Consider the following 115343-nt stretch of genomic DNA (forward strand, 5'->3'; position numbering starts at 1 on the left):
TGCGAGACTCACCCTGTCGATCTGATGTTCTGCGATATTGATTTGCCAGACATTAACGGGGTGAACCTGTTGTCCAACCTAGCAGAAAGCGCTCGCCCTAAAGGTGTCGTGATTTTAAGTGCAATGAGCCAAGATGTGGTCGAAATCACTTACAACATGTGTTTGTCTGCGGGTTATGGCTTTGTTCGAGCGTTAACTAAGCCGATCTCTCATCAGCAGTTGAATCAGATCTTTAATGAGTTCAAACAATACACATTGGAAGAACAAGTGGTGTCCTTGCCCATTTTGATGGGTAGGGATGAAATTAGCACTGCTTTTGAGCAAGGTTGGTTTCTCAACTATTACCAACCTCAATACTCCGCGAAAGATAACCGCCTGATCGGCGTCGAAGCATTGGTGCGTTGTCGACATCCACAACACGGCATTATTGCACCCGCACAGTTTATTACTGAGATTCAGGCTCGTAACGAGTTAGATAAGCTGTTCTGGATTGTATTAGAGAACGCGCTGCAAGACATGTCTCAACTGAAGGTAAATATCAATTTATCGGTAAACATGAATCAAAAAACACTCAAGCAACCTATGAGTGCTCGCTTGTTTGCGTTGTGCGATCAATACCAAATCGCACCTGAACGCATCACGCTTGAACTCACCGAGGACGAAGTATACGACTGCAGCGTCACGTCCTTGGCGAATCTCGCTAACTTACGTTTAACAGGCGTTGGCTTAGCGATTGACGATTTTGGTACGGGTTACTCATCACTCAGTCAACTGGCGACACTGCCATACACCGAGTTGAAAATTGACCGCCAGTTCATCAAAGATGCGTTGACGAACTTCAAAAGCCAGCAGATCACCATATCGAGCCTACATCTAGCTAAGTCTTTGGGGCTTAAGTCAGTGGCAGAGGGTGTGGAAGACACTGAAACGTTAAGTTATTTGCGCGAACTTGGTGTGGAACTGTACCAAGGATTTGTTCGCTGTCGCCCTATTCCCTTTGAGCAGTTGGAAGCTTTGATCTAATTCTAGCCAGTGGCTGTTCATTCGCGGTCACATGGTTCATATGATGAGTCTCTTTGAAATGAATACCAAATCTTTCTCACAGTACAATGTGTTAATCGTCGACGATGCACCTATCGTGGTACTGACATTACGTAACATGCTGACCAAGCTTGGCTTTTCTGACAAACGCATCTTCACCGCTCGCTTAGCCAAGGGGGCGGTTTCCATTGCTCACCAAGAGCGTATCGATCTAATCATTTGTGACTATAACTTCGGTCGAGGTATGAATGGCAAGCAGCTGTTTGAAGAACTAAAACATCTCAAATTACTCAACCATGACACGGTGTTTATTCTAGTGACCGGTGAAAGCTCTGCGACCATCGTACGCGCTATTATCGAGCTAAAACCAGACGAGTACCTACTCAAGCCTTTTAATTCCATTACGTTGCGAGAACGCATCTCAGCAGCGGTGAAACGCAAGAACGTGTTGCAGGCTATCTATCAAGCAGAACTCAACAACGACTCTCACGCCGGTTTAGAAGCATGTGAAGAGCTGATGCCTTTTCATCCCGAGTATTTTTTCATCATTGAGAAGTTCCGCGCTGATTTCTTAACGCGCCTAAAGTTGCATCACGAAGCCAAAATCGTCTACGAACAAGTTATCGAGCGCAAAGGCGTTAACTGGGCAAAAATCGGCTTGGCGAACACATTGGTTTCTCTGGGGGAAAACGACGAAGCACAACGCCTAGTGCGTACTCTGCTAGAAGAGTCTCCGAACAACGTAGAAGTACGTGAATGTGCCGCGAACTTCAATATGCTGAACCGCGAAGTGCCGCTAGCTATCAAACACTTGGAGCTAGCAAACAGCTTGGTTGAAGGAAATTCAGAACGTGAACTGGTGATTGTAAACTTGTGCCTTGCAGAGCACGATTACCACTCAGCATTGCAGCACTATCACGCTTACATGGAGATCAACAAAGATACCTATCGCAACAACACCTTCTCTAAGCTAAATTTGATCCGCAATTTGCTTTACTGCGTGCGAAAATTAGAAGGTCGCGAGGATTTGCTAGCTCAGGCAAAAAACCTGTTTAAATCCATCACCAATGGACCAGAAAACAAGGCAATAAAAGATGAACTCGATTTGATTGCCGCGCATATCGCCATTGAAGAAAATCAGTACGTTGCCGCATTTAAAGTACTCAGCGATTTGTATCGCCGTAAACCTTTCGCTCACTTTTATGCACAATTTCACCTCGCTTGGTTATTGCATGAGATGAACTTCGAATCTGAGTTTTCTCAAGCCATCACTTGGTGTTTTGAAAACCTACAAACCGACTCAAGCGATACCATTCTATCGAGTAAAATTGCCCTCGGTCGCTCTTTAGAAACCGACAACGCGGAGCGCCAAGCTTAGATGCAAGAACAGTACAAGAAGATTCGTGCAGCTGAGCAAGATTACCAAGCTTTGATCGATGCCTTAATTGAGCTTCAAGCACGTTGCCCGTTGCTGAGAACGGTGTGTATTAACATCATCAAAGTGCTAACGCGTGCTTTCCCGAGCAACAAGTCGTCATTGGAAGTCGAACTGCTAATTAAGCGCTGCGATAACATTGTGAAGCAATTGGTTTCTAGTGAAGAGCTTGAGAAAAGCGGCTACGACAAGTTTCTTTTTCTGGCTCAAGATCGATGTCAACAGATGTCTGTGGTGAACACCCCACCTACGCAACCAGAACTGGCAAACTAGACAGTAAAAAGGGGCACGATGCCCCTTTCATTTCAGATTACAGATTGAAGAAACGATTAATCCAAGTCACCTCACCGAACGCAATCAAATCGTAGATAGTGAAGAACACTGCACAGATAACGGCAAGCTTCACCAATCGAATCGCAATTAACATCATAACTTCCCACTTACCTTCTTGTCTGAGTGTCGTTGATTCCTCGCAGTTTACTGGTTTTCTTACGATCCACAACGCATGAAAACCCAGATTACGTGAGAAAGTGTGTATCACAGCCTAAGCACCTCCCCCTTGTACATTTGCTTATACATATGGAGGCGACGGATAAATCCATTCTCCCGCCTACTCGTATCTATACCCAAGTAACCTCGAGATGCTAGGTTCAGCGAGACTGACTTGGTTTGTAGACGCGGCGGCGATTTAAAGGTTTAGTGGGTCTAAATCAAGAATCGACAACAAAGTATACAAGCCAAGGCCCTTACTATTTGCAAAGAGTGCCCTTTGGGAGCGTGTCATTGACCCGATTGCTGCGTCAAACAACTTGGAAAGAGCTAGCTATTACACCGCGTTGTTTTCCTTGCTCTCGAATCAATGACAACGCTCTGAATCCTGCATCTTGAAGTCACTTGGGTATATACTTTAAATAGCGTTTTCAATAAGTCCCAGTGGTAACACAAGGAGGGCTGTATGAAACAGATACGATTGTGGCTTCTTCCCCTACTCTTGTTTGCCAGCCAAGCGCTAGCGAGCACCGTTTGGGTATTGCCAGTCAAAGGCGCAATTGGTCCTGCTCTGAGCGATTATCTGTCGCGAGAGATTGAAGAGGCTCAGCAAAACGGCGTCGACCTCGTCATACTAAAAATGGATACCCCCGGCGGACTTGATAGCTCAATGAGGGACATCATTCACGCCATCACAACCTCTTCCGTACCCATTGCAACTTGGGTTGGTCCGTCAGGCTCTCGGGCAGCCAGCGCTGGCACCTACATTCTGCTGGCTAGTCATGTTGCCGCGATGGCAGAAGCCACTAATTTAGGCTCAGCTACGCCCGTTTCTCTAGGGGGTGCACCGCAACAGCCTTCTAGTGCCGACGACAAAGACAATGACGAATCGAATGATGAATCATCAGGCAAAAACTCCGACGAAGTACCTGCCAAAACCGCAATGGAAAAGAAAGTTATCAACGACGCCAGAGCATATATCAAAGGTTTGGCTCGCTTGCATGGCAGAAACGCAGACTGGGCAGAGAAAGCCGTCAGCGAAGCTGCAAACATAGACGCTTCAGAAGCGCTAGAGTTAAACGTTATTGATTACATTGCTAACTCGCCCGAAGACTTGGTCGCTGCCATCAATGGCACAGAGGTCAAAGTGAACGGCAAGCCGTATCAGCTGACGTTAGATAACCCAACGTGGGTGGAACGCGTCCCCGACTGGCGTGCAGAAATGTTGGCGGTGATCACCAATCCCAACGTGGCTTATATCCTGATGCTGATTGGTATTTACGGTCTGTTATTAGAGTTCTACAACCCTGGCATCGGCTTACCAGGTGTGCTCGGTGGGATATGCTTGTTACTCGCCATGTATGCCCTACAAATGATGCCAGTGAATTACGTTGGTTTAGGGTTACTGCTGCTCGGTATTGCTCTGATGATTGCTGAAGCCTTTAACCCGAGCTTTGGCATACTCGGCTTAGGTGGTGTCGTTGCGTTTGTTCTCGGCTCGATCTTCCTAATGGACAGCGACATCCCCGGCTTCCAAATCGCTCTGCCATTGATCATTGGTATCGCTATTTTCTCCGTTGGGTTAATCGTGATTACCGTTGGCTTGCTGCTTAAAATTCGCAGCAAAAAAGCCACTACTGGACTAGAAACCTACCCGGGCAAGCTCGCAGTTGTGAGCGATGATTTTGTTGATGGAACGGGGCTTGTCCAGCTGGATGGTGCTTTATGGCAAGCCAAGGCTGACGCCCAGCTCAAACAAGGAGACCACGTCACCGTGGTAACAATTAAAGGGTTGACCTTAACCGTGAAACCCAGTGACCGCCCTAAGGAATAGGAGGCGCTTATGATGCTCTACACTGTTGCCGTTATCATTGTTTTATTGGTTGCACTGGCAACGCAAATGTTCAAGGTGCTGCGTGAGTACGAGCGCGGCGTGGTGTTCTTCCTCGGTCGCTTCCAAGAAGTAAAAGGACCGGGCTTGATCATCTTGATCCCTTTCATTCAACAAATGGTTCGCGTTGACTTACGTACCATTGTGCTAGATGTCCCAACCCAAGATCTAATCACCCGTGACAACGTATCGGTCCGAGTCAACGCCGTGGTTTACTTCCGAGTGGTCGACCCACAAATGGCGATCAATAACATCGAAAGCTACAGCGATGCCACCAGCCAGTTAGCACAGACAACATTACGTTCTGTACTTGGTCAACATGAACTGGATGAATTGCTTTCTGAACGTGAACGCCTCAATAAAGATCTGCAATCCATTCTCGACCAGCAAACTGACGATTGGGGTATCAAGATCGCAACGGTTGAAGTGAAACATGTCGATCTTAACGACAGCATGGTGCGCGCCCTCGCCCGCCAAGCCGAAGCAGAACGTAACCGCCGTGCGAAGATCATCCACGCAACCGGTGAATTAGAAGCTTCCAACAAGCTAAAAGAAGCGGCAGAAATGCTTAACGAAGCACCCAATGCGTTGCAACTTCGATACATGCAGACGCTCACTGAAATCACCACAGACAAGACATCGACCATCATCTTCCCGATGCCGATTAATCTCGTCGAAGCGGTCTCTGATATCGCCAAAGCAGTGAAAAAGAATCAGGGAGAGTAGGAAGAAGGGAAAGAGTAAGCCTAGTAGCCGCTATAGAGGCAAGTAGAAAAAGGAAAAAGGGAGTAGCGGTGTTCTACTCCCTTTACGAATTCACCATTGGTTGAACTCAAGCATCGGTGCACTCTTTCTTCATAATTGCCAATCCAGTTTCAAAGCAGTGACGCCACGCGTACTCGACCCTTTCATCAAAGTCAGGATCACATTGGGCGACGGTTTCTAACAGGCTTTCAAACCAGACATCGATATCTTCAGGGGCGACGCCAATATTGTTGTGTCCGTGCTTATTACCATATTTCCTCATCATGTCACGAGCATCTACAGAGGTATCCGCCATCATCACAAACACGATAGACCCTTTAAGCATCCGGATTTGCTTCTTCATATCTACGCCATCGAACTTCTGTCTGAAGTTTTCACCTTTCGACCAAAAGTTCTCATAGAACAAATCAAAGAAGTCCTCATGGGTAACACAGCGTTCATAGCTGTCGTTAAAAACTTCGATTACGTTCATCCCCTAGCCTCCAACCAACTTATCTATTTTCATTATGAATGTAATTTGATAATCCTACCAAGCTCGTTGGGGCGGTTTTGTGGTTTCTGAACGTCGGCATACGAAGAATGCCAACCTGCCCTTCAGCCGTTCAAATTCGATTTTCAATAAAAAATAGAAAGTGATTTAAACGAAACACGTATTATCAATTCGATAAAAGTCGATATTATGGACTCACTTTCGAGGTACGCATGGTTGTCGATGCTAAGCGCATCCTCATTTGTCTAATAATATTAAGAGGATATAAACGTGTCTCATCAAATCATTACAGACCTAAACAACCGTTACACAGCTAAAAAATACGACGAAGAGAAACGCATCTCTCAAGAAGATATGGCAATCATCAAAGAAGCAATCCGCCTATCTGCGTCTTCTATCAACTCTCAGCCTTGGAAATTCATCGTCATTGAGAGCGACGAAGCGAAACAGCGTTTCCACGACACGTTTGCTAACATGCACCAGTTCAACCAACCGCACGCTAAAGCAGCATCTCACACTATTCTGCTAGCGTACGATCCAAAATTCACTAAAGAGAAATTCGCGAAGCGTGTTGATGCTGAAGTAACTTCTGGTCACCTACCAGCAGACATGTACGACATGTTCATGGGTGCTTACGCATTTGCTGAAGCAAACACAGATGAGAACGGCTACAACGGCGGCTGGACTAAAGCGCAAGTTTACATCGCACTTGGTAACCTACTGCACACACTAGCGCGTCTAGGTATCGACTCTACTCCAATGGAAGGTGTTGACCCAACACTGATCGGCGAAGAGTTCAAAGCAGAACTAGACGGTCACGTATGTGAAGTTGCACTAGCAATCGGCTACCACAAAGACGGCGAAGACTACAACCACGGTCTACCAAAAGCACGTCTAAACATGGATGACGTAATTACTACTCTTTAATGAGTATCGTCTCCTAGCTCCTTGGTTCCTAGCCTAGAGCTTAGCTATCTAAATCATTGTTCAAATTGAAAGAGCCGTACTTCTTAGTTTCTAAGTCTAAGAGTACGGCTCTTTTTTTGTTTTGCTGAGGGGAATCAACAAACGTTTTGATATAAGAGACAGCTATGCCACTTGCTTGGATTTAAAGTTACCAAGCAGCGCGTCATACAACTCGTTATCACTCAATACGCCCACTAGCTTGTTCTCTTCTACTAGCAATATCGGCTGGTTGCTGCGTTGCTTCAGTTCAATCGCCTCACGCATGCTGATATCTGGATTGGCTTGAACAACCGTGCTTTCGCCGATGTCATCGAGTGTGGTTGAATCGTTTTCCCAATTCACCAATGACTTATCGGAATCCACCAGCGTGACACCTTTCGGCTCTTGCTCGACCCAAATCTGCTTATCTGCACATACCAATACGCGGTCATTTTGCTGCTTAAGCTCGGTGCAGGCTTGCATCAGTGAACGACCTTTCAACACGTTAAGCGGATTAGTGTGGGCTACAAAATCTGCTACATATTCGTTTTCTGGCGCAAGGATGATTTGCTCAGGCTTGCCGTGTTGAATCAGTTTGCCCGATTCCATAATGGCAATGTTGTTACCGATTTTCAGCGCTTCATCTAAGTCATGGCTCACAAACAAAATCGTCTTGTTGAGCTTCTCTTGCAGTTGAATCAATTCATCTTGAAGCTGAGCACGAATCAGTGGATCGAGCGCAGAAAACGGCTCATCCATCAACAAGATATCGGTATCCATAGCAAAGGCGCGAGCCAAGCCAACACGCTGCTGCATACCGCCAGAAAGCTCATGTGGGAACTTACTCTCCCACTCGCTTAGCCCTACCATTTCTAGTTGCTCGCGTGCTTTTTTACGACGTTCCGCTTTGCCAATACCCTGCATCTCAAGACCAAATGCCACGTTATCCAATACGGTTAACCACGGCATAAGCGCAAACTTTTGGAACACCATCGACACGCGATGAGTACGTAGGTTGCGCAGAGTCTGTTCGTCGCAGTTGGCAAGCTCTACCATATCGTCGCCATCTTTGATTTTGAGTGAGCCACGAGAGATCTCATTCAAACCATTAACGGCACGAAGGAGGCTGGATTTACCCGAACCGGACAGCCCCATCAATACACAGATCTCACCTTGTTTGACGCTCATTGAGACCTTATCAACACCAACTACTTGTCCGGTTTCATCAATGATCTCTTGGCGAGACTTGCCTTGGTCTAAAAGTGCCAATGCTTGCTCTTGCTGCTGCCCAAACACAACGTCGAGGTTTTCAATCGTAATTGCATCCATGTTATGCCTCCTTTTGGTTTGGTGCTTTGCACAAGCGGTCGAGAATAATCGCGACCAAAACAATCGCTAAACCCGCTTCAAAGCCTTGAGAAATGTTCACGGTGTTCAATGCTCGTACGACTGGTTTACCCAGACCATCAGCACCGACTAGCGCCGCAATAACCACCATAGAAAGCGACAACATAATGCACTGGGTAACACCCGCCATAATGCTTGGCAATGCTGCTGGGAGTTCAACTTTGAATAACAATTTCATGCGGCTTGCACCAAAGGCTTTACCCGCTTCAATCAACTCCTCCGGCACTTTGGTGATGCCAAGGTAAGTCAGACGAATTGGCGCTGCAATGGCAAAGATAATCGTGGAAATCAGCCCCGGAACGATGCCCAAACCAAACAGTACCAATGTTGGGATCAGATACACAAACGTTGGTACTGTCTGCATTAAATCGAGTATCGGGCGCAATAAGGTATACAACCACGGGCGATGCGCCGCCATGATGCCAAGGGGCACGCCAATTAATACGGAAATCGTTGTCGCAGCGAAGACGAGAACAAAGGTTTCCAGCATTTCTTGCCAGTAGCCGAGGTTAAGGATAGTCAGTAACGCCAGCACAATAAACACGACTAGAGGAATGCTGCGGTGTAGGAACCACGCAATCGCTGCGGTCATGATGATTGGTGCTGCCGGTGGCATCCATTTGAAAATATCCACCACGAATAGAATGATGGTTTCGAGAAAAATAGAGATAGCATCAAAGAAACCCGACGCGTTCATGGTTAACCAATCCACGCCCGTTTCCATCCATTCGCCCAACGGAAGTTTGTTGTCCGTAATAAAATTCACAATAAAACCTTTGTGTTAATAGGCGGGCATCACTGCCCACCTTTTCCTAAAGAGAGGAATGATTAAGCGTTTGTTTTTAGGTAAGAAGTAATCGCTTGTTTTGCATCTTTGCCGTCTAGCGTCTTCACGCCTTCTAGCCATGCTTCAAATTGTTGTGGGTTGGCATTCAACCATTCTTGTGCTGCTTTCGCTGGCTTCTGCTTTTGGTTTAGAATCGCTTCCATCAACTGGTTTTCCATCTCTAGGCTGAACTCTAGATTCTTAAGCAGTTGACCCACGTTTTGACACTCAGATAGGTAGTCTTGGCGCACGTTGGTGTAAACATTTGCACCGCCGTAGTTAGGGCCAAAGAAGTCATCACCGCCAGATAGATATTCCATCTCTACATTGCTGTTCATTGGGTGTGGTGCCCAACCTAGGTAAACGATCCATTGGTTACGACGCACAGCACGAGACACTTGAGACACCATGCCCGCTTCGCTTGATTCCACTAGGCTGAAGTCTTTCAAGCCGAATGCATCGCTGTCGATCATATCTTGGATAAGGCGGTTGCCATCGTTACCCGGCTCAATGCCGTAGATGCGGTCTTTGAATTTGTCGGCATGTTTTGCCAAGTCAGCAAAGCTTTTCACACCCGCGTCGTACACGTACTTTGGCACTGCTAGTGTGTATTTTGCGCCTTCTAGGTTTGCACGAACGGTTTCCACTGTGCCAGCTTCACGGTATTTGGCGATATCGCCTTCCATGGTTGGCATCCAGTTACCTAGGAATACGTCAATGTCGCCGTTTGCCATTGAAGAGTACGTCACAGGTACAGACAGAAGATCGGTCTTGGTTTTGTAACCCAAGCCTTTGAGCAGTTCAGAGGTAACAGCTGTGGTTGCAGTAATGTCTGTCCAGCCTACATCGGCAAATCGAACGGTTTCACATTGGTTAGCATAAGCACCTGTCGCCACTGCACTCAGTGCGATAGATGAAAAGATTTTTGTCATCGTAGACATGTTTAAATTCCTTGTAATGATCAGGGTCTGTTGACCTTGCGCGGTTAATTTTTGTTCGAGATAAAATCGTTTTAGGCGAGGCAAGGAGTGTGTCGCCTAGTCACTCTAAGCAAATACGCCTTAACAAAGCATAAAACGATTTTAACCGAACCCTTTGGGCAGCGTTTGTTGGTCATTTCTACTGCGTTATCGACTTCTCATGTAGGCTAGCTACATAGCAAAGTCTCTGCCTTGTATAAATACCCAACAATTCGCTGCAAAAATCAGCTCGAAAGGTAAACAGACCCTACTGACTTTATGAGATTGAGCTTAAGTCTCTTTTCGGCGGACGCATTCTTTGCGTCTCTTGCCAGTTCGGAGCAATCCAAACTGGTGTGTTATTCGATTCTTCGAGTACGTTACCCAAGATCATGTCTGCGGCACGCTCTGCGACCATGATGGTTGGTGCGTTTAAGTTGCCATTCGGAATGGTTGGGAAGATGGATGAATCCACCACGCGCAAGCCTTCAATGCCACGCACTTGGCAGGCTTCATTCAGAACTGCCATTGGGTCATTGTCTGCGCCCATTTTGCAGCTACACGATGGGTGGTAAGCACTTTCCACGTTTTGCTTCACCCATTCATCAATCGCTTCATCGCTGGTGATGTTAAGACCAGGTTGAATTTCTTCACCGCGGAACGCATCCATTGCAGGTTGATTCAGGATTTCACGCGTTAGACGAATACAGTCCCGCCAATCCTGCTTATCTTGTTCCGTCGAGATGTAGTTGAACTCGATTTTGGGCTTGTCATTTGGGTTGGCAGAAACCACTTCAACACTACCGCGACTCTCTGGCTTGTTTGGACCAACATGCACTTGGAAGCCGTGACCATCAAATGCCGCGCGTCCGTCATAACGCATTGCTGCTGGTAGGAAGTGATATTGAATGTTTGGCGATTTCAAGCCTTCACGAGAACGGATGAACGCACACGATTCAAAGTGGTTAGTTGCTCCCAGACCTTTGCGCGTCAGAATCCACTCCGTACCAATCAAACCTTTGCTGATCAAACCTAACTTGCTGTTTAGCGTGATCGGCTGTTTGCAGTGATACTGGAAATACACTTCAAGGTGGTCTTGCAAGTTCTTACCCACTCCTTCGAGAGCGTGTTTCACTTCAACGCCCGCTTTTTCAAGTACAGTCTTAGGACCAATACCCGAAAGTTGCAGCAGTTGTACCGAGCCGATGGAACCCGCGCTCGACACCACTTCTTTGTTGGCGAAACAGTGTTTGATTTTGCCCGATTGCTCGAACTCAATGCCGACCGCTTTCTTGCCTTCAAGCAAAATGCGATGAGCGGTCACGCCTTTCATCAAGTTGAAATTACTGCGCTTTTTTGCACGGCTTAAGTAAGCGTTAGAGGTAGAAGCGCGCACGCCTTTGTCTACCGTCATGTGCATCGGACCGAATCCCTCTTGCTGATAACCGTTATAGTCTTGCGTTTCTGGGTAACCTGCATCTTTGCCCGCTTCAATAAACGCTTGGTAAAGTGGGTTCAACTTCATGTCGTTGCCGTTACACGTCCCAACAGGACCACTGTCGCCACGGTATTCGTCTGCGCCGCCTGTCCATGTTTCCGCTTTACGGAAGTAAGGTAGACAAGCTTGGTAGTTCCAGCCTTTCGCGCCTTCTGTTTCCCATTCGTCAAAATCACAAGCATGACCCCGAACATAAACCATGCCGTTGATCGAAGAGCTGCCGCCTAACACTTTGCCGCGTGGACAATGCAGTTGGCGTCCGTCTAACCCCTCTTCTGCAACAGTTTCGAACTGCCATGCGTACTTTTCGGTGTTCATTGGGTAAGACAGCGCTGTTGGCATTTGGATGAAGATGCTCTTGTCTGAGCCCCCCGCTTCCAGCAGCAAGACTTGGTGCTGACCGCTTTCACTCAGACGATCCGCCAAAACACAGCCTGCCGAGCCAGCCCCGACGATGATGTAATCGTAGCGTTGTTGCATTACAAATCCTCCAGACTGATTACGCGTAAGGGCTGTCGAAATCACCCAAATGCACTAACACGCTCTTGGTTTGGGTGTAATGCTTGAGGGTTTCCACGCCGTTTTCACGTCCAATGCCAGACAGTTTGTAACCGCCAACTGGCATTTCGGCTGGGGAATCGCCCCACGTATTAATCCAACAAATACCTGCTTGGATTTGATGAATAACACGGTGTGCACGAGAGAGGTTTTGCGTGAACACGCCAGCTGCAAGTCCGTAATCGGTGTTGTTAGCGCGTGCAATCACTTCGTCTTCATCACTGAACTTAAGCACTGACATTACGGGACCAAAGATCTCTTGCTGCACGTGTGGCATGTCGTCTTCGCAATCAATGAAAACCGTTGGCACAACAAAATTGCCGCTCGCCAAACCGTTTTCTGTGACTTTGTAGCCGCCGGTTAGTAGCGTTGCTTTGCTTGCTTTCGCTTGTTCAATTGCGGAAAGGACTTTTGATTCGTGCTCTTTGGAAATTAGCGCGCCAATTTGGGTTTGCTCATCAAGCGGATCGCCAACCACCAGCAGTTCAGTACGCTTCTTAAGTTGAGCGACGAAATCGTCATAAATACCTTCATGAACGAACACGCGAGTACCGTGTGTACAAACCTCACCTTGGGTGTAGAAGTTTGCAACCATTGCAGCAGAAACCGCGTCGTCTAGCTTGGCATCATCAAAAATGATCATTGGAGACTTACCGCCAAGCTCCATTGTGACTTGCTTCAGCGTCGCGGCGCTGTCACCCATCACGACTTTGCCCGTACCCGATTCCCCCGTGAAAGAGACTTTGGCGATGTCTGGATGTGCGGTGAGCATCTGCCCTACTCGGTAATCACCCTGAATGACGTTGAACACGCCATCTGGCAATCCCGCTTCGCTGTAGATTTCTGCTAGTTTGAGTGCGGTCAACGGAGTTTCTTCTGATGGTTTAAAGATCATCGCATTACCCGCAGCAAGTGCAGGAGCAGACTTCCACATCGCGATTTGAATTGGGTAGTTCCACGCACCAATGCCCGCACAAATACCCAGAGGTTCGCGGCGAGTGTAGAAAAACTGTGATTCATTCAGCGGTTGCTGTTCACCATGCATGCTAGGCGCAAGACCTGCGTAGTACTCGATCACATCCGCACCCGTTGCAATGTCTACGCAATTCGCTTCTTGGATTGGCTTGCCCGTATCCGCGACTTCTAATGCTGCCAGTTCGTCGTTTCTTTCACGAAGTAGCGCCACCGCTTTAAGCAGGATACGACTGCGCTCTGTCGCCGTCATGGCAGACCAAATCGCAAAACCGCGCTTGGCAGATTCTATTGCCGCTTGCATATCTTGCTGGTTAGCCTGCTTCACATTTGCAAGCGGTTCACCATTGGCTGGATTGTATGTGGTGAAGTGTTCTTCTGAGCATCCTAGGTGCATGGCACCATCGATGTAGTGTGCTTTCATATCCATTTGAAGGTTTGACTCTTTATTTTTGTTTTGAGTAGAACGTGAGCTGTTTATCGAGATAGTCGTTAATGATGACGCGAGCTTTCTCGGCATCGATGCCTTGCGGGTTGAGCGTTCCGCGCAGCCAGATGCCATCAATCAGTGACGCAATACCATGCGCTACTAGCTCTGCTTGCTCTTGATCCAGCAAAGCTTTTAATTCTTTTTTTAGGTGAGAAAGGAGACGTCGTTCATTCACTCGTTGCAGACGTTTGAGCTGTGCGTCATGCATTGAGTACGACCAGAATGCCAACCAAGTTTTTGCCACTTGGTTCTCGGCTTGGAAGCCCACAAAGTTGCCGTCGATGATGGCATTAATACGTTGATGATGCGCATCAGTCGGTAGTTGGCTTAGGTTCTCTTTGATGGTGGCAGAAAGCTGGCGCAGGATCTCACGCATGGTCTCTTCTAACAAGCCGTGCTTTCCACCGAAATAGTGATTAATGATCCCTGTTGATACCCCTGCTTCTTTGCTGATCAACGAGATACTCGCGGCGTGCAAACCTACTCTGTCGATGACCGACATCGTCGCTTTGACTAGCTGCGGTTTTCTGATTTCAGGCATCCCAACCTTGGGCATTTTGCATCCTTGTTATTTTTAATTGAACGGTTAGTTAAATATAAAATGCCTTAAATTTAGTTCGAACTCAAACTAATTATCTAGAAAAAATGACAGATACAGCCGAATCATTTCGACTACAATCATTACTAAAACTTGAGAAAAGATAGAATTTATGAAGATTTAACAAGTAAAAACAGGAAAATAAAAACCTTTAAAATCAACAATTAGAACATTTATAACGCAAATTATAGATACAAAGACTCATGAGAACCCCGTTCTTATCAAAAGTACAAGCAAAGACAAATACAACGAGCTCAAATATTTTCTACACATTTTATTTTTAAGTTTGTTAATTGACCAAGGAATGGCATACCACTTCGCCACAGCGAATCTACAGCAACAAAATGTAAACGTTTCGTGTCAATTAAAATCGCCCAGTACAGCAAGGAAAACAACGAACCGGAATAGCTAGGTGTCTCCGAGTCGTTTGACGCCCCTATTTAGTTAACTAAGAGCGAGCTTCAGCAAAACGACTTTCATTTTCGCACTCAATATTTCTGCTGAATTTGATTCAGCAATCAAAAAGATCATTAAAAAACCCTCTAATGAGCATATTGATCACAACTCATATCAGCCTACTTTGCTCAAAAATAGCGCAATTTATATAATAATGCTGAATCGATTCAGCAACACTTAGATTTGAAAAATAAATAAGGAATAAAGGATGAAAAATTCGTACATCGCTTGTACCGCTATGCTACTCGGACTCACTACCCTACCTGTTTCTTCAGCAGAATTTGTTCTAACTAATTCTGCTTTAAATCAAGACGTTGGAGATTGGAAAATGACTAGTCGCTCCCTCGGCTTTAATCCAGACTTGCCCTTCAGCATTGAAAAAAAACGTTTGCACGGTGGAAAACAATTTGGTGTTGATGTTCTCGTCATAGACAACGGCATTTTGGAAGTTACCCTTATCCCAACTCGTGGGATGGGCATCTTTGATGTCAAAATGGATGGAGAGCGAATTCTTGGCTGGGACTCACCTGTCAAAGAGATCGTAAACCCAGCATTCATCGAGCTGGAAAGCCGCAATGGTCTTGGCTGGCTCGATGGGTTCAATGAAATGCTTGTACGTTGTGGGTATGAATGGACAGGTCACCCGGGCGTTGATGATAACGGTCAGCTTTTAAGCCTGCATGGTCGAGTCCAAAATACACCCGCTTCTACAGTAAAAGTGATCATTGATGATAATCCCCCACACAGAATTAGGGTGCAAGGTACCGTTTCAGAACGCACTTTCAAAAAAGCAGAACTGGTGACTCATACAGAGTTATCAATACTGCCAGGTAGCAACTCATTCTCTCTACACGATAAGTTAACCAACATGTCTGACTACGATGACGAGTACCAGATTATTTACCATTCTAACTTTGGTAGACCTATTCTTGAAAACGGAGCGAAGTTTTCCGCAGCAGTAAAGGAAGTCTCTCCATTCAACAACTACGCAAAGGCGGGCTTGGATAGTTGGCAGACCTATCAAGGACCAACAAAAGGCTATGATGAAATGGTATTTAACTTGAAGCCTATAGGTGACGATTCCGGACAAAGTTTAGCGGTGCTTCACAACAAAAAAAGCGATAAAGGTGTGGCGCTCAGTTATAACGTAGAGCAACTGCCTGTACTGACACTATGGAAAAATACCGATACATACAAACAGGGTTATGTGACTGGCATTGAGCCCGGAACCAGTTACGCCTACAACACGAAGTACCAACGCCCATTAGGCTTAGTTCCAACCATACGAGCAGGTGAAAGCAAATACTTTGATCTAACCTACTCAGTACTTAGAAACCAAAATGAAGTCAAACAAGCACTCACTGAAGTCGCTAAAATCCAACAGGGTCAAAAAGTGGAACTGATCAGCAAGCCACTCGTAAACCTAGATAATTAACAATGCTTCAGCAATAAAAGGAGCCGCGATGTGCGGCTCTTAATCTAATGTATGCTTTAGGAAGTCGACTATCGAGAACTAGTAGCAATCAGCGCTTCCATCTCAGAAACGTGCTTGCTTAGCGGTTCACCTTTCGCGCCACAAACACGATTTCGTCCTAAAGTTTTGGCTTGGTACAAAGCCTTGTCTGCTCGACGATAGGTTTGCTCAACCGAACGATTGATTGCCGTAATGCCACCACTGACCGTGATGCCCAATACACTTTTCGACTGAATAATTTCTTTCAGCCGGTAAATCGCTTCAAACGCGTTTCGAGTATTGGTCTCAGGCATAATGATGGCAAACTCTTCTCCCCCAACACGTGCAACAATATCAGTTTCACGACACTCCGACTTCATCAATCTAGCGAGGTCTTTGAGTACGACATCGCCCACATCATGACCGTGCTGGTCGTTGATTTGTTTGAAATGGTCAATATCTATGATGGCTAAGGTGGCATTAGAAAATCCATATCGACCGGCGATGTTTGCGTAGCGAGCTAATTCTTCGTCAAAACGACGACGGTTCCAGCACGCCGTTAAAGGATCTTTTTCTGCTAAGCTCTTTAATTTGCTCTCTAGTCGAGCACGATGACTAACATCTCGAAAACTCACGACATAACGATCTCGCGTACCTACCCCCACTTTATAATGTGTGATGTGCACATCTAACGTTAAGTGGTCTCCAAAACGATTGGTCACTTTGATCTCGTCTTTCCAATTCGCTTTAGCGCCCAACTTAGTAAGTGCTTCATTTAATGGACGAAAGCCAAACTGCTTTAGATTTTCACCATTTAATTGTTCACTTGTGTACCCCGTCAGCCTCAAGAAACTTTTGTTGACATAGTCTACTCGCAAATATTGATCAAGAATCACCACACCAATGACTGAGTGAGCAGCAATACTGGCAATCTTTTCATCAATTCGTTCGCTCTCAAGATAATAATTACGAATAACCATCAATAACCCGATGGCAAAAAGCATCAGTGCCTGCCAACTGTAATCATACGTAAGTGTGTAAATACCCCAGCCGGTTATCGTCAACAGATAAACAATGGGCAGCAACTTCCGTTTATTGTCGTTAGTAAATTGTCTCGCATTCATGACGTATGCTCCGAATAATTCAATGAGCAGAGGTTATTCAATTCGGAGAATAGAAATTTACCAATTCGCGCCACTGGTTTATCGCTAACCTCGCTCTGACAAAACAGACAAAGTGATTGATTGTTCGCAAATGTCGCTTAATGGCAATTTTTGTTATCCATTTCTCCCTACCTTATTCGTCAACTTATTTGAATTAGGAAACAGAAATGAAAGCACGCAATGCCCTTTTAATCTTATTGACGAGCACAATTGGCTTTAACGCTTACGCGATTACAGACGCCAGCAAGATCGGTGCGAATGCAGGAGCAATGAGTTATTGCTACGACCACGTCGCCTCTGGCAAAGACAAATCGAAATACCGTTTGTTGAAGCTGAAAACACTGGAAGAGTATCAAGACCTAGACAGCGGTGACCGAGCAAGAGCCTTAGTAATGAAGAAAGCCGCTGAAGATGGAGAATACCTTGGTGACCCGTTAGATAAATCTCGCTGTAACAGCTTAAGAAAAATGTTGTTCGTAAAATATTAGTCGATCAAGTGCCCGACAAAGCCATCACTGTTTAGTGGTGGCTTTTTTGCATCTGTAATCCACTCATCATAAATTCACCTTGGTTATTTATAACCATTCCAAGCAATACTCATTTTCTATCTTTACGTGCGAGGTGGCGCCAAATGGTAAGTCCCTAATCTCACTTATTCCTACTATATCGCTACAGGGTATGCATTGAGCGACAGGAGTCCCCCACTTAAAAATGAGAGACCAACATGACTTACGCAGAGTTCAAACAAACTGATTTACACACGTGCCTTACTGTTGCTGGCGAATTGATGGTAACGATTGGTAAAGTTGCTTTTAAAGCCGTAAAAATTTTTAGCAAAGCCTTTGGCTGGTTGGTAATCAAAACCTATCGTTATGTGATGAAGTAAGCCCTACAAGCCCTTTCACCAAAACCTTTTTAGTCCGAACCGCGCCTTATTTAAGGCGCGGTTTTTTGTTTGCCTTGTTTGTATTTCATCAACCCTTTTATGCTTTACCCAAGTAGCCTTGAGATGCTTGGGACATCTCCTTCCCCTATCTTTTTTCTTTACGCACGCCAGCTAATAACCAGCCAGTAACGATGTCGCTCTAAGAGATGAAATCTCTGCCTATGTCTTCTCCTATACCGCTTAATTTAAGGTGTTCTCCCTTCGACACTCCCGTGGTAGAACATAACTAAACTCAATGCTAGAAGAACATAAAGGCGCTCTCGATAGCCAATACGGATGAGTTTAAAATGGGCACGATGGTTTAACACGAGTAGATGTTGGCAGTAAGAACCAAATGGATGAAGCCAACAATAGATTAGCCGAGAAGGTTTTTGAAAAGTGACATACACTCTAATCCCAAGACGCAAAAAAGGCGCTCGATGAGCGCCTTTGAAAACAGGATAACTTGTTTATAATGTGTTCTTATAAACCACACCATCTTTCATGATGACTTTCTTAGTTTCGTCTTTCATTACACAATCAACACCCTCAAGTGGATTCCCGTCGACGATAAGTAAATCTGCATACGCACCTTCCACAATTTGACCTAATTTGCCTTCTTGATAAGGGTGTTTGTAAGTCGACAATTCAAACAAACGGCCACAGTTTGAAGTTGCCATGCGCAGTGCAGTGATGGTGTCGAACGTTTTTTCAATCGCACCAAGCTCTTGCATCTGACTTTCATGAACGTTTGCTTTACCGACACAGTCAGTACCAAACGCTAGGTTTTGAATATCGTATTTCTTGATAAGCTCAGCAGACTTAAACATTGCCTTACCAACGCGTTCTGTCTTGCGGTAAGTCTCTTCGTTTGGCAGCGGGATCTTACGCTCCGCAATCAGTGATGACGTGAAGTATGACGGAACAAGCCAAATGCCTTTCTCTTTTACAATTTGAGCGATTTCATCGTCCATAATAGTAGCGTGCTCAAAGGACATTACCCCTGCTTCTGCTGCACGTTTCATCGCTGGTGCTGTGTGAATATGAGCCGCGACATAGGTACCATAGTCGCTTGCCGCTTCCACCGCTGCTTTCATTTCATCTAACGTGTATTGCAACGTATCCAGCGGGTCGAAGGTAGAGGATGCACCACCACCTGCCATCACCTTGATTTGGGAAGCACCCATGAACAGTTGCTCACGAACAGCTTTTAATACTTCAGCACGACCATCCGCGACTTTAAACGCGCCCGTCTTCATCAGTGGCGAGTCTTCATGACCGCTCGCTAGACGTTCTTGCGCTTGGTTTTGGCGGTAGTCTGAGTGACCACAAGTTTGCGAAATCGCCGCCATACAAGGCAAAATTCGAGGACCTTTGGCGTAACCTTTATCGATGCTGTTTTTCAAGCCCAGTGTGTTGCCAGCAACATCACGAATGGTCGTAAAGCCACGCATCAACATCTCTTCAGAAATTCTCGCAGAACGAATCGCAATCTCTTCTCTCGTCATACCATCTAGCTCATTAAAGCCTGCTGAAAGCGTGATGTGTACGTGCGCATCAATCAAGCCTGGCATCACCGTTTTGCCTTCTGCATCGATGATTTGCTCAGCATTCGAGTCATCCACTTTCCCGATTTGTGTGATTAAGTTGTTTTCAATCAGAAGGTCTACGTTCTTCAGAAGTTGCTCATCCACACCGTTAAACACGTTTGCATTTTTAATTACGATACTCATGGTTTCTATCTCCGAGTCAGTTGTCTCAATACAGGTGCATCATATCGAGCGGTTGAGAAATAGAATTGCCATTTCACGACAAGTGCACATTCTTGGTCTAAGCAGTGAATCAACAACAACCAGAAAAAGTGCCGGAGTAGAAGTGTTAGATGCTAAGGAAGGAGACAAACAAAGAAACTCTGACCAAGAATTGTCAGAGTTTCTTTAGTTCACAGTAATCAGTGAGTGGCTTGGAGATGCTGCTCTACGTTGAGTTGAAGTTGATGGATTTGATCAATCGCACTAGGCGTACCTTTCGCGAAATCGAAAGGCTCATTATTCAGTGCGCACACCGTCCCAATAACTTCACCTTTGAAGGTGATTGGCACACCGTAATACACACCGAGACCAAATTTCACTAAGTCTTCATTGCCCTTCCACTCTTCATCCATACTTGCATCCGCCACCAGCAACGGCTGTGCAGTATCAACGACGCGTTCGCAGTACAGCTCATGACAGCCTTGTTGATTACTTTTAGGACCAGCATCACCAACGTGGTAAATAGGTTGCTCATTCGCCGCAAACACCACCATTTGATCCGGCTTAGATTCCATAATCAATAAGGAATGCAGTTGAAACTGATGAGCGATATTTTCGAGTTGAGCTGTCAGCTCATCACGATAATTGGCTAATTTGATAAAAGGCATCGTATTTCTTACTCCTATAGATAGCTATTCACTTAAATCCGTTTTCTTATGGGCTAACTGATACTTCACGGCATTGTCGTAACCCATGTATTTACCAAGCTTTTTCTCCGGCACCGAAGTCAGATCCACGACAATCAAACCATCTAGCGTAAAGTTAAACGCAGGGTCGACATTAAAGCAGACTAACTTGCCATTCATGCTCAGGTACTGTTTGAGAAGCACCGGAATTCCCATACCACGTTCAAGACGACTGAGCACTTTGGATAACAAAGGCAACTGAGAGAGTGAGCTCAACATATCCGGTCGCCAAAATTCTTGATCGTTTCTCTCTAAAGGCGTTGTTGGCGAAACCAATTTGGCTTTGTCATTATCGTAATAATGAACCGACATAACGGAGGCGATGAGCTGCCTTGCCACTGGGCTATAATCGTTGCTGATGCTTACGGGACCAAAGAGATGGGTGTACTTTGGGTTGCGCTGAACAAAAGAGGCAATGCCCTTCCACAATAAGAGCAATGAGTGCATGTTGCGTTGGTATTGCTTCGCAACCACCGAGCGCCCCAGCTCAATCGAGCAACCTAGAGTTTTGATAAACGCCTCATCATATTTGAACAAACTGGTTGAATAGAGGGCATGAATTCCGCCTTGTTCAATCAGCTCATCAACCAGACCTAAACGATAAGCACCCACAAGTTCTCGGTTGGTTTTATGCCAAACAAAGAGCTGATGGTAGTTGGGATCAAAGAGGTCGACATCACAGCTCAAGCCGCTGCCTTCTCCAACATCTCTAAAGCTTTCTTCTCGTACGCGCCCAATCTCACGCATCATTTGCGGCATTTTTGGTGTAGGCGCACAGTACACTTCAAAATCAGCCTGCTCTAATAATTTAAACTCAGACAGATCCAGAAGTTCATTTTCTAAAGTCTCTGTAAGAATAGGCGCAATTATTGGTTCTGCATGAAGAGTTTGTTGAGTGAGCTCCTTGCGACTGCCCATACTTCCCATTAAATAGGTGTTCAAACGGAAGTACTGGGTAATATCTTCATCATTTTCAAACCCTTGTATCTCGCGATAAGGGATTGGATTGCCGATTGAAACAGAAATGATCTCACCCGACTTATTGAGAAGTTCTCGTCCCAGCAGTGCCGTTCTAAGAAGCGGATGAATTCTCCCAGCTTGATAAAATAATTTGCTGTTCATACCACTAATAAACAAAGGCACAGTCGTCGCTTGAGCATGCTTAACAAATTTTGCTACTGAGTGGCTCCATGTTTTATCAGTGATTTTATTTTCACTGGCTTGCCAAGAAGAGACTTCTCCAGCAGGGAAGATAATCAACACCCCACCTTCTTTGAGATGTTGGTTCGCCGCTTTAATTGCTCGTCGATTGGTTTGCTTTGCCTTTTCACCACCAAACACATCAACACCAATAAACAATTCATCCAGCTCAGGAATTCGCTTTAACAGTTCGTTAGCAAGCACTTTGACATCCTTGCGCACTTGGGAAATCAAGGAAGCTAAAATGATCCCTTCAATTCCACCAAACGGATGGTTAGCAACAACCAAAACCGAGCCATCACTGGGAATATTCTCTAAGCTGCCATGTTGAACTCGATATTGAGTACCAATTCGAGCAAGCGCTTCATGCATAAATGAATGACTATCTTCAGGCAACGGTTCTTGCTTGTACAAGGAATCTAACTTGGAAAGCCCAGTAGCCCACTCGACAACAGACTCACCTATTCCAAATGGCGTTTTTCTTGATAACCGGAAAGGACTTTCAACCATATTAGGCTCCTTTCATTAGCAAGGTGTTTGTAAAAGAGCCCTGAGCTCTAATATCGCGAATGGTTAAGAAAATAGCGGATAGCCAAACAAGGCAAGCCATACCAAATAGCAATCCACCATCATTACCTATCACTTCGCCCGTAGCGCTAAATTCAGGCATGACAACACCTAGCGGCGTAAACAAGTGGAATAAAATGGCTCCTGTCATAATCCCAACGGCCATTGTTGAACCAACACCATGGAAACGAGTAAACAGTAAAATGGCTGCAATTAACTCAGCAATCCCAATTAAATACCCGCCATAAACACCAAACCAATGAATCCCTGACCATTCTCCTAACGTGCCAAAAATATGATCGGTTTCATATGAACCAGTAAACTTAAAAAATAATGATTGAATAAAAACGAAAGCAATAAAAATCGAAGGTATATGTTTCTTTGGAATAAATGTCATGAGATGAACCTTATTATTTCTGAGTCTTATTACTGCTGAATCAATGTTGGCCAGTTTTTATCGGCTGCAGCAATATGTCCTGCGCGGTCATCATCCCACCACTGCTTCACTTCTGCGTCGTAATTTAGATACAGCTTGCCATCAACAATTGCCCATTGTTTAGGGTCCGCAGGGGCAAAATCATTTTTAGCGGATACCGCCCATGCACAATAGCCACCATACTGTGGCGCATAAGCTTCTGGATTTTCTATAAATTTATTTAAATTATCTTGAGAAGAGAAATACCAGTCTGCCCCTTTGTATTCAGTTTTCCAGTTACTGTTCCCTTTCACAGGCTGACCTTCTGTAAAATAGGAGACCGTGTCATAACCGCTTAATGCCTTATTACTAAAAAATCCGGTATAAATTTCATCTTCCGCAAAAGAAGAGAAGCTGATTAATACCATCAGTAATGCGAATAATTTTCTCATCATTAAATTCCTTATTCGGAAATACGTTCTATCGAGGTATTGCCCTCACTAAGAAAGCATATTCACTGTGTGATTTATTTGGTACTAATAAAAAGACAGGGCAAATGAGATAAAAATTACAAAGAATTGAAAATTAAATAAGAAAAGTACTGAATAACTGTTTTATGACGTAAAGTTGAATAACAGATGTCCCCATTTATCACCCTTTGTAGGGCATCCATACCCAAATAACCTCGAGATACTTGGGTATAGATAAATGCTTTTAGTCTGTCATCGGGTACAACTGCGTCAGGACTTTCTCTTCTCGCCATGCTTGAATGAGAGCACCCAGTGTCGGCGTTTGATGCCCTCGAAGCTTCTGCTTTGATCCGATTTGATAAAGTAATCGGTACTGCTTTAGCAATGTGGCGAAGATATGAGTTAGTGGTGTATCGCTATCCCAGATATGTGCCGCTTCACTGCTCGCACCATTAATCTCTAAGATATCAAAATGTTCACCATTCATTAGAGCATGAATATCTTTAAACTTGATATCCAATCGCCCGTAGTGGAATCCATTAAAATCCCCTAGCACTTGATCGAGCTTCTTTTCCAGCTCTTGCGTAATGAATCGGTTACCATCGCGAAAAATGGCACCACGTGAATGGCTTCCCGCAAAGGCTAGTTGAAATTCTTCACCTTTCGCGACGATCACCTCTAATTGCTCACTGTGCCTTGGTAAATAAAGGTGCTGTAACTTACCAGCCCTTGGACACTTCTCGATAAGCTGCTTAAGCGTAGACTGCCCATCACCAATCACTCGAGGGGAATATTTTAATGTCAGTGAGATGATTTTCCCTCGGGTTTCGCCTGGCTGCCTGACGTAAAATACCCCAGCTTCAGCGCTGTACTCTGATTTCTTCTGTAACAGGAAACGTCCATCAACGGGAAACGTTTTAATGTAGCTTCTTAGCTGTTCATCCGAACGCAATAACTTCACGCCAGCACCACGGCAACCAAGATCAGGTTTCGCCACCAATGGATACTCTAAACTCGATCGTTTTAGCTGCCGTATTGCGTCCTCTAAAACAGTTTCAAGCTGTTCATGCGTCTTAGTTAATGTGATAAAAGGCAATATCCACTGCTTAGTTTTGTCTCCCGAAGAAGCGAAAATGTCATGCTTGGACTCCCCCACCATACCGCTTAACTTGATTGAAGGGTTTGCGATCAAAGGTAATGCCCAATCTCGGTGGATAGCGCTGAGGACCGCACTTTGAATCACCACGGGTGTATAAAAAAACCAAGCTGGTAAAAACTCAAACGGAGAGACTACTCGCTTTGGTTCTTGAAGAATGGGCATACCAGCATTAACCATTCCGTTTGGGATCATTTCAACGTGGGCGAGTTGCACCATATGTATTCCTTAACAATGTTTTTGAAATCAGTTTGTTGAGCAGCAACATCACGACTAATCCAATCGGAATCAACAAACTGTTTATTTGATGTTGTTGAAGCCATTGCATGCTGCCTAGTTGGAAGAAAGAGCCAAAAATCAACGCAGTCCATAAACTCGTCGCGCTTAACACGGCGATGAGAAACTTCATTTTGGGCACATCCAAAAATCCGCTAAGCGTAAACCCTACGGTTCTTAATCCGGGAATAAACCGAACGATGAATAACGTAATGAAAGCTTTATGATGAAGTGTGCGTCGCACGCGCCTAGCACGTTGATATCGAAGCAAGCGATAGCGGAAAAAACGTACCTTTTGTGCCAATTTCCCCAGCCAATAAAGCCCTATGTCTCCTGTGGCGATACCTGTAAAAATCGCCAATAACGCAAGAGGTGTTGGCATCACTTGCTCTACCGCTAAAGTAGCGGCAGTAACGATAGCCAAATCTTCAAGTAAGTAAGACAACAATACGACTCCGAGAAATAGCATCGACAGAGGCACATTGCCTTGATACAGCCAAGCTTCTAACGTTGCCACTTCACTCATATTCTCTGTCCCATTGCTATTCACTCGTCATTCAAGGCCTCTACGAGATGATTTTTCGATCCATATTGATGAACAGAAATAACCAGAGGCTATGGTTAAAGACAGGATCATCAGTAACAAAATTTCACTGCAATACAGAGAAAGTCGATAACGCCCAACGTTGTTGCGTCAGTCGAATTCAGGAAGTTTCCAGTAACAGGAACAAAAAGAGCCGCGAAATGCGGCTCTTAAATGTGCTTGTTTACTAATAAGATTTAAAGGGTGAACGATGTCTTAGTTCATGTTCACCATACAAATGAACTTATTTGTATCAAATGCTTGATCCAATTCTTCATGCTTCTCCGATGAATACACTTTGCCATCTTTCGTCCAGTAATCTCCCGGAGATAGATAGGTGTAGAGGCGCAAGTATTCATAAGCAGCTTTGTTTGGCAAACGAGACGATAGACGCTCACAATATTTCTGTGCGTCATCCTGACTTAAGAAGATGTCATGAGACTTTTTGTTACCTCTGAATCTTGGCAATAGATAAGTAAAGGCTTCATCTTTGTACAATACCTTATTGGTGTAACGCTGAAGATCGGGCTCTTCTGCAGACTCCAGCTCAGCGACGACTTTAGGCGGTAACAAACTCTCAGAGAACCTTACTGTATCTTTGGGTTGAGCCTTTTCACTGTTCGCATCAGTCTTGTCTTCTACCGCTAAACGCGTAGGAACCGCCTTCGGAGCACTGGCTTTGCTCGCAAACGGGAAGAAGTAGTCGCCACCATTTTTAAGATTTAGCTTTAGCGACTGGGTTTTATGATTGTTCACGGCTCGCACACTATAAATACCCACATAGTTGCCCGTTACATCCACTCGCTCACCAGAGCCGACTTCCTGGTCATTGATGTAGAAAACCGTTTGTGGTGAGTTTGAACGGAACACAAAGCGCACGTTATCAAGATCAAGTGCTTGTCTCAGTTCAACCTCTGTATTCGCACTGTAATTGTGCTTGTAGCTTGCGTCCGCAGTGAAAGAAAGGTCACCGTTTAATTTTTGGTTTGCATCCACGACTTTAAAGCTCGTGAGTTTGATTCGAGATAAACCACCTTTGCTTAATACAAAAGCGTTCTTGATAGAAGGGAGATTTCGATTTACGCACGTTGATAAACTTTCCGCAACGTTACACTGCAATTGACCAGAATAAGTATCGTTTATCACACGTTTTGATTCATTCAAATGACGCGCTTTTATCTTTTCGTACAGAGCAAGGAGTGCGTCGTTCTTCACTCGCTCGATTTGACTTGCCTCTTGTTGGTCTTGTGACAATTGCTGCTTAGTTTCGACCAACAACTTCCCTGCGGTTTCAATTTCCTTTTTCATTGAATTCACTTTGGCAGACATATTGCGCAAAGTCAGAATTAAGGATTCGTCATATACACCATCAACCAACTTGTCTTTCAAGCGATTAGAGTCAGATTTGATCATCTCGACATTAGTCGCCAATTTGATCTTGGTGGACTCTATTTCAGCATTCAATTTATTGTAGTGCGAGATGTTTTCATCAATTCTCAGCGCACTGTACTGCTGGTCGTAAGCAGTATTAATGCTGTTTAATGTATCTTGCTCGTTAAAGTTAATGAGCTCTGAGGCAGCGGTCATACCACTCCACGCTACCCCCACCATAATGGCTATTATTGTTTTAGATTTACCCACTGCCACTCCAAATTGACCCACCACGACACCATTGTTGTTAATGCTTCACCTTGCGTTTCAGGCAAGGTGAACGCTATACGATTAAAACCTATTCCGTTGGCTTTACTTCGTCTGGTTTTATTTGATCTGGTTTTGCCTGATCATTCTTAGAAGCCCATATTTCTGAGCGTCTGTTTTGTGCTCGCCCCTCAGCGGTCGAATTCGACGCAATCGGCTGAGTTTCACCAAATGAACGAACGACAATACGGCTTTTATCCACGCCTTGCGCAATCAAACCGTTAGACGTCGTCAACGCACGTTGCAAGCCTAACGATTGGTTATAGCCTTCAGAGCCCTTGCTGTCGGTATGACCATCTACCGCAATAGCACTATCACTATTTTTAAGCGAACCTGCGAGTTGATCCAGAGCTTTGCTGCCCATTGGTGTTAAGTTGGATTTATCAAAACCAAAATGCAGACGCGCAACCAAGCCATCACCTTGATGATTGTTATGTTGATTGCTAATCCATGTCGTACAGCCTGTTTGATCCAACCCTAACTTTGATTTACCTGCCAATGCTTGTTTGAGCTCACCATTGTTAGACTTCTGCTCTATTTGCAAAAAGCCCTGTCGATGTTGAGCAATTCCGACAACGTCATCCACTTTGATACTATGTTGGTACTCGCTGAAGGTATTGTCGCAATAAACGCTAATCCCCTCTTCTGCCTTAACTATCAGGCTAAACGGCAACGTCGAGATAGCGAATGCACCAATGACTAACTTTTTCATATTTTCCTCTAGTACAACTTAGTTATTCCGCTTGTTTTTGAGCCTTTGCGGATGAGTTCTTCTATCTTTTCAATCAATTCATCTAAGTTAGATACATCAATGATGTCTTCACTTGGATTAACAACACAGTCTTGAAAACCACTTTGTTGAGATGCACGGAAATCGATACCAATAACACCGATGTATAAGCCCGGAATCTCTGCTCTGGCTTTGTCACACATACCGTTGTCTACTAGCCCCTTCAGAATGCCGTTGTTAGGGCTTTCCTGCCCGTCACTCAAAATCAGCAACATCTTGATTTTCTTGTTGTAAGCTTGCTGCTCTTCTTCATCGGTACTGTTTGGGTCTCCATCATGAAGAACCTGAGATCCTCTTAATATGCCTTGAAACGCTGCAGTACCACCGTCTGCCCACATCGACTTAATCGAGTCCAAATCTGAAAGTTTGTTCGACAATGGGATGTTATAAAATTGCGATGAATATGAAGAACCATGAGCATTAAACAGTCGGGTGCCGCTCACACCATAGAAATTAGGCTTTAATCCTGATTTATCAGTAAACATGGTCGATACTGAAGTCGGTAAATCAACATAGTTGTAGACATCAGCTACGGCGTAGCGATCTGCTTCGAGAACATCACGAATACGTTTGGCATAATTGTGATTTTCTGCCCGAGGGCTTCGACAGCTCGACTGCCAATAAGCACAATTATTCACTTCGCTTGCTGTATACGTACGCCAGTAGTCCCAATCGACATCATTGTAGCTATAAGGTGACAAGTAAGCCTTGTACCCGTTCTTGTAACTTAGTTGGCTTGTCGCATTGGCTCTATTGCCTGCCACAATTTCTCTGGTGCGAACGTTAAACGGCACAAAACCAACTCGGTTAAGCAGTTTGTCCCCGGTAGTGTCTTCTCCTGGCTCATCACAAACGTCTTTCCACTCTCCGTCGACGAAGTCTTGACGGATTTTTTTACAAAGAATCTTGTTTGATATCTGATCGATCGCGGTTTTCAAATCGTCAATTTTTTTGTTCCGACTTGAGCCCCACTTATCATTCATCGAGCGAGAAAAGTCCGAGACGAAAACGATATCAATGTTGTTATCCCCTAGATAAGCAGGGTACTTTCTTGCCAGCGATCGTCCGGCTAATTCCTGCTGCTTATCAAACGATGGGATAAAGCTGCTTGCAAACCAAGAGTCATGCGTTGTTCTGGCGTTCACTGTGTATTGGATATACTCAAGAGCACCAGTATCCTTGTCTTCCGCTTGATAAAAACGTTGAGCAGAAAGGTTGGTTGACTTGATGTCTCTCACATAGTTTTCGACATACTTCGTTGCCAGCGCACGGGCTGCACCCGGTTGGTCTTCAATCGTAACAGCCATTGCCGCAGCTTCCGCTGAATCCCTTAGTCGACTCGACTCCTGCACATAACGGGTGCCCTCAACAGCCCAAAAAGTGACGCCCATAATAGGCACAAGCAACAAGCCCATCCATACAGCGGCGACGCCCTTTTGTTGTTGGAGACTTCGATGCTGATATTGCTGCATTCTCATTTCACTATCTCCCTGGCATTATTGAAGAAGAGCCAACTTTCACGGTTGTGCCGGTACCGCCATTAAAGAACGGCTTGAACCAAGAGCTTTGCTCCTCACAAAGGCTGACGCGGTACAATGGATACACCACGCCCTTTTCCACCGGAGCCAAATCTGCGTGTGCGAGTATTGAATCCGTTTTGCAATTTAGTCTGTTGTATTTACTGCTGGTAAATACCGCCACATTCACTTTATTGGTCAATGACTCGATTTTGATAGCCACATCGTTTGGGGGAGTGCCGAGCATTCGACTCGCGACTTTGGATAAGTCTTCTAAATCGGCATTGGTTACCGCTAGATTTTTTCCACCTAACACGTCGCCCTCAAAGTAACGCGAACGCTCTTTGATTACGTTCACCAACGCAAAGCTAGAACGATCAAGCTTGGCTCGCAAAAGCAACTGATAGCTCAAATCCGCGGCAAAAAGGTAAACACCCCATAACGCAGTAAGAATAAACACAAGCTCAACCATAAATGAGCCTTTTTGGCGTTTTGGAGAACACACACCTTGTTTACGGAGCGTCATCTTTCCACCCCTCATGCTCTAAGTTCAGTACCATTGTGCTTGAGATATCTCGATCTGCTGCACCGGCAAGTTTTATGATCGGAGAGTAACGATAAGTGACCGTTATCTCCGCTAAGTTGTAGTTGAAGTTCAAGCCCTCATCCGAATATCCTCTATTCGCAATGAAGTCATCATAGGTTTTGTAGTAACGACCTTTGATAGAAAATCGCGAGCTATCGATTAAGAAATGCCACAAGTTACCATCAGCTTCGATCAGAGATTTAAACTTGTCCTCGTACTGCTGATTTATGCCTTTGCCCTCGTAAATCTTGGTGTTTCGTATAGTTTCTCGAAGAGAATATTCCGTCATGTTCACAACATAGATTTGGTAACTCGACTCAAAGATGGCAAAAGTGGCAAAGAACAAAACGAGCGCGCCCATTACGAACTCGATCGCCGTTACCCCTTTTTGTTTAGAAAGCAATTTCATCATTAACTCCTATATTGAGTTAATTCGACGGCGATACTGTGGAGCTCTTGATCCGAAAAATCACCTTTGAGTAGTTTCTTCGCCGCATCCATCTGCTGCGCTTTCATAAGGGCAATCGCTAGGTTCGCCTTCACTACTTTATTTTCCGGGTTATCTTTTAGTACTGGCATCAGTGTTTCGATGGCTTGCTCGTATTCACCATTTGCCATATGAATCATCGCGATGTTGTTCTTGATCGCGACATCATCATAACCACGCAAACGTGCGTTGTTCAGCTCTTGGTAGGCATCTTCGTATTTACCTAACTTGGCGTACGACACACCCAGTAATACATGGATTTGTCCCGATTCATTACCCGTTTTAATGGAAGATAAATACGCCTCTACCGCGCTATCAGTGTCATTTTTTGCATCAAACACTTGCCCTTCTAACTGGTACAAGTCAGGGCTCTCTATCCCCTCTTTTTGCAAATGCTGAACATAAAAGTTTGCCGACTCGATATCCCCTTTACGGAAATACGCCCATGCCAGCTTTTCTTTCACTTCTGGATCTTGCGAACCTTGCTCTAACTGAGATTTGTAGTGAGAGATTAAACCATCGTAGTTTTTCACTTTTTCCATGCTCGCGACGTCATCTTGTAGCTGACTCTGCTGCGAAGGTGTCGATTGACAACCTGCCAACACTCCCGCCGCTAACAAAACGAGAGAAATGCGTTTTCCAATCACTGGTTACTCTCCTAAATATTTAATGTCATTTGCATGATTCCCGGTGCGAGAATCAGAATAACGATCGGGAACATGATGAAGAGGATCAGCGGGACACTCATCTTAGCGGAGAGTTTGCCTACCTTTTCCTCAACGGTCAGGATTTGCACTTTTCGCATGTCTTCAGCGAGATCGCTCAACACCTGAGCCACTGATGTACCGTATTGCAAGTTTTGAATGATAGTCAGCACGAAGCTTCGTATTGGCGGCGTTGGAATACGCTCACTGAGGTCATTTAGCGCTTTTTCTAGCCCGTGGATTTTTGCCGAATCTGAGGTGCGTTTAATTTGATAACAAAGGTCAGAGTCAAACTCAGCCAACTCTTTGCCCAGATAAACCAATGCCGCCTCAATCGTCATACCGGTTTGCACGCAAACTGACATCATGTCCAGCAAGTACGGTAACTGAGATGATGTCTTAAAGATCAACATTTTGCGTCGCATTTGAAGCAAAGTATCCGGCAAGACAATCACAGCAATAAGCGTAAAAATAATGATGATTAGCTGATTATTTGCTGTCATATCCGACAACAACACCAATCCTGTAACAACCACGAGCACCGCTAATTTGGCAGGGAAGTAGAACTTCGCCCACTCTGTATTGTAATAGCCGGCCTCGATGAGTTTTTGTTCCAGCTCATGTCGATGCTCTTTACCGAAACGAACAAAAAAGCGGTTAACACGGGAAGGCGCACGTACGGGATCACCGCCAATATAAAAGGCGACTTTTTTGCGTCGTTGTTCTGTACGAAGCGAATCGAAAATCAAGAAAAGCAACGAAACAAACAGTACTATAAGGGCAATCAATAGCATCATGCGCGTACTCCTCTGACTAACAACCAAACAATGAACAAGCCAAATAACTCACTGCCAAGTACATAAAACAACACGATACGACCAGAAGGGTCATACAAGACGAAATTGACGTTGTCAGGGTTTACATAGTTAAGAATGATCATGAAAATCAACGGAATTGCCGCAACAATCTTGGCAGAAATTCGCGCTTCAGACGTCATGGCCATCTTCTTTTTCTCTAGGGTTCTTGCGTCCACCAAAACTCGAATAAGTCTTGCTAGTACGCCTTTCAGCTGACCGCCTCGCGCAATATTTGCTCTAAGGGTTACAGTGAAAAACAGAAACTCTGGGTAAGGGTAGTTTTTACACGAACGTTGAAGTACCACTTCCGGAGACTCACCCAACTTAAGTCGGTCCCCCATCAGTTTAAACTCGCGCCCAATCGAGTTATCCATCACCTCGCCAACATAACTGATGGCTTGCATTAAGCTGTCACCCGCGGTTACCGCACTCATCAGAATGTTTAGCGCATCAGGGAAAGTGTTTTCAAAATCACGTCGCCTTCTTGTCACTAGGTAGCGGTAACCCATAATGGTAAACACCAAAGACAAGCCTACGATCAACCCGGTATTCGTCATCAACAGCAGCTTAACCACGACGTACCAAGAGGCGATGAGACTCGCCGTGATATACAAAGCGATATACAGCGATGAACGTGGTCCAAGTACTTTTAGTGTTGGAGAAATAGACTCTTTGAACTTTTGCCAACTTTGTTTTCGTACCAGTGATTTTACGTTGATAGCATTGAAGTTTTCCGCTTCAGCTTCTTCGATGTTGAAAAACTGATCGACCTTTTTGACCTTTGAGTCTCTGACCAAAAGCAGTACGAACGCAAAGAGGATAAGTGAGAGCCAAAGCATGTTATATCCCCTTAAACGATGCCATCAGCTCGTCATACAGCCCGAAGAATTGGGCTTTCTTTACAAGCTCAGATCGTTGCATGATGCCGCTGGTTACGAAGTCACCTTTAACGGTTTCTCCAAAATGTGCATCGTCATAACGGAAACGGTAGATCTCTTCCATCACCACACTATCGCCTTCCAAGCCGACGATTTCAGAGATACTGGTGATCTTACGAGACCCATCGCGCAGTCGGTTAACCTGGACAATCATTTGCACAGCGCTGACGATGGTTCTTCGAATCGCATCAAGCGGCTGGTTTAAGTTCGCCATCATGACCATCGATTCCACACGCGCAATCGCATCTCTCGGTGTGTTGGCGTGCAGTGTAGACATAGAACCATCGTGTCCCGTGTTCATGGCCTGCAACATTTCAAACGCTTCAGAGCCACGACACTCACCAAGAATGATTCGGTCTGGACGCATACGAAGTGCGTTAATCACCAAATCACGCTGCGTCACTGCCCCAGTCTGCTCAACGCTCGAAGTTCGCGTTTCCAATCGAACCAAGTTAGGTTGTTGCAAGCGTAATTCCGCCGCATCCTCTATGGTGACAATACGCTCATCTTCAGCGATGTATTGAGACAATGCGTTAAGCAGCGTCGTCTTACCTGAACCCGTACCGCCAGAAATCAGCACATTCATTCGACAACGAGACGCAATCATCAGCACTCTCGCCATGTCAGGAGACATAGAACCAAAACCAATCAAATCTTCAAAGCCAATGTTCTGCTCTCTGAATTTACGTATTGAGATCGAGGTGCCATCCAACGCAATAGGTGGGATAACGATATTCACACGACTGCCATCTTCAAGTCTGGCATCAACCGTTGGAGACAGTTCATCAACACGTCGTCCAACACGCGAAGCAATACGTTTAGCAATCGCTAACAACTGCTCTTCGTTGACAAAAGACACCTCTGACTTTTGGACTTTACCGTGTCTTTCAAAAAAGATGTTGTTAGGTCCATTTACCATGATGTCAGAGATAGACTGATCTTCAACCAAAGGCTGCAATGGACCTAAGCCAAACAGTTCATCAATTAAGCTTTTCACCAAGCCTGACTTCATCATCGAAGTGATCGGACGTTGGTAGCTGTTTGCAAGAAGATCAACAGCGGCTTGGATTTGAGCCTCTAAGTCTCGGCGGCTCATTTTCTGAACCGCTTCAGCATCTAGTGCTTCAAATATTTGCCCGCGAAACGCAAGATATAAGTCTTTATTCGAACTCATTTAGCACGCACCCTCTTCAACCAAGATCCCATGCCTTTTTGATCAACAGGTTGACCATTAATCAGCTTGACCAGTAGTTCCATAGAACGGTTAATATGACGATCGTGCTTATGACCTCGTTTGCCATCAATAATGATGTGCGACAACGACTTGCAGTACCCCACTTCGAGATCAACATCCGCACCTAAGTATTTGGTAAGGTCAGGACGTTGTAATACATACGCGTTTTCCGGACGTTGATAATTCACCAATGTAATCACACGAGTTCGGGACGATAATGTGAGCTGTAAATTGGAAATTTTCTCAAACAGTCGTTTGGCACTTCTTACAGAAGATACCGACGCATCCAAAACCAGCACAACTACATCAAAGTTTTCTACCAAGAGTTGAGGTTCAACTTTGAAGTCCACACCGCCCGAGAAGTCTTCAATAATGAAGTTCGTGTTTCGAGCTAAAAGATCACAGAGCGTCTGGTTATAGTTGAGAATATCGCTTTGGCTCATGTCGCCATCGATAGCCAACAGACGCAGATTTTTTCGTGCGTTAAACAGGTAGCTAAGTGCTCCCTCTTCATCCATTTCATGCAAGGGAGCAGTAAACTCATCGATACCGCGCGGTTTAAAATCTTTCAGTCCCAATAAAACATCGATGTTGGTATCTGCGTATTGGTGATCAACCAAAATGGTATCGGAACCTTGAGTGGATAGTAACGAACTCAATTCAGTAGTAATGAATGATGCACCAACACCACCTTTTGAACCCACCACTGCTACACGCTTCGCCTTACGCTTCTGGCTAACACCAGAGAACGTCTTCAAGTTCTTACTAACATGGTTTAAGAAGTCTGCGAACTCTTGTTTGTTCACCGGCCAAAAGACGTAGTAAAAGCCCATGTCTTTGAGGGAACGAAGCGTCGAAATTGCATCTTCTTTACCAATGACCACGACACCTTTGTGTGTTGGTAGTTTGCTAGCGAAAGACTTAGCATCTTCAACGACGTTGTTCGATTCGTTCAGTTCAAGGATAACAATATGACTGCTATGCTGTTCCGTCAGCTTGGTTAAGCCTGCGTTAGCTCTTACACATTCTGGGTCATTCCAACCTTCGAATCGAAACACTTCCTGAACAAGGTTTAAACACTCTTGTGATTGATAAAACAACGTACATCCTGCAACACCTGTCGTCGAAGACTGTGCCGGTTTTGCTTTCGTTGTTAATGCTTTAGTTAAATCAAACATTATTATTCTCCTACCAATCTAGACTTGTAGGACACTTGTTTAAGACGCATCGATTCAACAAAACAGTCTGGTTCACCTAACTGAACTTGAATCTGTGCAGGCGAGCATTGCTGGGTTTGCAAACGCGTTAACGTCACTTGGATATTCAGATCACTTGGTAAAGCTGGCGTATAACGATATTCCACTCTTTGCGGGGCAATAATGTGTGACGGATACTGCTCAAATGTCTTCTTTAACATCGTTTTACTGCGCGCGGATTTGTAATCGATCACGTAAGTGGCTTCTTTATCCATCGATTCGATTTTTTGAATCAGTTGCTTAATCTGCTTTTCTGTTTCTGCACGATTCTTTACTGCAAACTCAAAGCTATGATGCTCTTTATACACCACGGCTTCAGCGCCATTTCCGCCAAAATATCGCTCTGTTGCGCAACCAAAGAGTGACGATGTCAATAAAGCAATAAGTATTAGCTTCTTCATTGAATAAACCCTCCTTCAGATAGCAGACGAATCGTCGCATCCGATGACGTGTTAGAATTACCGTCAGAATCAATATTCAACCAACGCGCTAACGTTGAGGTTTTCTTGATGTGTGGCAGCTGAATATCTTTCGGTTTGATTGGTTCCACGAGGTTTACTGTTGCCACGATGATCAACTCAGTTCGCTTTCTTTCTGTCGTTGCTTTACGAAATGCAGCACCAAGTACAGGAATGTCTCCAATGAAAGGAATCTTTTGCATTTTCTCTAAATCAGCACTGCTCATTAACCCGCCAAGGATGAAGCTGTCTCCGTCTGCCAGTTCAACGGTTGTCATTGCACGTCGTGATGACAACTGTGGCACTTTAATGCCTGCAGCTTCGACGTAGCTTTCTACTTCGCTCACTTCTGGCGCTAGCTGCATTCGGATTTTGTCTTGACTAAGTACTTTCGCTGTAAGGTCGAGCTTAATACCAAACTCTTTAAACGAAATATTCACGTTGTTGTTGTTCGACACAATAACGGGCACTTCGCCACCGACAAGGAAGCTCGCCGATTCACCGGAAAGTACCGTCAGGTTTGGCTCCGCCAAGACTTCTGCAACCTGATCGTCACCCAATGCAGTGATCAAGGTACTTAGGTTTGCCGCATCAAATTGGTCAAATACGAACTCACCCGCTTTAGAACCAATAGAACTCCAGTCGACCCCAACTGTTTTACTAAAAGATTCATTAACTTGAGCGACTGAGATTTTGACGTTTACCTGTTGTGTCGTTGCAACCTTAATGCGTTCAATGATTCCTTTCCAAGTCATATTGCGAGCGAAAACCATGCTCTCTGGCTCTTCATAATCTGAATAGTCAGATTTGAACTCCAGCTTTTCGACTTTCTCCCACTTCTCGGTTTTTTCTCGTCCGAGTAAAGTTGCCACCATGCGATAAATGTCATCACGAGTTTCTTCAGAATCAACAACACCACTCACTGCGACTTGCTCGCCCACCGATTGAACCTTGACTTTGGCATCAGGAAAATGGAACTTGAGTTGACGTCTAACCTCGCTTAGATCCAAATCAACGATGATGCGGTCAGAAAGCAACACATCATCGTCTGTTCCATAGACAATCAAGCGAGACTGACCAATGCCATTGGCAAAAACCACTAGCGTATTGTCATTAATGATTTTGTAGTCGGCGATATCAGGGTTACTGATAAACACCTTTCCAATCGGCATCTTTAATTGAATGTGCTGACCGTCATTAAGTGTGATAGATCGGTCAGCAGCAAAAGTGTTTGTTATAGAAAGCAAGCCAATCAAAAGAGAGGTAAAGGAGACGCACAGTACTTGCTTAATTCGATGGTGTATCATCATTACAAAGCCTCTCTAGGATCATTAACGTTACCGCGTAACTCTTCGATTCCGGTATAATTGTCGATAACATTGCGTACTTCCGCGTATTCCGGCTGCGTATAGGTTTGGCTTCGATAAATTTCGATATGCATAGTTCGTTGAGCCAACGCTAGCTTTGCCAACTCATCTGGCTTCACTTCGATAACCACCGTCGTCATACCGTCTTCTTTGTTTGGTGTTCGAGCGGTAATGTTGCTGTTTTCACCCTCGCCATCACCAATATTGAGTACTTTGACATGTTTTAGGAACATGGATGCTTTTACACCTCGAAAGCGCTTCGGCTTATCCATATTTTCAGCGAGATTAGCGTTTGGAGAGCTCACGGTAAGAATGTCGATATATGAGCCAGGACGAATGTAATCTTTGATTAAGTTCTGATCACTCACTTTCAGTGGATACAAGGTCATGCCTTCCGTTACCAGTAGATCGATATACCCTGGTTGACCGGGAGAAACTTGGTACTCTGGTAACACAACATCGCCTGGATTTAGGCTTCGGTTTAATAAAACGGATGGTGAAAAACTGATTTGTGCGTCTTCTCTGACGCCAAGCGTTAGTGCTTCACTAAGTGGGAGCTGTTGTTTGATAACTCCTTGTGCACTAATCGCATGTCCTTTTTCATAAGCTTCGGTGGTCATCCATACAGCAACATGCTGTTCATCTTTGTTATCGACCACTTCAGCGACAGCTTCGGGTTGAGGTTGACTCTTGAACAAGTCGACAACGCCAAGCGCGCCTACGATCAAGGCAACAATAGCAACAAGTAAAACCAGTCGAGATCTCATAATGTGCCCATTCTTGGAGGTTTAAATATGTGGCGTATTTTGAGTTAAAATTATTAAATAAAATCCAACACTAATTGCTATCCCATACGGAATGCCTTCTTGGCTACTCGACGTGTTGCTTATTAATTTTCTAGTAATTAAATAAATAATCGCTAAAAAACCACCAGCAAACGCCGTCATAATATAGGCCCATGGGAGGTCATTGAGAGGGATTGTCAGTGACAACACTGCGACATATTTAATATCACCAGCTCCAATCCAAATCAGAGCATAAAGTATTAACCCTATCCCTAGCACCAGCAAAAAGGTTGTAATCTGAAGATCTAATGGTGAAAGAAAACTCTGCAACAAGAGGAGTAAAAGCAAAGCGTTATTTTGTATTTTACGATGAAGAAAATCGGTAATAGATACATACAAACACGCGATTGCCAATACTAATAAATACAATTCATGACTCAAAATTAAGACTCTTGCCTGAATTTATCGAGATTAGCTTCAAATAACATTTATTAGATATTCTAAATTAACTGAGCCAGACCAATGAAAACAGAGGTCTGGCACAAATATCTAGCGATATTATCTACATAAACCAGTAAGGTAATTACTTGGCTTAATTGCTCGCAGTATCGATAGCAGTCGCAACTTGAGCGAATGCACCTTCTAGCTTGCCGATGAAACCGTCTGAGCCTACTGCTGTAGTTACTAATACAGCCATTGCAACAGCAATTAGACCGTATTCGATTGCAGTTACACCGCGCTCGTCGTTTTTAAATTGTGACAAAAACAGGCTTGTTTTTACGTACAGTTTAGTAATCATGTTTAGTTCCTATGAAGTTGATTTACAAAAGCTTTGCCATTCTATTGAATACCAAAAGGTATGGAAAAATAGCCCCTATCGATAGAATCGATAGATTTGGCAAAGACCGGCACATCAAGTTATGCTGAAAAAATCATAGAGAACCAACAAGCACTTAAATTACAATGGCTTACAGACATATGTCGAGTATTATTTACAATAGTCGCTATAAGGTAATTAATTCACACGGTGAGACATAGATCATCAATAGAGTCATTACTTTATTATTTTCAAAAATTATTTTTATCAAAAAGATAGATAAATGTGATGATTGTTTATGCAATGTAGGAATATACTTACGTTGAATTTAGCACCAATAATTAATTTTGCTTTATAAAACGAGTTGAAATACGAGTTTCATCACGCTATTGTGTTGCAAATATACAAATTACAAATCAAAAACCTATAATTTGCTTGCTTTTAAAAGGTTGGTCGAATCATGAAACTACAATTCGAAAATATTGTTTCGTTCGTAGCTGTAGTTGAGGAAGGTTCATTTAGCTCCGCTGCTCGTAAGCTTGGAAAATCCCAATCTACTGTTAGCACTGCTGTTCAGAATCTTGAGTCAGACTTAGGCTTCAATTTATTTAATAGGCAAAATTCAAAAGTCTGGTTGACTGAGAAAGGGAAGCGTCTATTTCATTTATCCGCACCCGTTGTATCAAGGTACCGAGAATTGATTACAACAGCGATACAAATGAATATTTCAGAACAAATTGTTTACCGTGTCGGGATCGATCCATTGGTATTCAATAAAGATGTAAAAAAAACACTGTTGGATTTCTCGGAAGCCTTTCCAAATGTCGATTTGGTAGTAGTCACCAAGCCAAGCTTTATTTTGGGAAATTACATCAACGAGGGAAAAATAGATCTTGCCTTGGGAAACCCATACCACAAAACAAACAACGACTTTAACATTGACGAATTGTTTCACGTTAACTGTTGGTGGGTTGCACATGAAGATTTAGCCTCAGTGACCAGTAACCCTTCTCAGCGTGTTCTTCTTATGGATGGATGTGAAGAGTTGCTCAACTTATCGAACATTGCCTCATATAACTTGTGGAGATTGGACGATTTAGGCACGATTCTCGATTTATGCAAAGCTCAAAGAGGCATGGCATTTTTGCCAGAATTTCTTATTGAGAAGAACATGAAAGAGAATAAGCTAAAGATCATTACCGACCATCCCGACTTTTTTGGCAAGAGAGTTGTCGCCTCCCTTTTCTGGCCGGTGCATTCTGACTTTGGTTTGTTTAACCAATGGATCAAAGGTGAACTGCAGACTTGCGTAAGCAAAAAACAGACTTTTATTGCTGACTTAGCGCAGTAGTAAAAGCGACCTCATTGTACAAGCTGCTGTTCTAAAAACAGGATAAAAAAAGAGCCGCTCATCGCGGCTCTTAGTCTTTTTAGTCTCTTAAAAACAAAGAGTTAATTTTTACTAAAGACTGTCTTCTCTTATTCGTTGATGATCATCTACAAAAGTGATGTCCACTCGCCTCTATAAAAGCATCAAGTAAGTTATAGCAACGTTGTTGAGAAGAACTTATCAAGCTTAATGACAGCTTGATCAACATACTTGGTTTGATCATATAAGTCGAAATGTTGCGCACCTTCAATCTTAAACAGTTCAGCGTCAATACCAGCATCTTTGCCACGTTTTACTGCAACTTCGCTGAAGTATGCTGATAGCGCCTCTGTACCAACAATGGCTAAGAAAGGTGTATCTCCCAGTAATGCCATATTTTCTGATGGATTATAGGCATAGCGCGTATCTAGTGACATTGCAGCGCGCATAGGTGAGTAGTTTTCCGCACCACCGCCACGTGCAGGGTTACGATAGTAATCTGCAGCACGCACCCAAAACTCATTCATCGATTTGGCTTTTTCTGCCGATGGGATTCCATCAACAAGCACAACCTCGCCGGTTTCGTAATACTTCTGGCGCGCATCACTAGCCATTTGAATTTGTTGGCGATATTGTTCAACAGGATCACCGGTAAGTTGGTCCATATATTGTGTTGCACCACCCATGCCGTAGTCAGTAAAGTCAACAAAACCGCTAACTGTCGCGACTGAATCTAAGCGGGTATCCTGCATCGCAACTTGCAAGCTGTAACCAGCACCTGAACAGATCCCCAGTTCACCGATACGCTGAGAGTCAACACCTGGGAAATGACTCAAAAATGTAATGGCATTTTTGATATCTTCAACTTTCATTGGCGCATTTTCCATACCACGTGGATAGCCGCCACTTTCACCATAAGTACGATGGTCAAAAGCTAAGGTAATGTAACCTTTCTTTGCCATTTTTTCGGCATAAATACCTGCCGTTTGCTCTTTCACACCGCTAGCTGGCGTAATGACCACTAATGCTGGATAGTTTTTGCTCTTATCATAATTTGGCGGTAGAAACACATTGCCAGCAATACGAACATTTTCGCTAAGGAAAGCAACTTTATTCTTACCATCATGATAGTCAGCCCCTAAGAAGGTTTCTGCTGCTACAGATGTTGTACCTAAAACAGCACTAGCAACTAATGAAAGGGCAATTAACTTTGTAGTTTTCATATCTTACTCCATTGATTTCTGAGGTTTACAACGTTCCCCGTTGCAACAGAGGTATGTTATGAAAAAGCACTGATGTTGATATATAGCAATTAAATCAAATCACTGTTGCTACTCAACAACAATATAAGGATATATACAGAAGTAGTCGCCATAAGACCCTAAGTAAGGTGTGACTTGATAAGTTAGAGAGGTAACTTAAAGCATGGCGAGAAAGTTTGGTTAGGTGCTAACCGCCGCCCTCACCCCTCATCTTAATGAAGTCAATAAATGCGTCGAGGTGCAACAGCGAGCAAACTATAAGTTTCACCACTAACCAAATTTTGATGAAAAGAACTCAATTAAAATAGTCAGTTAACTCGGAAGAGAATACGATGCCATCGAGCTGGTTTTGTTCGCATAAAGACTTGAGATGATCGGTACAGTATAAATTTGCCACACCTTCCAATCTCGACTTAAATACGGCTTTGTCTTTGACATCATCATCAATGAAAACAAGAGTATCTAACCCTTCAATGCTTCCATAAGAGATCTTTTCGACACACTTTTGTCTGTCTTCTTGTCCAAATGTCATCGACGTATATAAATGCCATTGTTCGCCTTGGTAGTAAGTGGGTAAAAACTCTCCGCTTTTGGATAGGTAACTATGTAAAATTCCAAATGCTTTGGGGGATAAAACAAGATATGTTCGCAACCATAAGCTAATATCAGGCAACACAGAATTGTTGGCAAAAACATCCTCAAACTCTAGCTCTACTGGCTTCCAGATATCTTTCAGAGACTGATTTTCAGTAGCCTGCGATAAGATCCTCACAAAGTAGTCGAAATCACCTAACTGGATAGCGATTTCATCGGGAGTCGTACATATTGTCTGAAAATCATTTAGATTATCTGTAATCCTGTAAACCTTCATCATCCTTTCCAAATTTCATTCTTAGCTTCCAATGCATCTTGAAATATGCGCTGCTCTTTAACTCGATTTTTACCCGAAGTAGGTTAACCTAGAAATCCAGTTTAGTTGGAATGCCCTTCGAACATTTCGAGTGAATCCAAGTTTCACTGCTAAATACATGGACTAGAATCTCCATTGCCATGCACCTAGCGCTCACTTCCCCCGAAAACGTGTCGTTATGCTCTTCTCTAGTCTCTTTATCAACATCAACTTGGACAGCATGATCTTCAAACCACCAGTTCTGTTACTTCTTTGTTTAACAACACAATTTACGCAAAAAAAAGAGCCGCTATTAGCTAGCGGCTCTTAACTATTAGAAATTTCCGATATTCAGTCGACTTACTCTTTACCGAATACGTTGTTTTCTTGCTCTTGCACGCGGATGAACGTAGTTCGCTTGGTTAGCTCTTTAAGCTTTGCTGCACCTACGTAAGTACATGTTGAGCGAACACCGCCAAGGATGTCTTGGATAGTGCCGTGAACACTGCCACGGTATGGCAATAATACGGTTTTACCTTCAGCTGCGCGGTAGCCAGCAACACCACCAGAGTGCTTGTCCATCGCGCTCTTCGACGACATACCGTAGAACTTCATGAACTTCTCGCCGTCTTTCTCGATGACTTCGCCGCCTGACTCTTCGTGACCAGCAAGCATACCACCTAGCATGACGAAATCAGCACCGCCACCGAATGCTTTCGCTACATCACCCGCACATGAACAGCCACCATCACCGATGATCATACCGCCAAGACCGTGAGCTGCGTCGCCACATTCGATGATTGCAGAAAGTTGTGGGTAACCAACACCGGTTTTGACGCGAGTTGTACATACAGAACCAGGACCGATACCTACTTTCACGATGTCTGCACCAGCAAGAATCAACTCTTCACACATGTCACCAGTTACGACGTTACCAGCAGAAATAACCTTGTCTGGGAATTCAGCACGAACACGTTGTACGTACTCCACCAAATGCTCTGAGTAGCCGTTCGCGATGTCGATACAGATGAAGATGAACTCATCAGAAATCGCCATGATGTCTTTAGTTTTTTGGAAGTCTGCATCAGACGTGCCCGTTGACACCATCACGTTGTTTAGCGTTGTTTTGTCTGCTGTTTTCGCAAACTCTGCCCAGTCTTCAACTGTGTAGTGTTTGTGAACAGCGGTCATTACACCATGCTCTGCTAGCGCTTTAGCCATTGCAAAGCTACCAACCGAATCCATGTTAGCCGCAATTACTGGTACGCCAGACCATTGACGACCACTATGCTTGAATGTAAAATCGCGGGTTAAATTTACTTGAGAACGGCTCTTAAGGGTAGAACGTTTCGGGCGAAACAGTACATCTTTAAAACCTAACTTAAGTTCTTGTTCGATACGCATTGTGTAATTCCTTGATTCATAAGTATATGTGTCATCTCAGAGTGCGTAGTGAAATCGTTGGCAGACGAGTTCACTGTTCTTCGGACACAAAAAAACCGGAGCGTTGGCAGACGCTCCGGTTTTCAGCATTATAGGCTGTGATTTATTTCCTACAAGTCTGATATTTGATTTTTTTTTGTGATACCATCTTGGAAATCGCATATCAAAAACACCTCCCCTCTTCCCAAAATCGCAACTTAATTAACAATATCAAACAGTTAAAACGCTCGATTATTTTATCCTTTGCGCAAACCTTTGCGTCATTTTCATCGTAGGTTACCGTTTAACTTCTCATAAACGCTCAAAATAACGTCAAACGAACCCAGTTAGTGCGATTCTTCAAAAAATATTTCTTCAAGTTTTTCATGCCCAACATCACTTTTTTGCCTCTTCTTGAAAGCGAATGAGCTAAAAAAGCTCTGTTCAGTTCTTTGGTGTGTTGATGGCACATCGAAGAGATTCGATAACGTCACTCGCCAACAAGCCAACTTCACCACTTTGCTGGACATTAATATCGGCTGCATGACTATGAAGTATCACGCCTAAACGAGCCGCCACAGCAATAGGAAGTCCTTTTGCAAGTAGCGCAGCAATCACACCAGACAAGACGTCTCCCATTCCCCCACTCGCCATCCCAGGGTTACCCGCGAGACAAACATACATTCTGACACCGTCATAGATAAGAGTGCCCGCGCCTTTGAGTACAACAACTCCACCGTAGCGTTCATGAAGCTGCCTCGCCGCTGCAAAACGGTCCTGCTCTACCTCTTTTGTTGAAACATGGAGCAAGCGTGCAGCTTCTCCGGGGTGCGGTGTCATAACGCGTTGCTCGTCTCGTAAAAACACGACATCATTTCTCTGATTGAGCATAGCAAGGATGTTTAGTCCGTCAGCGTCCACCACTTTGAGTTTGTTTTTCTGAGATAAGAATTGATATGCCTGATGTGCCCATTCATCTTGCCCAAAACCAGGACCAAAGACGAGAACATCAGCCCAACGACTACGCTTAACCAGCTCGTTATCGGTGTCTTTGAGCTCATCAAGTGTAATGCCTCGACTCATTATTTCTGGAGCTCCCACTTGTAACGGTAGTAGCGAGCTTGGATAGGTAATCGCTGCAGTTAAACCCGCCCCTGTTCTCGCTGCGGCAGAAGCACATAATCGAATCGCGCCTGCCATACCTTGATTACCTCCTACACAGAGGAGTTTCCCGTTACCGCCTTTATGGGCAGTGGCTTTCCTTTCCGGTAGCAGTCTACCGATAATCTGATGATCAATACCTAACGCGCTTTCTTCTTCAATCGACTCGAACTCGACGTTCACACCTAAGCCGGAAAAATGTAGGTCTCCAACGTAATCTCTTGCTTGCCCCGTGCACAAACCTTGCTTTACACCAATAAATGTCACGGTATGGTCTGCACGAATAGCCTCTCCCAAAACGGCGCCAGTATCAGCACTTAGACCCGATGGCACATCAATAGCGATTACAGGACAATGGACTTGATTGATTTGCTCTATATAGCGACGAGAGTCGGCTCTGACTTCTCCCATTAACCCTGTCCCTAACATGCCATCGATAATCACATCAGCTTCTAACAATGCACTATGCCAATCATCCCAAGCACTGTTCTCTCCATCGCTAGCTTGCCAATCTTCGAACGCTCTCAGAGCATCACCTTTCAAGGTTAAAGGGTCACCCAACTGAAACACGCGTACATTCAGCTGTGCCTGCTTTGCTAGAGTGGCAAACACATAACCATCACCACCATTATTGCCTTTACCGCACACCACCAACACATTTCGTGCTCTGGGATAAAGATGAAGAAAACGCTCATACACAGCCATTCCGGCGCGTTGCATAAGGCTATACATTGATACCCCTGCCAATTGAGCTGCCATTACTTCTCCATTTCTGACTTGTTCAGCGGTGTAGAGCTTGAGAGCGAGATTAAAGTCCATATGATTATTCTGCGCATTTGAAGACACGATTTAAGTATACAAAAAAGCCGAGGCGAACCTCGGCTTTTAATATCGTTATTTAATCAACCTTTAGTTGTGTTGCTGAGACATCAACGCTTCAGCCGTCGCATCTTGAATAGACAAGAACAAGGAATTGATTTTTCCTGTAGGTGTACGCATTGGGTTCAGCGTTACGTTCTGGTACATAAACTCCGCTTGTTGTGTCACAGGACGCACGTTACGGCAGCGGAACAAATACGGACGCTGACGCCAAGTAATAAAGCTTCGGCAGCCCAAATCATAAACCGGCTTGGTTTTTAGCTTGAACCACTCTTGTGGGATCTCTGGGAAAATATCAAAAATGGAGCGACCAATTGCCTCGTGAGATTGCAAGCCACTGTGATGGGTCATAAACCCATTCCATACTTGTACGTTGTAATCTTTATCGATCACAACCAAACCCATGTCGACATTCTGAACCATATCGACCATCCAATGGAATTGTTCAAATTCTGCAGGTAGATTCAGCATTAGAAGTCCTCCATTAGGTATGACAATTTGTTGTCTAGCAAAGGCAGCGACTCGTCAACGAACATAAACAGAAGATCACAACGAATTGATGTACCTTCAATGTTGTAGCTCACTTCAAATGTCATGGTTCGACTAAATGCCCCCGTGGTTGATTCAATAATTGAATCGATGGAGATGTGCTGCCCGAGCAATACAGGAGAACTCTGGAAGAATCGCACCTCAGATTGCTCACCTAAACCATTCAAGAATGCGCCTACCAAGATATTAGAGATATCCATCAGCAGTTCGAGCTCTTCTAACTCTTCGCTGTCTGCTGGCACCTTCATTAGCTTCTTCAAGTCAGAGACACTTGAGTCACTTAGGATAACCAGTGCTTCGCCCGCAATGCCTTCTCCACAAAACCCCTGACAAACACCTGAGACGTTGTCATGAGATGCTAAATCTCTCAATGCCATATGAAGCTCACTGACTTCGAAGATATTTACGTTTGGAAGTGGAAGTTGAACAAAAACATCAAAGTGACGCGCCAAGGCATCTGCCGCTCGACCAATCGACACGTTAGCCACTTCCATGTAAATATCACGACGACGCAGAATAGGCAGCTCAATCGTTGTAGGAGTGATAACCTGTGGACGATCATTAGGCTCAATCAGCTCTTTTAACGTCGCTTTAAGCTCGTCTTTACCAATTGGCTTTTGAATAAACGCTTTCGCACCGAGTGCAAATACACGCTCTTTTGCTTTGGGTTGAATATCACCAGACACAACCACAACTGGGGTTTGAATGCCTAAGCGTTTCATGTTTTCCAATGTTTCAAAACCATCCATCTCTGGCATGGTCAAATCAAGAAACATCAGTTTAAATTCTTTCTGCGCTAGTTCTTCTAGCGCGTTTTTACCATGAATGGCAAATGTCACGTCTGCATTTAATGTTGCCGGCAGTGATCTTGCCATCTGTTTGCGTGCTAACGCAGAGTCATCACAGATGAGTACAGGAAAAGACATTCTACCACCTTTATATATTCAACAATCTGCGCAGGAGTCTAACAGATTGTCGCAGCACAAAGTACGAGAAAACTGACGAGGAGTTTTTATTATTTCTTGTTTACCGGACTAGCATACGCAATATGAATAGATGAGTGAACCAGTGAACCAATAAAAAACGCAATTCCCTATACATTTAGTGATGTTGCGCAAGTGTGATTAAAACTTCGACAAAGCCTGATACGCAAAGGGTTGCTCTTAGCAATTAGAATGAAAAAGATAAACTAGAAGGCAAAAAGACACCCAATATATCCTATAACCTCGAAATGCGTGGTTACTTGGATATCAAGAGTGCCTAAGAAGATAAAACTTTTCGGTCTTTCTATGGCACACCGTGACCTTTTGAAGCGACCCAAACTCGGTACCACTGCTCACGCGTCAATTCAATATTCAGTGCATTAACCGCCGAGTGAACTCGCTCAATCTTACCCGAACCAATAATAGGCATTGGCTTCGATGGTAAACGACGAACCCAAGCGTAAATCACTTCATCAATACTGTTCGCACCGACTTCTTCACGAATCATTTCTAACTCGTTGCGAACACGAACCGCTTGCTCCGTATCACCCGTAAAGATTGAACCACCACCTAGACACGACCATGCCATCGGGCGCACTCGTAAAGTTTGCATCTGGTCTAACGTGCCATCGTGTGCAACTTCAAAGTTAAGGGGGTTGATTTCCACTTGGTTAGTCACAAGTGGCTTGCTTAAGCGCGATTGCAAAAGTTCAAATTGACGAGGTGTGAAGTTAGAAACACCAAAGTGCTTCACCTTACCGACTTTATGAAGCTCCGAAAACGCTTCTGCTACTTCATCTGCATCCATCAAAACGTCAGGACGATGAATCAAGAGCACGTCAATCTCATCAACATTTAAACGCTCAAGTGAGTTGTTGACGGATTGGTAGATATGCGCCGCGCTAGTATCATAATGATTGATCTTACGCTCAGGTGTTTTATCACCACACAAGTTAATGTCGCATTTGGTCACGATCTGGATTTGCTCACGAACACTTTTATCCAACGCCAATGCTTCACCAAACAGCGCTTCACATTCGTAGTTACCGTAGATGTCAGCATGGTCGACAGTCGTAATACCTAACTCAATATGTTGCTTTAGGAATGACAAACGTTCTTGCGCTGTCATGCCCCAATCTACTGCACGCCAATATCCTTGAACCAGCTCAGAAAACTCTGGACCGTTTGGTGCAGTCACTACTTTTGCAACCATGGGTTTCTCTCCTTTTCTTAATCTGCTTTCATCCTAGTCTTGTTTTACCGTTCGCTCAACGGGTAAACTTTCGCAATTCGAACTGGAGTACGAAATATGTCTTTTGCCCAACGACTCGCCACCCTTATAGGCGAAGAAAGTGTCAGCGGCTTCGCTCGACGCGTCGATGTATCTGAAGCTTTGATCAGGAAATATCTCAAAGGAAGTGAGCCAAGTTTAACCAAAGCGAACCAAATAGCGATGCGAGCAAACTGCTCACTAGAATGGCTAGCGACGGGTTGTGGTTACTTATATCGCCAAGCCGAAGTAGTGGATATGGAGGCTTACAAACTCGCCTATCAACATGTCATGAATGGTGTAATTTCTGGGGAAGAAGAAGCGCAGCACCGCAAATTGGTTGCGGGTTATCAGTATCTACGCGCGCATAAAAAGTCGGATGGATTTTTGGATGAATCTGCGATGGCGACATTTTTGGCTCTCCATCACGAAAACAAAACTGAGGCTTCAGACATCTAAAGCATAACACTTTAGAAACGAATCACCTTTAGTTCAATCATCTCGCCATCGCTGTTTAACATGACGTTTAATCTTGGCGTTGGCGTGCCAAACTCTTGTGCTAGCACCCAATCAATACTTCGTGGCGCTTGCTGTGGATAGCGATTAATAAAGACTATCAGCTCTTTATCTACCTCTTCAGGCGTGGCGTGCCTCATCGCTTCAGAAATATCATATTGTTGCCCATCAATCTCCACCTTCTGCATCACCAGCCCATCTTTCCTCAAATTTAAAATCAGTGCGCTCAAACTCTGGGGTTGGTACTCGGTAAGAAAAGACAAATAGACCTCACGATCTTCTATTGTTGACTCTCCGTAGAGATGCTGATGGTAGTAGTGAAAATCATCCAAACAAAACGCTTCGGTACTATCTTGTGTCTCACATCGATACCAAGCTCCACCTGTCGTTATCGCTTGTTGAATTTGTTCAACAGGAGCACTCGATAATATCGCCTGCCACCATAGATCTTGAGCCGATGTAGTTTGAGAAAATAACCCTGAGAAGATGAGCAAACAAAGAAAAAAGCGCGACATGGTATTACTTGACGATTAAATTTGATGTTATCGAAAACGCTATCTTTGCCCCTATACCTAAGATAAGCAAGTACTCAGCTCGAATTTCAGACACAAAAAAGCGGACCTTCTAGCCCGCATCAATCTTTGTATAAAGCCTAAACCGCGTAATCCATCACGCCGAGAACCATTACGAGAAAACAGAATGCCATACCAAGCTGGAATTATCAACACTTCGTACGGTTATTTAAAATAAGTAACGGGGAAGATAATAGGCATTAAAAAGGCGCACCTATGCGTGCGCCTCTGCCTCGTGACTCAATCGTGAGTATGCGAATCGGGAAGTCTATTGATGCATCCCGAACAAATAACGAGGAATTTCTGTAGGGTTTGAATCCATCCAAATTGTGTGTAAAACCTCACATCCCTCCTTCTGAAGCAGTCATGTTGCTTTACACTTAAAGCATGGTTCATTTTGCTCAGAAAACAAGTTTTGCCGATAAAAAAATAGTGCCATATATGGGATCAATAGCACAAAGTTTATCAATATTTAGACAATCGACACTTGAACCGCTCAATAGTGGAAAGCTAAATTGCATCTTTATTGATTAGGTCTAGACTCTCCTGAGCGTATAATTTCTTCCGTCCCTTCCAATCTGTAGTCAGGAGAATCTGTTAATGACCAAACGCGAGAGAATTGTGAAATCTGTGTTAGCGCACGTACCTAAAGATGCGATTAACCAGTTTGTCTCTCGAGGGTCAACGCCAACTTCATTTTCCGTCCTCTTTATGGCGGCCATCGTTGGTACGCTAGCAGGTCTTGTCGGCACTTACTTTGAGATTGCTGTTCACTTTGTTTCTGAAACCCGTACTGAGTGGTTAAAAAGCGAAATCGGTAGCGTGCTGCCTTTGTGGCTGGCCGCAATCTTAATCAGTGGTGCATTAGCATTCATTGGTTACTACCTTGTGCACCGTTTCGCACCAGAAGCCTCTGGCTCCGGCATTCCTGAGATAGAAGGTGCAATGGACAATATTCGCCCGGTACGTTGGTGGCGTGTCATCCCGGTGAAGTTCTTTGGCGGTATGGGTGCACTTGGCTCAGGTATGGTTTTAGGTCGTGAAGGTCCAACCGTACAAATGGGTGGCGCAGTTGGTCGCATGGTTACCGATATCTTTCGTATTAAAGACGATGATACTCGCCACTCTCTATTAGCATCCGGTGCTGCCGGTGGTTTAGCCGCGGCGTTTAATGCACCGTTAGCAGGCATCATGTTTGTTGTTGAGGAAATGCGTCCTCAATTTCGCTACTCTTTAATTTCTATTCGAGCAGTGATCATTTCGGCGATCATGGCAAACATTGTGTTTCGCGCGATTAACGGTCAAGAAGCGGTAATCACCATGCCGCAATACCAATCACCGGAATTACAATCATTATGGTTGTTCTTGCTACTCGGTTCTTTGTTTGGCGTATTTGGTGTGATTTTCAATAAGCTAATCACCATCGCGCAAGACAGCTTTGTTGCCCTACATAAAAACGACCGTAAACGTTACTTGATCACAGGTACTATTTTGGGCGGTGTGTTTGGCTTGCTACTGCTTTATGTTCCTCAGCTAACCGGTGGCGGTATTGGCTTGATTCCAGACATTACCAACGGCAACTACTCAATTTCTATTTTAGTTATGCTGTTCGTTGGTCGTGTGATCACTACCCTACTTTGTTTTGGTTCTGGTGCACCTGGTGGTATCTTCGCTCCAATGCTGGCTTTGGGCACATTGTTTGGCTATGCATTTGGAGCAAGTGCAGACATGCTGTTACCTTCATTGACTATCGAACCAGGTGTCTTCGCAATTGCAGGCATGGGGGCTCTATTTGCCGCAACAGTACGTGCGCCAATCACAGGTATCTTACTGGTTATCGAGATGACCAATAACTACTACCTGATCCTACCACTTATTATTACCAGCTTAGGCGCAGTAATAGTGGCGCAATTACTTGGTGGACAACCAATTTACAGCCAGTTGTTACATCGTACGCTTAAGAATGACAAGCTACGTCAACAAGATCTGCCTGAAAACCAAGCTTAACCTAATATACCCAAGGTACTTGGGTGTACCGGCTCCAAATTATCTTTCACCATTAAGATTCTTTTGGAGCCAGTAATTCTACTTTTTTGCAAGTCTCTACATAAATCTCCTACCAAACTCACAAAATTCCCATTCTCTGGAATTTACCTATCATAATGAAAGGTAAGAAGACGTTAAACTTGTTAGTATTTGCGCCTCAAATTAGAGCAATTAACCCATTTCTGGAGTCGTTTTGAACTGGAAAAGACTTGTGCAGTTTTATAGTGTTCCTCCGTCACAAGCGGCGTTAGCACTAGGCATGATAGGGCTTGGACAAGCTTGGGCTTTGTACATTCCACAGATTGGAGAACCAATAAGACCATTTCTTGCTGCACTCGGAGCTCTTCTTCTTACCCCGGTTCTACTTAAATACGCCACCAACCCTCGACTGTTTATGGCGGACATCAAGCACCCACTGAGCGGTAGTTTAATGGCGCCAATGAGCATGGCGTTACTCATGCTGTGTGACTATCTTGCCGTGGTAACACCAATCATTGCCTACCCGCTGTGGTTTATGGCGGTGTTACTGCACTTCACGATGATGGTGCTGTTCTTTGGTTTTCAGATCATGAACTTCAAGATGTCGAACATCGTGCCAAGCTGGTTTCTTTACCCTGTGGGCTTGATCAGCTCTTCTCTTGCTGGCTCTCAGTTTGGACACAACGTGTTTTCTGAAACTTTGGCGATGATGTGTATCGGCATTTACTTCTTCATGTTGCCTTTGGTGTTGTATCGCTTGGTATTCTTTGGCTCTCTGCCGCGTCGGGCACGACCAACACTCGCGATCATGGCTGCGCCTGTGAATCTTTCTCTGGCTGCGTACCTAGTCAACTTTGCGCAACCAGATCCGATCCTGACGGGCGCACTGGCAGGCATCGCCATTACGATGACCTTGTTAATTTATCTGTGTTATTTCCGTTTGATGCGTTTGAAATTTCAACCATCTATCGCAGCGGTCACCTTTCCTTCCGTGATCAGTGCGATTGCAATGCATCGTCTCACCACATTCTTCGCGGAATCTCACCCACATTGGCATTGGTTACACGATTTTGGATTTCTAGAACTAAGCATCGCAACCGTGCTCGTGGTTTGGGTGTCTGCTGGTTATGTCAAAATGTACTGGCCAGAGCTTGTTAGGACACCATCGAAGCAAACATAAAAAACGGCCTCATTGTGAGGCCGTTTTCTTTTGTCTTCAACGAGCAACGTTACCCGATGAACTTCGACACAAAATTGCTGATGTTGGTCATGCTTGATGCCGCCATTACCACCACAATCGCAATACCCGTAAAGGTTAAATAGACCGGATGCTTGTAGTCACCCACAATATCTTTTCTGCGTGTCGCTACCAACATCATGCCTAGTACAATTGGCAAAATAATGCTGTTAACCAAACCCGCAAGCATAAGAAGTAGAATCGGCATGTTCATGGTCACTGTGCCAAGTGATGTGATAATGATAAAGCCAACGCACCACACTTTCTCGTTGCGAGCCACGATTGGGAATAGAGTTTTGATCAGAGAGATGGCCATATACGAGTTCCCCACAACCGAGGTAATCGACGCGACAAATAATACCAAGCCAAAAATGAAGTAACCCACTTCACCAGCACCTTGACGGAAGGCATCAGCAGCTGGGTTTGCAGAATCCAACGTTGCGCCTGTCGCAATCACACCAAATACGGCTAAGAACAGCAGAATACGAATCACCACTGCAATAGAAATGCCCGCCCAAGCCGCGGTTTTAATCGCCGGAACCTTGTCTTTTCCTTGTAAGCCGATATCAACCAAGCGTTGTGCGCCCGTATAGTAACCACCGACGGCACCACCCACAATGGTCAGTGTTGGGAGCAGTAAGCTACCAATATCTGTCGGCATCACCGCTGCGCTCATGGTTTCACCCATTGGTGGCAAACTGGTCATTGCAACGTAAGCAATCAGAATGATCATAAACAGACCAAGATAGCGCGCCATCTGATCCATACGTTTAGATGCATTGTGGACCACAAACAGCAGGCATCCCACAACCCCGGTAAACAAAGCCCCCCAGGTAGTATCAACCCCTGTTAGCACATTGATGCCAAGTGCAGCTCCACTCACGTTGCCAAAGTTGAACGCTACCGCACCAAGAGCAAGGAGAATACCCACCACGTAGCCCATGCCCGGAGCTACTTTATTGGCAATGTCTTGAATACGCATGCCAGATACACCCACAATGCGCCATAAGTTCATCACGATACCGAAAGTAATGAACATGGATGCAAAGACTGGAAACGCCATGTCTATTTTGTAGATATTGGTGAAGACTGCTGTCTGAGTTAAAAAGCCAGGACCAACAGAAGTAGTCGCCATTAAGAACGCGACACTAAGAATAGCTTTCTTTTGCCAGCTATTTTCCGAGGCTTGTGCAGAAGTCGGAATAGAAGAATGAACGGTAGTTTGTGTGGTCATGCCAAGTCTCAATATTGTTGCCTTTCTATTATTAGAAAAAAGAAAGACAACTGACCGAGATCAGCTGAACTTGAAGAATCAGATAAGCAAATCAAATAAGAGAGAAAACCCTCGCAACCGTTTGCTGGGCGCGGATATTAAGGGCAACTCAAATAACTGTCAACACGAAGTTCGATAAATGATTTTTGTCGTCTCAAATCCATCTTATCTATGACTTTCAGATAGATAAAAAAAAGGATGGCATTTACCATCCTCTTAGAAACTTGCTTGATTACTTAGCGTAAACCGTGGAGAAACTCGGCACGTGTCGCTGGGTTGCTTTTGAAAATACCACCCAATGCTGTCGTCGTTGTTTCGCTGGTTGCATCCATAACACCACGAGATTTCACGCAGTAGTGCGTTGCATCAATAGTCACCGCCACATCATCTGAACCTAGCAACGTTTGAAGTGCTACAAGAATTTGCTGTGTCATACGCTCTTGAACTTGAGGGCGCTGTGCAAAGAAGCGGACAATACGGTTGATCTTAGACAGACCAATGATTTTGCCACGTGGGATGTAAGCAACGGCAGCTTTGCCATCGATCGTAACAAGGTGGTGTTCACAAGTACTGGTCACTGTGATGTCTTTCACGCGAACCATCTCACTTACATTCATCTTGTTTTCAATCACAGTGATTTTCGGGAAATTGGCGTAATCTAGACCGGAGAAGATTTCGTCCACGTACATCTTAGCGATACGATGCGGCGTTTCCTCTAGACTATCGTCAGTAAGGTCAAGTTGAAGCAAACTTAAGATCTCACGCATGTGGTGTTCGATCTTCTCTTTCTTCTCTTCACGGCTTACGTTGTTTGGGCGCATTGGCGTTTCCAAACCACGTTGCTCTAGCGCTTCTTTTACTAACTTCGCTGACTCGCTAAGACCTGACATTCCACTTCCTCTTTTGTTGCTTCAGCCGATTGTACAAATCCAACCAAAATTGCATTCATACTTTTCGCTTTGAGTTGCTCAGTTCGTGTCTTTACACCAAGTCACATCAAATGAAGGTACTGAGCTGATTTTCTTGAGCTCCGCAGGTTTTTTACCCCTTTCGGATGGCTGACAAGGATACTCGGATTTTTGAATAATTACACCCATATTTTATAGGTGGACATTCTTAGGGTCTGTTGATCTTTCGAGCTGATTTTTGCAGCGAATTGTTGGGCATTTATACTAGGCAGAGACTTTGATGTGTAGTTAGTCTTCATGAGAAGTCGATGACGAAGTAGAAATGACCAACAAACGCTGCCCAAAGGGTTCGTCTAGGCGCCCCATCCGAACAAAATTTAACCATGAAAGATTAACAGCCCCTACTCAGTCCCCTTTTTATGGTAAAGTTGCCACAAAACAAAAGAACACAGGATTTTCTCAATGGGCTGCTGCGACGCACCTGGCTTAATGCCAATTGAAGAAGCGATGGATAAAATGCTATCGCGAATCAAACCTATCCAAACCACTCTTTCTCTTCCACTTGCTGATGCTCTTGGCTTTGTACTGGCAGAAGACATCTTGTCTCCTATCCATGTGCCACCATTCGATAACTCAGCAATGGACGGTTACGCAATTCGCATTCAAGATCTTGAGTCGTCTTCGGTACTGCCTTTGGCGGGCAAATCATTCGCAGGGCAACCTTTTGAAGGTGAATGGCCTCAAGGTACCTGTGTTCGCATTATGACTGGCGCAAAAATCCCTGAGGGTTGTGACGCCGTTATCATGCAAGAGAACACCGAAGTAACGGACGCAGGTGTTCAGTTCAACCAAACGGACGTGAAGCCACAAAACAACATCCGCCCAACAGGTGACGACATCAAGCAAGGCGACATTGTACTTGCGCAAGGTGCTCGTTTAACGCCGCGTGATATTCCAATGATTGCGTCTCTTGGCGTCAGCCATGTGACCGTCGTTCGTAAACCAAAAGTGGCATTTTTCTCTACTGGTGATGAGCTAAAACCACTGGGTGAATCGCTAGAAGAAGGTCAAATCTACGACAGCAACCGTTACGGCATCAAACCGTTGATTGAAAACTTTGGTTGTGAAGCCGTCGATTTAGGCATCATCCCCGACTGCCCAGAAACACTCAAAGCGACCTTTGAAAAAGCACAAACGTTGGCTGATGTCGTTGTTACCTCTGGTGGCGTCAGCGTTGGCGAAGCGGATTACACAAAAGACATTCTTGAAGAACTTGGTGAGATCGGTTTCTGGAAGCTGGCAATCAAGCCAGGTAAGCCTTTCGCCTTTGGTAAGCTAAGTACTGCTTGGTTCTGTGGTCTGCCGGGCAACCCTGTTTCTGCGGTGCTAACCATGTACGTGCTTGTTCAACCGATGTTGGCAAAACTCGCAGGACATACAGAGTGGAAGGCTCCGGAGTCTATTCCAGCGACAACCAAAACAGCATTTAAGAAAGCACCGGGGCGTACCGATTACCAACGTGGCATCTATACCTTAGAAGATGGCAAGTTTGTGGTTGAAACAACAGGTAACCAAAGCTCTGGTGCATTCCGATCAATGAGCCTAGCGAACTGTTTTGTTGTATTGGAGCGTGAACGCGGCCGCGTCGAAGTAGGCGAAACGGTTCAGATTCAACTATTCAACTCAACCCTTTACTAGGAAGTCGTTGTGGATATTCTTTCCGATCAGGAAATGTTGCGTTACAACCGCCAAATCATTCTTCGTCAATTTGACTTTGATGGGCAAGAAGCACTTAAGCAAGCATCGGTATTGATGCTTGGTGCTGGCGGTTTAGGCTGCGCCTCAAGCCAATACTTAGCGACTGCCGGTGTAGGTAAAATCACATTGATTGATGATGATATCGTTGAGCTATCTAACCTACAGCGTCAAGTGCTGCACCACGATGCAGATATTGGTCGTAAGAAGGTCGCGTCAGCGGCTGAGGCACTAAGGGAGCTAAACCCACATATTGCCGTGGACACCATTGCAAAACGCCTTGGTGATACTGAGCTCAAAGAACTCATCGAACAACACACTATCGTTGTAGATGCATCAGATAACGTAGATACACGCAACCAACTCAACCGCTTGTGTTTTGAAACAAAAACACCATTGGTTTCGGGTGCCGCAATTCGCATGGAAGGGCAAGTAAGCGTGTTCACTTACGATGATCCTACTCAACCATGTTACCAGTGCTTAAGCGCCCTCTTCGGCAGTGGCGCGTTAAGCTGTGTTGAAGCCGGTGTAATGGCACCTGTCGTCGGTATTGTCGGTGCAGTCCAAGCAATGGAAGCCATCAAGGTGATTGCTAACTACGGGCAGCCAAAGAAAGGAAAAATTCTTATTTTGGATGCGCTAAGCATGTCTTGGCGAGAAATGAATCTGATGAAAATGCCAACCTGTCCGGTTTGTAGTTAGCTCTCTACTCAATCATTCCCAAAAAGCCCAACTCAATGTTGGGCTTTTTTTCATTTTGACAATCAGAATTAAAACCTGCCTATCTAATAATCATAATTCACTAAAAATCAAAACCTTAAAATATGGCACATTCCTTTCATTGCATATATCACGAACCAATGAGAGGGCGAATTATGAAAAGGACATCACTGTTACTTGGGACTTTAATGGCAAGTGCGTATGCTCAAGCCACGCCGTTCGACACCTGCCCAAGCAAAGCATACCTATTTCAATCAACCCCAGTTCAAATCTATGGCGTCAATTTGGTTACAGGTTCTACTACTCTTTTAGAGGACGACACGGGTTTAGCTTCGGGTATTAACGGCGTGGGCTTTGACTTCACTGACCGTTACATTTATGGCTACGACACTACGAACAAAAAGATAGTTCGATTAGGGAAAGACTTTCAAGCAGAAACACTGAACGTTTCCGGTCTACCTACCGATCACACCTTTTTTGTGGGTGACGTCTACAATCACGTTTACTATTTGTACCGTAAAGGGAAAGGTCTATTCTCCATTGACCTCTCCCCACTAGACTCGGATCCAAACGCAACATTAAACATCGTAAAGATTAGCTCGACGGCGACTGTCAACCTTACCGACTTTGCGTTCCATCCCGGTGACGGTTCTCTTTATGGTATCGACAACAACTCTGGTGTCCTATACCAGTTCAATCCATCAAATGGCAATGCAACTGCAATCGGTGACACTGGCGAAACAGGCACATTCGGCGCTGGTTATTTCGATGTAAACGGCAACTATTATGTATCGCGTAACCAAGACGGTAAGATCTATCGTATCAACTTGTCTTCAGAAAACGCCGCTAACATTGCAGCAGGGATTGTTCCGGCAGTTGAGTTTGTCTCAAACGGACCAAGCTCAAGTCAGAATGATGGTGCACGTTGTGCAAATGCACCTGTTATTGATGAAGACGATCCTATCGATTTCGGCGATGCACCCGATAGTTACAGTACAACTCTAGCTTCTAACGGACCTCGTCACGAAGTCGACGACGTAACTTGGCTTGGTTCTGTCGCCCCAGATGGTGACGCTGACGGTCAAGCAAATGATAACTCCGTGGGCACAGCAGATGAGGATGGTGTTGGTTTTGTATCCGCGCTTGATCCTGGCTTAAGCTCCATTGTGAATGTCACCGCCTCCACTTCTGGTTATCTGTCTGCGTGGTTTGACTGGAACCGCGATGGTGACTTTGATGATGAAGGCGAACAGGTCTTTACCGATGAACTGCTTTCAGCCGGAAATAATCCACTGCCATTCGTTGTTTCTACTGCGGCAACAGAAGGTTCGAGTTGGAGTCGATTCCGCTTCAGCCAACAAACTGGGTTGAATTACGACGGTGGTTCGACATCTGGTGAGGTCGAAGATTACCCTATTGCGATCACGGGAAATGGGTATTCTGTTGAATACTTCCCAAGTGCAGAAAGCTTCGCCACCGTTGCTTATGAAGATAACTGGCCCTACACAGCAGACTACGACATGAATGACGTTGTCGTGACTTTCCAAATCACGGAAACCAGCTTAGATGGTCATGTAGAGAACATCCAAATCACTGGTGACTTGGCTGCGTACGGTGCAGACTACAAAAATGGGTTCGCCATCCGCTTACCGGGCATCTCGAGAAGCGCGATTGAAAATGGTCTCACAACACTCTCTTTTAATGGCATTGAGCAGGCGTCCAACGGGCTAGAAAGCATTTCTGACGAAGCAATATTCATCATTAGTGAAGACTTGAGCCAACATGCCTCGAGCGGTTGTAACTTCTTTAGAACAGAAGCTGGGTGCGACGACAGCGTGTCTCTCACCTTTACTCTAAACGTCTACTTTACTGAAGGCTCTGACCGTTCATCCATACAAGCGATGCCTTACGACCCGTTCATCTTCGCGACTCCAGGAACTTACCATGGTGACGGCATTACTTTCCAACCAGGACGTAAGTGGGAAGTTCACTTAGCCGACCAAGCGCCAACAGAGCAATTTGATGACCAAAACCTCTTCGGTGTTGGTGTGGACGCAAGTAACCCTTCACAAGGTGTGTACTTTAAAACTGCCAACAACCTACCTTGGGCACTATTAATCGTTGAGGATTGGGATTGGCCACTCGAACGTATCGATATGGTTGAGGCTTATCCTCAGTTCAAAACATGGGCTGAATCTGCTGGCGAGTTAGGTACAGATTGGCATACAGCTCCAACACCAAACAAGTGCTACATTCCATAGGGAGAGAACATTATGAGAACTTTAATCACAATCATCATGGGATTAGCTTTAACAGCATGTGGCGGCGGTGGTGGTGGTGGCGGTACTAGTGCGCCCCCTCCACCGACACAGACTGCAGTGCCAGATGAAGATCCTACAATGCAAGATCTTGAAGTGCCCGATGGCTTTAACTACGACCCTGTAGTACAAGGCTCATTAAATGTGGATATCAGCGGTTTCTCTTCACAGCGTGCACACCTAAGCGTTTACAAAGATTTCAAAGAGAGTGGTTCTGGAAAATACGACGCAAAATACCCGAGCAAAGTTGCCTCTGTACCTCTGAATAACGGAACCGCAAACTTTGACTTCAACGTCTCAGACAGCCAAGGGAATCTTCTAGTAGAAATCTGGTTTTATGATGGCTCGGACCCAATACAAAAAGTGATTTCTTCAGGTGATAGCAATTGGATTCTTTAGCCAAAACAAGCTGAAAACGTGAAGATAGAAAACAACTCACACTTAAAAATCGCATCGTTCTTTTGAACATGCGATTTTTTTGTTGTAAAACAGTAAGATTATTAATGCGGCGGGAAAAATACGTTGGACAACCCCAAAACCTACATCTTGGCTTTTGTTAGTGCCATTGCTCTGTTGTGTTTGGCTCTATGGCTAACGTCCTCAGAAGAAAAACAGTTAATTACAGCGGAAGTAATATCGAATACCTTAACGCAATCACTGGACGGTCAAAGACGTTACTTAACAGTAGAATCCGACGTTTTGGGGCTCAAACGAGTCGCAGTACCCACAAATGTTCAGTGTTCAGAAGGTGCTATCGTCACATTTAGCCAAGCGACTGATTCTCTCTTCGAGCAACCGCTCACCTTTATAAACTGCGAATGAGCTTAAGCTGTTCACGCCAAAACATTCCATACTACTGTGAGGAAACTAAAGACGATGCAAGCACTGATCACAACAGATGAACTCAAAGAGCTCATCAGCCAACCCAATGTCAAACTCCTAGATGCCAGCATTGCTTTTCAAATCCCATCAGAAGGCAAAAAGATCAAAGATAAATGGATACCTAACACTTTGCGCTTTGATTACGACAACGACTTTTGCCTACCTAACTCCAACCTGCCTCACATGATGCCAACAGAGCAAGGCTTTAATAGCAGTGCTCAACAACTTGGGTTAAATAACGAAGATGTGGTTGTGGTGTATGACAATTCCGGCACTCTTGCCGCACCAAGAGCTTGGTGGATGTTCAGAGCGATGGGTCATCACAACGTATGCATTCTAAATGGGGGGCTTCCGGCTTGGGTTGAAGCAGGACTACCTATTGTCGATACCTTGTCTCAACCAACAGAGATTGGCAACTTCACAGGTAAACTAAACCCAGATGCATTCTTAAGCGCGCATACCGTGTTAACCCATTCTAATAACTGTAGTGCAAATATTGTCGATGCTAGAGCTAAAGCCCGCTTCCTAGGTGAAGTTCCTGAGCCAAGAGAAGGGTTACGCAGTGGACACATTCCTAATTCAGTTTGCTTGCCGTTTCAAGAACTCTTAACGGACGGTCACATTAAGCCAAATTCCGAGTTGCAACAGATATTTAGCCGATTAACATTAGACAGTGATAGTTCAATCATTTTTAGCTGTGGTTCCGGTGTGACCGCGTGCATTTTGTTGCTCGCCGCCTATCAAATCGGTCTGCAGAATTTATCAGTCTATGACGGCTCTTGGACTGAGTGGGGTGCCGATGAAACCCTACCAATCGAGCATTAATATCAGGAGCAGTAATACGATATGATCGGCTTAAAGAAGAACATTTGGACGCTATATCTGACACTTTTTACCATCAGTGTCGGTTTGTTCTCTCTGTTTGGTCATTATCATTATCAATCCATACTCGATAAATACAAAGACAAGCAGCTCTTGCAATTAGAGCTGTTTGCTTCATCTGTACAGTCACTGTTTAAAGGACAAGAAACCTTACTGGAAGTTGTCGGTCATCAATTGATTGAACAGAACGACTTTACTCGAACCGCCTCATTGCAAATGCGACCTCTTCTGGATGAGCTGATGGATATCCACCCAGCGATCGCCGCATTTGGTCTTACAAACCCACAAGGCGATTATTTAGCGATAAGCTCGAATCTGGACCTACAAAAACTGCGTAACTTGAAGCAAGATCCTCAAACAAGAGGAACGTTTGAAGCCGCACTACAGTCTGATCACATGGTGGTTGGTAGAACTTACTTTATGCCTGCGCTCGACTCTCTTGTTATCCCCATCCGAAAAGCTATTCGAGATAAAAATGGTAAGGTTCTCGCGGTGATGACGGCGGGTTTCAACATGAACTCCTCTTTGGTTTTTCGAAGCGACGTTCACGCAAATGAACACAATCGAGTGTCATTAAATCGTGAAGATGGTTATCTAACCTTTACTTCGGCTGAACAAGCAAACCTCAACAGTTACAGCCATCCTGCTGACGGGCATACCAAGGCTATCGTTTTCGAACAGATCGAAAACAAGTATGGATGGAGCCGAGATACAGTCAGAACACTTGCAAGCGCAGTAAACATTGTTGCTGATGACCCAAGAATTAATCAACTGGTCACATTGAAATACCTACCAGATTATAAACTTTGGGCATCGTCTTCGACGGATCTTCGGTATATCCAGAGCGGTTTTTTCGATCAGTTCGCACTATACTCGCTCGTGTTCCTATTTATTCAAGGTGGGTTCTATGCGCTGGTTCGTTCCATTGCGAATAATGAATTGGGTACCCGACGAAAACTCTTATATCAAGCGCATCATGACCACCTCACGCTACTCCCAAATCGAGAATATCTGCGCGCACATATTGGACACTGGGTGAATGGCTCAGCCACGCCATTTAGCCTGATGTTTATCGACATCGATAACTTTAAATCCGTGAATGACACCCATGGTCACGAATTTGGGGATGAGGTATTGAAGCTGATCGCACAACGCTTAAAGACCTTTGGTTGTGATGGTCGCCTGATCGTTCGAGAAGCAAGTGACGAGTTTATACTGCTTGTTAACCAAACCGACGAAGGTACGGTGAGAGCGTTGGCAAAAGAGCTGATCAATTACCTATCCGAACCCTACTTAGTTCAAGAAAACCAATTTCTGTTGAGTTGCAGCGTCGGTATTGCTCTTTACCCTTCTCACGGTCAAAACTTAGATGCCTTGCTTCGTTCTGCAGATATCGCTATGTATCAAGCAAAAAAAGAGCGCAATGCATACAGTATTTTTGACCAACAAATGCAGGCAAAACACCTTCACAAGATGAAGATGGAACAACGTTTAAGGCTAGCGATAGAACGACAAAATCTATTCTTAGTTTATCAACCGCAATTGAACGTTAATGGCAAAATTTATGGTGTTGAAGCCTTGGTGCGTTGGCAAGATGAAGAGCTTGGGTTCGTCCCACCCAATGAGTTTATCCCAGTAGCGGAAAGTTCAGGTCTGATGGTGAGATTGGGGGAGTTGATTATCGAGAAAAGCTTGATCGACATGGCTCGCCTTACGGAAATGGCAGCGCAGCCAATTCAGATGTCGATTAATATCTCGGTAAAACAGTTTATTCAAATAAACTTCATTGACGACTTAGTGGCGTTAATAGACAAATACAAAGTCGATCAACACCGCATCACGCTTGAAATCACTGAGAACTTATTCATTGAAGACCTCGATAAGTTCGCACCTATTTGTGAGCGCTTGCATGCGCTCGGTTTTAAAATCTCTCTCGACGATTTCGGTACCGGGTACTCTTCCCTCTCGATGCTAAGAGCACTTCCGATTGATGAAGTCAAAATTGACAAGAGCTTTATTGATAATATCGAAGATGATGAAAAAGCACTTAACATGGTGCAAAACATCATTGCGATTGGTAAGAACTTTGGCATGAAAGTTCTCGCGGAAGGCGTAGAGACTCGTCAGCAACGTGATCAGTTAGCCGCGTGTGGCTGTGACTTGATTCAAGGATATTTCTACTCTAAGCCATTACCTTTCAAACAATTAATCGAATTCTCTGAGCAAAACCAAAATGAAAAAGCCGTCGCAGAATAACGACGGCTTTAAGAACAAACAATAATGTGACGTTTTACAGATTAATTCTGCATTTCCTTATACATCACTTCAACAAGCTCGCCTTTCGGATCACCTGATAGCTCCCACGTAAAGATGCCACCAAGATTCGTTTGCTTTGCCCAATCCGCTTTGGCTTTGATAGAGCGTTGATCTTCGAATGAAATGAACACTTTTTTCTCAGGGTTCCATAAATAAGGGGCTTGAGATTGTTCATCGTACTTATATTCGTAACCTTGTTTTGCGCTGTAGTTCTTCATAAGGTCCCAAAACATGAAGTAGCCATTCTCACCAGTACCAAACTGCGCGCCTTTCTCTGACAATAAACCTTGAGTTGGTAAACCACCGGAGAAATCTTTGGTTCCTTGCCAACCGCGACCATAAAACGCGGCACCAATCACCAACTTCTCACTAGGAATACCCAGCTCAATCATTTGATTAATGAACACGTCAGCGCCCATGCCCCACCAACTGCGGTCAGTGGCATGCAAGTTTGTTGTGTGCCCTGTTTGTTGTCCCCAACCACCAAGGAAGTCATACGTCATGGCAAACATATTGGTTAAGTAGGGCTGCGCCGCTTTCCAATCAATGCCCGCGGCTTTTGGACCAACACCCACTGCTGTTGAAAGCTCGTACTCGCGCTTGGTCTTTTTCGCTAACGCGTCTAAATCACCACGCATAGTCTTAACTAGGTAAGTGAAGGCGTCACGCTCTTGTGCTTTTTGCTCATCCGTCAGCTTGGTATCTGGGTTCCAAGGAGACGTAGTCAAGCCGCCACCTCCTGGATACTCCCAATCCAAGTCAATACCATCAAAGAAATCGTATTGAGCAACCAGCTCGACTGCTGTTTTAGAGAACTGATCCATCGCTTGCTGGTTTTTTGCCATCGCGTGGAAAGGTTCAGACATGGTCCAACCGCCAAAAGAAGGGAGAATTTTCAGATCAGGGTGTTGCTTCTTAAGTTCGGCTAATTGAGCGAAGTGCCCTTTATATGGAACGCCGACAGAGACCGGACCAAAGTCTTTTTCAAGTGCCGCCTCGGTATCAACCAGAATCGCGGTATACGGCTCTTTACCTTCACACTGTTTTGCGACCAGTTTTTGTACGGTTTCTGAGGCACCAGTGTGAGGACCACACATACTCAAAAACGCGTAGATAATATGAGTCAGGTTATCAGCCGGAATATCTTTAACCGTATAAGGGTTGTCTGCGTTTGCATACTGCCAGTCAGCAAAATAGCCTGCGACGACTTTTTGCTCGGCGTGCGCTATGCCCGTTAACCCCGTAAATAAAGCAGCTGCGAGAAGTGTCTTTTTCATCGTTTCCTCCAGAGTAATTAACTACAAATTACTCCTGAGGATTATTTTTAACTTGGAAACGAAATCAGGTTGCGAGTCATTTATAAATCCTCATCACCTGATTACATAGTTTGCATATTATTTGTGCTAAACCTCTGATGCACTGTTGCCGTGCATCTGCTCATCCAAGTTAAGAACCGTCAGTGCGTTACTTACGCTGGTTGCAATCACATCAATGGCTCCGGTTCTTAACGCTCCAAGTAGCGCCAATGGCTTACTGTTTTCAGCTGCAATCGCAATCACTTCTGCAATAGGTCTAAATTCTTCAATACCCAAGCCTATGACGCGGTCACTCATCACCGTATTTGCTACGTTGCCGTGAATGTCAAAGAAGTCATAACCGGCAAAGTCCCCTACGACACCTTGCATCAAGCGAGATTGAACCACTTCATCTGGTGTGAACCAACCAAGGTCAACCATGTAGCTGTTTTCACTCATGTCACCGATACCAACAAGAGCGACATCCGCTTTGCGCGCCAAGTCCAAAGTTTGCTTAACCGTGGCATTTTGCATAAAGGCGACCTTCTGCTCGCGGTTTTCAGCATAGGCAGGCGCGTATAGGGTTTCCGATGTGCCGCCGTATTTCTTGGCAAATTGTCGACATATATGGTCGGCGTTGAACATACCGCCACGAGGGTGAATCCCGCCGATACCGCACACAAACTTACAATCGCGCGGCGTAATAACACCAATGTGGTGCGCCACAGAAGATACGTTACGCCCTTGCCCTACCGTCACCACCATGCCGTTCTTAAGAGTACTCGTCAGGTAATTAGAGACTAAACCAGAAACTTGCAGGCGTTGTGCTTCTTCATTAGGTTGGTCCAAAGCAACCAGCGCTCGCTTCACACCAAAGCGCTCGATGAGGCGCTGCTCTATCTTGGCACTGAACACAGGGTGATATTTTACGGTAATCTCAACAATGCCTTCGTCACGAGCCTGTTTCAGCATTCGCCCAACTTTGGCACGTGATATGGAAAATTTTTTCGATATCTCTTCTTGTGTCGCACCATCTTGATAATAAGCAACGGAGATCTCCGTCAACAAGTCTGTACTTTCAATAGAAATATCTTGGTTAGAACTGCTCATGATTTTTCTCGCCCTTTTAGAGGATCGACATTGTATGCATTAGTGAGCATCTGCTCATTGACTTAGCATATGTTACCTACCAATTTTACTGCGACATTTGCTCACTGCAATGACATTTTCTCACTATGTCTTTTTATTAATCTCACTGCTGCTCAAGCCTTGAACAATAAGGGCAAACGTTTATTTGGGTCACGCTCTGAACACACAGCAAAAAAACGTTGATGAACTTCACTTAAAGTCGGTTTCGACGATTGACTTTCAGCATGGATAGGATAAATATGGATTCATCATTTACTCAGCTACCGATCAAATGTTCAAAGCAAATGTTCGGTACCGAAATTTTCCGTAGTTGGCTGAGCAGATGTCTCGTTAATTATGATGAGACGATTAGCCGACACGCTTGCAAATGCACAAGCTGTGGTACTCAAAACCACACTTAAGCCCATTTATATAGGATGATCGATTATGAGCAACAAGTTAGAGCAACTTCGTAAACTAACAACTGTAGTAGCGGACACTGGTGAAATTGACGCAATCAAAAAGTACCAACCTGAAGATGCAACAACGAACCCATCTCTTATCCTAAAAGCGGCTCAAATCGAAGAGTACGCACCTCTAATCGACGCTTCTATCGAATACGCAAAAGCACAAAGCAACGACAAAGCACAACAAGTACAAGACACTTGTGACATGCTTGCAGTAAACATCGGTAAAGAGATCCTAAAAACTATTCCTGGTCGTATCTCTACAGAAGTAGATGCTCGTCTTTCTTACGACACAGAAGGCAGTGTTGCTAAAGCGCGTCAACTTGTAAAAATGTACAACGACGCAGGCATCACTAACGACCGTATCCTAATCAAACTGGCTTCTACTTGGGAAGGTATTCGCGCTGCAGAGATCCTTGAAAAAGAAGGCATCAACTGTAACCTAACGCTTCTATTCTCTTTCGCACAAGCTCGTGCATGTGCTGAAGCAGGTGTATTCCTAATCTCGCCATTCGTTGGTCGCATCATGGACTGGTACAAAGCGAAAGAAGGTCGTGACTTCGAAGCTTCAGAAGATCCAGGTGTAATCTCAGTAACAGACATCTACAACTACTACAAAGACTACGGTTACAACACAGTTGTTATGGGCGCAAGCTTCCGTAACATCGGCGAGATCCTAGAACTTGCTGGCTGTGACCGTCTAACTATCGCTCCTGCTCTTCTTGCTGAGCTAGAAGCTGCTGAAGGCGAAGTTGTAGAGAAGCTAGTTGATTCTAAAGGTTCTAAAGAGCGTCCAGCTCCAATGTCTCACGCTGAGTTCCTATGGGAGCACAACCTAGACGCAATGGCTGTTGAGAAAGTAGCTGAAGGTATCCGTAACTTCGCGGTTGACCAAGGCAAACTAGAAGACATGATCGCAGCTAAGCTTTAATTGCTTACCAAAAGCGAGTAGCCAGCCTACTCGCTTTTAGCATCAGCGCTTTATTCAAAAAATTCTATTTGAACTTGTTCCGACGAGTTCCCTCTATTTAAATCAAATATCGAGAAGTAACTACTATGGATCGTAAATACCTTGCAAATGCAATCCGTGCACTAAGCATGGACGGTGTTCAACAAGCTAACTCTGGTCACCCAGGCGCACCTATGGGTATGGCTGATATCGCTGAAGTTCTTTGGCGTTCTCACCTAAACCACAACCCATCAAACCCAGAGTGGGCTGACCGTGACCGTTTCGTACTGTCTAACGGTCACGGCTCTATGCTTATCTATTCTCTACTGCACCTTGCAGGCTACGAGCTATCTATCGACGATCTTAAGAACTTCCGTCAGCTTCACTCTAAGACTCCTGGTCACCCAGAGTACGGCTACGCACCTGGTATCGAAACAACAACGGGTCCTCTAGGTCAAGGCATCACTAACGCTGTTGGTATGGCAATGGCTGAGAAAGCACTAGCGGCTCAGTTCAACAAAGAAGGCCACGACATCGTTGACCACTTCACTTACGTGTTTATGGGCGACGGCTGTCTGATGGAAGGCATCTCGCACGAGGCTTGTTCTCTTGCTGGTACGCTAGGTCTTGGCAAACTGATCGCATTCTGGGATGACAACGGCATCTCTATCGACGGTCACGTTGAAGGTTGGTTCTCTGACGACACGCCTAAGCGTTTTGAATCTTACGGCTGGCACGTAATCCCTGCTGTAGATGGTCACGACTCTGAAGCGATCAACGCAGCAATCGAAGCGGCAAAAGCAGATCCACGCCCTACACTTATCTGTACTAAAACTATCATCGGTTTTGGTTCACCAAACAAATCTGGTTCACACGACTGTCACGGTGCACCACTAGGTGCTGAAGAAATTGCAGCGACACGTAAAGAACTAGGTTGGGAGCACGGTCCTTTTGAAATTCCGCAGGAAGTCTACGCAGAATGGTCAGCGAAAGAAGCAGGCGCAGCTAAGGAAGCAGCGTGGGACGAGAAATTTGCAGCTTATGAAGCAGCGTACCCTGAGCTGGCAGCTGAATTCAAACGCCGCGTAAACGGTGATCTACCGGCTGAATGGGAAACAAAAGCAAACCAAATCATTGCAGACCTTCAAGCAAACCCTGCGAACATCGCATCACGTAAAGCATCTCAAAACGCACTAGAAGCGTTTGGTCAAATGCTTCCAGAATTCATGGGCGGCTCTGCTGACCTAGCACCTTCTAACCTAACTATGTGGTCTGGTTCTAAGTCTCTAGAAGCGAACGACTTCTCTGGTAACTACATCCACTACGGTGTACGTGAATTCGGTATGACAGCGGTCATGAACGGTATCGCACTACACGGCGGTTTTGTTCCTTACGGTGCAACATTCCTAATGTTCATGGAATACGCTCGTAACGCTATGCGTATGGCTGCTCTGATGAAAGTTCAGAACATCCAAGTTTACACGCACGACTCTATCGGTCTTGGCGAAGATGGTCCAACTCACCAACCAGTTGAGCAAATCGCGTCTCTACGTCTGACTCCAAACATGAGCACATGGCGTCCATGTGACCAAGTTGAGTCTGCAGTCGCATGGAAACTGGCGATTGAACGTAAAGATGCACCATCTGCACTTATCTTCTCTCGTCAAAACCTTGCACAACAAGAGCGTACGGCTGAGCAAGTAGCGGACATCGCGAAAGGTGCTTACATCCTAAAAGACAGCGATGGCAAGCCTGAGCTAATCCTAATCGCAACTGGTTCTGAAGTTGAACTAGCAGTGAAAGCGGCTGAGCAACTAACCGCTGAAGGTAAGAAAGTGCGCGTTGTTTCAATGCCATCAACAGATGCATTCGACAAGCAAGACGCAGCTTACCGTGAATCAGTACTGCCATCAGACGTAACTGCACGTATCGCTGTAGAAGCTGGCATTGCAGACTTCTGGTACAAGTACGTTGGTTTCGACGGTCGTATCATCGGTATGACAACATTCGGTGAATCTGCACCGGCTGACCAACTGTTCGAAATGTTTGGTTTCACTGTAGAAAACGTAGTGAACACAGCAAAAGAACTGCTAGCTTAATCGCTTAGTATTATCAGTTTTCTCTATTGCGAATTTGAAAACTGAAAAGCCCCGCTTCGGCGGGGCTTTATTTTATCTAATCATTTTTCAACAACGATTCAGCTAACTGGTTGGAATCACTTCTCTTCAAACTGAATGGCTAGTCGATAGAAATCTTGGACTTGCTCTTTCAACTGCTTACTGTTTTGCTCTACAGAATGTGTTGCCGCTAAGTTCTGCTCTGCTGTCGAAGCAATAGAATGAATGTGCTGATTTACGTCGCTAGAAAGCTGCAACTGCTTATTAGCAGAGTCCGCGACATTCACCATCAAACCACTCATGGTTTGCATCATCTGCTCAACTTCAGATAATCGCAATGCACTTTGCTCTGCAACATTTGAACAAGTGTCCGTTTGTTCTTTGTTGGCAATAATGTCTTTCTGCCAACCTTGAATCGTTGTAAGCATGGTTTCAATGGATGCTTTAATTTGCTCAGTCGCATTCGAAGTACGCCCTGAGAGCGCTCTTACTTCATCAGCAACAACAGCAAAACCACGACCTTGTTCACCCGCTCGCGCAGCTTCAATTGCAGCATTAAGTGCTAGCAGATTAGTTTGGTCGGCAATCCCGCCAATCTCTTCCATTAATTGGCTTACCTTTTGCGCTTGATCGCTCAATTGATAAGTCGTTTCTGTCGCTTTCTCAGCTTGTAAGCTAAGTTGCGCTAAGTTGGTATGAGTTTGGTCGATGGTCTCTTTCGCCATCAGACATGACTGCAGCGTATCGTCTATCAGTAGATGCGCGTCGTTAGTGCTGGATGAAACTGAATTTGCAGACGCTTCCATCGACTCTGTCGCATCGCGAACTTGCCGAATGTCTATGTTCTGCTGAGTTAGCGCTGATGAAACTTCTGCCGTCGTGCTGCTAAGCTCTTCCGCGCAACTTTGTAAAGGCAGAGCTGAGTCCGTCATACGTCCTAACACGGTGCGAATACGGGCAGAGAGCATCTTGATATGGAAATCTGCAATCGAGAATGGTTTATTTCCGGAATACACCAGACGACTTACACTGTCGTACTGCGCTTGTAACCTTTTAAATTGCAGAGGCGTATCAACAAGTTCCTGGCGGAAGAGAACAGCTAAAACACCTGCCGGTAACAATGTCGTTAACCAAGCAAGAGGGCCTTCAAGTGACAGAGCCAAGCTCGTTACTGGTGCTACTAACGCACCAAGAAGAATTGCATAGCGCAAGGTATCATTTAACTTCAACGCCCACGCTCGACCGGATTTCTCTGCTTTTAGAAGCCCTTGGTACGCTTTAGAAGCGATATCCACCCACTCTCGCTTGGGCTTTACACGAACCGATTGATAACCCACAACTTGATGGCCTTCATAAATTGGGGTTACGTAAGCATCGACCCAATAGTAGCCGCCCGACTTCGTACTGTTTTTTACAATTCCGCGCCACGCTTTACCTTGTTTTAGGCGAGCCCACATATCACCAAAAGCGGCTTTGGGCATATCTCCGTGGCGAACGATATTGTGGTTTTGTCCGAGCAGTTCATCGTGACTGTATTCAGCAATTCTGCAAAACGCATCATTGCAATAAGTGATAACACCTTTGAGATCGGTGGTGGAGACCAGTTCGTCAGAATCTCCTACGAGGTTTTCTTGAGCTTTATTGGAAGTTGAGGCTGACATAGATGAGACTTCTATAGTTTTTATTAAATTGCGACAGGATATATACACGATTGTTATATTTATTACAAAATGCTAGAGAAAAAATCTTACCAATGCGACATTTAAAGCCCAAAAAACTCACTTAGATAACAATAATTAATCAATAATGTTACGAGTTGTGAGCTGATAGACAAAAAGGACCCAGCCTTAATAGCTGGGTCTTATAAAACTTTGAACTCAGTTTATGCAATTTGAGATTCAGAATTATTATTCGTTTTAACAATAAAGATTGCCATCACCAATAAGACAAAAGGTAAGACGTACAAATTCAAATTTTGCCACCCTACTGTCGACTCCAACCAACCAGACAAAAGTGCAGTAATGGTGACGCAACTAAATACGAAGAACTCGTTGAACGCCTGCGCTTTGCTTTTATTTTTCACTTCATAGCTCTGACTAAACAAACTGGTTGCGGCAATGAACATAAAATTCCATCCAACACCAAGTAAGATCAACGCCGTACTGAAGTGCCATATAGATAACCCATGCATGTTAATTGCTATGCACGCGATGAACAGCACACCACCAGCTAAAATCATTTTCTTTGCACCGAATAGTTCAATTAACCGACCAGTAAAAAAAGCAGGCACAAACATGCCCAATACATGCCATTCAATAACCCCAGCAGCTCTTGTGAAATCAAACCCACAGCCAATCATGGCTAACGGTGTCGCTGTCATTAGTATATTCATCACGGCATAGGCAACCATCGCTGCTAACACCGCAATCATAAAGTTAGGACGATAAATAATGTCCTTGAGAGAGTCTGGTTTTGCATAGCAATTTTGCGTATGCGCCGCTGGAAATCGTATCGTCTGTAGTAAAACTAATGCCGTTATATACAAGACAATGAGTACAGCAAAAGCACTAATATAAAGCCCATCTGTCGACCACTTTTGCGAATAGATAGCGAGGTTTGGTCCCAAAACGGCAGCTAGCACGCCACCTGCCATAGAAATCGAGATTGCTCGATGCCGTGCTGATTCATCACACACTTCTATCGCAGCAAATCGATATAAAGTACCAAAGCCAATCCCTACCCCTAGCAAAAAGGTGGAAGCACAAAACAAAGTAAAGTTTTGCAGAGATAGCGCATAGGTTGCCAACGACGCTCCAGCTATACCTATGATGTTACCTAAGCTAAAACCCAGACGGCGTCCCAGCTTTCCCATAATTAAGGACGCCGGGATCGTCGCAGACATTAATCCGAGAAACTGCAACGCTACTGGCAAAGTGATCATGCTTGAAGAAGGCGCAATTTGTTTACCGATAAGCGCAATGACAGAAATCAGAAGTATGTTTCCCGTCATCAATAAGGCTTGGCAAAGTGATAAGAGCCAGACGTTTCTATTCATCTCATTCCTTGAGTGTTTTTTAATCTACCCAGGCACCTTAACGGATTTAAGGCTAAAACACATGGGTTATGTGCGACAGGTTAAGCCATAACATAACTAACTACTCTCTACTTAAACTAAAAAAGCCAGCGAGAAGCTGGCTTTTTGTGAGTGTTATTCGCTCAATTTTTATTTGGCACGACGCGCTTTTACTGCGTCGGATAGCTGACGTAGAACTGTTTCCGTATCTTCCCAGCCGATACATGCATCAGTAATCGATTGACCGTAAGTTGAAACTTTGCCATCAACCAAGTCTTGACGACCTTCAACAAGATGCGACTCAATCATCACACCGAAAATAGCATCTTCACCGCCAGAAATTTGCTCTGACACATCATCAGAAACTAACATTTGGCGTTTAAATTGCTTAGAGCTGTTCGCGTGGCTGAAGTCGATCATCACTTTCTTAGGCAGACCGGCAGCATCCAGCTCATCCTTAATTTGACCTACATGAGATGCGCTATAGTTTGGCTCCTTACCACCACGCAGAATAATGTGGCAATCAGGGTTACCTGCCGTTTCAACGATAGCAGAATGACCGTACTTAGTGACTGACAAGAAATGGTGAGATGCGCTTGCCGAACGGATTGCATCACTTGCGATCTTGATGTTGCCATCTGTACCGTTTTTAAAGCCAACAGGGCAAGACAGACCAGACGCAAGCTCACGGTGAACCTGAGACTCTGTTGTACGAGCACCAATCGCCCCCCAACTGATCAGGTCGGCAACGTATTGCGGCGTGATCATATCTAGAAACTCGCTTGCTGTTGGAAGCCCCATATCAGTTAGATCAAGCAGAAGCTTACGTCCAATGCGAAGACCGTCGTTAAGTTTGTAAGTATCGTTTAGGTACGGGTCATTAATCAGACCTTTCCAACCTACCGTAGTACGTGGTTTTTCAAAGTAAACGCGCATCACAACTTCTAGTTGCTCACCGAGTTCATCACGAAGTACTTTCAGTTTTTTACCGTACTCTACCGCCGCCTCTGGGTCATGAATAGAACATGGACCAACAATCACTAGTAGGCGATCGTCTTTACCTTCAAGAATATTGTGGATGGCGTTACGACATTCAAAAGTAGTTGTGGAAGCAGTTTCGGTCGCCGGAAATTTTTCAAGCACTGCAACAGGTGGCAATAGCTCTTTTACTTTATTAATTCTTACATCATCAGTTTGAAACATTACTTCTACTTCCTAATTACTATCCAAGTCCCACTATTTTGCTCAAACTTTACTCACTGCAACATTGTTCACAAAGCAAGCAATAGTAAGGGCTGTGGGCTCATTTAATCGTGTCAATGCAAGTAACTTATCGACTTCGCCGACCGCTTGCAATCACTTTTTTTAAAAAAATGCAAATTAACTACTAATGTTCAAAACAAAACACAGTGTAAATTTTTATATACACGGAAAGTTCAAAATTATCATATATTTTCCTGTAACTTTGAAAATCTTGTCTACAATGTAAGAAATATCAGAAGTTTGTGAGGTATTTGGCGACGAAAAGTGTAGCAAGATCTAAGATATTGTTGCTTGATGTTAATTTAAATGAATATTAAACTTATTTCTTATTAAACTAATTTCTTATAACTACCTAGTTTTACTCAAGTTGTAAAAACAAAGTAGAAACTAATATGCAATCAATACAAGGAAACATTATGAACAAAGTAGCAATTGCAGTAGCAGCAGTGGTAGCTGGTGGTTTAATTAACTCTGCTCAAGCTGAAATGTATATCGGGGGCAAAGTGGGCATGACTACGCTAGATGATGCTTGCTATTTAAACAGCCCTTGTGATGATGATGCTTTCGGTGCCGGAATGCACATCGGTTACGACTTTACCGATATCATTGGCCTTGAGTACGGTGTTGATTACTTAGGTGACTACGAAGCTAATTTCAAGTCAGGGGCTAATACAGTAAATACGATCGACGGTGATCTTTGGGCATTAACGCTTGCGCCTAAATTCAACTGGCATCTAAACGATACGTGGAATCTATTCGCGAAAATCGGTGGTGCTTACATGATTTCGGGTGACGAAAAAGATTTCGTTCCTACAGGCTCGCTTGGTGCTGAATACACTATCGATAGAAACTGGAGTGTTCGTGCTGAATACCAACGTTACCAAGATATCTCTGATGATGTCCTAGATGATATGGATGCAAACTTCTTTGGTATCGGTGTTAACTACAAGTTCGCAGCAGCACCTGTTGTTGCAGCAGTAGTAACAGAAGAAGTGGTTGCAGAGCCAGAACCAGTAATGATGACGAAGACGCACAAAGAAGAGTACGGTACAGGTACGTTTGAATTCGACAGTGCGAAGCTAACTGATTCAGTATCTGAGCGTCTAGACAACTTCGTAAACTTCTTGAACGAGTACCCACAAGCTCAAGTTGAAATCACTGGTTACACAGATAGCTCTGGTCCAGCAGCTTACAACCAAAAACTGTCTGAGCGTCGTGCTCAATCTGTTGCGGATTACCTAATCGCAGCAGGCATCGATGCAGACCGCTTCACAGTTACTGGTATGGGTGAAGAAAACCCAGTTGCAGACAACAGCACTCACGAAGGTCGCGAGAAGAACCGTCGTGTTGAAGTTGTCGTACCTGAGTTCCAATACGAAGAATTGGTACAACCAGAATAAGAGTTCCCGCTCTAATCTAGTCTAAGGGGTGCTTCGGCATCCCTTTTTGTTTGCTTCAGCTTTACCCTTCACTCTTTATCAAACTCATTCAGTTTCCCTGTTCGCCCTTCTCCATCCTATCTGGTTCCGACTCTTATACTAAAGGCGACCTGATGGTACGCTCGATTAAATATTTGATTTCAAGTTTGGTGAAAAGTAGCAGTTTTCTCAAAGACTCATAGTTCATCGTTCTTGGTTCCAAAACCAATATACCCAAATGATTCCACGACGCCGAATTCAGAGCATTGCCATCGCTCCCTTGATTACCGAAAGTAAGTAAGGAAAACAAGGTCGTGTCATAGCCGGTTCTTTCCATTTTGTTTGACACAGTAATCGGGTCAATCAAACGCTCCCGAAGGACGAGTTGACTGGGGTATAAACATTATTGGGAACTACAGCAGCAGACCCTAGTATTGCGCCGTACAAACAAAAACTGCACCGGAGTTCGGTGCAGTTGTGAGCTTGCCCTTGTGTGGCTCTAGATCATAAAAACACACCAATATAGTGATCCACCAATAACGCAACAAACAGCGCCAATAAGTGATAGATGGAGAATTTAAACGTTTCCATTGCGCTATTTAATTCAGGTGAAAACTTTAACTTCCACGCGTGATACATAAAGCCAGCATTGAGGAGCAATGAAGAGAATAAATATACAGAGCCGACCATCCCCACCAGCACAGGCAAAATACAGACAAGCGTAAGTAGAATCGTATACAAAAGAATTGATGTCTTGGTGTACTCAATGCCATGAGTGACTGGAAGCATTGGGATATCCACTTTGCGATAGTCTTCGACACGATGAATTGCGAGCGCCCAGAAATGTGGCGGCGTCCAAATAAAAATAATCATTACCAATAGCCAAGCATGTGCGTGTAACTCTCCAGTTACCGCCGTCCAACCGAGTAGTGGCGGCATTGCGCCTGCAATCCCTGCAATCACAATATTCTGCGGGGTTGCTCGCTTAAGATACATGGTATAAACCACCGCATAACCTAACAAGCTTAAGAAGGTCATCCATGCCGTCAGTGGATTGACCAAGGCATGAAGCAACACAAACCCAATTCCCCCCAGAGCAGTAGCAAAAATCGCAACAGACAAAGGGTTAGTATCACCGGAAGGCAAAGGTCGCTTGTGCGTGCGAGCCATTCGCGCATCAATACGGCGATCAATCAGGTGATTAAACGCTGCAGCAGAGCCTGCCATTAGGCCGATACCAGTAAGACCAATGGCAGCTTGTAACCAAGGAAAGTCAGCAACAGGAGCTAAGCTCATCCCAACAATAGCCGTAATTAACATAAGAGCGACGACTTTTGGCTTTGTTAGTTTTAAATAGATTGACCCAATTTTTCTCTTACCACTTTCTAGAGGTAGCGCGATCTCTTTACTCATAGCGAACTCCTTTCGCTTGATGACCCCAACGAGCTTTACCCTGCCATAGGTAGAACTGACTAACGCAAATAAGTGTAAGCATAATGGCAGCGCCGAGGTTGTGTGCCACCGCAACATAAATAGGGAGCTGGAACACAACGTTACTCACGCCCAATAAGATCTGACACACCAAGGTGAATCCAATCCAGATACCGAGGCGTTGGGAATGATGTGAATCTTGTTTTAATAGTAAGATGCAGTAAATCAACACCACGCATGCGGTAATAATGGCACCAATACGGTGGCTAACATGAATAGTCATTCTGGCAGGGTAATCTAGGACACCGAACTCATAGTTATCAAAACCTGTCTGCCAAAACGAAAATGCCTCTTTCCAAGACAAATAGCTTGTCCAGTTACCTTCACATATTGGCAAAGTGGTACACATTAATGCGGCATAATTTGATGATGTCCATCCGCCAAGCAACACCTGCAACAACACCACACCAAAAGCCATCAAAGAGAACGTTCTCACGCTCTTGGAAGAAGGAGAAAAGTAGAGGCTGTTTTTAGATTGTAATTGGCAGTAGAACAGCGCTTGAAGTGCAAGCAACGTAAAGCCGCCAAGTAGATGAAGCATAACGATCACTGGCATCAGCTTTAACGTTACCGTCCACATTCCTAATGCCGCTTGGCCCAAAACAAGAACGCAAAGCAAAACCGGGATTGTCGGATCAACTCGCTCTGCTCTCACCGCCATGATTGCCATCATCAGAATGACTAAGCCTAAAGTTCCAGCGAAGTAACGATGAATCATCTCTAACCACGCTTTTCCTTGCTCCACTGCTCGCTCCGGAAACAGAGCATTTGCCTTAGTAACTTCAGCTTCAGTTTGGGGTACAAATAACTGACCATAGCAACCAGGCCAATCTGGACATCCCAACCCCGCATCAGCCAAGCGTGTATATGCTCCCAACATAATGACTACAAGAGTAAGACACAGGCTGAACTTAACCAAACGACTTAACGTCATATTGCACTCTCCCTAGCCTACGCGTGATAACTTCAATAGCTTTCGTAAGTCCGCCAATACATCTTTACTTAACCGCACCAAATCCTCGTTGGCTTCTGGCGTATAGGACATAACTAGCTGCCCGAGAGGGTCGACGATCAACATCTGCCCTGCTTTCACTCTCGATGACAACGAATCATTCATTTGCATCACCACAATGCTCTTGCTCTGGGCAACATTATTGGTCTCTTCCGAAATCCAGATAACTGGCACCACACGCTCCTGATATTTACCTAATGCAATGTGGCTTTGTTGCATCAAATGTACTTGTTGTTGGCACTGTTCTTTACACTCCGGAGGCAACACATACGCTAATTGCCAACCTTTTTCGTCTAATGGTGATGGCTGACCTAATTGTTCGAGCGTGATATATGGCTCAACCAATTCACCTCGATTGGTTACCCCCGTTTCGTACCAACCTTGACTCAATACAACCTTGGCAATAATCGCGGGGAGCGCAAATAGACAAATCAGAGACACCAATACAATTCGTCCTTTCGTGACTGCATTTGTCATTTCTCACCTCCTTGTGAGCGTGGTTGTCGAATCCAACGAATAAAAATCAGGATTGTGATAAACAAAAATACGCCAGACATAGCAAACCATTGAAAAGAATAACCAAAGTGCTTTGCACTGGTTAACGGTAAGGGATTCCAAGGAAATGGGTACGACCATTGCGTTAGATTGTCAGGTTGAATGACAGTAGGCATTAACTCAATATTAAGCAGTTGGCTAAGTTGATTAATGTTGAGGTTTTGCACTCTTATCGTATCGCCCATTTCAGCCATTAGGTCTGAACTTAGTGGATTAGTAGATTTACGATACAAACGCCCTGTGATGTCATATGGCGTTGTCAGATATTCAACCTTCGGAAGTACGGCTCTGGATCTTTTCCCCTTCACAAATCCAAGTTCAAGCAGCGTCAGAGTCGCAGGATCATGAGACATCGATACGATTTGAAACGCTAGGTAACCCACTTCCCCCTGATAGGTCTGGTTATCTAATAAAATAATTGGGAGTGGTTCAGGCGTCACATTTGCTTTTACTTTAATCCCTATAACACTTTCTTCTCGCCAATCGTTCTTTTCCAGTACTTCAGATATGTCCTGATAAGAGGTATTTTCCCTTGCTAAAATCGCTTGTTCCAAACGCTGCTTTTCATTACCACGTTCCAATTGCCAAAAGCCCAGTTTGACCAATAGAGAAAACACAGCCACAGTTAAAAATACAGCAACCCAAACCCATTTCGATAATATCGACGACGAAACCGGAGGTGCCATGTCCACCGTATTTCTGTTTAAGTTAACGCTTGTCCTTTTGCTGCTTTTCATCATCTTTAACCTCGCAAAAGCGCTTATCGAAATGGTTCGCGAAGACCCAGAGGATTCATCGAAGAAAGGCAAACCAATGAGCCACTATCTCGGTCGTCGTGTCATGTTTTCTGCGTTAGTCGTGATTCTCCTTCTCGTAGCGTTAGGGGCAGGATGGATAGCCCCAAATCCTCGTCCTTACTAGCTTTACAACACATAAACGAAAACAAATAAGCATAGCCAAACCACGTCAACGAAGTGCCAATACCAACTGCCAGCTTGGAATGCGAAATGGTCTTTCGGAGAAAAGTGGTCCTTGGCGATGCGGAATAACAGCACAATGAGGAAAATGGTACCGAGACAAACGTGCAAACCGTGAAAGCCCGTGAGCATAAAGAAGGTATTACCGTAAATACCGGACTGCAACGTCAGCCCAATATCTTGATAAGCGTGTGCATATTCGACGGCTTGGTAATAGAGGAAGAAGCCCGCCAAGACGATGGTGATTTCCAACCAGACAATCAGTGCAGTTCGTTTATCTTGCTCTAAACTGATGTGTGCCATATGTAACGTAATCGATGACAATAGCAGCAAGATGGTGTTGGTTAATGGGATACCCTGCCAAGGCATTGCTTGGGTCGTATCACCACCCGGCGTGGTGGTGAGTGGCCAGATTGCTTCGAAACTCGGCCACAATACCTCATGTGTCATTAAGTTATTATCTGCACCACCTAACCAAGGCACGGAAATCATTCTTGCGTAGAAAAGAGCACCAAAAAAAGCACCAAAGAACATCACTTCCGAAAAGATGAACCAGCTCATCCCTTGTCGAAATGAACGCGTAATTTGCGCACTGTACTTTCCGGTAAGAGACTCTGTGATGACGTTGCTGAACCACCCTGCCAGCATATAGAGCAAAAACAACATACCAATGGCGAGAATGATGCCGCCTAACGTACCAACCGCGCCATCACTTTGAGTACCTTGAACGGTCATTCCGGCACCGACAGCAACGAGGAACAGCGCAAAAGCTCCTACGATTGGCCAACTGCTTTGTGCGGGAACATAATAGGTCTCAGGCTTGTTACTCATAAGTTCTCTCCTTACAGACGCGCTTTGGTTTGCGGCGTTAAGGTCTGTTTCTCGCTCCCTGAGAGGCTAGCTGTTGAAGACTCGCCCGATTGAGGAGGAAATTTGTAGAGTGTGTAAGACAAGGTCAACGTATGAATTGAATCCGGCACATCCGGCTCAATGTAGAAAATCAAAGGCATACTCGCTTGCTGCTTACCTTCCAATGGCTGTTGATTAAAGCAAAAACACTCGATTTTATTGAAGTAAGCTGCACCAGTACCCGGCGATACGGATGGCACAGCTTGCCCTACCAAATCTTCACCGCTCTGATTAAAAGCAAGATATTCGGTTTGAATCACTTCACCAGGGTGAACATCCATAAAAACGACTTTTGGTTTGAACTCCCAAGGCATGTCCGGGCTAACGTGCGCCATAAATTCCACACGAATCGTTCTGGTAATATCCGCCTGCATACCCGTCGGTTGAATTGCGGCCACATCACTGGTTTTACCATTAATGCCCAATGCATCGCACATGATGTCGTAGAGTGGCACAAGAGCAAAACCGAAGCCGAACATCAGCGCTGTCGCTAGCAGCAACTTGATAGTGAGTCTCTTGTTGGATGAATTACTTAGCATCTCACTCACCTCACTCTTCGGTTAATCGACTTTTGGCGGAGTTGTGAATGTATGATGTGGGGCTGGGCTAGGTACCGTCCACTCTAAACCCTCTGCACGTTCCCAAGGTTTTGCCGTTGCTTTTTCACCACCACGAATACATTTGATGACTAGCCACAGAAAGATCAATTGAGACAGACCGAAGGCAAAGCCACCTATCGATACGATCTGGTTAACGTCGGCAAACTGGATAGCGTAATCAGGAATGCGTCTTGGCATCCCTGCTAAGCCCAAGAAATGCATTGGGAAGAACAACACATTGACCGAAATGATTGAACACCAGAAGTGCCATAGACTCAGCTTGTGGTCATACATATTGCCTGTCCACTTCGGTAGCCAGTAATACGCCGCGGCCATAATCGAGAACACCGCACCGGATACCAAGACATAATGGAAATGCGCAACAACAAAGTAAGTGTCATGGTATTGGAAATCCGCAGGTACAATCGCCAACATCAAGCCTGAGAAGCCACCTATTGTAAATAAGATAATAAAAGCAATGGCAAACAACATCGGCGTCTCAAACGTCATTGCGCCCCGCCACATAGTCGCCACCCAGTTAAACACTTTCACGCCAGTTGGCACTGCAATCAACATGGTGCAGTACATAAAGAAGAGTTCGGCGAATACTGGCATCCCCGTCGTAAACATATGGTGTGCCCACACTAGGAATGACAGCAATGCAATACTGCAGGTTGCGTAAACCATCGAATGATAGCCGAACAGTTTCTTGCCACTGAAAGCCGGAATGATTGCCGAGATAATCCCGAACGAAGGCAGGATCATGATGTATACCTCAGGGTGACCAAAGAACCAGAAGATGTGTTGGAACATCACAGGGTCGCCGCCACCAGCGGCATCAAAGAAACTTGTACCAAAGTATTTGTCGGTCAGAACCATGGTCACCGCACCAGCTAATACGGGCATCACAGCTATCAGCAAGAACGCCGTGATTAGCCAAGTCCAGACGAACATTGGCAACTTGAACCAAGTCATGCCTGGTGCACGCATGTTTACGATAGTCACGATAACGTTGATGGCACCCATAATGGAACTGATACCCATGATATGGACTGAGAAAACAAACAACGCCGTACTATCAGGACCATAAGTTGTGGAAAGCGGCGCATAGAAAGTCCAACCGAAATCAGGACCACCACCCGGTAAAAACAAAGAGCCGATCAAAATGAGGAACGCAAAAGGTAAGATCCAAAAACTCAAGTTGTTCATCCGTGGTAAAGCCATATCTGGAGCGCCAATCATCATTGGAATCATCCAGTTGGCTAAACCAGTAAACGCTGGCATGACGGCACCAAACACCATCACTAGTCCATGTACGGTCGTCATTTGGTTAAAGAACTGAGGGTCCACCAATTGCAGACCCGGTTGGAATAGCTCAGCACGGATGATCATCGCCATCGCACCGCCAGTGAGGAACATAGCAAAGCTAAACCATAAATAAAGCGTACCGATGTCTTTATGGCTGGTGGAATAAAGCCAACGCGCTAGCCCTTTTGGTGCGTGATGATGATCGTGGTCGTCTTCAATCGCAATGGTCGTGTTTGCAGTAGTTTGCGCTTCAGCAGGAGCAGACTTCACCGCTTTTTCAATTGGCTTACTCATATTTCCTCCTTGGCACTGTCTTGTGCCTTAAAGGCGTTAACATCGGATGCTTGAACGGTATCGCCAGTATCATTTCCCCAAGCATTACGTTGATAGGTAATTACAGCGGCAATTTCTTGATCGCTTAGTTGGTTAGCAAAAGCTTGCATGGCGGTGCCAGCTCGACCGTTCACCAATACATCGATGTGAGCAACAACCGGACCTTTGGCTATCTCGCTGCCTTTGATTGCCGGGAACGCGCCCGGAATGCCTTCGCCGTTCGCTTGATGACACACAGCACAGCGCGCGGTGTAAACCGACTCGCCTTGTCCCATCAAATCTTCCATTGAAAGGTCTTGCGTCAATGCTTCTTGGGCAGCCGCCTTTTGTAAGGCAATTTCTTGTTTCTTGTCTGCCATCCACTGGTCGAAATCATCTTCCGCCATCGCATGAACAACAACTGGCATGAAACCATGCGCTCGACCACAAAGCTCCGCGCACTGACCACGATATACGCCCGGTTCATCAATCTTGGTCCAAGCCTCATTAATGAAACCAGGGATCGTATCTTTCTTAACAGCGAAATCAGGTACCCACCAAGAGTGAATTACGTCATCAGAAGTCATTAAGAAGCGAACTTTACGGTTGATAGGCAAAACCAGCGGGTTATCCACTTCGAGCAAGTAGTGCGCCCCTTTCGCTTCGATGCCATCGATTTCTTTCTGGCTGGTAGCAAGTAGGCTGAAAAATTCGACATCCTCGCCGAAATAACTGTAGTGCCACTTCCATTGAGAGCCGGTGATCTTCACAGTAAGGTCAGATTGGCTGGTGTCTTCCATCGCCACCAGCGTTTTGGTCGCAGGAATCGCCATAGCGATAAGAATAATGACCGGAATAACGGTCCAGATGATCTCCACTTTAGTGCTTTCGTGGAAATTAGCGGCAACTGCCCCTTTTGACTTGCGATGTTTGAAGATGGAATAGAACATCACACCGAATACAACAAAAGCGATAGCGCAACAAATGTAGAAGATCAGCATATGTAATTCATACACTTGCTCACTGATCCCCGTAACACCTCGCGTCATGTTGTAATCACTCTGCTCTGACCAACTGGACGAAGAAAACGTGATAAAAATCACATTCGTTAATAAGGCTAGAGTAGTTGCTAATCTTTTCAAAAGATCTCTCCTCTGCTCAGCCGCTGCGCTTGCGCGAGCTTCCTTGCTTCCCGATGCAAATATCGAACAAATTTACGAAAAATCACAAAAACTACGATTTCAGCACTCTTTGTTATATTTATGTTAAAAGGCTAGTTATAGTTCAATAGTTCTTCAAGAAATTAACTGTGAATAAATTCCGTACAGACTGAAAAATAAATTCGGTTTATCGATTGCCCTCTTTGAAATGTAATTGAGAACCATTTACATTAATTAAAAGAAAACATTGGGACGCTTTTAAGCAAAGAAGTGTCTAAACAAGTAGGCTCCCCCTACTAAGGAAAGACGAATATGACAGCACAAATTACTCAATGGCTAGCACGAGACCCAGATCCAAAAACTCGTGAAGAGCTTCAACACCTAGTCGATACAAATAACGAACAAGAACTGACAGATCGATTTGGTTCACGCTTAGCATTTGGTACCGCAGGTCTGCGCGGTAAAGTCGGTGCGGGTCCAAATCGCATGAACCGTTTAGTGATTCAAGAGACAGCAACAGGTCTCGGTCACTATCTGATTGAACAAGTGACAGACGCATCGTCTCGCGGTGTTGTTATTGGCTACGATGGTCGCCCAGATTCTAAACAGTTCGCACACGATACAGCTTCTGTACTTACTGCTTTGGGCATCAAGGTTTGCCTAACCTATAAAGTAGCAGCAACGCCAATTGTTGCTTTTGGTGTTCGTGAATTAAATGCAGCCGCTGCTGTGGTTGTTACCGCAAGCCACAACCCACCAGAATACAATGGCTTTAAAGTGTACTGGGAAAATGGCGCACAGATTGTTCCACCTCACGATTCTGGTATTGCTGCAAAAATCGATGAAGCAACAACAAAACCGCTTCCTCTGATGTCACTGGACGATGCAAAACAAAAAGGTTTGTTAGTTTGGCTTGAAGACGAGTACTACCAAACTTATCGCAAAACAATGAACGACAATGCCCTGCTAACACCGGACAGCAACACAGATATCTCGATTGTTTACACGGCAATGCACGGTGTCGGTGCGGACATGGCAGAAACGTTGCTCGCAGACGCTGGCTTTAAAAAAGTCGCAAGCGTTCCAGAACAGCGTGAACCGGACGGTACGTTCCCTACCGTAAACTTCCCGAATCCTGAAGAAGCAGGCGCAATGGACATGGTGATGGCACTGGGTAAATCTGTCGATGCGGACATTGCTTGCGCGAACGATCCTGATGCAGACCGTTTTGCTGTGGCTGTAAAACGCCCAGATGGCGAATATCAGATGCTAACAGGTGACCAAGTGGGTTCATTGTTTGGTGACTACTTACTGCAAGGTCAACCAAATGCGCTTGTTGGGAATACCATTGTGTCTTCTCGTCTATTGAGCAGTATTGCGAAAGCACACGGCGCAGAATACTACCAAACGTTAACTGGCTTTAAATGGCTAACTAACGTAGCAATGACACAAGAAACTGAAGCGAACCCATTCCTATTCGCTTACGAAGAAGCACTAGGCTACACAGTAGGTAATAAGGTATGGGATAAAGATGGTTTGTCAGCACTGGTCGCTTTCTCTCAATTGACAGGTAAATTGAAAGCACAAGGCAAAACGCTGTGGGATAAGTTAGAAGAACTATACCGCCAGCACGGTTTCTACTTCAACGCGCAGCGCAGCATTGCACTTGACCCTAAATCACCACCAATCGGTGACAAACTTCGCGCAAACCCACCGAAAGAGATTGCGGGTAAACGTATCGAAGTGATTGAAGATCTGAAGTCATCACTTCGCTTTGTGACCGATGGTCCAACAGAAGCGATTAACTTGCCAGCAAGTGACGTACTGGTTTACCACCTAGAAGACAAATCACGTGTGATTGTTCGCCCTTCTGGTACTGAGCCGAAGTTGAAGTGTTACTACGAAGTGATCAGCGACTTCCCGGCTGAGATGGATTACGCGCAAGCTAACCAAGCAGCAGAAGCGAAAATGAACGTACTTATCGAAGCGCATCAACAAAGCTTGTAATTCGAGTTTGAAACATCGATTCTGTGACAGCTACAAATAGCAAAAGAGGCGCATCGAGCGCCTCTTTTTTATGCAATTCAAACCAACTCAAGCAATCTGTTTTTGCAGGAAATGTTTATCAATGCCTGCTGCTGGGTAGCCTGAATATTGCCCGACTTTTTCAAAACCCAATTTCAAGTAAAAATCGAGCGCTTGAAAGCTATAGGTATCGAGATACAAATGCGTGACTCCACGCGGTTTCACTTGCTCTTCCAGTAGAGCGATCAGCTTGCTTCCTAATCCCGAAGTGCGTGCCTCTGCATCAACCCACAGGTATTCAACAAACACGGTGTTATTAAACATTTCTCCCGTGAGTCCGCCAACAACCTTACCCTCGTCATTACGAGCAAAACAGCCAATGGCGTCTACGTCCCCATCCGGTAGATGCATGTTGTTATAAGCTCGGATGCCATCACGGATAAAATCGAGATCGTTTTGTTCTGGATTGAGTTTAAATTCAAGTTTCATACTGCCACTCCTTGGAAAATCAGTGTGATACTAAAACAAAAAGCCAGCGAGTGCTGGCTTTTGTTCAAAAATCTGATTGTTCCTACACATTACATCGCGAAGCTACTGAGCATCCACACCGCAAGGATAACGAACACCAAGCCCATTAGCTTACCTTGGTACATGCGGAATTTATCGTTTTCCAGCAACCCTTTGCCTAATGTCCCCGCCAATGCAACTAACAAAATATTGAATAGCAAGCCTAATACGTTTAGCAGTAAACCAAGCGCGAGCATTTGCTCACCCGACGATGCGGTAATGTTGCTAGAGACAAACTGAGGCAAAAACATCACGAAAAACACCAAGGCTTTCGGGTTCAGCAGGTTACTCATCAAAGCGCGTTGATAGTAAGTCGATGCCATCTTGTTTTTCTGGTCAAGCTCTGGTGCAGCAGAAACGTCCGCTCGTAAACAGTCCCACCCCATTTTGAGCAAGTACGCGCCCCCCAGTAGATGAAGCACTTTTAATGCAATTGGACTCATTGCAATCAAGGTCGACACACCCATAGCTGCCAATAACGTTAAGATCACGCCGGATGTCGCGTTGCCTAAGCTTGCAAACAGACCAACTTTTTTGCCATAACTCATGCTAGAGCTGGCAATCAACAACATGTCAGGTCCAGGCAACAAAAGAAGTGCAATAACAGCGGTGAGATAAACAGGGAGTACAGATAAATCGATCATGGTGGAACTGGCTTTCTAAAACAGGCGGCGGATCTTATACCAATGAATAGATAACAACCAGACCAAATATCTTTCTACGAAGCAATATTCAGAAAATACAAAAGGTTTAATGCTCAATTTAAAAACAATTAACCTTTTTGATGTTTATTTTTAATACCAATAGCAATTTTGTACAAAAATAAGCAGGATGGATCCGGTAGACTCCAAATGATGTGGTGCTACTGTTTACGCTTGAGCTATTTGGACCGAGATGAAAGAAAAGAATAAGGAAATCGCGACTTTTAAGATTGCTCAAGAGTTGGGCGGGTTAGAGCTGCTCGATGCAAAATACGAAAAACAAAACTTCTCTCGCCATAGCCATGAAGGCTACACCATTGGGGTGATTGAAAAAGGCGCACAGCAATTCTTTCGTACAGGTGGCAACCACATTGCACCGCAAGACAGTATCATTCTTGTAAACGCTGATGAGGTGCATAATGGTCACTCAGCGTCAGAAGGTGGCTGGGAATACAAAGCCATGTATCCCGTACCTGAGCAGTTTCAAACGCTTGGGAAAGAACTTGGCGCGCCCAATGTCGCGCAGCCCTACTTCCCGCAGCCCGTCGTTTACGATCCAGAACTCGCAAACCAACTGCGATTAGTGTTCGATACTCTAGAGAAATCCGATAACCGCTTATTAAGAGAGACACTTGTCTACGGCACACTGATCAAACTTGCAAGCAAGCACAGTACACATCGAGCTCCCCTTAAAGATACGACAAAAGCGCAAAGGCAAGTGCACCTGGTCAAAGAATTTCTTGAAGACTTTCCTCAAACCGATGTCTCTTTAGAAGAACTTGCGAAGTTAGCAGGGTTGAGCCCCTTCCACCTGTTGCGTGAGTTTCAAAAGCAGTTTGGCTTTCCGCCGCACGCGTTTCAGATTCAACAAAGGCTAAGAATGGCGAAAAAGCTGCTCAAGCTAGGACAAAAGATTTCCGATGTTGCTCAAGAATGTGGTTTTCACGACCAAAGCCACTTGCATCGTCATTTTAAAAAAGCCATGGGGGTAACGCCTGGGCAGTACATCAAGCACTGTTAGCAATTTTGTACAAGGCAGCATGCTTAGGTCAGCCTACCTTAACAGCATGTTTTTCTATTCAAGTTGAAGTTATGGATACTACTTTGCCAACTCATCAAGACTCTAAATTCTCACTCTTTTTACAAGGTACCATCGCAATGATGCCATTAAGCATCGCCGTACTGCCTTGGGGATTACTTGCGGGCTCATTTGCCATCGATACTGGCTTACACCCGCTAGAAGGTCAGGCGCTTTCCGCCATTCTGTTTGCTGGCTCCGCACAACTTGTTGCCATGGGCATGATTAAAGCTGGTGCAGGCTTAACCACCATGTTGCTGACGACCTTTTTCATTACCTCTCGCCATTTTCTTTATAGTGTTTCGATGCGCAGTAAAATTTCGCCATTGCCCTTAAAGTGGCGTCTTTCACTTGGCTTCTTACTCACTGATGAGCTATTTGCCATCGTCGGGCACCAATCCGATAAACAATTTGATCGGTGGTACGCCCTTGGCGCTGGATTAAGCTTTTATCTCTTCTGGAACTTCGCAACGCTTGCTGGCATCGTTGCTGGCAGCTTGATACCTGAACTGAATGAGCTCGGATTGGAATTTGCCGTTGCTGCCACCTTTATCGCGATTGTGGTGCCAACGATAAAAAGCATTCCCGTGTTATGCAGTGTGTTTGCAGCATTAGTTAGCTCAGTGACGCTGAATTATTACCAAGTGGAAGGAAGCTTGATGTTCGCGAGCATTCTCGCCATGTTGACGGGCTATTTGGTTGAACAGTTTACGACGAAAGCCCCAAACATTGAGAATACACCGGAGGAACGCCAATGATCTTTTTGTCTATCTTAGCCATGACAGCCTTGGTATTCACTAGCCGTTATCTATTTCTCGAACCAAAATTGCCGCTTAAATTGGGGGTAAGAACTCAAAAGATATTAAGCTACGCAAGCCCTGCAGTGCTCACCGCGATCTGGGCTCCTATCGTGTTTATGCCAGAAGGTGAACTGAGCGTCACATGGCAAAACCCATTTCTATTGGCTGCCCTTTTAACTGCTGCGATTGCATACCTCACAAAGAATGTATTGCTCACCACCATCGTAAGTATGGTCGCGTTTTTACTGCTTCGAATTTGGCTATAAGCTCGCGACTAAACAGCCAACCATTCAATCTCTAATAAGGTGATGTCTCCACACTTCAAACGTCCAAGGAAGACATCGCCTTGATGCACTTCACCCACGCCCTTTGGTGTCCCTGTCATCACGACATCGCCATCTTCTAGCGTTGTGTAGCTCTTCAACTCATCGAGAATGTTCATCGGTGGGTAAAGCATTTGCTTAACATGCCCTTTTTGAACATGAACACAGTTAATCAAAAGCTCTAAGTTGAGATCGTCAATATCGACACCTTGAAGAGAACGGAAACGGCTGAATACCGCTGAGCCATCAAACGCTTTGGCACGTTCCCAAGGTAATCCTTTTTCTTTGAGGTTAGTTTGTAAACCGCGTTTGGTCAGATCTAAGCCGAGCCCAACCGCGCAGTATTGACCGTTTTTGATCACAAAGCAGATTTCGGCTTCGTAATGCAAAGGCTCTTGATGGAATGAGGTGAGTTTGGTTGAAACGGAAGTCGCCGGTTTATTGAACACTACCATTTGCTCTGGTACGGCATTATCTAGCTCTTGAATATGCTCAACGTAATTACGCCCGACACACAGAACTTTGCCGACTTTGATTTTCTTCTCTTCAACCTGAACGACGCTCATTGCTCTTCCCTGCAAAACAAAAAACGCATAATAATCCAACACGTTACGTTGTTGACACTAGTTCTCGTTTCGAGGTGTTAAAAACAAGACATTCAGCCCGTTTTGAGTAAATCATCACTAAATTGAACTTCGACAAGGTAAGAACCACAGACAAAAAAAAGCCAGCACGAAGCTGGCTTCCATAGTAACTAGGACAGGTTACTATTATAGGTAGTAACGACCACCGATAGCCCATTTGTCGTCGGTTTTACGATCGTTCGCATCGTTTAGGTCGAACTGGTAACCAGCGTAGCCAACAAACTTAGGAGTGAAGTTGTATTCAGCTTGTACCGCCATCTCTTCACGAGCTGTTTCAGTTGAGCTAGCTTTAGTTGCTTTACCTTCAACCATTTCGTAGTTGATGCTTAGGTTTAGGCTGCTTGGAAGTGCGTAAGCTAGTAGCGCTTCGTACGCATCGCTCTCAACTAGACGTTGTGAACCGTTAAAGTTCATGTATTCATTTGAACCGTATACTGCAGCAACGTATAGACCTTGACCGTAAGAACCGTAAGATGCAGATACTAGGTGTGATTCAGCCGTTTCTTTCTTTGGTGCAGCAGCAGATGCAGTGATGTCACCAGTGTTGTAGGTGTAGCCTACTTTTGCCCCTAGCACTGAGTAAGTAAGAGCAAGTTGTACGCGGTCACCGTAGTTGTTACCAGAGTACTGAGTTTCGTAAATTGGGTTGCCACTACCGTCATCAACAATTACTTCATCTACGCTTGATTGATCGTTGCTACCTTGCCAACCTAGACCAAAACCAATAGAGCCCGCTTCACCTAGTTCGATAGCGTTACGGTAAGAAAGCATCTTGTCCGCACGACCTGTACCTAGGTTACCGTGATCGTCGTAGATAAAGTCGTTCGCAAACGCGATTGGCATATCAGCAACGCCAGCTACATCGTAGTATGGTGCCCACTGAGTACCACCAACTGCGCGACCATAAACATCGTGAGTAATACCGATGTAACCAAGACGAGTAGAAAACGTATTTTCACCACCATCTAGGTAGTTTAGTTGCCATTCACCGCGAGCGTCAGCAGTAAAACCGTTGCCTAAATCCTGAGTTGCTGTGAAGTTGATACGTGGAGAGTTAGAGCCAACATCAGTATCACCTTGCTCTGAACCGTTCACGTTAATAGATACGTGACCGCCAACAGAGAACGTTGTGCCATCGTTGTTGTAAAGCTCCACTGCTACTGCTTGTGTACCGAATGTTGCTGCTGCGATCGCTGCTGCTAGGAATTTTTTGTTCATTATAAAATCCATGTATTTATTCATTAGTTTATAAGTCAGTTTTATACAAAAGTAGATTGGGGCATCTTCTCCACCAATGTGCGTCACTTTTGATTAACAACTGCCAATCAATGTATTTCAGAAGTTCCCCAGAGCAGAGTGAAAAGATGTAATAAAAAAGAAAAATCGCAAACGTTTACCTTTTTTCTTTATACAAATTCTGAAAAATACACCCAAATTGGAAACAAGTGCTTACATGTAACAACAAAAAATCCAGCTAAATCATTGTTAAAACAAACAATGAAAACTCAAACATGAAATCTTGAATTACAATTCGAGAAGAAAAAAATGATTAGGATCTTTTTTAAAAATATGTCGTTCGGTAGTCATTAGAAAAACATAAAAAAACATAAAACCCCCTTTTTCTCTTATTTTCATAAATAAGAAGGCATTCATACATTTGAAATAAATATGCAAACAAATCATAACTTAATAGAAATCTATCTTTAATTTTCTCGGTTTACCTTAGCGTCATCAATACATCGAGCAAGAAAGCTCATCGATTACAACTAGGGTAATAAGAAAATGAAAAAGGCAGCACTAACTACTGCAGTGTTAACAGCATTGGTATCAGCACCATCTTTTGCGGCGACAGTGTACAAAGATGGCGGCACTGAATTGAAGGTTGGCGGTCGCGTCGAGTTTCGTGGTGACTTTATTGGTTCAGGCGGTGCTGAAGTAGACGGTTCTATGGAAGATAAGTCACGTGCGCGTCTAAACCTAAAAGGTAAGGCTGACATCGGTAACGGTCTGTCTGCATTTGGTGTTTACGAAGCGGAACAAAAAACCGGTAAGAGCGAATTTAAAAACCGCTACATGTACGCAGGAGTAAGTGCAGATGCAGGTAGCTTCTCTGTAGGTCGTCAAGACATGGCTGCCGTTATCATCTCAGACATGACGGATATCACCGAGTTTTCTGGCGTTCAGCAAGTCATTGACTCATCTTCGGATAAGCAAGATAGCGTTTTCGCTTACCGTGGTGAATTCGATGCTCTACAAGTTCAAGCCACTTACCAAGCTAACTCCGAGGATAGCCAAGATAAATACGGCATTTCTGGTCTTTACTCTCTACCAATCGGTCTTGACCTAGGTCTTGCATACTCAGGCGGTGATGTAGACAAAGACAATTCAGAAGACCAAATCCTTGGTGGTATCGCTTACTCACTGGATAACCTCTACCTTGCAGGTACGTACTCACAAGGTGCACTGACAGATTCTGAAGACTTTACCGCTTATGAGCTAGTTGCAAGCTACAAGATCGCAAGTAAGTTTACCGTCGCTGGTCTTTACACTTTCCAAGAAAACGATCCAAATGGCGCTGCAAAGTACGATGCAGTTGAAGGTTTTGAGCTTGTGGGATACTACAAACTGAATAGCAACTTCCGCACTTACCTTTCTTACTACATGAACCAACTTGATGAAGCGAAAGACGCGGAAGGTAAAGTAACCGAAGGCGAAGATACACTTCGTCTTGGCGTACGCTACGACTTCTAACTGCGGCTTCTACCCAAGCCAGCATCGCAGCAAGTTTTTGACCGGCACTCCGTGTCGGTCATTTTCTATCTATTGAGATAAGACCGACAGCTTTTCTACTTAAACCTAACTGCCCTCTTTTAATGCATTTACTCCCGAAGTTAGTGCAATTCCTCTAGTAGCAATTAGACGCGCCCTTCTCACCCTTGAGAAATCAACACGTTAAAAGTTGGCACACTAGCTGCAATGTTAAAAACGAGCAAATGCATGGCAGCGTTTGTGCTTCTCGTTCTTTGTACCTACTTCGGTAGGCACGTCCTTTGAATTGGTAATGTCGCCTCCCTCTGGGAGGCATTTTTTTATTGGCTACCCCAACATTAGAACGTATGATCCTATCTATTGTTTAAAACCGGAAATATCCAATTGAATCATCATCCTGTCCAAGGAGCATCTTGGATGCTTACCGCAGGCTTGGCTTTTGCCATCGTTAATAGCTTTGCTCAAATCGCAAGTATTCACTTTGGTGTGTCATCCACGACATTTGCACTCTTCCAATACGCTATCGCCTTTTTCGCTATCTTGCCGTATCTGCGAACATTAGGAATTCGTCAGTCTCTACGTACTAACCACTTTGGGTGGCATGCATTGCGCATCTTCTTGGCGGTTATCGGTATCCAGCTTTGGTTATGGGCTCTCGCTTATCCGGTTCCTATCTGGCAAGGCATCGCTTTGCTTATGACTTCACCGTTGTTTGCAACGGTAGGTTCAGGTTTAATTCTGAAGGAAAAAGTAGGTGTTGCTCGTTGGATCGCAACGCTTACTGGCTTTATTGGCGCAATGATCATTCTTGAGCCTTGGTCAGACTCTTTTACCTGGGCAACGTTACTGCCTGTCGGCGCGGCTTTTTTCTGGGCATCTTATTCTTTAATGGTGAAAAAGCTGTCGGTGAACGATCCACCATCAACCATGGTGGTTTACTTACTGCTCTTGATCACGCCCTTTAATATTTTGCTGGCGGCACCTACATTTGCAATGCCTGAAGGCTGGAACATTTGGGGAGTCTTAATCGCCGCAGGCATACTTACGGCACTAGCCCAGTGGGCAGTAGTCAAAGCTTACGCTGTCGCTGATGCATCGTTTGTACAACCATTCGACCACGCGAAACTGCCCTTAAATGTCTTTGCAGGCTGGCTAGTATTCAACTGGGTGCCACCAGGTCGACTATGGCTTGGTGCTGCAATCATTATCGGCTCCATTGCTTTCATTACTCATTGGGAAGCGAAAAAAAGAAAGTAATTTGAAAGAAATTTCTCGGTTTTGAGTTCTATATTTTCAGGAAAGGAAATGAGGAGCATCTTATGACACAGCCAATCAAAATTACATTGTATCGTTGGGCCGGCAGTTGGGGACCATTCAAAGTCAATATCCCATGCGGGGAATGTACATTAACCAAAGATATTCTTGCTGACACATTTGAAAATGAATTAGCAGATGTGCCAGTCGAGCTAGAAGTGAAAGATTGGTTGTCTCATTGGTGGGAGCCATTAAAACTTGGAGCATGGCATGCCCCTATCCTAGTCGTTGAAGGCAAAGTCGTCAGCCAAGGGGAAGCGCTAAACCGAGGCGTGCTTGTTCAATCTGTCATTGCTGAATGGACCAAGCGAGATCAGCTTAAAGGCAACATCGTTTACGGTAAGGCGACATGCCCTTACTGTGTTAAAGCGAAAAAGTTGCTTGATGAAGCTGGTGTTGACTACAAATATCACGATGTAGTGAAAGACAGCGCAGCCCTATATCGTATGATCCCTGAAGTGAAAGCCATCATTGGTGAAAAAACACCAGTGACCGTGCCACAAATATGGTTAGACGGTAAGTACATTGGAGGCGCGGATAATCTGGAAAAGTGGTTGGCTGAGAAAGGATTAGATAGCGTGCCAGATAACGTTGTCGAGATCCCAAGTCAAACGGCTTAAATATATCGATTGAGATACCCAGACCCAGAATGCAAAAAGCCCCGATATGACATCGGGGCTTTTCTTATTAATTCGCTAGTTTTTTCATTACGCGAGCAAACATAGAAGGCTTTTTCTTCTTCGCTTTACCGTAAAGCGCTTTGTGCATCGCGTCTTTAGCCATCATTTGACCAAAGTAAACACCACCAAGTTCGTAACCCATGACCTTCTCCTAAGAAGCAATTAACTGGTTTATGTTGTAATTTTACACCACATAAACCACAAAACAAGACATAGATCACATTTATTTTGTAATTTAATTACAAAGATTTTTATCCTAGCGAATAAGAAACGTAATTAACGTTTAGGTTGCTGGTATGTTTTACCTGCTGCTTTGTAGGTGTCTTTCGGTTTAATTTCAAAGAAAGTCTCGAAGAACCAAGCCGCAAACTTGATCAGGTGGTCACCTTCATTCATTACATGCTCAACGAACTCTTTCTCTTCACCAGACTCATCTGCTTGAACCGTAATGTGGTAAATGCGTTTTTCACCTTCTACTTCAGCAAGACCGAATTGACCTGTTAGCGATTCAGCAGCCTGAGCGACTTCTTCTTCCTCAGATGCTTTTAACAGCTCTAGCGCTTGAGGTAGGTTTTCTTGTTGACCGATTTCTTTCAGTAGAGCTTCAAATTCGTTTTGTTGCATGATTTCACCTAACAATGAACGGGTGTTGTCGATATGCGACTATTAACCAAGTGTAGATAACGACACAATAATTGGTTGCGCATTTTAGAGAGGACAACATGCCCTTGCAACCACATTCAACTAAGAACGCTCTGGTTGGACTAAACCACCAGAAGGGGTACGGAACTGTCCAACCACCAGCACCAAACAAGAAATCACTGCAATCGAAATATAAAAGACGCCGAGTTGATGTTGAGTTGTTACCCAAGTTTCTACCAAATAGCCGCCAAATAGCCCTGCTAAACACATCTGAATAGAACCCGACAATGCAGATACCGCACCTGCCTGTTGTTTATGAGGCGATAGCAGTAAACTGATCGAAACAGGGAAAGACATGCCTTGCGCGAAGCTCAAACACGTAAAGGCAATGAGCAAAGATGTCGCTGTAAACGGCAATATAAGAAGCATCACTCCTGAAAAGGCAACAATGACAAAACTCATCAAAAGGATCTGTTGCTCTTTGTATCGAGCATTGATGATGTTGAGAACTAAACTCCCCATCAATAAACCTGCCGAAGGCACAATCATCAAGGTACCGTAATCGGCAGCAGTGAGACCAAGCTCTTGTTGCATTAAGAACGGATAGAGAGACAGTGTCACCAAAGCCGATAAGTAACTCAACCAGTTGTAGCTTGCGCTACCTATTACTTGTTTGTTGGTCAACAACTCAAAGTAATTGCGCATCACACGTTTTGGCTCAAAGCGGCGTTTGGGGTATGGCAACGTTTCATGCAGCACAATAAAGCCAAGGGTAAAGATCGCCGTAAGATAAATAAGAACGAAGACAAAAACCGCGTGCCAACTAATGTGATAAGCAATCCATCCACCAAACAAAGGCGCAACAATCGGCATCACAGAAGCGGTCACCGAGATGTATGACAACGCCTTGGTGAGCTGCGCTCCATCATAGCTATCTCGCAACACAGAGCGCCCAAGAACAGAGGCGCTCCCTGCCCCAAGACCTTGTAGTAGACGTCCGGTCTCAAGTGCAAAAATGTGGTCCGCAAAGGCAATACAGATGATGGTTCCGACGAGATACACACTTTGTCCCAAGATAAAGACAGGACGGCGACCAATTGCGTCGGATAAAGGACCATAAATTAGCTGTGAGACACCAAATCCGACAAGAAACAGCGTAACCAAGTTTTGAATCGTATGCTGAGGAAGATTCAAATCGTGACCAATCAAAGGCAAAGAGGGAAGATAGATACTGACGCCTACTTGACCAGTCGCGATGATCATCATCGCCAACAATAATGGTGTTTTACGCAATATACCCTCCTTACATCATGACAGTTTCACGACAGACAGTGTATATTTGATACTCAAAGATGATAATAAACCAAAATGGAAAGGGATTATTTCCCCTGAGGATGGAATAAGATGGATTGGATTCAGAGCGTTAATAGCTATATTCGCGTAGTCGAGGAAGGTAGCTTTAACGCAGCAGCGAGAAAACTCAACACCACCAGCTCCGCCATCAGTAAACGTATCCAATGGTTAGAGGACAAGATTGGTGTTCAATTATTAAAGCGAACCACTCGCTCGATCAGCCAAACTGAAGCAGGCGCTTTGTTTTATGAACGAGCCAAAGTCCAACTCGACTCTTGGCAATCCGTTTTAGATGAAACCCGCTCTGTTAACCAATCACCAGCAGGACTACTTAAAATTGGTGCGACTTTGGCGGTAGGCTCTAAATTTTTAGTACATTATCTTGATGATTTTCTTGAAAAATACCCTGATATTAAACTTCAGTTGATCACCACGCTACCAGGTCAGATACCAGAACTTAGCCTAGATTTGTTTATCAGCCGTGAGTTGGAGCAACTCAATTCCCTCAGCTTTAAAGCCAGCCCATTGTTCGAGCACAAAGCTCAGTTTTATGCTGCGCCAAGTTATCTAGAGAAACACGGTACACCAAAAACAATCGAAGAATTGTCGCAGCATAACGTTTTAATCTGGGGTGAGAAACCAGTACGAGAAATCAAGACCAATCGTGGAAAACGTGTCAGCCTATCGGGAAATTTCGCCACGACGAACCCAGAAGCCCTCTTCCATGGTGCTAAACGAGGCATGGGAATCTTGCTGTCTAATAACGTGATGATCAAAGAAGACCTAAAATCCTGCGCTTTAGTACCCATTCTTCCGGAAGTGACCGCTGATGAAGCGACTGTATATGCCTACTACCCAAAGCTGGACTATCAACACACCCGAACTCAACTGTTTCTCGACTATCTAAAAACGCGCTTAGAAGAAGAGAAACGTGCCTAAACTTTTGACTCTCTGGTGCTTCAAGTACTAGAGAGTAACTAGCCTTCTCCAAAGCGACTACCACTTTGATGAGAGTTAGCTCCCCTAGCACCTCACCCTATGGTTGAAAATCACCAATAAAACGTATCTTGAGTTTGAAAAATCACCTGAAGTAAACAATAGTTAACGTGATGCATATCGATTAAATGAGAAAAGATCGTGTAATAAAGCCAACACAAACACGATATGGGTAAACACAACGTCGGGTGAAATGTTCAATGGATCATGAACAAAAAAGTATCCAGTTACTTGATGAAATTCTAAAGCTCAATGGTAGCGCACTACTCGACAGAGTAACGCTTGAGCTCCATCAGCAATTTCAAAGCTACTGTACTTGCGTAGTTGAGATAGCACACCTACAACATTGTGCGGTGACACTTTCCAACTCTAGTGGCGGAACCATCGCAGACAGCATGTGTTACGGATTAGAAGGCACTCCTTGTGAGCAAGTCGCACAAGACATTGGCGAACTCATCTTCTATCAAGATGAAGTTTACAAGCTATTTCCTGAAGACCAAATGTTTCAGGACGCTGGCATTCAAGCGTATATCGGACTTCCTTTAAAAACACATACAGGTGAAGTGTTAGGCATCTTAGTGTCAACATTTACTCACTCCATCAGTGAAGCTGAAGCCGAAGAAATCATCTTCCATCACCGTTTTTATGCAAACATCATCATCCATAGTTTGCGAGAAAAGTGGATCAGTGAACGCTCAGACAAACTTCTCAACCAACTCAGTTACGAAGTCTCTCATGACAATCTAACAGGGCTGCTCAATCGCAGTTGTTTAGCTGATACGTTGGAGACCTTAACTCAGCAGGCAACTCGCCCTTTTAGTCTTGCGTATCTAGATATCGACAACTTTAAATCCATCAATGACATCAACGGTAACTACATCGGTGACCAAATCATTAAGTTCACTGCAAATGCGATTCAACAAAGCTTAACCTCGCCCAACAATGCGTTTCGAGTCGCAGGTGACGAGTTTGCTTTTATTACCTATGACGAAGATCCTGTTAGCGTCTGCCAAGAAATCCTCGATAAAATCGAAGCAGGCTATTCAGACAAATCCAATCGTATTTCTTTCACTGTCAGTATCGGGATCGCGAGAGCGCCTGTGCATATGCTGAATAGTGATGACTTAATACTGAATGCGAGCCTTGCGCTAAAAGACTGTAAAAAACGCCGAGATACCCGTATTCAACATTACGACACCCACTTAAGTGCACTTTACCATCGCCAGACACAACTGATTGAAGCACTGCGTGAGCAGCTTCGTTTAAGCATTGATGAAAATGAAGAGCTTTATGTCGTAGTCCAGCCAATTGTTGACATCACCAGTGACCGTTGGGACTACTTTGAAATCCTCGCGCGTTGGAACAGCAGCGTTTATGGCAACGTCTCGCCAGTGGAATTTATTGAAGCCGCCGAACAATCGGGGTTAATCATTGAGCTAGGCGAGCGCATCGTGGAACTCGCCTGCCGCGCAAAACAAAACTTAGAACGACAACTGGGTTACACCGTCAAGCTTTCAATCAACTGTTCAGCTCATGAACTTATTGATTCTAGTCGCTACATGAACTTCCTTACTCGGATTCTAGAAAAATACCATCACCAAGCTACAGACTTTGTTATCGAGCTTACAGAGACAGTCTTACTGTCACAAAGTGGTCGAGAACAGATGGTATTGAATTCGTTACGCTATCTAGGCTTTAAGGTCGCATTAGATGATTTCGGCACAGGCTACTCAAGCTTAAACTACATTCACAACTACCCTATCGATAGCATCAAAATCGACGCGACATTTGTACGCAACATGCTCTCAAATACGACGTCAGAACAAGTCGTTTTGTTGATTGCTCAACTGGCTCAGTTGCTTGAGGTTGATCTTATTGCTGAGGGGGTTGAGGATGACAGAGCCTTGCAAAAGCTCATTGAAATGGGTTGCCACCATATTCAAGGTTATTTTTATTCGAGACCACACAATGTTGACGAGCTAATTGGCATCATCAACGAAAAGCAGATGAAAAGCGCATAAAAAAAGACCAAACAATGTTTGGTCTTTTTTGTGATTTATAAAACGGCTTGTTCTTTGTCTTTAAGCAGTTTGTCCATCTCGTCTCGAGTAGCAATAAAGCTCGCCATTTCCTTTTTAGGCACAGAGCTTGCCATCGGGATCTTCGCTCGCATTGCATTAACAGGACGACCGTATTCGATCAATTCGTAGTGAAGGTGCGGACCTGTTACACGTCCCGTTTTACCCGATAAGCCAATACGTTGACCACGAGAAACTTTCTGACCTTTCTTCACTAGGATCTTACTTAGGTGCAGATAGCGCGTCTTGTACTTACTGCCGTGCTCGATCACTACGTAGTTACCCGCATATGGGTGTTTACGTGTCATGATAACCGTGCCATCCCCCGTTGCTTCTACTGGTGTACCGATAGGCACAGCCCAGTCAGTACCGTTATGAGGTGCAACTCGACCCGTTACAGGATGAAGACGTTTCGGGTTAAAGCCTGAGCTGATACGCCAGCCTCGACTAACAGGGTAACGTTGGAAGGCACGCTGTAGGCTCTCACCTTTCGCATTATAGAATTGACCGTCGGTATGAAGATAAGCAGTCACTTCACGACCACGGTTGTAGATCTTAATTGCTTCGATTTCGTTCTTGCCAGTCGGCACGCCATCAATACTTTGAGAACGACGAACCACTTCGAATCGGTCACCTGCGCGTAAGTCTTTACCGAAGTTAACCTGCTCTTTTAGTAGGTTCACCACTTGGCTGATTTCCGCTGAGCTCAAGCCCAAACGATTTGCTGATGACGAGAAACTACCATGAATCACGCCAACTAAAGGTTCTTGATGCCAAACACCTGGGATTGAGATGTCCGAGAAATCGTAGCTGCCATCAGCATTACGACGATAAACGACTTTGTCGGCGATAGAAAATTGAAGCTCCATCTTTTCCAATTCACCCGTCGACTCATCACGCCAAAAACGCAATGTGTTGCCGGGTTTTAAAGTATCAAGAGCAAGGAAGTTCAAATCCGTCTCCATCACTTTCATCAACGAACTGTAGCCGAAGCCCAGTTGGCTAAAAATGGAGCTCAGGTTGTCACCTGCTTGGATTTGGTATTCAAAATTTGGGGGAGAGACAACTTCTGCTGTTGTCGCCTCAAGAATATTTTCTACAACTCGCGATTCAGGCAAGTTAAGGGCGATGGTTTTAGTAAGGGAAGACTCTTTGAGAGAGTTGGAAACACCAATCGCAACTAATACTGGCAAGGAGTACAACAGTAGCGCTTTACGACTTGTCAGATTCGGCAACCGTCTTGTTGTAATTTCATTTGTAGACACGGGAATTACTATCTCCTTTATAACAAGGCTCATAGCTTATGCATTCCCGCATAAGAAATCACTATGAAATTACGAGATCTAGCGCAGAAAACACTTATTTTTTACAGAAGACAAAAAAAACCATTACTGTTGCATATGTAAGTTATTACCTACACGTTTAAGAGTGGTTGTAATCAATTGATTTGGTTGTTCTGCCATCGCTTGATCTTCTCCATGTTGAAGATATGAAAGCGAAATTTGTGTATCGCTGTTCCATTTCAATGAAGACATCTTGATTCGATCACCAATGAAAACGCTGTTAAGCAATACAACACGGCTTGGTACAGCATCAAACTTAAATAAACCGATGTAGTAAAACGCCCCAGAACCTTGTGTTGTCACGATCACAGGAGCCACAATCCAAGGGGTCTCACTTACGTTACGCTGCGCAATAAACTCGGTAGGTACCAGTACCTCGCCTTTTGTTGCACCAGCATCATACTGACCTTTTAAAAAACCATGCTCTTTATCCCACTCATCAAGAAAAGTCACCGCACCCTGCTCTGGAACTTGAACAGTCCACGGATTTCGTGACTGAATACCCAGTACTTCCGCTACGATTGAATTAGATTGTGCCTGCGCTTGAGGAAACTTTGCCATGATCTCATCATCAGAAAGGCTAAACCGGTAAATGCCCGCAATAATAACCACAGCTAACAGTACGATTGGGATCAGGAGAATGAGGGGAATAGGTAGGATTCTCTTACGAGTCATGAAGACTTCCTTGTGTTCTTGTTCTCTGAATTATGTTCGGAGTATATACCATTTATAGAGCGAAGACCGCTCTGCCTATCCGTTCATTTTGACTCAAGTGTTTCAAAATTAAACTAAACTGTTTGGTGGGCAACCAATAGGTAATAACGATGACAAAAATCACCCACACATGCGAGTGTGCCTGTGGCTTAGTCCAACTGCGTTGCACGGCGGAGCCCATTCGCACTTCTATTTGCCACTGTTTCGAATGTCAAAAGCGCACGGGGAGTGTGTTTGGTGTTCAAGCTCGGTTTCACAAAGACCAAGTAATATTAGATGGCGATACCACCAGTTATACTCGTATCGCCGATTCAGGAAATCAAGTGCATTACGAATTTTGCCCGGCATGCGGTACAACAATGCGCTTACTGCTTTCAGACGTCCCAGACTACGTGGTGATCCCAATGGGATTGTTTAACAATAAAGAGTTTCCACAACCCACTATTTCCATTTATGAGCAAAGAAAACAGGGATGGGTCAGCTTTGATTGCACCATGGAACACGTTAGATAAATATTTGTTATGCAGAATTTGAACTCTCTCAACATTTGAGTTTGCTCAACAATAGTTGAGACTTTATTGAGAATGATCAACCAAGTAATCGCGTAAGTACTTTCGTTCCGCGCCACGAGCGCTATAATCTGCTCCTAACATTTGGTGAGGCTTTATTGTGATTTCCAGACTTCCTCGTTGGGTGGAATATGGCGCTTTTCTGCTTGCTCTTCTCGCAGGTTGCGTCAATGCCGTGGGTCTTCTCGGCTTTCAACATCAAGCGATAACGCATCTTTCCGGAACCGTAACTCAGCTAGGGAACAGCTTGCTAACAGGTGTGGATACAACCATTCACCTGCTCCTTATTGTATTTAGCTTTTTGATTGGCTCTGCATTTAGTGGATTCTTTATCGAAAGCAGCGCGCTCAAGCTTGGTCGTCGCTATGGTGTAGCTCTTTGCATAGAGGGTAGCCTGCTGTTGCTCAGCTTGGGCTTTCTGGTACAAGGTAATGTTTATGGTCAATACCTTGCCTCTGCCGCTTGTGGCTTACAAAATGCGATGATCACAACATTCAGCGGAGCTGTCGTCCGAACCACTCACATGACCGGTATTATTACTGACCTCGGTATTATGATTGGAGAGAGCTTGCGAGGACGTCAGTTTGACCGACGTAAAGCCAAGCTGTTTATCTTTATCTTCCTTGGCTTCTTATTAGGCGGTACAGCTGGTGCAGGTTTATTTAACGTTTATGAGCTGTACGCATTAGCCTTCCCGGCTCTGTTAGCTTTTATAATTGCCATCGCATACTGGAGTTACCTCTACTTGCAGAGCCGCAACCAAACCGCCTAGTTTTTAATGACGGTTTAAGCATTCGACTTAAACCGTCTTATCTCTCTTGTCACTCGGTTAGCCTATAAACCCTATCTACTGGCAGAAAACGCTGTCATTGGCTTGAGATCCCAATCACATTTGCTAGGCTTTTTATTGCTCTAGTCACACTGTACCCCTTAACACTCTGCACTGAGCAGCTTACGTGCTACAATTTTCTAACACGAGCAACAAATTCATATACAAGATTCTAGGTTTAGTACTTTTAGCCGAAAAAACGGCTGAATAACTAGATGTATTTAATGAATAGTATTGCAATGGATGCAGTTTGCGGGTAATCTCCGCACACTGTGATTAAATACGGATGTTTAGTGAATATTTATGTCATGGAATATGGCGAGTATTGACTAGTAGTAACACGAGACAAAAAATGCATAACAACACTAATGCTGCTGAAGCGCCTAAGGGCAACTTTTGGATGTTCTTCATCCCATCCCTAATCGGTCTTCTACTTTTCATGGCACCAATCTCTTACGATGGTGGTCTGACAATCCCTGTCGCGGTAATGGCAAAAGTCATTCCTGCAGTTCTTGGCGATACTTTAATTGCTATCGTAACCGCTATTGTTGCTTTCATGGCGCTAGCTTCTGTTCTTTGCAAAATTTTCAAGCCAGCAGCAATCCTACGTAACGGTTTCTTGAACGGTCTATTTAATCCGTCTCCACTTTGGTTGTTGGTTCGCCTAATTGGCGGTGCAGCGGTGCTGATGACGTTCTTCCAAGTGGGTCCAAAAGCAATTTGGGAAGAAAACACAGGCGGTCTTGTTCTTACTGGTCTGCTACCAACGCTATTCGCGGTATTTATTTTCGCAGGTCTATTGCTGCCTTTATTACTTAATTTTGGTCTATTAGAACTGTTCGGTGCCCTACTAAGTAAAGTAATGCGCCCAGTCTTCAACTTGCCAGGTCGTAGCGCGATCGACTGTATGGCCTCTTGGTTGGGTGATGGTAGTGTGGGTATCCTACTAACCAGTAAACAATACGAAAACAACTTCTACACTCAACGTGAAGCTGCGGTTGTAGGTACGACTTTCTCAGCAGTATCGATTACCTTTAGTTTGGTTGTCCTTGCTCAGGTTCAACTAGAGCACCTATTCCTGCCTTTCTACGGCGCAATCTGTCTAGCTGGCGTTATTGCAGCAATTATCATCCCTCGCCTACCACCATTGAGCCTAAAGAAAGACCGTTACATGGATGGCAGCGAACCGAAAAAAGATGCGGACGCAGTACCTGCTGGTCACACGACTTTTTCTTGGGGTATGGATCTTGCGCTAAAACGCGCTGGTCAAGTGACTTCTGTACAGTCGGTATTTAAAGAAGGCGTACATAACGCAATCGACATGGTGTTTGGCGTACTTCCTGTGGTTATGGGCCTTGGTACCGTGGCATTAATCATTGCAGAATACACGTCTGTATTTGAGATCCTAGGTCAACCATTTATCCCTTACCTAGAGTTGCTACAAATCCCTGAGGCAGCAGCAGCGTCTCAAACTATCGTTGTTGGTTTTGCAGATATGTTTATCCCAGCAATCCTAGCGGCATCTATCGATAACGAAATGACTCGCTTTGTAATTGCAGCAATGTCAGTAACTCAGCTTATCTACATGTCAGAAGTGGGCGCTCTGCTTCTAGGTAGTAAGATTCCAGTGAACATCGTAGAACTGTTCGTAATCTTCATTCTACGCACGCTGATTACGCTACCAGTCATTGCAGGTGTAGCTCATCTTATTTTCTAAATTTGATGCAATTAATAAAGGCTCCGCTCTGTCGGGGCCTTTTTTGTATTTGTAACATCAGTTTGTTTTCTTAGCTCAGATTCACCATATTCTTTGGTTCTACCCTCGCTTTCTTTACGTCTCATTTTTGATACATAACTTATAAATATCATTTCAAATTCATCTATTTAAATTAGTTAGACACCCAAGATAAGACTTGTTTCTATAAGGCTCAGTGATACCATTCTTATGTTTTTAACAGTTTAATGACGAAGTCCAACAATTCAGATCAAAGTCACAACTTTTAAATTCATCTAGGCTTTTTATCCCGTTTCGACAATAAAAGCCGTAAATAGCCTTCAGGTTTCTGATAAATCTGTCGATAAACAAAATAACAAACACAATTCTGTGTTCACATCTGCCGAAATCACCCAGGGAAGAAGAGGTGAAAGCAGAGTAAACCAGCCGGGAGACTCGAGAGGGAAAAGTATGAAATTCAGACATAAGGTTGTAACTGCCTCTTCTATTTTACTGCTTGTTACTGTGGCATTGCTGTCGACACAACAGGTTATGACTATCCGTTCGCAGATCGAAGAAAACATTGATACGAGTGTGAACGAAATTCTCTCCAGTGTGGGGAACACTGTAGAGTCCGAAATGAACGCGAAGAAAGATCTTGCTCAATCGATGACCGAGATCTTGGAAATTAATCCAAGCGATCACGATTACGTAAAAGATGTACTAGAAAAGCCAATGCCAAAATCAAGCTTCTTGGCAATCGGGTACGCATACGACCACGATGGTTCCTTAATCGAAAACGATGACGGCTGGGAAGCTGGTGCCGACTATGATCCTCGTGTTCGCCCTTGGTTTGTCTCTGCAAAAGCACAGGGCAAACTTATCGTCACTGACCCTTATGTTGATGTCTCTTCTAAGAAGGTCATTATTTCTATCGGTACGCCAGTTCGCAAAGCCGGTCGATTCCTAGCAGCGATGTTCTACGATATGGAGCTGACCACCCTTTCTGACTTGGTAAACCAAGTCAATCTATTTGATGCCGGCTACCTCTTCCTCGTTACTGCAGACGGCACGACGATTGCTCACCCAGAAGCGAAATACAATGGTGAGAAGCTATCGAGCTACTTGCCACAAGTCGAGATCAAACCTGGCGCTCAACACATTGAGATTAACGGCAACAAATACATGGCGAGCCTGTCGCACATTGCGGGTGAAAATTGGTATGTAGGCGCGCTTGTCGACGAAAGCATTGCGTATTCTGCAGTAGGTAAGCTGCGTAATAGTGCAATCATCTACTCATTGATTGCCGTGATTGCCTCTATCATCGCACTGACTATCCTTATCCGTACCTTGATGCGCCCTCTTGATGAGCTAAACACAGCAATCCAAGCCGTCGCATCAGGCAAAGGCGATTTAACGCAACGTTTGGACACCAATACCGATCAAGAATTCTCTGAACTAGCAAAAGGTTTCAATACCTTTATGGAGAACTTGCAGCACCAGATCATCGAATCGAAGAGTATCTCTGATCAGATCCTCAGCGGAACGCAAATTACTGCTGAAGGTGCACGTGACTCTGCGTCTGCGATTCAGACTCAACTTCAAGAGCTAGAGCAACTTGCAACAGCTATGCACGAAATGTCAGTAACGGCAACCGAAGTAGCTAACAACGCGCAAGGCGCAGCAAGTGCAGCGAAAGAAGCGGATGAAGCGACCATGCAAGGCTCCTCTATCGTAAATGAGTCGACAGAAACGATTAACCTACTTTCTGACAGCATCGATCAAGCGGTTGAAGAAGTTCAAGGTTTAGAGTCTGCGACAGCTAACATTGAGACTATTCTTAAAGTTATCAACGATATTGCAGACCAAACGAACCTACTTGCACTGAATGCGGCAATCGAAGCGGCGCGTGCAGGTGAATCTGGTCGTGGCTTCGCAGTGGTAGCCGATGAAGTACGTACTCTTGCACAACGTACTCAAGAGTCTACGACCGAAATTCGCAGCATGATTGAGCAATTGCAATCAGGCGCATCTTCTGTTGCAAGCGCAATGCACCAAAGCAAAGGCAGCGCAGTAGAAGCGGTAGAAAAAGCAGGACACGCAAATGACGCTCTGCAACGCATCCGCGATGCGATTCAACGTATCTCGGATATGAACTTGCAGATTGCTTCGGCAGCTGAAGAGCAAAGCTTGGTAGCAGAAGAGATCAACAACAACACGGTCAACATCAAAGATCTATCGACTCAAGTTGCTGACTCTGCAAACCGCACCAACGATGCAATGCAAGCGCAGAATGAAGACGTTCGTAAACAAGACGAAATCCTTAACCGCTTTACGGTGTAACACTTCTCTTACTTACAAATGCAAAACAGCGAGCACAGTGCTCGCTGTTTTTTTATCGATTACAACACCACATGAACATAACGATCTTTTGAACGCTTGTAATAGTGCTCATCCACCTTCAGGTAAGTAAAGTTCCCAATCTGGATATACGTACTGCGCGGTGGAATACGCTTGTAGTGATAATAATAATGTTTTGGTCGTTTGTGTTTCACCACGACGACCTTTTTATGCTTGTGTTTATGTTTATGGTGATGATGACCGTGTTTATTATGATGATGCTTTGGATGCGCGGAAACATCAGCGCTGAACACTCCTAACGAAAGCATCATTCCAATCATGGTAAGAGAAAGTCGCTTCGACACTCAATTCCCCTTTTCTTAATAACTTGGGCGTTATGATAAAAAGAGAGGCAATCGCTCTTGTCAGCCGCTAGCGAGACAATTTCATCCCATGGTCAAATATCATCACGATTTATCAAGCCAAGGCCAATCCGATAAGAGTTACAGATGTATCACTCGCCAAAAGGCATAAAAAAGCCGTTTACCCCACGAGGCAAACGGCTTTTTAAAATTTGAGTCGCTTAAGCGTCAATCAATCAGTGGATACTACACCGCTTGTGCAAACAACAGGAAACAACCAAATAGGAAGATCACGCTCATGCCCATCGCACCGCCACCTGCTTCGTACACATTGTCATCATCCACAGGCACACGACGTACTTTCATCGTCATTGATAGTGGGACAAAAACTGCTAAGAACACGAGGATAATACCTGCGTAGCTTAGGATTGCGAGAAAGTGTTCTGGAGCAAACACGGCACCAAGCAACGGTAGGATGAACGTTGTCACAAATACCACAGGCTTGCTAGCTTTAAGAAGGTCCGCATTTTGGTCATACAACGCCATTGCCACACCCAAGAAAGACGTTAGAAGCGCCAGACCAGTGAACATCGATAGAATGAATTCTAGACCCGAGTATTGTTGACCAAGCACAGAGATCAACTCAGATACGTTAGAGAATTGAATAAGCTCGTGTGGAGGTAGGTTACCCACGACTGCAAACAACCAAAGTAGGTAGCACACAAGAGGAATCGTAGAGCCAACAATGATCATGTTGCGCAGTTGATTCTTACTTGCTTCTTTGTTGTAGGTCACTAAAGAAGGAATCACCACCATAAAGCCGAAGCTGGTGAATAGAACTGAGCTCTGTTTGATCAATGCCATTTTGTCTGCATTTACCACTTCACTTAGACCTTCAAACGACACATTTGGCGCAAGAGAGAATAGCGTTAGAATGAGCGCGACAATCATACCGATGAACAAGCCACGGTTTAGCTTATCCACCACACCAGTACCCGCTGATACGATAAGACCAACCAGCACAGTAAAGCCAACTTGGCTAGAAATCGTAGAAAGTGGTAGTCCCATTGACGTGGTGACTTTTTGTACCAAGTCACCCGCACCAATAATGTAAGCCATTAGCAGGCAAACAAGTAGTGCATACAAAAGACCATTAGTAACAAGCTGACCACCTTTACCAAGGGTTTCGCGAGCGATTGCATTCATGCTGACACCACCACCTACTTTGCAGCTTGCTTCTAATAGAAGAAGTGCAGCGTAAGTTGTACCTGCCCAAATGAACAGCATAAGGAGAGTGCCCCAAAGAAGGCCAAATTGAGCAAGCACCATTGGTATGGCAAGCATACCAGCGCCAAGAGCAGTACCTGCTACGATCAGGGAGCTGCCGACAAGTTTTAGGTTCACGGTTAATACCTCTAAATTTAATCCGTTTTATTGTGACTTATCGTACTTTGGTTCGAAGTACGATCTACGGAAACGCCCTACCTTACAGCCCCAGAACTCAGCGCGAAGCCGGAATTCAGGATGCAAAAAGCCTAGACTCAAGACGGATCTATCCTGTCTGAGCATATAAAGGGTGTAGGGAATCATTTCCGGGCAGAGTTCGATTAACGGAACGTCTCACTTTGGGTTCGAAGCAAAATCAGCGCATCCTTTTTCGTCAATCCCATTCTCTGCTGAATGGATTTGGTTCGAAAGGATTGTAAGGCATAAATAGGACGATTGAAAAGCAAAAGCTCCATCTTATAGCCATATATTTTAACAACTATCAGTTGATGCAACAGATATGTTGTAAAACCGCCGTTTATTTAGCCTTTTGTCGTTATAAAGAATAGAAAGTGAGCGATGGCACTCAATTTTTGAGGTGTACATGAAAATGTACACTTTGTTGGAAGGTGTTAGAAACCCGGAACATAGCCTAGATTCAGCAATATCGTTATTATTCGCTCCGTACCGACATGTTTCGGTTCACATACCTCTAAACACTGATTTACGGTTCGAAAATATAGGTAAATGAGTGTTCCGAATGCTGGGTTTGGTTCCCCAGCATTTGTATCCTTTCGTTAATTATTCCAAGTGCTTTTATTTCACACAAACGCCGTTGTGGGATTTCGCTCGTCCGTATTTTGTTAAACGAACCAAACCTTCAACGCATTACATCTCCTTGTCTAGCGCATCAATAATGTATGTCAGCACAGCAATCCCCAAATCAGCAACCGAACGTTCCATCAAACTCAAGTGTTCATATGATTGAACCAACTCCTGTTGTTCAATATCACTGCGATGTAAAAACAGCTCTTTATAGTTCATCAATCGCTTTTGGGATTCTCGCGTTAGCCAAGTAACATCTAATCTTGTATCCCGGCTACGATTGCGAATTTCATCAAGAAGTTGATCTAAAATGCGTTGCATTTTGCGAATATTAACTTCGCCAGAAATTGATTTATAAAACTGATATTTTTCCATTTTCTGAAACTGACTGAATTCACGTTATTTTTTTGTGGAACGTCATTCTTATCACTATATCCATTCGGGTAAATATGGGGTGGTTAAACTGGTCCGGTTATTGCGTGCTTCAGGACAAAACTGTCCACTAAGGAGGAGCGATGCAAGTAGACCCGTTGATTGAAGTTCTGATTAGGCGACGCAAAATGAAAGGCGTATCACGCGAACAAATGGCAAAAATTGCCGGAATGAGTGAAAAGACATATCAGCGAATAGAGCGAGGCGAATCTGATTTAAAACTCTCACAATACCGTTCAATTTTGCGTGCATTAAACCTGACCGATTTAGACATCGCATTGGATGCAAGAGGTGTTGATTACATTTCTGCAGAAGACGTTGCGTCTGCGGCAAGATTACTTCCCCCGGAAGCACAGTCTATGCTGACCAAGCTTATCTTCTTAGTGCTAGAGCAAAAAACTAAGACATCCCAAAAGTAGTGCTCTAGACGCATGAATCAAACACAGTTATGGTGAGCTAAACTTAAAGATTAGCGCTTCGATACTCCAAATTATGGGGGAATGTACTATGAGAAGCATCTGGGTAATCGCCACCACCATACTCTGCTTGGTTGGGTCAACAAACCTATCTGCACAGTCACAGGTGAAACCAGCAGTAAAACCGATAACTCAACCGGGTAACAAACACGATTTACGCCCAGTAAACCGCCCTTACCGTCCCATTAAGCCACCGCACCATTACCGTCCGCCTTACTACCGACCACCCTACTATCATCGACCTCATTATGTCGTGAGACCACCTCGTTATCATTCGTCGTTTATCTATGTAAGACCGGGGTATTGGTATCCACCTTATCGTGGACGTTACTATTATTATCACAGTGATTTAGTAGACATTGCGACCTTTGCTGTCTTCGCTGGTATTACTTATGCCATTGTTCAAGATTCCTATTACCGTCGTGATGGTGTCCGCTATGTGTACGTTCGTTATCCACCAAGTGGTAACTACACCATATTGCGCGATGACCGTGTGATAACGTCATCGACGACCAATGATACTCCGCCTTCAAGGCAGATCGTTTCGCCATCATTAAGCTCAAACACAGCAAGAGTGAGTCCAATACCACCAGCGCCAAAGCCTGAGCCAAGCCCCTATAAACTTGGTGAAATCGTAGACTCGCTGCCTCACACTAAAGAAACTGTCGTCGTTAACGGGCAAAGTTATTTCAAATATAAAAATACTTGGTTTGCACCACTCAGAGCCGAGCGCAAATTTGTTGTGGTAGAGCCACCGTTGTAGTGCTTTTTGTTTCATCCTAAACAAACAAAACCCGCACGCTGCGGGTTTATGTATCTTAGCCGATAACCATTTGGATCAGTCGCTTCTCAATACAGCGCTTCGAACTCTGGAATTTTCGCCTTGCCCCTCAGCCGTAAGAAGTTCAAGAACCGGCTCGTTGATGTAGTGAGTATTTTCTCTTCTTCAACACCATGTTTTTCCAGCAAAGCAATGGCCAACTCTAACTTGGAAATCTCTTCACTGAAGTGAGCATCCGATCCTGTGGTGAAGTAAACGCCAATTTCTTTACCTAGCTCCACAATACGGTCACAGCGACTATCACTGCCCTTACGGCTTTTACCTGTCAAAGACGTATTGTTTACTTCTACCGCGACATTGTGCTCTTTTGCACAACGCAGAACCTGCTCCATATCGAATGGGTAATTCGGGTTACCTAAGTGACCGAGAACATCCACTCTGCCACTTTTGATTGCATTAATCAGAGCGGCGGTATGCTCAACTTCCGATGCAGGCTTAAACACGGGTTCATGAAAGCTCGCTATCACCCAATCAAGATGTTGATCAGAAGAAGGCGGTAAATCGATCTCCCCCTTCACATTCAGCGTGTTGGCTTCGACGCCACGAAGAATACCAACCTCATGTAAAAAGCGGGGCAAAATTCTTTGATTATTGAAATGCCAGTAGTGAGGGGCGCCTGGCATCTCGGGAGCATGATCGGTGGTACAAAGAAGTTTTAGCCCCTTATTCTTAGCAGCCAACGCATTCTCTAAAATTGTGCTATAAGCGTGTCCACTGGCAATAGTATGGGTGTGGCTATCAATCACGATATCCATGGTAACCTCCTGAGATTGTGGACGAACTATCGAATTTCGAACGAGCCGTTTTGATTAAGGAACAAAGATAAGTCAGCAGGAACCGAATGATTCAGAACTTTATCAACGTTGACCGCATCAGAACGTAAATAGAACTCCAATGCCGCTTCTGGGTCTGTACCGCCGCGGATTTTACGATTGACCAAACGATCTTGTAGAAACTCCGCTTGGGTATCAATAAACACCGTAAAATCTGCCAAACGATGCAGTTCTTTCCATACTGGTTCATCAAGCAGCAGCCAGTTACCTTCAACAACGACAATATTGCGATTAACTTGAATGGCATCATCAACTGGGTCATGTAAGTTGCGGTCGTAGTAAGGCCACTTACTGTCTTTCACTTTCAGTTGTTTCAGTTTGTCGATAAGCTCCGTGAGATTGAACGTCTCGTAAGAGCCTTTAATGCTGCGCAGTGGAACACGTTCACCATTACGCTCAATGGTGTTGCTGTCGAGGATTTCATTCGGGTAGTGAAAACCATCAAAAGGCAGAACCTGAAGTGGCTCTTGGTTTTCATCTTGTTCTGATAAATATTCCCAAAAGGCTGCTAGCGTAGACTTTCCACTACCCGGAGGGGCGCACAAGAACACAACAATACGCTCCTGCTTCTCGTGATAAAGGCGGGTAAACTTTTCGATAAGAGGTTGATGGATTCGCTTTACGTCGGCTTCAGGAAAGTTAGCTTCGGTCTCAAAACCACTGACGTTTAAATTCACTTTCATGGTGAACCCTTATTGATTTATCTCCCCTTCGATTCTTTCTATCAACATTTCACACGACAGCTTTAATACTGTTTTGATGAGGGCTTCGTATCTCATTTGTGAAAAGGACTCAAACGAAGAGAACTTAAGCTGATTGATCGACTCAAGATAAAAGCTGTCTTGCTGGGAAGAGAGTACTGATTGGTTTTTGATGAAGTCGTAAATCACGTCATCGGCAAACTCGACCTTTTCCGACTGAGTGACCGCGAACTCCAACACCTGATCGTACAACCCAATGTCAGCGTAAGTTTCCAGTGAGATCTTGCCCATTGCAAACATCAACTTAGACACCACATCGGTTGTTGCTAACGGACCATCTTCTTTCAATAAAGGATCCACAGCATACTCCTTCACGAGGTCGTCTTGAACGAACACTTTCGGAAGCAGTGCTTTTAACTTGAGGTTAATTATTTTGTTAGAAACCTGAAGAAACGCAGTGGCATTTTCGCACTCGTCCAGCTTCTCCAGTAATTCATCTTCACGTGACAACGTCTTATGACCTCTCCATTATGTGGCAGCACAGAGGCTACCACACAAATTCGTTGCAACTAAACCGTTAAGCTCACGTCATAAAACTCAAGTAACGCTTTTTCTGCATGAGCATTCCACACATAGTTGTTTGCGTTCAAAATTGCGTCTAATTCGACGAAGAACGGGTCTTGGTCTGCCAACGATAAAAAGTCATCAATCGCGGTCAACGGCAGGTCAATATGCGGGTAAATCAACTTTTTACCACCCGGAATATCCAACTGATTCAAAATCGTATGTGGCGCAGCTTGCAGACCACCAACGTGTGTGATCATGAACGATGGATTGATCTTACCTTGTGAAGACAAGTCGATAGACTCCACCATGTCGCCAGTTGAGCCACCAGACGTGCCCACAATATGCGTTGACTCGTAATGCACATTGTAGAAGTTAAACGGTACTTTAAATTTCTTATCGGTAGGTCCTGCGAAGAAGTTCAAGCAGCCGTCGTTACCCAACAGCTCGTCGGCTTGCTCTAATACTTGCGATACTGCTGCGTATACCATCACGTCATCGTAGCCTTTGCCGTCGTTAAGCGCTTTCAAATAAGTGACAGGATCATCAACTTGGGCTGTATTCACGTAATGCAGCTCAACGCCTTGCTCTTTTGCTTTCTCAACCGGAATTAAGCATTCTGCTCGGTCTAAACGTGCGGCGTCGATGTCCGTCACCACGATCAATTTTGGCTTCACTGGTCCGTTAATCGCGTAATCAATCGCGCCAATCCCCATTGGACCAGCACAAGCTAACAGCGCTAACGCCCCCCCCTCTTTGATGCCCATATCGTGCTCGTACACGTATTGTTTAGTGTGGTAACTAGCATGGTAAGCACCGATGATGCATGACATTGGCTCAGCCAAAGACGCATCTGCAAAGTAGTCACCGTGGTAAGGCAAAACGCAACCTAAGTCGATAGCGATTTTAGGAATGATAGAATACGTTGCGTTGCCGCCAAAAGTCTCATAGCTGTAGCCTGCCGAGTAACCAGTAGGCAAACCCATTGCAGGTTGCAGAACAAAGTAATCGCCTGCTCTGTATTGGTCTTTTAGGTTCTCACCGACTTCAACAATCACACCGGCGTACTCATGACCCGTCATCACCGGCACTTCATCAATGTTCTCAGGTACGCGTTTGTGTTTGCTGCCTAGCAATGCCGCTTTGTAAGTGGAAAGGCAGATGCTGTTTGAAATGTTTTTAACCAGAAGTTCATCGGCTGAAATGTTTGGCAAATCAAAAGTTCTTAGTTGAACGTCTTTCTCGCCACAGATAACTGCTGCCGTTGTTTGTACCATGATTTCTCTCCTACATGGGGCGGAATGGTCCACCCCATACTGCATTG

The 115343-nt window shown here is 44.6% G+C and carries 107 protein-coding genes and 1 pseudogene (1 of these 108 only partly in view); 38 read left to right on the top strand and 70 right to left on the bottom strand.

Annotation, left to right across the window (positions count from 1 at the left end; genetic code table 11):
* Together NL647_RS05655 and NL647_RS05660 are read left to right on the top strand one after the other, a co-directional pair.
* A protein-coding gene (locus tag NL647_RS05655; protein ID WP_045408925.1) for an EAL domain-containing protein crosses the window boundary here: on the top strand, nt 1-1023 show its 3' portion. Its footprint begins 120 nt before the window's first position; the window shows 1023 of its 1143 coding nt (coding positions 121-1143); its start codon lies off the left edge, out of view; the stop codon is at nt 1021-1023.
* 58 nt (nt 1024-1081) lie between these two features.
* Nucleotides 1082-2749 (top strand): annotated as a pseudogene (locus tag NL647_RS05660) (response regulator).
* A gap of 37 nt (nt 2750-2786) precedes the next feature.
* On the opposite strand, the gene NL647_RS05665 reads toward NL647_RS05660, so the two are convergent.
* Complete coding sequence (locus NL647_RS05665; protein ID WP_081324121.1) at nt 2787-3017, bottom strand: hypothetical protein; 231 nt, start codon at nt 3015-3017, stop codon at nt 2787-2789.
* Nucleotides 3018-3431: 414 nt separating this feature from the next.
* Here NL647_RS05665 and NL647_RS05670 point away from each other — a divergent pair, with 414 nt between their 5' ends.
* On the top strand, nt 3432-4799 hold the full coding sequence (locus NL647_RS05670; protein ID WP_253649801.1) for a nodulation protein NfeD: 1368 nt from the start codon (nt 3432-3434) through the stop codon (nt 4797-4799).
* Between the two features lie 9 nt (nt 4800-4808).
* On the top strand, nt 4809-5582 hold the full coding sequence (locus tag NL647_RS05675) for a slipin family protein (RefSeq protein ID WP_038899387.1): 774 nt from the start codon (nt 4809-4811) through the stop codon (nt 5580-5582).
* A gap of 106 nt (nt 5583-5688) precedes the next feature.
* Here NL647_RS05675 and NL647_RS05680 read toward each other — a convergent pair whose 3' ends face one another.
* A complete protein-coding gene (locus NL647_RS05680) occupies nt 5689-6093 on the bottom strand; it encodes a hypothetical protein (RefSeq protein ID WP_017190719.1) in 405 nt (134 codons plus the stop codon).
* A gap of 288 nt (nt 6094-6381) precedes the next feature.
* On the opposite strand from NL647_RS05680, the gene NL647_RS05685 reads away from it, so the two are divergent.
* A complete protein-coding gene (locus NL647_RS05685; RefSeq protein ID WP_005435698.1) occupies nt 6382-7038 on the top strand; it encodes an NAD(P)H-dependent oxidoreductase in 657 nt (218 codons plus the stop codon).
* A 162-nt stretch (nt 7039-7200) separates the two neighbouring features.
* Here NL647_RS05685 and choV read toward each other — a convergent pair whose 3' ends face one another.
* The 6 genes from choV to betI all read right to left on the bottom strand — a co-directional run bounded on the left by choV (nt 7201) and on the right by betI (nt 14322).
* On the bottom strand, nt 7201-8385 hold the full coding sequence (gene choV / locus NL647_RS05690; RefSeq protein ID WP_253649802.1) for a choline ABC transporter ATP-binding protein: 1185 nt from the start codon (nt 8383-8385) through the stop codon (nt 7201-7203).
* A 1-nt stretch (nt 8386) separates the two neighbouring features.
* The gene (gene choW, locus NL647_RS05695) at nt 8387-9229 is read right to left on the bottom strand and encodes a choline ABC transporter permease subunit (RefSeq protein ID WP_005425967.1); all 843 of its coding nucleotides are present in this window, start codon (nt 9227-9229) and stop codon (nt 8387-8389) included.
* Between the two features lie 62 nt (nt 9230-9291).
* Nucleotides 9292-10230, bottom strand: a complete 939-nt coding sequence (locus NL647_RS05700) for a choline ABC transporter substrate-binding protein (protein WP_005425881.1) — start codon at nt 10228-10230, stop codon at nt 9292-9294.
* Nucleotides 10231-10525: 295 nt separating this feature from the next.
* Entirely contained in the window at nt 10526-12226 is a 1701-nt protein-coding gene (betA, locus tag NL647_RS05705) for a choline dehydrogenase (protein WP_253649803.1), read from the bottom strand.
* Between the two features lie 19 nt (nt 12227-12245).
* Nucleotides 12246-13706, bottom strand: a complete 1461-nt coding sequence (betB, locus tag NL647_RS05710; RefSeq protein WP_253649804.1) for a betaine-aldehyde dehydrogenase — start codon at nt 13704-13706, stop codon at nt 12246-12248.
* A gap of 16 nt (nt 13707-13722) precedes the next feature.
* Nucleotides 13723-14322, bottom strand: a complete 600-nt coding sequence (gene betI, locus NL647_RS05715) for a transcriptional regulator BetI (RefSeq protein ID WP_182025498.1) — start codon at nt 14320-14322, stop codon at nt 13723-13725.
* A gap of 706 nt (nt 14323-15028) precedes the next feature.
* On the opposite strand from betI, the gene NL647_RS05720 reads away from it, so the two are divergent.
* Nucleotides 15029-16255 carry an aldose 1-epimerase family protein gene (locus NL647_RS05720; protein ID WP_101905219.1) on the top strand — a complete coding sequence of 409 codons (1227 nt, stop codon included), beginning with the start codon at nt 15029-15031 and terminating at the stop codon, nt 16253-16255.
* A 68-nt stretch (nt 16256-16323) separates the two neighbouring features.
* Here the strand turns inward: NL647_RS05720 and NL647_RS05725 are convergent, their stop codons facing one another.
* Nucleotides 16324-17397 (bottom strand): sensor domain-containing diguanylate cyclase, encoded by a 1074-nt coding sequence (locus tag NL647_RS05725; RefSeq protein WP_085319153.1) that lies wholly within the window; start codon nt 17395-17397, stop codon nt 16324-16326.
* A 206-nt stretch (nt 17398-17603) separates the two neighbouring features.
* Between NL647_RS05725 and NL647_RS05730 the strand changes: the two genes are divergently transcribed.
* Both NL647_RS05730 and NL647_RS05735 read left to right on the top strand, forming a co-directional pair.
* Nucleotides 17604-17924 (top strand): hypothetical protein, encoded by a 321-nt coding sequence (locus tag NL647_RS05730; protein ID WP_005452298.1) that lies wholly within the window; start codon nt 17604-17606, stop codon nt 17922-17924.
* A gap of 236 nt (nt 17925-18160) precedes the next feature.
* Entirely contained in the window at nt 18161-18322 is a 162-nt protein-coding gene (locus NL647_RS05735; protein ID WP_167393756.1) for a hypothetical protein, read from the top strand.
* Between the two features lie 509 nt (nt 18323-18831).
* Here the strand turns inward: NL647_RS05735 and NL647_RS05740 are convergent.
* The 22 genes from NL647_RS05740 to NL647_RS05845 all read right to left on the bottom strand — a co-directional run bounded on the left by NL647_RS05740 (nt 18832) and on the right by NL647_RS05845 (nt 39001).
* Nucleotides 18832-20094, bottom strand: coding sequence for an amidohydrolase family protein (locus NL647_RS05740; protein WP_005452300.1), 1263 nt, complete (start codon nt 20092-20094; stop codon nt 18832-18834).
* Nucleotides 20095-20312: 218 nt separating this feature from the next.
* A complete protein-coding gene (locus NL647_RS05745) occupies nt 20313-20780 on the bottom strand; it encodes a GAF domain-containing protein (protein WP_005452302.1) in 468 nt (155 codons plus the stop codon).
* Nucleotides 20781-20804: 24 nt separating this feature from the next.
* Nucleotides 20805-22568, bottom strand: coding sequence for a lysophospholipid acyltransferase family protein (locus tag NL647_RS05750; protein ID WP_253649805.1), 1764 nt, complete (start codon nt 22566-22568; stop codon nt 20805-20807).
* A 1-nt stretch (nt 22569) separates the two neighbouring features.
* Nucleotides 22570-23022, bottom strand: coding sequence for a hypothetical protein (locus tag NL647_RS05755; RefSeq protein WP_005452305.1), 453 nt, complete (start codon nt 23020-23022; stop codon nt 22570-22572).
* Nucleotides 23023-23051: 29 nt separating this feature from the next.
* Nucleotides 23052-23492, bottom strand: coding sequence for a YHS domain-containing (seleno)protein (locus NL647_RS05760; RefSeq protein ID WP_005452306.1), 441 nt, complete (start codon nt 23490-23492; stop codon nt 23052-23054).
* 262 nt (nt 23493-23754) lie between these two features.
* Nucleotides 23755-24885 (bottom strand): D-alanine--D-alanine ligase, encoded by a 1131-nt coding sequence (locus NL647_RS05765; RefSeq protein ID WP_253649806.1) that lies wholly within the window; start codon nt 24883-24885, stop codon nt 23755-23757.
* Nucleotides 24863-25468: a DedA family protein gene (locus NL647_RS05770; protein WP_029788542.1), complete on the bottom strand. Its 606-nt coding sequence runs from the start codon at nt 25466-25468 to the stop codon at nt 24863-24865. The genes NL647_RS05765 and NL647_RS05770 overlap by 23 nt, the downstream gene beginning before the upstream one ends.
* A 273-nt stretch (nt 25469-25741) precedes the next feature.
* Nucleotides 25742-27136 carry a hypothetical protein gene (locus NL647_RS05775; RefSeq protein ID WP_253650107.1) on the bottom strand — a complete coding sequence of 465 codons (1395 nt, stop codon included), beginning with the start codon at nt 27134-27136 and terminating at the stop codon, nt 25742-25744.
* Between the two features lie 118 nt (nt 27137-27254).
* Nucleotides 27255-27935 (bottom strand): OmpA family protein, encoded by a 681-nt coding sequence (locus NL647_RS05780; protein WP_253649807.1) that lies wholly within the window; start codon nt 27933-27935, stop codon nt 27255-27257.
* 8 nt (nt 27936-27943) lie between these two features.
* On the bottom strand, nt 27944-29491 hold the full coding sequence (locus NL647_RS05785) for a TadE/TadG family type IV pilus assembly protein (RefSeq protein ID WP_253649808.1): 1548 nt from the start codon (nt 29489-29491) through the stop codon (nt 27944-27946).
* A gap of 4 nt (nt 29492-29495) precedes the next feature.
* Nucleotides 29496-30056 (bottom strand): tight adherence pilus pseudopilin TadF, encoded by a 561-nt coding sequence (gene tadF, locus NL647_RS05790; protein WP_009700149.1) that lies wholly within the window; start codon nt 30054-30056, stop codon nt 29496-29498.
* On the bottom strand, nt 30043-30525 hold the full coding sequence (locus NL647_RS05795) for a TadE/TadG family type IV pilus assembly protein (RefSeq protein ID WP_009697305.1): 483 nt from the start codon (nt 30523-30525) through the stop codon (nt 30043-30045). The genes tadF and NL647_RS05795 overlap by 14 nt, the downstream gene beginning before the upstream one ends.
* Nucleotides 30526-30527: 2 nt before the next feature.
* On the bottom strand, nt 30528-31250 hold the full coding sequence (locus tag NL647_RS05800; RefSeq protein WP_253649809.1) for a tetratricopeptide repeat protein: 723 nt from the start codon (nt 31248-31250) through the stop codon (nt 30528-30530).
* An 11-nt stretch (nt 31251-31261) separates the two neighbouring features.
* Nucleotides 31262-32104: a type II secretion system F family protein gene (locus NL647_RS05805; RefSeq protein WP_253649810.1), complete on the bottom strand. Its 843-nt coding sequence runs from the start codon at nt 32102-32104 to the stop codon at nt 31262-31264.
* Nucleotides 32101-33003 carry a type II secretion system F family protein gene (locus tag NL647_RS05810; RefSeq protein ID WP_005452326.1) on the bottom strand — a complete coding sequence of 301 codons (903 nt, stop codon included), beginning with the start codon at nt 33001-33003 and terminating at the stop codon, nt 32101-32103. Before NL647_RS05810 ends, NL647_RS05805 begins: the two co-directional genes overlap by 4 nt.
* Nucleotide 33004: 1 nt before the next feature.
* Nucleotides 33005-34276 carry a CpaF family protein gene (locus NL647_RS05815; protein ID WP_005452328.1) on the bottom strand — a complete coding sequence of 424 codons (1272 nt, stop codon included), beginning with the start codon at nt 34274-34276 and terminating at the stop codon, nt 33005-33007.
* Nucleotides 34273-35514 carry a chromosome partitioning protein ParA gene (locus tag NL647_RS05820; RefSeq protein WP_253649811.1) on the bottom strand — a complete coding sequence of 414 codons (1242 nt, stop codon included), beginning with the start codon at nt 35512-35514 and terminating at the stop codon, nt 34273-34275. Before NL647_RS05820 ends, NL647_RS05815 begins: the two co-directional genes overlap by 4 nt.
* Before the next feature lie 2 nt (nt 35515-35516).
* The gene (locus tag NL647_RS05825) at nt 35517-35993 is read right to left on the bottom strand and encodes a hypothetical protein (RefSeq protein WP_009697302.1); all 477 of its coding nucleotides are present in this window, start codon (nt 35991-35993) and stop codon (nt 35517-35519) included.
* Entirely contained in the window at nt 35990-37360 is a 1371-nt protein-coding gene (locus tag NL647_RS05830; RefSeq protein ID WP_005452333.1) for a type II and III secretion system protein family protein, read from the bottom strand. The genes NL647_RS05825 and NL647_RS05830 overlap by 4 nt, the downstream gene beginning before the upstream one ends.
* Complete coding sequence (cpaB, locus tag NL647_RS05835; RefSeq protein ID WP_009697301.1) at nt 37360-38184, bottom strand: Flp pilus assembly protein CpaB; 825 nt, start codon at nt 38182-38184, stop codon at nt 37360-37362. Before cpaB ends, NL647_RS05830 begins: the two co-directional genes overlap by 1 nt.
* Before the next feature lie 21 nt (nt 38185-38205).
* On the bottom strand, nt 38206-38643 hold the full coding sequence (locus tag NL647_RS05840) for a prepilin peptidase (RefSeq protein WP_253649812.1): 438 nt from the start codon (nt 38641-38643) through the stop codon (nt 38206-38208).
* A gap of 151 nt (nt 38644-38794) precedes the next feature.
* Complete coding sequence (locus NL647_RS05845; RefSeq protein WP_050902778.1) at nt 38795-39001, bottom strand: Flp family type IVb pilin; 207 nt, start codon at nt 38999-39001, stop codon at nt 38795-38797.
* A 478-nt stretch (nt 39002-39479) separates the two neighbouring features.
* Between NL647_RS05845 and NL647_RS05850 the strand changes: the two genes are divergently transcribed.
* The gene (locus NL647_RS05850) at nt 39480-40370 is read left to right on the top strand and encodes a LysR family transcriptional regulator (RefSeq protein WP_005452341.1); all 891 of its coding nucleotides are present in this window, start codon (nt 39480-39482) and stop codon (nt 40368-40370) included.
* 191 nt (nt 40371-40561) lie between these two features.
* On the opposite strand, the gene NL647_RS05855 is transcribed toward NL647_RS05850, so the two are convergent.
* The 7 genes from NL647_RS05855 to NL647_RS05885 all read right to left on the bottom strand — a co-directional run bounded on the left by NL647_RS05855 (nt 40562) and on the right by NL647_RS05885 (nt 48746).
* Nucleotides 40562-41611, bottom strand: coding sequence for an alpha/beta hydrolase (locus tag NL647_RS05855; RefSeq protein ID WP_005452346.1), 1050 nt, complete (start codon nt 41609-41611; stop codon nt 40562-40564).
* A 334-nt stretch (nt 41612-41945) separates the two neighbouring features.
* Nucleotides 41946-42524 (bottom strand): hypothetical protein, encoded by a 579-nt coding sequence (locus NL647_RS05860; RefSeq protein WP_367618286.1) that lies wholly within the window; start codon nt 42522-42524, stop codon nt 41946-41948.
* 375 nt (nt 42525-42899) lie between these two features.
* Entirely contained in the window at nt 42900-43943 is a 1044-nt protein-coding gene (locus NL647_RS05865) for a GMP reductase (protein ID WP_005452348.1), read from the bottom strand.
* A 462-nt stretch (nt 43944-44405) separates the two neighbouring features.
* Nucleotides 44406-45941: an NAD(P)H-hydrate dehydratase gene (locus NL647_RS05870; RefSeq protein ID WP_253649813.1), complete on the bottom strand. Its 1536-nt coding sequence runs from the start codon at nt 45939-45941 to the stop codon at nt 44406-44408.
* A 90-nt stretch (nt 45942-46031) separates the two neighbouring features.
* Nucleotides 46032-46472 carry a PAS domain-containing protein gene (locus NL647_RS05875; protein ID WP_005452351.1) on the bottom strand — a complete coding sequence of 147 codons (441 nt, stop codon included), beginning with the start codon at nt 46470-46472 and terminating at the stop codon, nt 46032-46034.
* The gene (locus NL647_RS05880) at nt 46472-47476 is read right to left on the bottom strand and encodes a response regulator (RefSeq protein WP_009697299.1); all 1005 of its coding nucleotides are present in this window, start codon (nt 47474-47476) and stop codon (nt 46472-46474) included. The genes NL647_RS05875 and NL647_RS05880 overlap by 1 nt, the downstream gene beginning before the upstream one ends.
* A 361-nt stretch (nt 47477-47837) precedes the next feature.
* On the bottom strand, nt 47838-48746 hold the full coding sequence (locus NL647_RS05885) for an aldo/keto reductase family oxidoreductase (RefSeq protein ID WP_005452353.1): 909 nt from the start codon (nt 48744-48746) through the stop codon (nt 47838-47840).
* A gap of 96 nt (nt 48747-48842) precedes the next feature.
* On the opposite strand from NL647_RS05885, the gene NL647_RS05890 reads away from it, so the two are divergent.
* Nucleotides 48843-49262 carry a helix-turn-helix transcriptional regulator gene (locus NL647_RS05890; RefSeq protein WP_009697298.1) on the top strand — a complete coding sequence of 140 codons (420 nt, stop codon included), beginning with the start codon at nt 48843-48845 and terminating at the stop codon, nt 49260-49262.
* An 11-nt stretch (nt 49263-49273) separates the two neighbouring features.
* On the opposite strand, the gene NL647_RS05895 is transcribed toward NL647_RS05890, so the two are convergent.
* The gene (locus NL647_RS05895; RefSeq protein ID WP_253649814.1) at nt 49274-49834 is read right to left on the bottom strand and encodes a hypothetical protein; all 561 of its coding nucleotides are present in this window, start codon (nt 49832-49834) and stop codon (nt 49274-49276) included.
* A gap of 657 nt (nt 49835-50491) precedes the next feature.
* Between NL647_RS05895 and clcA the strand changes: the two genes are divergently transcribed.
* Together clcA and NL647_RS05905 are read left to right on the top strand one after the other, a co-directional pair.
* Nucleotides 50492-51898, top strand: coding sequence for a H(+)/Cl(-) exchange transporter ClcA (gene clcA / locus NL647_RS05900; protein WP_009697296.1), 1407 nt, complete (start codon nt 50492-50494; stop codon nt 51896-51898).
* A 250-nt stretch (nt 51899-52148) separates the two neighbouring features.
* Entirely contained in the window at nt 52149-53096 is a 948-nt protein-coding gene (locus NL647_RS05905; protein WP_253649815.1) for a TDT family transporter, read from the top strand.
* Nucleotides 53097-53145: 49 nt separating this feature from the next.
* Here the strand turns inward: NL647_RS05905 and NL647_RS05910 are convergent, their stop codons facing one another.
* Both NL647_RS05910 and folE read right to left on the bottom strand, forming a co-directional pair.
* Entirely contained in the window at nt 53146-54387 is a 1242-nt protein-coding gene (locus tag NL647_RS05910) for an NRAMP family divalent metal transporter (RefSeq protein WP_005452361.1), read from the bottom strand.
* 275 nt (nt 54388-54662) lie between these two features.
* Nucleotides 54663-55316, bottom strand: a complete 654-nt coding sequence (gene folE, locus NL647_RS05915; protein ID WP_017190748.1) for a GTP cyclohydrolase I FolE — start codon at nt 55314-55316, stop codon at nt 54663-54665.
* Nucleotides 55317-55796: 480 nt separating this feature from the next.
* Here folE and moeA point away from each other — a divergent pair, with 480 nt between their 5' ends.
* The 7 genes from moeA (at nt 55797) to NL647_RS05950 (ending at nt 64147) form a co-directional block, all read left to right on the top strand.
* Nucleotides 55797-57032 carry a molybdopterin molybdotransferase MoeA gene (gene moeA / locus NL647_RS05920; protein ID WP_005452364.1) on the top strand — a complete coding sequence of 412 codons (1236 nt, stop codon included), beginning with the start codon at nt 55797-55799 and terminating at the stop codon, nt 57030-57032.
* Between the two features lie 9 nt (nt 57033-57041).
* On the top strand, nt 57042-57791 hold the full coding sequence (gene moeB / locus NL647_RS05925; protein WP_017818648.1) for a molybdopterin-synthase adenylyltransferase MoeB: 750 nt from the start codon (nt 57042-57044) through the stop codon (nt 57789-57791).
* A gap of 173 nt (nt 57792-57964) precedes the next feature.
* The gene (locus NL647_RS05930; RefSeq protein WP_033007705.1) at nt 57965-60070 is read left to right on the top strand and encodes an LruC domain-containing protein; all 2106 of its coding nucleotides are present in this window, start codon (nt 57965-57967) and stop codon (nt 60068-60070) included.
* A 12-nt stretch (nt 60071-60082) separates the two neighbouring features.
* Entirely contained in the window at nt 60083-60526 is a 444-nt protein-coding gene (locus NL647_RS05935) for a hypothetical protein (protein WP_253649816.1), read from the top strand.
* A gap of 123 nt (nt 60527-60649) precedes the next feature.
* Nucleotides 60650-60949 carry a hypothetical protein gene (locus NL647_RS05940; RefSeq protein ID WP_017818646.1) on the top strand — a complete coding sequence of 100 codons (300 nt, stop codon included), beginning with the start codon at nt 60650-60652 and terminating at the stop codon, nt 60947-60949.
* Nucleotides 60950-61003: 54 nt separating this feature from the next.
* Nucleotides 61004-61834 carry a sulfurtransferase gene (locus NL647_RS05945; protein WP_009697290.1) on the top strand — a complete coding sequence of 277 codons (831 nt, stop codon included), beginning with the start codon at nt 61004-61006 and terminating at the stop codon, nt 61832-61834.
* Between the two features lie 21 nt (nt 61835-61855).
* On the top strand, nt 61856-64147 hold the full coding sequence (locus tag NL647_RS05950) for an EAL domain-containing protein (protein ID WP_005452370.1): 2292 nt from the start codon (nt 61856-61858) through the stop codon (nt 64145-64147).
* Nucleotides 64148-64188: 41 nt separating this feature from the next.
* Here the strand turns inward: NL647_RS05950 and NL647_RS05955 are convergent, their stop codons facing one another.
* Nucleotides 64189-65484: a glycoside hydrolase family 18 protein gene (locus NL647_RS05955; RefSeq protein ID WP_253649817.1), complete on the bottom strand. Its 1296-nt coding sequence runs from the start codon at nt 65482-65484 to the stop codon at nt 64189-64191.
* A gap of 126 nt (nt 65485-65610) precedes the next feature.
* Complete coding sequence (locus NL647_RS05960) at nt 65611-66612, bottom strand: sugar-binding transcriptional regulator (protein WP_005452372.1); 1002 nt, start codon at nt 66610-66612, stop codon at nt 65611-65613.
* A gap of 465 nt (nt 66613-67077) precedes the next feature.
* Here NL647_RS05960 and tal point away from each other — a divergent pair, with 465 nt between their 5' ends.
* A complete protein-coding gene (gene tal, locus NL647_RS05965) occupies nt 67078-68028 on the top strand; it encodes a transaldolase (RefSeq protein ID WP_005425862.1) in 951 nt (316 codons plus the stop codon).
* Between the two features lie 125 nt (nt 68029-68153).
* A complete protein-coding gene (tkt, locus tag NL647_RS05970; RefSeq protein WP_253649818.1) occupies nt 68154-70145 on the top strand; it encodes a transketolase in 1992 nt (663 codons plus the stop codon).
* A gap of 116 nt (nt 70146-70261) precedes the next feature.
* Here tkt and NL647_RS05975 read toward each other — a convergent pair whose 3' ends face one another.
* The 3 genes from NL647_RS05975 to aroG all read right to left on the bottom strand — a co-directional run bounded on the left by NL647_RS05975 (nt 70262) and on the right by aroG (nt 74439).
* Entirely contained in the window at nt 70262-71824 is a 1563-nt protein-coding gene (locus NL647_RS05975) for a PAS domain-containing methyl-accepting chemotaxis protein (RefSeq protein ID WP_009696364.1), read from the bottom strand.
* A gap of 221 nt (nt 71825-72045) precedes the next feature.
* Nucleotides 72046-73218 (bottom strand): MFS transporter, encoded by a 1173-nt coding sequence (locus NL647_RS05980; protein ID WP_017190759.1) that lies wholly within the window; start codon nt 73216-73218, stop codon nt 72046-72048.
* Nucleotides 73219-73386: 168 nt separating this feature from the next.
* The gene (gene aroG, locus NL647_RS05985) at nt 73387-74439 is read right to left on the bottom strand and encodes a 3-deoxy-7-phosphoheptulonate synthase AroG (protein ID WP_009696367.1); all 1053 of its coding nucleotides are present in this window, start codon (nt 74437-74439) and stop codon (nt 73387-73389) included.
* A 476-nt stretch (nt 74440-74915) separates the two neighbouring features.
* Between aroG and NL647_RS05990 the strand changes: the two genes are divergently transcribed.
* Nucleotides 74916-75899, top strand: a complete 984-nt coding sequence (locus tag NL647_RS05990; protein ID WP_005452383.1) for an OmpA family protein — start codon at nt 74916-74918, stop codon at nt 75897-75899.
* Nucleotides 75900-76421: 522 nt separating this feature from the next.
* Here the strand turns inward: NL647_RS05990 and cyoE are convergent.
* Genes cyoE through NL647_RS06010 form a run of 4 tightly spaced genes read right to left on the bottom strand, consistent with a single transcriptional unit; the run spans nt 76422 to nt 79661 of the window.
* Nucleotides 76422-77330: a heme o synthase gene (gene cyoE / locus NL647_RS05995; protein ID WP_017190760.1), complete on the bottom strand. Its 909-nt coding sequence runs from the start codon at nt 77328-77330 to the stop codon at nt 76422-76424.
* Nucleotides 77323-78342, bottom strand: a complete 1020-nt coding sequence (locus tag NL647_RS06000) for a heme A synthase (protein WP_005452387.1) — start codon at nt 78340-78342, stop codon at nt 77323-77325. Before NL647_RS06000 ends, cyoE begins: the two co-directional genes overlap by 8 nt.
* Before the next feature lie 12 nt (nt 78343-78354).
* Nucleotides 78355-78897, bottom strand: a complete 543-nt coding sequence (locus tag NL647_RS06005; protein WP_253649819.1) for a cytochrome oxidase biogenesis cluster protein — start codon at nt 78895-78897, stop codon at nt 78355-78357.
* A complete protein-coding gene (locus NL647_RS06010) occupies nt 78894-79661 on the bottom strand; it encodes an SURF1 family protein (RefSeq protein ID WP_047513797.1) in 768 nt (255 codons plus the stop codon). Before NL647_RS06010 ends, NL647_RS06005 begins: the two co-directional genes overlap by 4 nt.
* Between NL647_RS06010 and NL647_RS06015 the strand changes: the two genes are divergently transcribed.
* A complete protein-coding gene (locus NL647_RS06015; RefSeq protein ID WP_005452392.1) occupies nt 79660-79896 on the top strand; it encodes a DUF2909 family protein in 237 nt (78 codons plus the stop codon). The genes NL647_RS06010 and NL647_RS06015 overlap by 2 nt on opposite strands.
* A 2-nt stretch (nt 79897-79898) precedes the next feature.
* Here NL647_RS06015 and NL647_RS06020 read toward each other — a convergent pair whose 3' ends face one another.
* Genes NL647_RS06020 through coxB form a run of 4 tightly spaced genes read right to left on the bottom strand, consistent with a single transcriptional unit; the run spans nt 79899 to nt 84222 of the window.
* Nucleotides 79899-80783 (bottom strand): cytochrome c oxidase subunit 3, encoded by an 885-nt coding sequence (locus NL647_RS06020; RefSeq protein WP_005452393.1) that lies wholly within the window; start codon nt 80781-80783, stop codon nt 79899-79901.
* Between the two features lie 11 nt (nt 80784-80794).
* Entirely contained in the window at nt 80795-81400 is a 606-nt protein-coding gene (locus NL647_RS06025) for a cytochrome c oxidase assembly protein (RefSeq protein ID WP_253649820.1), read from the bottom strand.
* Nucleotides 81401-81421: 21 nt separating this feature from the next.
* Nucleotides 81422-83062, bottom strand: a complete 1641-nt coding sequence (ctaD, locus tag NL647_RS06030; RefSeq protein WP_253649821.1) for a cytochrome c oxidase subunit I — start codon at nt 83060-83062, stop codon at nt 81422-81424.
* Entirely contained in the window at nt 83059-84222 is a 1164-nt protein-coding gene (coxB, locus tag NL647_RS06035; protein WP_017818637.1) for a cytochrome c oxidase subunit II, read from the bottom strand. Before coxB ends, ctaD begins: the two co-directional genes overlap by 4 nt.
* A gap of 330 nt (nt 84223-84552) precedes the next feature.
* On the opposite strand from coxB, the gene NL647_RS06040 reads away from it, so the two are divergent.
* Nucleotides 84553-86247 carry a phospho-sugar mutase gene (locus NL647_RS06040; protein ID WP_253649822.1) on the top strand — a complete coding sequence of 565 codons (1695 nt, stop codon included), beginning with the start codon at nt 84553-84555 and terminating at the stop codon, nt 86245-86247.
* Nucleotides 86248-86334: 87 nt separating this feature from the next.
* On the opposite strand, the gene NL647_RS06045 is transcribed toward NL647_RS06040, so the two are convergent.
* Both NL647_RS06045 and NL647_RS06050 read right to left on the bottom strand, forming a co-directional pair.
* Complete coding sequence (locus tag NL647_RS06045) at nt 86335-86754, bottom strand: GNAT family N-acetyltransferase (protein WP_005452398.1); 420 nt, start codon at nt 86752-86754, stop codon at nt 86335-86337.
* A gap of 89 nt (nt 86755-86843) precedes the next feature.
* A complete protein-coding gene (locus tag NL647_RS06050; RefSeq protein ID WP_005452399.1) occupies nt 86844-87476 on the bottom strand; it encodes a LysE family translocator in 633 nt (210 codons plus the stop codon).
* Nucleotides 87477-87726: 250 nt separating this feature from the next.
* Between NL647_RS06050 and NL647_RS06055 the strand changes: the two genes are divergently transcribed.
* The 3 genes from NL647_RS06055 (at nt 87727) to NL647_RS06065 (ending at nt 89677) form a co-directional block, all read left to right on the top strand.
* A complete protein-coding gene (locus NL647_RS06055) occupies nt 87727-88554 on the top strand; it encodes an AraC family transcriptional regulator (RefSeq protein ID WP_049537809.1) in 828 nt (275 codons plus the stop codon).
* A 71-nt stretch (nt 88555-88625) separates the two neighbouring features.
* A complete protein-coding gene (locus tag NL647_RS06060) occupies nt 88626-89369 on the top strand; it encodes an AzlC family ABC transporter permease (RefSeq protein ID WP_053050849.1) in 744 nt (247 codons plus the stop codon).
* Nucleotides 89366-89677, top strand: a complete 312-nt coding sequence (locus NL647_RS06065; RefSeq protein WP_253649823.1) for an AzlD domain-containing protein — start codon at nt 89366-89368, stop codon at nt 89675-89677. Before NL647_RS06060 ends, NL647_RS06065 begins: the two co-directional genes overlap by 4 nt.
* Before the next feature lie 8 nt (nt 89678-89685).
* Here NL647_RS06065 and NL647_RS06070 read toward each other — a convergent pair whose 3' ends face one another.
* Complete coding sequence (locus tag NL647_RS06070; RefSeq protein WP_029788572.1) at nt 89686-90300, bottom strand: fumarylacetoacetate hydrolase family protein; 615 nt, start codon at nt 90298-90300, stop codon at nt 89686-89688.
* Nucleotides 90301-90504: 204 nt separating this feature from the next.
* Entirely contained in the window at nt 90505-91596 is a 1092-nt protein-coding gene (locus NL647_RS06075) for a porin (RefSeq protein ID WP_009702400.1), read from the bottom strand.
* A gap of 564 nt (nt 91597-92160) precedes the next feature.
* Here NL647_RS06075 and NL647_RS06080 point away from each other — a divergent pair.
* The 3 genes from NL647_RS06080 to NL647_RS06090 all read left to right on the top strand — a co-directional run bounded on the left by NL647_RS06080 (nt 92161) and on the right by NL647_RS06090 (nt 95081).
* The gene (locus NL647_RS06080) at nt 92161-93129 is read left to right on the top strand and encodes a porin (RefSeq protein ID WP_009696380.1); all 969 of its coding nucleotides are present in this window, start codon (nt 92161-92163) and stop codon (nt 93127-93129) included.
* 435 nt (nt 93130-93564) lie between these two features.
* Nucleotides 93565-94404 carry a DMT family transporter gene (locus NL647_RS06085; RefSeq protein WP_253649824.1) on the top strand — a complete coding sequence of 280 codons (840 nt, stop codon included), beginning with the start codon at nt 93565-93567 and terminating at the stop codon, nt 94402-94404.
* 62 nt (nt 94405-94466) lie between these two features.
* Nucleotides 94467-95081 (top strand): glutaredoxin domain-containing protein, encoded by a 615-nt coding sequence (locus NL647_RS06090; RefSeq protein WP_005452412.1) that lies wholly within the window; start codon nt 94467-94469, stop codon nt 95079-95081.
* A gap of 67 nt (nt 95082-95148) precedes the next feature.
* Here the strand turns inward: NL647_RS06090 and NL647_RS27110 are convergent, their stop codons facing one another.
* The 3 genes from NL647_RS27110 to NL647_RS06100 form a co-directional block, all read right to left on the bottom strand.
* Complete coding sequence (locus NL647_RS27110) at nt 95149-95283, bottom strand: hypothetical protein (RefSeq protein ID WP_005452414.1); 135 nt, start codon at nt 95281-95283, stop codon at nt 95149-95151.
* A 134-nt stretch (nt 95284-95417) separates the two neighbouring features.
* A complete protein-coding gene (locus tag NL647_RS06095; protein WP_005452418.1) occupies nt 95418-95765 on the bottom strand; it encodes a hypothetical protein in 348 nt (115 codons plus the stop codon).
* 120 nt (nt 95766-95885) lie between these two features.
* The gene (locus tag NL647_RS06100; protein ID WP_005452425.1) at nt 95886-97076 is read right to left on the bottom strand and encodes a multidrug effflux MFS transporter; all 1191 of its coding nucleotides are present in this window, start codon (nt 97074-97076) and stop codon (nt 95886-95888) included.
* Nucleotides 97077-97187: 111 nt separating this feature from the next.
* Here NL647_RS06100 and NL647_RS06105 point away from each other — a divergent pair, with 111 nt between their 5' ends.
* Both NL647_RS06105 and NL647_RS06110 read left to right on the top strand, forming a co-directional pair.
* Nucleotides 97188-98075, top strand: a complete 888-nt coding sequence (locus NL647_RS06105) for a LysR family transcriptional regulator (protein ID WP_253649825.1) — start codon at nt 97188-97190, stop codon at nt 98073-98075.
* A gap of 257 nt (nt 98076-98332) precedes the next feature.
* Nucleotides 98333-100153: a bifunctional diguanylate cyclase/phosphodiesterase gene (locus tag NL647_RS06110; RefSeq protein ID WP_253649826.1), complete on the top strand. Its 1821-nt coding sequence runs from the start codon at nt 98333-98335 to the stop codon at nt 100151-100153.
* A gap of 35 nt (nt 100154-100188) precedes the next feature.
* On the opposite strand, the gene NL647_RS06115 is transcribed toward NL647_RS06110, so the two are convergent.
* Both NL647_RS06115 and NL647_RS06120 read right to left on the bottom strand, forming a co-directional pair.
* Nucleotides 100189-101475: a peptidoglycan DD-metalloendopeptidase family protein gene (locus NL647_RS06115; RefSeq protein WP_005452428.1), complete on the bottom strand. Its 1287-nt coding sequence runs from the start codon at nt 101473-101475 to the stop codon at nt 100189-100191.
* Between the two features lie 123 nt (nt 101476-101598).
* Nucleotides 101599-102228: a hypothetical protein gene (locus NL647_RS06120; RefSeq protein ID WP_005452429.1), complete on the bottom strand. Its 630-nt coding sequence runs from the start codon at nt 102226-102228 to the stop codon at nt 101599-101601.
* A 149-nt stretch (nt 102229-102377) separates the two neighbouring features.
* Here NL647_RS06120 and NL647_RS06125 point away from each other — a divergent pair, with 149 nt between their 5' ends.
* From NL647_RS06125 to NL647_RS06140, 4 genes are all read left to right on the top strand, one after another.
* Nucleotides 102378-102779, top strand: a complete 402-nt coding sequence (locus NL647_RS06125; RefSeq protein ID WP_005452431.1) for a GFA family protein — start codon at nt 102378-102380, stop codon at nt 102777-102779.
* Nucleotides 102780-102936: 157 nt separating this feature from the next.
* Nucleotides 102937-103608, top strand: coding sequence for a YoaK family protein (locus tag NL647_RS06130; RefSeq protein ID WP_026000373.1), 672 nt, complete (start codon nt 102937-102939; stop codon nt 103606-103608).
* Between the two features lie 409 nt (nt 103609-104017).
* Nucleotides 104018-105382 (top strand): YjiH family protein, encoded by a 1365-nt coding sequence (locus NL647_RS06135; RefSeq protein ID WP_005452434.1) that lies wholly within the window; start codon nt 104018-104020, stop codon nt 105380-105382.
* Nucleotides 105383-105850: 468 nt separating this feature from the next.
* Nucleotides 105851-107722: a methyl-accepting chemotaxis protein gene (locus NL647_RS06140; RefSeq protein WP_253649827.1), complete on the top strand. Its 1872-nt coding sequence runs from the start codon at nt 105851-105853 to the stop codon at nt 107720-107722.
* A 59-nt stretch (nt 107723-107781) separates the two neighbouring features.
* On the opposite strand, the gene NL647_RS06145 is transcribed toward NL647_RS06140, so the two are convergent.
* From NL647_RS06145 to NL647_RS06155, 3 genes are all read right to left on the bottom strand, one after another.
* Complete coding sequence (locus NL647_RS06145) at nt 107782-108084, bottom strand: hypothetical protein (protein ID WP_079325282.1); 303 nt, start codon at nt 108082-108084, stop codon at nt 107782-107784.
* Nucleotides 108085-108327: 243 nt separating this feature from the next.
* Nucleotides 108328-109485 (bottom strand): amino acid permease, encoded by a 1158-nt coding sequence (locus NL647_RS06150; protein ID WP_005452440.1) that lies wholly within the window; start codon nt 109483-109485, stop codon nt 108328-108330.
* A 750-nt stretch (nt 109486-110235) separates the two neighbouring features.
* Complete coding sequence (locus NL647_RS06155; RefSeq protein ID WP_005452442.1) at nt 110236-110547, bottom strand: hypothetical protein; 312 nt, start codon at nt 110545-110547, stop codon at nt 110236-110238.
* 140 nt (nt 110548-110687) lie between these two features.
* On the opposite strand from NL647_RS06155, the gene NL647_RS06160 reads away from it, so the two are divergent.
* Together NL647_RS06160 and NL647_RS06165 are read left to right on the top strand one after the other, a co-directional pair.
* Entirely contained in the window at nt 110688-111023 is a 336-nt protein-coding gene (locus NL647_RS06160; RefSeq protein WP_009700895.1) for a helix-turn-helix domain-containing protein, read from the top strand.
* An 88-nt stretch (nt 111024-111111) separates the two neighbouring features.
* Nucleotides 111112-111843 (top strand): hypothetical protein, encoded by a 732-nt coding sequence (locus NL647_RS06165; protein ID WP_053053571.1) that lies wholly within the window; start codon nt 111112-111114, stop codon nt 111841-111843.
* Between the two features lie 86 nt (nt 111844-111929).
* Here the strand turns inward: NL647_RS06165 and NL647_RS06170 are convergent, their stop codons facing one another.
* The 4 genes from NL647_RS06170 to NL647_RS06185 are packed head-to-tail and all read right to left on the bottom strand — an operon-like array spanning nt 111930 to nt 115296.
* Entirely contained in the window at nt 111930-112676 is a 747-nt protein-coding gene (locus NL647_RS06170; RefSeq protein WP_253649828.1) for a phosphatase, read from the bottom strand.
* 26 nt (nt 112677-112702) lie between these two features.
* A complete protein-coding gene (locus tag NL647_RS06175) occupies nt 112703-113437 on the bottom strand; it encodes a nucleoside/nucleotide kinase family protein (RefSeq protein WP_050938546.1) in 735 nt (244 codons plus the stop codon).
* A gap of 9 nt (nt 113438-113446) precedes the next feature.
* Nucleotides 113447-113965 carry an MltR family transcriptional regulator gene (locus NL647_RS06180; RefSeq protein ID WP_029788584.1) on the bottom strand — a complete coding sequence of 173 codons (519 nt, stop codon included), beginning with the start codon at nt 113963-113965 and terminating at the stop codon, nt 113447-113449.
* Nucleotides 113966-114024: 59 nt separating this feature from the next.
* On the bottom strand, nt 114025-115296 hold the full coding sequence (locus tag NL647_RS06185; RefSeq protein WP_005452448.1) for a zinc-binding dehydrogenase: 1272 nt from the start codon (nt 115294-115296) through the stop codon (nt 114025-114027).
* Nucleotides 115297-115343 lie beyond the last annotated feature (47 nt).

It is taken from the genome of Vibrio sp. Y29_XK_CS5 (assembly GCF_024181835.1).
In the GTDB taxonomy this organism is placed as follows: Bacteria; Pseudomonadota; Gammaproteobacteria; order Enterobacterales; family Vibrionaceae; genus Vibrio; species Vibrio harveyi.

What these genes read in the sequence shown, in the direction of transcription:
- NL647_RS05670 (WP_253649801.1), top strand. Translation starts at nt 3,432, where the DNA reads ATGAAACAGATACGATTGTGGCTTCTTCCCCTACTCTTGTTTGCCAGC.
- NL647_RS05675 (WP_038899387.1), top strand. Translation starts at nt 4,809, where the DNA reads ATGATGCTCTACACTGTTGCCGTTATCATTGTTTTATTGGTTGCACTG.
- NL647_RS05680 (WP_017190719.1), bottom strand. Translation starts at nt 6,093, where the DNA reads ATGAACGTAATCGAAGTTTTTAACGACAGCTATGAACGCTGTGTTACC.
- choV (WP_253649802.1), bottom strand. Translation starts at nt 8,385, where the DNA reads ATGGATGCAATTACGATTGAAAACCTCGACGTTGTGTTTGGGCAGCAG.
- NL647_RS05700 (WP_005425881.1), bottom strand. Translation starts at nt 10,230, where the DNA reads ATGTCTACGATGACAAAAATCTTTTCATCTATCGCACTGAGTGCAGTG.
- betA (WP_253649803.1), bottom strand. Translation starts at nt 12,226, where the DNA reads ATGCAACAACGCTACGATTACATCATCGTCGGGGCTGGCTCGGCAGGC.
- betB (WP_253649804.1), bottom strand. Translation starts at nt 13,706, where the DNA reads ATGGATATGAAAGCACACTACATCGATGGTGCCATGCACCTAGGATGC.
- betI (WP_182025498.1), bottom strand. Translation starts at nt 14,322, where the DNA reads ATGCCCAAGGTTGGGATGCCTGAAATCAGAAAACCGCAGCTAGTCAAA.
- NL647_RS05720 (WP_101905219.1), top strand. Translation starts at nt 15,029, where the DNA reads ATGAAAAATTCGTACATCGCTTGTACCGCTATGCTACTCGGACTCACT.
- NL647_RS05725 (WP_085319153.1), bottom strand. Translation starts at nt 17,397, where the DNA reads ATGAATGCGAGACAATTTACTAACGACAATAAACGGAAGTTGCTGCCC.
- NL647_RS05730 (WP_005452298.1), top strand. Translation starts at nt 17,604, where the DNA reads ATGAAAGCACGCAATGCCCTTTTAATCTTATTGACGAGCACAATTGGC.
- NL647_RS05735 (WP_167393756.1), top strand. Translation starts at nt 18,161, where the DNA reads ATGACTTACGCAGAGTTCAAACAAACTGATTTACACACGTGCCTTACT.
- NL647_RS05740 (WP_005452300.1), bottom strand. Translation starts at nt 20,094, where the DNA reads ATGAGTATCGTAATTAAAAATGCAAACGTGTTTAACGGTGTGGATGAG.
- NL647_RS05745 (WP_005452302.1), bottom strand. Translation starts at nt 20,780, where the DNA reads ATGCCTTTTATCAAATTAGCCAATTATCGTGATGAGCTGACAGCTCAA.
- NL647_RS05750 (WP_253649805.1), bottom strand. Translation starts at nt 22,568, where the DNA reads ATGGTTGAAAGTCCTTTCCGGTTATCAAGAAAAACGCCATTTGGAATA.
- NL647_RS05755 (WP_005452305.1), bottom strand. Translation starts at nt 23,022, where the DNA reads ATGACATTTATTCCAAAGAAACATATACCTTCGATTTTTATTGCTTTC.
- NL647_RS05760 (WP_005452306.1), bottom strand. Translation starts at nt 23,492, where the DNA reads ATGAGAAAATTATTCGCATTACTGATGGTATTAATCAGCTTCTCTTCT.
- NL647_RS05765 (WP_253649806.1), bottom strand. Translation starts at nt 24,885, where the DNA reads ATGGTGCAACTCGCCCACGTTGAAATGATCCCAAACGGAATGGTTAAT.
- NL647_RS05770 (WP_029788542.1), bottom strand. Translation starts at nt 25,468, where the DNA reads ATGAGTGAAGTGGCAACGTTAGAAGCTTGGCTGTATCAAGGCAATGTG.
- NL647_RS05775 (WP_253650107.1), bottom strand. Translation starts at nt 27,136, where the DNA reads ATGGTGGGGGTAGCGTGGAGTGGTATGACCGCTGCCTCAGAGCTCATT.
- NL647_RS05780 (WP_253649807.1), bottom strand. Translation starts at nt 27,935, where the DNA reads ATGAAAAAGTTAGTCATTGGTGCATTCGCTATCTCGACGTTGCCGTTT.
- NL647_RS05785 (WP_253649808.1), bottom strand. Translation starts at nt 29,491, where the DNA reads ATGAGAATGCAGCAATATCAGCATCGAAGTCTCCAACAACAAAAGGGC.
- tadF (WP_009700149.1), bottom strand. Translation starts at nt 30,056, where the DNA reads ATGACGCTCCGTAAACAAGGTGTGTGTTCTCCAAAACGCCAAAAAGGC.
- NL647_RS05795 (WP_009697305.1), bottom strand. Translation starts at nt 30,525, where the DNA reads ATGAAATTGCTTTCTAAACAAAAAGGGGTAACGGCGATCGAGTTCGTA.
- NL647_RS05805 (WP_253649810.1), bottom strand. Translation starts at nt 32,104, where the DNA reads ATGATGCTATTGATTGCCCTTATAGTACTGTTTGTTTCGTTGCTTTTC.
- NL647_RS05810 (WP_005452326.1), bottom strand. Translation starts at nt 33,003, where the DNA reads ATGCTTTGGCTCTCACTTATCCTCTTTGCGTTCGTACTGCTTTTGGTC.
- NL647_RS05815 (WP_005452328.1), bottom strand. Translation starts at nt 34,276, where the DNA reads ATGAGTTCGAATAAAGACTTATATCTTGCGTTTCGCGGGCAAATATTT.
- NL647_RS05820 (WP_253649811.1), bottom strand. Translation starts at nt 35,514, where the DNA reads ATGTTTGATTTAACTAAAGCATTAACAACGAAAGCAAAACCGGCACAG.
- NL647_RS05825 (WP_009697302.1), bottom strand. Translation starts at nt 35,993, where the DNA reads ATGAAGAAGCTAATACTTATTGCTTTATTGACATCGTCACTCTTTGGT.
- NL647_RS05830 (WP_005452333.1), bottom strand. Translation starts at nt 37,360, where the DNA reads ATGATGATACACCATCGAATTAAGCAAGTACTGTGCGTCTCCTTTACC.
- cpaB (WP_009697301.1), bottom strand. Translation starts at nt 38,184, where the DNA reads ATGAGATCTCGACTGGTTTTACTTGTTGCTATTGTTGCCTTGATCGTA.
- NL647_RS05845 (WP_050902778.1), bottom strand. Translation starts at nt 39,001, where the DNA reads ATGATTACTAAACTGTACGTAAAAACAAGCCTGTTTTTGTCACAATTT.
- NL647_RS05850 (WP_005452341.1), top strand. Translation starts at nt 39,480, where the DNA reads ATGAAACTACAATTCGAAAATATTGTTTCGTTCGTAGCTGTAGTTGAG.
- NL647_RS05855 (WP_005452346.1), bottom strand. Translation starts at nt 41,611, where the DNA reads ATGAAAACTACAAAGTTAATTGCCCTTTCATTAGTTGCTAGTGCTGTT.
- NL647_RS05860 (WP_367618286.1), bottom strand. Translation starts at nt 42,524, where the DNA reads ATGATGAAGGTTTACAGGATTACAGATAATCTAAATGATTTTCAGACA.
- NL647_RS05865 (WP_005452348.1), bottom strand. Translation starts at nt 43,943, where the DNA reads ATGCGTATCGAACAAGAACTTAAGTTAGGTTTTAAAGATGTACTGTTT.
- NL647_RS05870 (WP_253649813.1), bottom strand. Translation starts at nt 45,941, where the DNA reads ATGGACTTTAATCTCGCTCTCAAGCTCTACACCGCTGAACAAGTCAGA.
- NL647_RS05875 (WP_005452351.1), bottom strand. Translation starts at nt 46,472, where the DNA reads ATGCTGAATCTACCTGCAGAATTTGAACAATTCCATTGGATGGTCGAT.
- NL647_RS05880 (WP_009697299.1), bottom strand. Translation starts at nt 47,476, where the DNA reads ATGTCTTTTCCTGTACTCATCTGTGATGACTCTGCGTTAGCACGCAAA.
- NL647_RS05885 (WP_005452353.1), bottom strand. Translation starts at nt 48,746, where the DNA reads ATGGTTGCAAAAGTAGTGACTGCACCAAACGGTCCAGAGTTTTCTGAG.
- NL647_RS05890 (WP_009697298.1), top strand. Translation starts at nt 48,843, where the DNA reads ATGTCTTTTGCCCAACGACTCGCCACCCTTATAGGCGAAGAAAGTGTC.
- NL647_RS05895 (WP_253649814.1), bottom strand. Translation starts at nt 49,834, where the DNA reads ATGTCGCGCTTTTTTCTTTGTTTGCTCATCTTCTCAGGGTTATTTTCT.
- clcA (WP_009697296.1), top strand. Translation starts at nt 50,492, where the DNA reads ATGACCAAACGCGAGAGAATTGTGAAATCTGTGTTAGCGCACGTACCT.
- NL647_RS05910 (WP_005452361.1), bottom strand. Translation starts at nt 54,387, where the DNA reads ATGACCACACAAACTACCGTTCATTCTTCTATTCCGACTTCTGCACAA.
- folE (WP_017190748.1), bottom strand. Translation starts at nt 55,316, where the DNA reads ATGTCAGGTCTTAGCGAGTCAGCGAAGTTAGTAAAAGAAGCGCTAGAG.
- moeA (WP_005452364.1), top strand. Translation starts at nt 55,797, where the DNA reads ATGGGCTGCTGCGACGCACCTGGCTTAATGCCAATTGAAGAAGCGATG.
- NL647_RS05930 (WP_033007705.1), top strand. Translation starts at nt 57,965, where the DNA reads ATGAAAAGGACATCACTGTTACTTGGGACTTTAATGGCAAGTGCGTAT.
- NL647_RS05935 (WP_253649816.1), top strand. Translation starts at nt 60,083, where the DNA reads ATGAGAACTTTAATCACAATCATCATGGGATTAGCTTTAACAGCATGT.
- NL647_RS05945 (WP_009697290.1), top strand. Translation starts at nt 61,004, where the DNA reads ATGCAAGCACTGATCACAACAGATGAACTCAAAGAGCTCATCAGCCAA.
- NL647_RS05950 (WP_005452370.1), top strand. Translation starts at nt 61,856, where the DNA reads ATGATCGGCTTAAAGAAGAACATTTGGACGCTATATCTGACACTTTTT.
- NL647_RS05955 (WP_253649817.1), bottom strand. Translation starts at nt 65,484, where the DNA reads ATGAAAAAGACACTTCTCGCAGCTGCTTTATTTACGGGGTTAACGGGC.
- NL647_RS05960 (WP_005452372.1), bottom strand. Translation starts at nt 66,612, where the DNA reads ATGAGCAGTTCTAACCAAGATATTTCTATTGAAAGTACAGACTTGTTG.
- tal (WP_005425862.1), top strand. Translation starts at nt 67,078, where the DNA reads ATGAGCAACAAGTTAGAGCAACTTCGTAAACTAACAACTGTAGTAGCG.
- tkt (WP_253649818.1), top strand. Translation starts at nt 68,154, where the DNA reads ATGGATCGTAAATACCTTGCAAATGCAATCCGTGCACTAAGCATGGAC.
- NL647_RS05975 (WP_009696364.1), bottom strand. Translation starts at nt 71,824, where the DNA reads ATGTCAGCCTCAACTTCCAATAAAGCTCAAGAAAACCTCGTAGGAGAT.
- NL647_RS05980 (WP_017190759.1), bottom strand. Translation starts at nt 73,218, where the DNA reads ATGAATAGAAACGTCTGGCTCTTATCACTTTGCCAAGCCTTATTGATG.
- aroG (WP_009696367.1), bottom strand. Translation starts at nt 74,439, where the DNA reads ATGTTTCAAACTGATGATGTAAGAATTAATAAAGTAAAAGAGCTATTG.
- NL647_RS05990 (WP_005452383.1), top strand. Translation starts at nt 74,916, where the DNA reads ATGAACAAAGTAGCAATTGCAGTAGCAGCAGTGGTAGCTGGTGGTTTA.
- cyoE (WP_017190760.1), bottom strand. Translation starts at nt 77,330, where the DNA reads ATGAGTAAAGAGATCGCGCTACCTCTAGAAAGTGGTAAGAGAAAAATT.
- NL647_RS06000 (WP_005452387.1), bottom strand. Translation starts at nt 78,342, where the DNA reads ATGACGTTAAGTCGTTTGGTTAAGTTCAGCCTGTGTCTTACTCTTGTA.
- NL647_RS06005 (WP_253649819.1), bottom strand. Translation starts at nt 78,897, where the DNA reads ATGACAAATGCAGTCACGAAAGGACGAATTGTATTGGTGTCTCTGATT.
- NL647_RS06015 (WP_005452392.1), top strand. Translation starts at nt 79,660, where the DNA reads ATGTCCACCGTATTTCTGTTTAAGTTAACGCTTGTCCTTTTGCTGCTT.
- NL647_RS06010 (WP_047513797.1), bottom strand. Translation starts at nt 79,661, where the DNA reads ATGGCACCTCCGGTTTCGTCGTCGATATTATCGAAATGGGTTTGGGTT.
- NL647_RS06020 (WP_005452393.1), bottom strand. Translation starts at nt 80,783, where the DNA reads ATGAGTAACAAGCCTGAGACCTATTATGTTCCCGCACAAAGCAGTTGG.
- NL647_RS06025 (WP_253649820.1), bottom strand. Translation starts at nt 81,400, where the DNA reads ATGCTAAGTAATTCATCCAACAAGAGACTCACTATCAAGTTGCTGCTA.
- ctaD (WP_253649821.1), bottom strand. Translation starts at nt 83,062, where the DNA reads ATGAGTAAGCCAATTGAAAAAGCGGTGAAGTCTGCTCCTGCTGAAGCG.
- NL647_RS06040 (WP_253649822.1), top strand. Translation starts at nt 84,553, where the DNA reads ATGACAGCACAAATTACTCAATGGCTAGCACGAGACCCAGATCCAAAA.
- NL647_RS06045 (WP_005452398.1), bottom strand. Translation starts at nt 86,754, where the DNA reads ATGAAACTTGAATTTAAACTCAATCCAGAACAAAACGATCTCGATTTT.
- NL647_RS06050 (WP_005452399.1), bottom strand. Translation starts at nt 87,476, where the DNA reads ATGATCGATTTATCTGTACTCCCTGTTTATCTCACCGCTGTTATTGCA.
- NL647_RS06055 (WP_049537809.1), top strand. Translation starts at nt 87,727, where the DNA reads ATGAAAGAAAAGAATAAGGAAATCGCGACTTTTAAGATTGCTCAAGAG.
- NL647_RS06060 (WP_053050849.1), top strand. Translation starts at nt 88,626, where the DNA reads ATGGATACTACTTTGCCAACTCATCAAGACTCTAAATTCTCACTCTTT.
- NL647_RS06065 (WP_253649823.1), top strand. Translation starts at nt 89,366, where the DNA reads ATGATCTTTTTGTCTATCTTAGCCATGACAGCCTTGGTATTCACTAGC.
- NL647_RS06070 (WP_029788572.1), bottom strand. Translation starts at nt 90,300, where the DNA reads ATGAGCGTCGTTCAGGTTGAAGAGAAGAAAATCAAAGTCGGCAAAGTT.
- NL647_RS06075 (WP_009702400.1), bottom strand. Translation starts at nt 91,596, where the DNA reads ATGAACAAAAAATTCCTAGCAGCAGCGATCGCAGCAGCAACATTCGGT.
- NL647_RS06080 (WP_009696380.1), top strand. Translation starts at nt 92,161, where the DNA reads ATGAAAAAGGCAGCACTAACTACTGCAGTGTTAACAGCATTGGTATCA.
- NL647_RS06085 (WP_253649824.1), top strand. Translation starts at nt 93,565, where the DNA reads ATGCTTACCGCAGGCTTGGCTTTTGCCATCGTTAATAGCTTTGCTCAA.
- NL647_RS06090 (WP_005452412.1), top strand. Translation starts at nt 94,467, where the DNA reads ATGACACAGCCAATCAAAATTACATTGTATCGTTGGGCCGGCAGTTGG.
- NL647_RS27110 (WP_005452414.1), bottom strand. Translation starts at nt 95,283, where the DNA reads ATGGGTTACGAACTTGGTGGTGTTTACTTTGGTCAAATGATGGCTAAA.
- NL647_RS06095 (WP_005452418.1), bottom strand. Translation starts at nt 95,765, where the DNA reads ATGCAACAAAACGAATTTGAAGCTCTACTGAAAGAAATCGGTCAACAA.
- NL647_RS06105 (WP_253649825.1), top strand. Translation starts at nt 97,188, where the DNA reads ATGGATTGGATTCAGAGCGTTAATAGCTATATTCGCGTAGTCGAGGAA.
- NL647_RS06110 (WP_253649826.1), top strand. Translation starts at nt 98,333, where the DNA reads ATGGATCATGAACAAAAAAGTATCCAGTTACTTGATGAAATTCTAAAG.
- NL647_RS06120 (WP_005452429.1), bottom strand. Translation starts at nt 102,228, where the DNA reads ATGACTCGTAAGAGAATCCTACCTATTCCCCTCATTCTCCTGATCCCA.
- NL647_RS06125 (WP_005452431.1), top strand. Translation starts at nt 102,378, where the DNA reads ATGACAAAAATCACCCACACATGCGAGTGTGCCTGTGGCTTAGTCCAA.
- NL647_RS06135 (WP_005452434.1), top strand. Translation starts at nt 104,018, where the DNA reads ATGCATAACAACACTAATGCTGCTGAAGCGCCTAAGGGCAACTTTTGG.
- NL647_RS06140 (WP_253649827.1), top strand. Translation starts at nt 105,851, where the DNA reads ATGAAATTCAGACATAAGGTTGTAACTGCCTCTTCTATTTTACTGCTT.
- NL647_RS06155 (WP_005452442.1), bottom strand. Translation starts at nt 110,547, where the DNA reads ATGGAAAAATATCAGTTTTATAAATCAATTTCTGGCGAAGTTAATATT.
- NL647_RS06160 (WP_009700895.1), top strand. Translation starts at nt 110,688, where the DNA reads ATGCAAGTAGACCCGTTGATTGAAGTTCTGATTAGGCGACGCAAAATG.
- NL647_RS06165 (WP_053053571.1), top strand. Translation starts at nt 111,112, where the DNA reads ATGAGAAGCATCTGGGTAATCGCCACCACCATACTCTGCTTGGTTGGG.
- NL647_RS06170 (WP_253649828.1), bottom strand. Translation starts at nt 112,676, where the DNA reads ATGGATATCGTGATTGATAGCCACACCCATACTATTGCCAGTGGACAC.
- NL647_RS06175 (WP_050938546.1), bottom strand. Translation starts at nt 113,437, where the DNA reads ATGAAAGTGAATTTAAACGTCAGTGGTTTTGAGACCGAAGCTAACTTT.
- NL647_RS06185 (WP_005452448.1), bottom strand. Translation starts at nt 115,296, where the DNA reads ATGGTACAAACAACGGCAGCAGTTATCTGTGGCGAGAAAGACGTTCAA.